General features: G+C 37.2%; 97 protein-coding genes. 38 read left to right on the top strand and 59 right to left on the bottom strand.

Features of this window, described 5'->3' with window-relative positions; all coding sequences use genetic code 11:
• Positions 1-3747 (bottom strand): PAS domain S-box protein (locus IQ247_RS06670; protein ID WP_193918276.1); only part of this gene is annotated, 3747 nt, incomplete at its 3' end.
• A gap of 73 nt (positions 3748-3820) precedes the next feature.
• Positions 3821-4030 carry a hypothetical protein gene (locus tag IQ247_RS06665; protein WP_193918274.1) on the bottom strand — a complete coding sequence of 70 codons (210 nt, stop codon included), beginning with the start codon at positions 4028-4030 and terminating at the stop codon, positions 3821-3823.
• Between the two features lie 122 nt (positions 4031-4152).
• Between IQ247_RS06665 and IQ247_RS06660 the strand changes: the two genes are divergently transcribed.
• Entirely contained in the window at positions 4153-4770 is a 618-nt protein-coding gene (locus tag IQ247_RS06660; protein WP_193918272.1) for a 4Fe-4S single cluster domain-containing protein, read from the top strand.
• On the opposite strand, the gene IQ247_RS06655 is transcribed toward IQ247_RS06660, so the two are convergent.
• The 16 genes from IQ247_RS06655 to IQ247_RS06580 all read right to left on the bottom strand — a co-directional run bounded on the left by IQ247_RS06655 (position 4738) and on the right by IQ247_RS06580 (position 20816).
• The gene (locus tag IQ247_RS06655; RefSeq protein ID WP_193918270.1) at positions 4738-5454 is read right to left on the bottom strand and encodes a dienelactone hydrolase family protein; all 717 of its coding nucleotides are present in this window, start codon (positions 5452-5454) and stop codon (positions 4738-4740) included. The genes IQ247_RS06660 and IQ247_RS06655 overlap by 33 nt on opposite strands.
• Positions 5455-5823: 369 nt before the next feature.
• Entirely contained in the window at positions 5824-7173 is a 1350-nt protein-coding gene (locus IQ247_RS06650; protein WP_193918268.1) for a DUF2254 domain-containing protein, read from the bottom strand.
• Positions 7170-8216, bottom strand: a complete 1047-nt coding sequence (locus IQ247_RS06645) for a mechanosensitive ion channel family protein (RefSeq protein WP_193918266.1) — start codon at positions 8214-8216, stop codon at positions 7170-7172. Before IQ247_RS06645 ends, IQ247_RS06650 begins: the two co-directional genes overlap by 4 nt.
• A gap of 52 nt (positions 8217-8268) precedes the next feature.
• Entirely contained in the window at positions 8269-8733 is a 465-nt protein-coding gene (locus IQ247_RS06640) for a TspO/MBR family protein (protein WP_193918264.1), read from the bottom strand.
• A gap of 140 nt (positions 8734-8873) precedes the next feature.
• Positions 8874-9869 (bottom strand): RNA polymerase sigma factor, RpoD/SigA family, encoded by a 996-nt coding sequence (locus IQ247_RS06635; RefSeq protein ID WP_193918262.1) that lies wholly within the window; start codon positions 9867-9869, stop codon positions 8874-8876.
• Between the two features lie 36 nt (positions 9870-9905).
• Complete coding sequence (locus IQ247_RS06630; protein WP_193918260.1) at positions 9906-10091, bottom strand: hypothetical protein; 186 nt, start codon at positions 10089-10091, stop codon at positions 9906-9908.
• Between the two features lie 539 nt (positions 10092-10630).
• The gene (locus IQ247_RS06625) at positions 10631-11395 is read right to left on the bottom strand and encodes a ChaB family protein (protein ID WP_193918258.1); all 765 of its coding nucleotides are present in this window, start codon (positions 11393-11395) and stop codon (positions 10631-10633) included.
• Positions 11396-11455: 60 nt separating this feature from the next.
• The gene (locus tag IQ247_RS06620; protein ID WP_193918256.1) at positions 11456-11989 is read right to left on the bottom strand and encodes a Dps family protein; all 534 of its coding nucleotides are present in this window, start codon (positions 11987-11989) and stop codon (positions 11456-11458) included.
• Positions 11990-12444: 455 nt separating this feature from the next.
• Positions 12445-12612, bottom strand: a complete 168-nt coding sequence (locus tag IQ247_RS06615; protein ID WP_193918254.1) for a DoxX-related protein — start codon at positions 12610-12612, stop codon at positions 12445-12447.
• Positions 12613-12960: 348 nt separating this feature from the next.
• Positions 12961-13617, bottom strand: coding sequence for an HAD-IB family phosphatase (locus IQ247_RS06610; protein WP_193918252.1), 657 nt, complete (start codon positions 13615-13617; stop codon positions 12961-12963).
• A 174-nt stretch (positions 13618-13791) separates the two neighbouring features.
• Positions 13792-15558 carry a M61 family metallopeptidase gene (locus tag IQ247_RS06605; protein ID WP_193918251.1) on the bottom strand — a complete coding sequence of 589 codons (1767 nt, stop codon included), beginning with the start codon at positions 15556-15558 and terminating at the stop codon, positions 13792-13794.
• A 147-nt stretch (positions 15559-15705) separates the two neighbouring features.
• Complete coding sequence (locus IQ247_RS06600) at positions 15706-16389, bottom strand: Crp/Fnr family transcriptional regulator (protein WP_193918249.1); 684 nt, start codon at positions 16387-16389, stop codon at positions 15706-15708.
• A gap of 254 nt (positions 16390-16643) precedes the next feature.
• Positions 16644-17864 carry a pilus assembly protein PilB gene (locus IQ247_RS06595; protein WP_193918248.1) on the bottom strand — a complete coding sequence of 407 codons (1221 nt, stop codon included), beginning with the start codon at positions 17862-17864 and terminating at the stop codon, positions 16644-16646.
• Between the two features lie 154 nt (positions 17865-18018).
• Positions 18019-19194 (bottom strand): HetZ-related protein 2, encoded by a 1176-nt coding sequence (locus IQ247_RS06590; protein WP_193918245.1) that lies wholly within the window; start codon positions 19192-19194, stop codon positions 18019-18021.
• A gap of 837 nt (positions 19195-20031) precedes the next feature.
• Complete coding sequence (locus IQ247_RS06585; RefSeq protein WP_193918243.1) at positions 20032-20382, bottom strand: carbon dioxide-concentrating mechanism protein CcmK; 351 nt, start codon at positions 20380-20382, stop codon at positions 20032-20034.
• A 122-nt stretch (positions 20383-20504) separates the two neighbouring features.
• A complete protein-coding gene (locus IQ247_RS06580) occupies positions 20505-20816 on the bottom strand; it encodes a carbon dioxide-concentrating mechanism protein CcmK (protein ID WP_193918241.1) in 312 nt (103 codons plus the stop codon).
• A 251-nt stretch (positions 20817-21067) separates the two neighbouring features.
• On the opposite strand from IQ247_RS06580, the gene IQ247_RS06575 reads away from it, so the two are divergent.
• Positions 21068-22303 (top strand): LL-diaminopimelate aminotransferase, encoded by a 1236-nt coding sequence (locus IQ247_RS06575; protein ID WP_193918239.1) that lies wholly within the window; start codon positions 21068-21070, stop codon positions 22301-22303.
• Positions 22304-22461: 158 nt separating this feature from the next.
• Here the strand turns inward: IQ247_RS06575 and IQ247_RS06570 are convergent, their stop codons facing one another.
• Positions 22462-23658 (bottom strand): RNA-guided endonuclease InsQ/TnpB family protein, encoded by a 1197-nt coding sequence (locus IQ247_RS06570; protein ID WP_193918237.1) that lies wholly within the window; start codon positions 23656-23658, stop codon positions 22462-22464.
• A gap of 58 nt (positions 23659-23716) precedes the next feature.
• On the opposite strand from IQ247_RS06570, the gene IQ247_RS06565 reads away from it, so the two are divergent.
• Entirely contained in the window at positions 23717-23902 is a 186-nt protein-coding gene (locus IQ247_RS06565) for a hypothetical protein (RefSeq protein WP_193918234.1), read from the top strand.
• A 57-nt stretch (positions 23903-23959) separates the two neighbouring features.
• Here IQ247_RS06565 and IQ247_RS06560 read toward each other — a convergent pair whose 3' ends face one another.
• A complete protein-coding gene (locus IQ247_RS06560) occupies positions 23960-24130 on the bottom strand; it encodes a DUF5615 family PIN-like protein (protein ID WP_193918232.1) in 171 nt (56 codons plus the stop codon).
• Positions 24127-24408 (bottom strand): DUF433 domain-containing protein, encoded by a 282-nt coding sequence (locus IQ247_RS06555; protein WP_193918229.1) that lies wholly within the window; start codon positions 24406-24408, stop codon positions 24127-24129. The genes IQ247_RS06560 and IQ247_RS06555 overlap by 4 nt, the downstream gene beginning before the upstream one ends.
• A 170-nt stretch (positions 24409-24578) precedes the next feature.
• On the opposite strand from IQ247_RS06555, the gene IQ247_RS06550 reads away from it, so the two are divergent.
• The 5 genes from IQ247_RS06550 to IQ247_RS06530 all read left to right on the top strand — a co-directional run bounded on the left by IQ247_RS06550 (position 24579) and on the right by IQ247_RS06530 (position 26260).
• The gene (locus IQ247_RS06550; RefSeq protein WP_193918227.1) at positions 24579-24755 is read left to right on the top strand and encodes a DUF6888 family protein; all 177 of its coding nucleotides are present in this window, start codon (positions 24579-24581) and stop codon (positions 24753-24755) included.
• Positions 24755-24982 carry a DUF6887 family protein gene (locus IQ247_RS06545; RefSeq protein WP_193918225.1) on the top strand — a complete coding sequence of 76 codons (228 nt, stop codon included), beginning with the start codon at positions 24755-24757 and terminating at the stop codon, positions 24980-24982. The genes IQ247_RS06550 and IQ247_RS06545 overlap by 1 nt, the downstream gene beginning before the upstream one ends.
• Before the next feature lie 20 nt (positions 24983-25002).
• The gene (locus IQ247_RS06540) at positions 25003-25494 is read left to right on the top strand and encodes a class I SAM-dependent methyltransferase (RefSeq protein ID WP_193918223.1); all 492 of its coding nucleotides are present in this window, start codon (positions 25003-25005) and stop codon (positions 25492-25494) included.
• Between the two features lie 83 nt (positions 25495-25577).
• Positions 25578-25832, top strand: a complete 255-nt coding sequence (locus tag IQ247_RS06535; RefSeq protein WP_193918221.1) for a hypothetical protein — start codon at positions 25578-25580, stop codon at positions 25830-25832.
• 206 nt (positions 25833-26038) lie between these two features.
• Complete coding sequence (locus IQ247_RS06530; RefSeq protein ID WP_193918219.1) at positions 26039-26260, top strand: hypothetical protein; 222 nt, start codon at positions 26039-26041, stop codon at positions 26258-26260.
• On the opposite strand, the gene IQ247_RS06525 is transcribed toward IQ247_RS06530, so the two are convergent.
• Positions 26252-27109 (bottom strand): hypothetical protein, encoded by an 858-nt coding sequence (locus IQ247_RS06525; RefSeq protein ID WP_193918217.1) that lies wholly within the window; start codon positions 27107-27109, stop codon positions 26252-26254. The two genes, IQ247_RS06530 and IQ247_RS06525, sit on opposite strands and share 9 nt — an antisense overlap.
• Before the next feature lie 618 nt (positions 27110-27727).
• Here IQ247_RS06525 and IQ247_RS06520 point away from each other — a divergent pair.
• The 16 genes from IQ247_RS06520 to IQ247_RS06445 all read left to right on the top strand — a co-directional run bounded on the left by IQ247_RS06520 (position 27728) and on the right by IQ247_RS06445 (position 47981).
• Positions 27728-28597 carry a M48 family metalloprotease gene (locus IQ247_RS06520; protein WP_193918215.1) on the top strand — a complete coding sequence of 290 codons (870 nt, stop codon included), beginning with the start codon at positions 27728-27730 and terminating at the stop codon, positions 28595-28597.
• Positions 28598-28812: 215 nt separating this feature from the next.
• Entirely contained in the window at positions 28813-29211 is a 399-nt protein-coding gene (locus IQ247_RS06515) for a hypothetical protein (RefSeq protein ID WP_193918213.1), read from the top strand.
• 236 nt (positions 29212-29447) lie between these two features.
• Positions 29448-31235, top strand: coding sequence for an aspartate--tRNA ligase (aspS, locus tag IQ247_RS06510; protein WP_193918211.1), 1788 nt, complete (start codon positions 29448-29450; stop codon positions 31233-31235).
• A 1555-nt stretch (positions 31236-32790) separates the two neighbouring features.
• Complete coding sequence (locus IQ247_RS06505) at positions 32791-33237, top strand: hypothetical protein (RefSeq protein ID WP_193918208.1); 447 nt, start codon at positions 32791-32793, stop codon at positions 33235-33237.
• A 159-nt stretch (positions 33238-33396) separates the two neighbouring features.
• Positions 33397-34911 carry a GumC family protein gene (locus IQ247_RS06500; protein ID WP_193918206.1) on the top strand — a complete coding sequence of 505 codons (1515 nt, stop codon included), beginning with the start codon at positions 33397-33399 and terminating at the stop codon, positions 34909-34911.
• Positions 34912-34914: 3 nt separating this feature from the next.
• Entirely contained in the window at positions 34915-36174 is a 1260-nt protein-coding gene (locus IQ247_RS06495) for an O-antigen ligase family protein (protein ID WP_193918204.1), read from the top strand.
• Between the two features lie 42 nt (positions 36175-36216).
• The gene (locus IQ247_RS06490) at positions 36217-37494 is read left to right on the top strand and encodes a lipopolysaccharide biosynthesis protein (protein WP_193918202.1); all 1278 of its coding nucleotides are present in this window, start codon (positions 36217-36219) and stop codon (positions 37492-37494) included.
• Positions 37491-38432, top strand: a complete 942-nt coding sequence (locus tag IQ247_RS06485) for a glycosyltransferase family 2 protein (RefSeq protein WP_193918200.1) — start codon at positions 37491-37493, stop codon at positions 38430-38432. The genes IQ247_RS06490 and IQ247_RS06485 overlap by 4 nt, the downstream gene beginning before the upstream one ends.
• 101 nt (positions 38433-38533) lie before the next feature.
• Complete coding sequence (locus tag IQ247_RS06480) at positions 38534-39469, top strand: beta-1,6-N-acetylglucosaminyltransferase (RefSeq protein WP_193918198.1); 936 nt, start codon at positions 38534-38536, stop codon at positions 39467-39469.
• A gap of 227 nt (positions 39470-39696) precedes the next feature.
• Positions 39697-40689 (top strand): glycosyltransferase family 2 protein, encoded by a 993-nt coding sequence (locus tag IQ247_RS06475; protein ID WP_193918196.1) that lies wholly within the window; start codon positions 39697-39699, stop codon positions 40687-40689.
• Positions 40690-40820: 131 nt separating this feature from the next.
• Positions 40821-41882: a glycosyltransferase family 2 protein gene (locus IQ247_RS06470; protein ID WP_193918194.1), complete on the top strand. Its 1062-nt coding sequence runs from the start codon at positions 40821-40823 to the stop codon at positions 41880-41882.
• A gap of 79 nt (positions 41883-41961) precedes the next feature.
• Positions 41962-42294 carry an STAS domain-containing protein gene (locus tag IQ247_RS06465; protein ID WP_193918192.1) on the top strand — a complete coding sequence of 111 codons (333 nt, stop codon included), beginning with the start codon at positions 41962-41964 and terminating at the stop codon, positions 42292-42294.
• Between the two features lie 27 nt (positions 42295-42321).
• Entirely contained in the window at positions 42322-44484 is a 2163-nt protein-coding gene (locus tag IQ247_RS06460; protein WP_193918190.1) for a VPS10 domain-containing protein, read from the top strand.
• A gap of 17 nt (positions 44485-44501) precedes the next feature.
• The gene (locus IQ247_RS06455; RefSeq protein WP_193918188.1) at positions 44502-45311 is read left to right on the top strand and encodes a WecB/TagA/CpsF family glycosyltransferase; all 810 of its coding nucleotides are present in this window, start codon (positions 44502-44504) and stop codon (positions 45309-45311) included.
• Positions 45312-45620: 309 nt separating this feature from the next.
• Entirely contained in the window at positions 45621-47048 is a 1428-nt protein-coding gene (locus tag IQ247_RS06450) for a sugar transferase (RefSeq protein ID WP_193918186.1), read from the top strand.
• A gap of 207 nt (positions 47049-47255) precedes the next feature.
• Positions 47256-47981, top strand: a complete 726-nt coding sequence (locus tag IQ247_RS06445) for an acyltransferase (RefSeq protein WP_193918184.1) — start codon at positions 47256-47258, stop codon at positions 47979-47981.
• A 62-nt stretch (positions 47982-48043) separates the two neighbouring features.
• Here the strand turns inward: IQ247_RS06445 and IQ247_RS06440 are convergent, their stop codons facing one another.
• On the bottom strand, positions 48044-49120 hold the full coding sequence (locus tag IQ247_RS06440) for a glycosyltransferase family 4 protein (protein WP_193918182.1): 1077 nt from the start codon (positions 49118-49120) through the stop codon (positions 48044-48046).
• A 501-nt stretch (positions 49121-49621) separates the two neighbouring features.
• Here IQ247_RS06440 and IQ247_RS06435 point away from each other — a divergent pair.
• The 3 genes from IQ247_RS06435 to IQ247_RS06425 all read left to right on the top strand — a co-directional run bounded on the left by IQ247_RS06435 (position 49622) and on the right by IQ247_RS06425 (position 52340).
• A complete protein-coding gene (locus IQ247_RS06435; protein WP_193918180.1) occupies positions 49622-50422 on the top strand; it encodes an SAM hydrolase/SAM-dependent halogenase family protein in 801 nt (266 codons plus the stop codon).
• Between the two features lie 313 nt (positions 50423-50735).
• Positions 50736-51626, top strand: a complete 891-nt coding sequence (locus tag IQ247_RS06430) for a metallophosphoesterase (RefSeq protein ID WP_193918178.1) — start codon at positions 50736-50738, stop codon at positions 51624-51626.
• Positions 51627-51695: 69 nt separating this feature from the next.
• The gene (locus tag IQ247_RS06425) at positions 51696-52340 is read left to right on the top strand and encodes a DUF3386 domain-containing protein (protein ID WP_193918176.1); all 645 of its coding nucleotides are present in this window, start codon (positions 51696-51698) and stop codon (positions 52338-52340) included.
• Between the two features lie 117 nt (positions 52341-52457).
• On the opposite strand, the gene IQ247_RS06420 is transcribed toward IQ247_RS06425, so the two are convergent.
• From IQ247_RS06420 to IQ247_RS06410, 3 genes are all read right to left on the bottom strand, one after another.
• Positions 52458-52838, bottom strand: coding sequence for a GFA family protein (locus IQ247_RS06420; RefSeq protein ID WP_193918174.1), 381 nt, complete (start codon positions 52836-52838; stop codon positions 52458-52460).
• 176 nt (positions 52839-53014) lie between these two features.
• Positions 53015-53257 (bottom strand): hypothetical protein, encoded by a 243-nt coding sequence (locus tag IQ247_RS06415; protein ID WP_193918172.1) that lies wholly within the window; start codon positions 53255-53257, stop codon positions 53015-53017.
• Positions 53258-53353: 96 nt separating this feature from the next.
• On the bottom strand, positions 53354-54577 hold the full coding sequence (locus tag IQ247_RS06410) for an RNA-guided endonuclease InsQ/TnpB family protein (protein ID WP_193918170.1): 1224 nt from the start codon (positions 54575-54577) through the stop codon (positions 53354-53356).
• Positions 54578-54638: 61 nt separating this feature from the next.
• Between IQ247_RS06410 and IQ247_RS06405 the strand changes: the two genes are divergently transcribed.
• The gene (locus IQ247_RS06405) at positions 54639-54833 is read left to right on the top strand and encodes a hypothetical protein (protein WP_193918280.1); all 195 of its coding nucleotides are present in this window, start codon (positions 54639-54641) and stop codon (positions 54831-54833) included.
• Positions 54834-54867: 34 nt separating this feature from the next.
• On the opposite strand, the gene lipB is transcribed toward IQ247_RS06405, so the two are convergent.
• The gene (gene lipB, locus IQ247_RS06400; RefSeq protein ID WP_193918168.1) at positions 54868-55545 is read right to left on the bottom strand and encodes a lipoyl(octanoyl) transferase LipB; all 678 of its coding nucleotides are present in this window, start codon (positions 55543-55545) and stop codon (positions 54868-54870) included.
• Between the two features lie 388 nt (positions 55546-55933).
• Here lipB and hpf point away from each other — a divergent pair, with 388 nt between their 5' ends.
• The gene (gene hpf / locus IQ247_RS06395) at positions 55934-56587 is read left to right on the top strand and encodes a ribosome hibernation-promoting factor, HPF/YfiA family (protein ID WP_193918166.1); all 654 of its coding nucleotides are present in this window, start codon (positions 55934-55936) and stop codon (positions 56585-56587) included.
• A gap of 268 nt (positions 56588-56855) precedes the next feature.
• On the opposite strand, the gene IQ247_RS06390 is transcribed toward hpf, so the two are convergent.
• The gene (locus tag IQ247_RS06390) at positions 56856-57935 is read right to left on the bottom strand and encodes an RNA-guided endonuclease InsQ/TnpB family protein (RefSeq protein WP_193918164.1); all 1080 of its coding nucleotides are present in this window, start codon (positions 57933-57935) and stop codon (positions 56856-56858) included.
• Positions 57936-57944: 9 nt separating this feature from the next.
• Entirely contained in the window at positions 57945-58595 is a 651-nt protein-coding gene (locus tag IQ247_RS06385) for an IS607 family transposase (RefSeq protein ID WP_193918162.1), read from the bottom strand.
• A gap of 192 nt (positions 58596-58787) precedes the next feature.
• Between IQ247_RS06385 and IQ247_RS06380 the strand changes: the two genes are divergently transcribed.
• Both IQ247_RS06380 and IQ247_RS06375 read left to right on the top strand, forming a co-directional pair.
• Positions 58788-59021 (top strand): hypothetical protein, encoded by a 234-nt coding sequence (locus IQ247_RS06380; protein WP_193918160.1) that lies wholly within the window; start codon positions 58788-58790, stop codon positions 59019-59021.
• A gap of 14 nt (positions 59022-59035) precedes the next feature.
• Positions 59036-59290 carry a hypothetical protein gene (locus IQ247_RS06375; RefSeq protein ID WP_193918158.1) on the top strand — a complete coding sequence of 85 codons (255 nt, stop codon included), beginning with the start codon at positions 59036-59038 and terminating at the stop codon, positions 59288-59290.
• Here IQ247_RS06375 and IQ247_RS06370 read toward each other — a convergent pair.
• Positions 59268-59462 carry an RNA-binding S4 domain-containing protein gene (locus IQ247_RS06370; protein WP_193918156.1) on the bottom strand — a complete coding sequence of 65 codons (195 nt, stop codon included), beginning with the start codon at positions 59460-59462 and terminating at the stop codon, positions 59268-59270. The genes IQ247_RS06375 and IQ247_RS06370 overlap by 23 nt on opposite strands.
• 196 nt (positions 59463-59658) lie before the next feature.
• The gene (locus IQ247_RS06365; protein ID WP_228059527.1) at positions 59659-62517 is read right to left on the bottom strand and encodes a PAS domain S-box protein; all 2859 of its coding nucleotides are present in this window, start codon (positions 62515-62517) and stop codon (positions 59659-59661) included.
• Between the two features lie 442 nt (positions 62518-62959).
• On the opposite strand from IQ247_RS06365, the gene IQ247_RS06360 reads away from it, so the two are divergent.
• Complete coding sequence (locus IQ247_RS06360) at positions 62960-64048, top strand: putative endonuclease domain-containing protein (protein ID WP_193918153.1); 1089 nt, start codon at positions 62960-62962, stop codon at positions 64046-64048.
• Here IQ247_RS06360 and IQ247_RS06355 read toward each other — a convergent pair.
• Complete coding sequence (locus tag IQ247_RS06355; protein ID WP_193918151.1) at positions 64010-64414, bottom strand: helix-turn-helix domain-containing protein; 405 nt, start codon at positions 64412-64414, stop codon at positions 64010-64012. The genes IQ247_RS06360 and IQ247_RS06355 overlap by 39 nt on opposite strands.
• Positions 64411-64584 (bottom strand): hypothetical protein, encoded by a 174-nt coding sequence (locus IQ247_RS06350; protein WP_193918149.1) that lies wholly within the window; start codon positions 64582-64584, stop codon positions 64411-64413. Before IQ247_RS06350 ends, IQ247_RS06355 begins: the two co-directional genes overlap by 4 nt.
• A 754-nt stretch (positions 64585-65338) precedes the next feature.
• Here IQ247_RS06350 and IQ247_RS06345 point away from each other — a divergent pair.
• The 4 genes from IQ247_RS06345 (at position 65339) to IQ247_RS06330 (ending at position 67373) form a co-directional block, all read left to right on the top strand.
• The gene (locus IQ247_RS06345) at positions 65339-66337 is read left to right on the top strand and encodes a hypothetical protein (RefSeq protein ID WP_193918147.1); all 999 of its coding nucleotides are present in this window, start codon (positions 65339-65341) and stop codon (positions 66335-66337) included.
• A gap of 75 nt (positions 66338-66412) precedes the next feature.
• Positions 66413-66658, top strand: coding sequence for a transposase (locus tag IQ247_RS06340; RefSeq protein WP_193918145.1), 246 nt, complete (start codon positions 66413-66415; stop codon positions 66656-66658).
• Between the two features lie 120 nt (positions 66659-66778).
• Positions 66779-66949, top strand: coding sequence for a hypothetical protein (locus IQ247_RS06335; RefSeq protein ID WP_193918143.1), 171 nt, complete (start codon positions 66779-66781; stop codon positions 66947-66949).
• A gap of 232 nt (positions 66950-67181) precedes the next feature.
• The gene (locus IQ247_RS06330; RefSeq protein ID WP_193918141.1) at positions 67182-67373 is read left to right on the top strand and encodes a hypothetical protein; all 192 of its coding nucleotides are present in this window, start codon (positions 67182-67184) and stop codon (positions 67371-67373) included.
• A gap of 68 nt (positions 67374-67441) precedes the next feature.
• On the opposite strand, the gene IQ247_RS06325 is transcribed toward IQ247_RS06330, so the two are convergent.
• From IQ247_RS06325 to IQ247_RS06285, 10 genes are all read right to left on the bottom strand, one after another.
• On the bottom strand, positions 67442-68146 hold the full coding sequence (locus IQ247_RS06325; protein WP_193918139.1) for a hypothetical protein: 705 nt from the start codon (positions 68144-68146) through the stop codon (positions 67442-67444).
• A 26-nt stretch (positions 68147-68172) separates the two neighbouring features.
• Entirely contained in the window at positions 68173-68460 is a 288-nt protein-coding gene (locus IQ247_RS33750) for a zinc ribbon domain-containing protein (protein ID WP_445974520.1), read from the bottom strand.
• The gene (locus IQ247_RS33745; RefSeq protein ID WP_445974519.1) at positions 68436-68744 is read right to left on the bottom strand and encodes a transposase; all 309 of its coding nucleotides are present in this window, start codon (positions 68742-68744) and stop codon (positions 68436-68438) included. Before IQ247_RS33745 ends, IQ247_RS33750 begins: the two co-directional genes overlap by 25 nt.
• A 37-nt stretch (positions 68745-68781) precedes the next feature.
• Positions 68782-69480, bottom strand: a complete 699-nt coding sequence (locus IQ247_RS06315) for a PEP-CTERM sorting domain-containing protein (protein WP_193918137.1) — start codon at positions 69478-69480, stop codon at positions 68782-68784.
• A gap of 219 nt (positions 69481-69699) precedes the next feature.
• The gene (locus tag IQ247_RS06310; protein WP_193918135.1) at positions 69700-70365 is read right to left on the bottom strand and encodes a hypothetical protein; all 666 of its coding nucleotides are present in this window, start codon (positions 70363-70365) and stop codon (positions 69700-69702) included.
• 221 nt (positions 70366-70586) lie between these two features.
• A complete protein-coding gene (locus IQ247_RS06305) occupies positions 70587-72530 on the bottom strand; it encodes a TnsD family Tn7-like transposition protein (RefSeq protein ID WP_193918133.1) in 1944 nt (647 codons plus the stop codon).
• A complete protein-coding gene (locus IQ247_RS06300; protein ID WP_193918131.1) occupies positions 72527-72799 on the bottom strand; it encodes a hypothetical protein in 273 nt (90 codons plus the stop codon). Before IQ247_RS06300 ends, IQ247_RS06305 begins: the two co-directional genes overlap by 4 nt.
• Before the next feature lie 116 nt (positions 72800-72915).
• Positions 72916-73320: a hypothetical protein gene (locus IQ247_RS06295; RefSeq protein WP_193918129.1), complete on the bottom strand. Its 405-nt coding sequence runs from the start codon at positions 73318-73320 to the stop codon at positions 72916-72918.
• 14 nt (positions 73321-73334) lie between these two features.
• Positions 73335-74159, bottom strand: coding sequence for a TnsA endonuclease N-terminal domain-containing protein (locus IQ247_RS06290; RefSeq protein ID WP_193918127.1), 825 nt, complete (start codon positions 74157-74159; stop codon positions 73335-73337).
• Positions 74160-74607: 448 nt separating this feature from the next.
• Positions 74608-75150 carry a GIY-YIG nuclease family protein gene (locus tag IQ247_RS06285; RefSeq protein WP_193918125.1) on the bottom strand — a complete coding sequence of 181 codons (543 nt, stop codon included), beginning with the start codon at positions 75148-75150 and terminating at the stop codon, positions 74608-74610.
• A 260-nt stretch (positions 75151-75410) separates the two neighbouring features.
• Here IQ247_RS06285 and IQ247_RS06280 point away from each other — a divergent pair, with 260 nt between their 5' ends.
• Positions 75411-75812, top strand: a complete 402-nt coding sequence (locus IQ247_RS06280; protein WP_193918123.1) for a CO2 hydration-associated protein CupS — start codon at positions 75411-75413, stop codon at positions 75810-75812.
• 92 nt (positions 75813-75904) lie between these two features.
• Here the strand turns inward: IQ247_RS06280 and dinB are convergent, their stop codons facing one another.
• The 7 genes from dinB to IQ247_RS06245 all read right to left on the bottom strand — a co-directional run bounded on the left by dinB (position 75905) and on the right by IQ247_RS06245 (position 82473).
• On the bottom strand, positions 75905-77035 hold the full coding sequence (gene dinB, locus IQ247_RS06275) for a DNA polymerase IV (protein WP_193918121.1): 1131 nt from the start codon (positions 77033-77035) through the stop codon (positions 75905-75907).
• A 136-nt stretch (positions 77036-77171) separates the two neighbouring features.
• Positions 77172-78218: an NADP-dependent oxidoreductase gene (locus tag IQ247_RS06270; RefSeq protein WP_193918119.1), complete on the bottom strand. Its 1047-nt coding sequence runs from the start codon at positions 78216-78218 to the stop codon at positions 77172-77174.
• Positions 78219-78346: 128 nt separating this feature from the next.
• Positions 78347-78556, bottom strand: coding sequence for a hypothetical protein (locus tag IQ247_RS06265; RefSeq protein WP_193918118.1), 210 nt, complete (start codon positions 78554-78556; stop codon positions 78347-78349).
• A gap of 794 nt (positions 78557-79350) precedes the next feature.
• On the bottom strand, positions 79351-80340 hold the full coding sequence (locus IQ247_RS06260) for an IS630 family transposase (RefSeq protein ID WP_322745446.1): 990 nt from the start codon (positions 80338-80340) through the stop codon (positions 79351-79353).
• 123 nt (positions 80341-80463) lie between these two features.
• Positions 80464-81510, bottom strand: coding sequence for a hypothetical protein (locus tag IQ247_RS06255; RefSeq protein ID WP_193918116.1), 1047 nt, complete (start codon positions 81508-81510; stop codon positions 80464-80466).
• Entirely contained in the window at positions 81468-81833 is a 366-nt protein-coding gene (locus IQ247_RS06250) for a hypothetical protein (protein WP_193918115.1), read from the bottom strand. Before IQ247_RS06250 ends, IQ247_RS06255 begins: the two co-directional genes overlap by 43 nt.
• Entirely contained in the window at positions 81808-82473 is a 666-nt protein-coding gene (locus tag IQ247_RS06245) for an Ig-like domain-containing protein (RefSeq protein WP_193918114.1), read from the bottom strand. The genes IQ247_RS06250 and IQ247_RS06245 overlap by 26 nt, the downstream gene beginning before the upstream one ends.
• 253 nt (positions 82474-82726) lie before the next feature.
• Here IQ247_RS06245 and IQ247_RS06240 point away from each other — a divergent pair, with 253 nt between their 5' ends.
• Positions 82727-83107 (top strand): hypothetical protein, encoded by a 381-nt coding sequence (locus IQ247_RS06240; protein WP_193918113.1) that lies wholly within the window; start codon positions 82727-82729, stop codon positions 83105-83107.
• A gap of 167 nt (positions 83108-83274) precedes the next feature.
• Here IQ247_RS06240 and IQ247_RS06235 read toward each other — a convergent pair whose 3' ends face one another.
• The 9 genes from IQ247_RS06235 to IQ247_RS32360 all read right to left on the bottom strand — a co-directional run bounded on the left by IQ247_RS06235 (position 83275) and on the right by IQ247_RS32360 (position 93269).
• The gene (locus IQ247_RS06235) at positions 83275-84951 is read right to left on the bottom strand and encodes a PKD domain-containing protein (protein ID WP_193918112.1); all 1677 of its coding nucleotides are present in this window, start codon (positions 84949-84951) and stop codon (positions 83275-83277) included.
• Positions 84911-85606 (bottom strand): YncE family protein, encoded by a 696-nt coding sequence (locus tag IQ247_RS06230; protein WP_193918110.1) that lies wholly within the window; start codon positions 85604-85606, stop codon positions 84911-84913. Before IQ247_RS06230 ends, IQ247_RS06235 begins: the two co-directional genes overlap by 41 nt.
• Positions 85607-85857: 251 nt before the next feature.
• Entirely contained in the window at positions 85858-86010 is a 153-nt protein-coding gene (locus IQ247_RS06225; RefSeq protein WP_193918108.1) for a hypothetical protein, read from the bottom strand.
• A gap of 332 nt (positions 86011-86342) precedes the next feature.
• Positions 86343-89861, bottom strand: coding sequence for a two-partner secretion domain-containing protein (locus IQ247_RS06220; protein WP_193918106.1), 3519 nt, complete (start codon positions 89859-89861; stop codon positions 86343-86345).
• Positions 89862-90020: 159 nt separating this feature from the next.
• Positions 90021-90473: a transposase gene (locus tag IQ247_RS06215; RefSeq protein ID WP_193918104.1), complete on the bottom strand. Its 453-nt coding sequence runs from the start codon at positions 90471-90473 to the stop codon at positions 90021-90023.
• A gap of 585 nt (positions 90474-91058) precedes the next feature.
• The gene (locus IQ247_RS32375; RefSeq protein WP_228059526.1) at positions 91059-91373 is read right to left on the bottom strand and encodes a zinc ribbon domain-containing protein; all 315 of its coding nucleotides are present in this window, start codon (positions 91371-91373) and stop codon (positions 91059-91061) included.
• The gene (locus IQ247_RS32370; protein ID WP_228059525.1) at positions 91324-91791 is read right to left on the bottom strand and encodes an RNA-guided endonuclease InsQ/TnpB family protein; all 468 of its coding nucleotides are present in this window, start codon (positions 91789-91791) and stop codon (positions 91324-91326) included. The genes IQ247_RS32375 and IQ247_RS32370 overlap by 50 nt, the downstream gene beginning before the upstream one ends.
• Entirely contained in the window at positions 91778-92341 is a 564-nt protein-coding gene (locus IQ247_RS32365; RefSeq protein WP_228059524.1) for a group II intron maturase-specific domain-containing protein, read from the bottom strand. The genes IQ247_RS32370 and IQ247_RS32365 overlap by 14 nt, the downstream gene beginning before the upstream one ends.
• Positions 92313-93269, bottom strand: coding sequence for a reverse transcriptase/maturase family protein (locus IQ247_RS32360; protein WP_228059523.1), 957 nt, complete (start codon positions 93267-93269; stop codon positions 92313-92315). Before IQ247_RS32360 ends, IQ247_RS32365 begins: the two co-directional genes overlap by 29 nt.
• Positions 93270-93445 lie beyond the last annotated feature (176 nt).

Genomic DNA, 93445 nt, shown 5'->3' with positions numbered 1-93445 from the left:
CTTGTCTCCCCATCCCCTTGTCTCCCCATGCCCTTGTCTCCCCATCTTTACACTTAACTTAACGCTACCTTTTTTAGTAAATTTAATGGCGTTTCCTAAGAGATTGATCAGAACTTGACGCAGTTTACTAACGTCACCTTGAATATAATGGGGAATGTCTGCTGCCTTTTCAAATATGAGTTGTAAACCTTTTCCTGAAGCGCGGAAACGTAACATTTCTTGGAGGTTATCTAAGAAGATATGTAAATCGAAGTCGATAATATTTAATGATATTCTACCGGCTTCGATTTTGGACATTTCGAGAATATCGTTGATTAAGCTGAGTAAATGTTCTCCTGCACGGTTAATAATTGCTAAGGAATTTTGATGTTCTTCTGTAATAGTTTTATCTTGTGACATTAATTGGCTAAAGCCTAAAATTGCGTTGAGAGGAGTTCGCAATTCGTGGCTCATGTTGGCTAAAAATTCGCTTTTGGCTCGGTTGGCTGCATCTGCGGCAATGACGGCTTGTTGTAGAGCTTGTTGAGCAAGTTTGATGTCGGTAATATCGGTGATGGTGGCAATATAACCTTTGAATTCACCGTTTTCGTCAATTTCCGGCAATGCTTTACCCATAACCCAGACAACTTTACCATCAGGACGAAGGCAACGACAGTCCTTAACAAAGGATGTTTTTGTTTTTACCGCTTCTCTCCATAATTTTACAACTGTTTCGCGGTCATCGGGATGTAGTACTTTCATCCAACCATCCCCTAAAGATTCTTCGATGGAAAGTCCGCTAATTTCAGTCCAATGTTGATTAAAATAAATACACAATCCATCAGCATCGGTATTGACAATGGCAACTGGACAAGCTTCTGCTAGGTTTTGATATCGTCGCTGGCTAAGTTGTAGTTTTAACTCGGTTTGTTTGGCTTCGTTGATATCTATCCAATAGCCTACATATTCTAAAGGGTAGCCTTTTTGATCGCGAATTAATCGTGTTTGTTCGCTAAACCAATGATAAGTACCATCACTGTGTAAAAAGCGATATTCACAAGTGAAGTATTCTTGATTCAAGGCTTGAGATAGTTGTTTTTGCAGTTTGGGTAAATCTTCTGGATGTACGTGACGCATCCAGAAACCGGATTCCGATAAAAATTGTTGTGCTTGATAACCCGCTATTTCCGAAACGTTTTGACTAATAAATGTGTTGTCGAAGCTGCCTGAAGGTAAACAGCTGAAAATTACAGCTGGGGAGGAAGCCAGTAAATATTGCAATCGTTCAGTTGCTAAACGCATTTGTTTTTCAGCATTTTTACGCTTACTGATGTCTTCAATTACGCCAATAAAGTATTTGATTTCTCCAGAGGTTTCACGTACTACCGATGCTGTTAAATTTGTCCAAATCACCTCACCATTTTTGCGGATAAAGGCTTTTTCCATGGAAAATACATCGATTTGATTTTGCGCTAATTGGTTGCAATAATCGACACATTCTGCAAGGGAATCGGGGTGAGTAATTTCGGTGCAGTTAAGTTGTAGAAGCTGGGATTTGGAATAGCCGACAATCTCACAAAACTGCTGATTAACTTTGATAAATCTATCATCGAGAGAAACTTGAGCAATTCCGACTGCGGCATTTTCAAAGATAGCGCGAAATGCTTCTTCTCGTTCCCGCAAAGCTGTTTCGGCGCGTTTGAGAGCAGTTATTTCGATTAATACGGTTCCTACTCCTGTGGGGATATTATCTTCTCCAGGGATGGGAAAACAAGAAAATAGAAAGTCACGCTTCTCCGCAGGTTGCCTGATGAAAGCACCGCTGATTTCAATATTGAGAATTGATTGATTGGTTGCTAAAACTTGCTGGTAAAGTAGTTCTATCCTAGGAGCTATAGTTGGTAGAATTTCTTGAATGGTTTTACCAAGATGTTCTTCTACGGATATACCGTTAATTTCAGCAAGTAATTCGTTGATTTGAATATATCTTAATTGTCTATCTACAATATTCAATCCTACGGGAGCGCTACTAAAAAAAGCATTTAATCGAGCTTCCCGTAAAGCTACTTCTTTTTCTAAGATTTTACGCTGAGTGATATCACGTCCTTCAACAATTAACAATACTACCCGATTATTGTCATCAAATATTGGTTTGAGAGAACAATCAATTGTCACTATATTGCCATGATTGTCGATAACATCTACTTCATCGCGAATAAATTCACCATTTGCGCCTCGTTGAATTATTGCTTGTAGATTATTTTGACAACAGCAAATTTGTCTTCCTAAACAGTGCCAAAATGGTAAACCTACAACTTCCCTTTCTACTAAACCAAATAAATCAAGGGCTGTTTGATTGAGTGAGATAATTTTACCATTGGGTTGTAATAGTGCCGTAAATCCAAAACTAGAGTTAAAAATCGCCCGAAAACGTCTTTCACTTTCTTGTAAAACAACTTCTGCTTGTTTACGTTCTGTGATATCCTTATGAGTACCTGTCATTCGTAACGGTCTCCCAGCAGAATCGCGCTCAAAGATTTGTCCGCGAGACTCAATCCATTTCCATTCTTGATTTTTACAAAGCATCCGAAATTCTACTTGATAAATCGGAATTTTTCCCTGTAAATATGCTTTTAACTCTTGCTGGATAAATTCCCAATCTTCCGGATGTATCAATCGTCGTAAATTTAAAGCATCTTCACCAATTTCCCAATCTTCATAACCGAGCATTTTCTTCCAACGCGAATCGCGGTAAACTTTAGAATCGCGAATATTCCAATCCCATAAACCTAAATCGCTGGCTTTTAAAGCTAATTGCAATCTTTCTTCACTGTATCTATGAGCAGTTTGGGCTTGTTTACGTTTAATTAACCCCCCCAATTGTGCTGCTACAGCGCTGACTAATTCCAATAAATGTTTATCCCGACTTTTAGTACAGCTTTTAAAAAACATCAAAACAGCCAGCACTTCACCCCCATTCAAAATCGGTATCCCAAAACAGCTTTTTAAGCCTACTTGCAAACCTATTTCTCTACGCATAAACTTTGTCTGGGAAACTTGGGAAATGTCTTCTAACCATTGGGATTCTTTGCTTGCCCACACCAATCCCGGTAATCCCAATCCTTGACTAAACCTCATGGTTTCGCTATGGTGGCTAAACTCTGCTAAACTATCTTGCGAACCATACCAACCCAAACAGTATTCCAACACCCTACCATCGCTACTAGGAATCCACGCTTCCCCAAAATCCCAGTTTATATGTTGGCAAATTAACCGGAGAATAAAACTCAAAGCGCTATCGATATCAATTGCTTTACTAATAGCTTGGGTTGCTTCCAACAATAAACGAGTTTCCAACTGCGCTTGTTTGCGCTCGGTGATATCTCTAGCTGTAGCTAAAACATATTGCTGTGCGTTGATTTCTATTAACTCCGCACTCAACAACATTGTTTTCACTTCTCCCCCGGCAGCACGAAAATCTACTTCTTGGTTGCGAATTGTCCCTTGTTCAGCTATAAGCTGCACTAAATCATTGCATTGCTCTGAATCCTGCCAAATTTCTAACTCTTTTCCCTTACATCCAATTACCTGTTCTCGCGTATAACCAAAAAATTTACAAAAACTGTCGTTAACTTCTATATAAGTCATCTCAGAAAATATACTGAGGAAAATCGGGTCGGGACTCAAACGGAATGCTGAAGCTAACTTCTGTTCACTCAAACGTTTTGCGGTTTCGGTTGTTTGTTGCGATCGCGCTTCTGATGACATACATGATAACCGTCGATATAGGGGATTACTACATTAAGCGAAATTTTTGCTCCCAGCAGAAGCTAGAAGTGGCTTAATCTTCTCGCACAGTCAGCGCAGAGCAAAGAGAGATCAACCGCACCAAAAAGGGTGAATGGTAATTACGGAGCGCATTGGAAGTAGCTAAAATACCCGATCGTAAATGCAAATTTTCTGATGTATCATCAATTATGTGTAAAAAAAACGAAAGTTGAATATAGGTTTCTACGTTACCAGTCGCGATCGCAATGCGACAGTGATGCATATCACTGCGTGATAATTTTTTTTTAATGGAATTATCGATAACATTTTATAAAGTAGACTTCGCGGATGCATTCTGATAGCAAGAACCGTCATTATAAATATGACGGCTAAAAGGAGCAAAAAATGGCAATAAAGTCAACTAATCCATATCCTTCAGAAAATGACGTTCCCCCTGGCTATTTGAACATCATGGGTTACGTTGATGAGTCGGAAGTAAATGGTCCTGGAAGTCGGGCTGTAATCTGGGTACAAGGTTGTAAACGAGAATGTGGGGGTTGTTTCAATCCGGAATCTTGGTCATTTGAAATTAATCAGCTTGAATCAGTTGATTCCCTCGCGGAAAAAATTCTGAGTAAACCGGGAAATACAGGAGTTACATTCTCTGGAGGAGAACCTTTTTGGCAAGCTCCAGCATTAGCTAGTTTAGCTCGTAAGGTGAAAGCTGCTGGGTTAAATGTCATGTCTTTTACTGGCTTCACATTGGAAAAATTGCAGTCGGAACAAGCACCACCAGGTGCAAAAGAATTGTTAGAACAATTGGATATTTTAATTGACGGACCTTTTATCGAGTCTTTAGCAATAAATTCTCCCAATTCTCCGGTTTCATCAAGTAATCAGCACGTCCGCATATTTAACCCAGATTTTGAGGATAAAATTACTTGGGCTAGCGACCAAATCGAGATACACGTATTTAAAGATGGCAGCCGTTTAGTTACTGGATACCGTGGTTGGATGGAATAAATTATCGTTAATTGATAAATATTTTTCAAACCAACGACTTGATAAACGAGCAACTTCTTCAAATGCACCTGGTTCTTTAAATTGACGGCTAGCATTTTGGATCATGCTTAATTCTTTATCAGATGTCTTAATTAGTTTGAGCGTGTCTTCATTTGTGGCGATGGTTGGTAGGTCATTTTCACCGACAATCAATAAAGTTGGTGTTTGTAGGTTAGATAAAACTGATGATGTTAAACAAGTTTGTCCGCTGCACGAAACTACAGCCCCTACTAAGTCGGGATTTTCTGCTGCTGCAAGTAAAGCTGCACCTCCCCCCGTTTGTTCTCCAAAATAACCAATTTTCAAATCACTGGTAAGAGGATTATTAATTAGCCAATTTGCTGCACCAATTAATCTTGTTGATAGTAGTTTAACGTTACTACTACAATGTCTGCTGCGTAAGTCGATTGCCTCTTCTTGAGGTGTTAATAAATCAATTTGTACGGTACCTAATCCCGCTGTTTGCCTTAACATATGAGCAAGGTAACGATTGCGAGTGCTGTAGCGACCAATTCCACTACTATGTACAAATACGACAATTCCTTGACAGCTTCTAGGTAAAACTATTTCTGCTTCTAAATGAGTAGAATCAACTTCGATTGAAACTATTTTTTCTTCTACGTTATGCAAGAAAGTGGTATTCACTTTGGTATCCTTTTAAAAAAATGGTAATTATTTATTTATATTACTAATATATGTTTTTTTACTTTTTTAGTTGTATTTCTTCAGATCCCCGACTTCTTCAATAAATCGGGGATCTATAGCGGTTTTCACTTGGGTGCGATACAAATTTTACCTCACCCCGCCATCTGAGTACCCCTCTGCGATGCCTTGGAGAGGGGAGGGGTGAGGTTTTAATGTATTGGACTCAACTGAAATTTGCTATAAATTCTCCAAGTGTTTAACCGGATATGATGTCATACATATTCAAAATGTAATTATAATTGTAAAAAATATTATCCAACAACTAACTTTAGATATATTCCGTAAGTAATATATGACACAGACTTGTTTTTAACAAGCTAATGTTTTCAATACGACTTGATAACGTTGTTCAACATCTTTTTTATCTTCTTCAAAAGATAATCCTTGATGACTAGCTTGTAATACCAAATCTGCATGACGACGCAAAGCTGTTTTATCTGAAGATTTTTCTGTATAATTAGCAATCATCGCGATAGATTCCAATAAACGAATATTTACAGATGCATCGCTAGAAAGATTTTGGCGAATTTGATTAAAAGCAGCATCAGTTAATCCTGCAAACGTGACCGGATAAGCAATTACGCGAAGATTTCTAAATGCATCATAACGATAAGGTGAGGGAAAATCTTTTTGAACCAAGTGTGAAAGTCCAGCACTGAGTTGGTTTATACAGCGGATTGCAGTGAAGGGGTCGTTGAGACTCGGAGATAAAGCCCGTAAAGCTATCTCAACTAATTGAGCGATGGGAAATTCTATATCTTGTTGTTCAGTACGCTCTCTACCGAAGATAAATGCTTTGTTAATTTGTTGTTGAATCTTAGTAAAATTAGGCGTATTATAATTATCCCTATCCATCGAAAGTATTTTGACGATGGAACTTCCCTTAATCGTAAACTTTCCCGGTCGAATTAATACTTTTACCATTAAGTTATGTTTACAAGCTATATCCATTAACTTTTGATCATCAATTGCTTGCACATAACCTTTATATAAAGACCTAATGGGGAAAGCTTCAGTATCAAAATCGACGGGTATTTTGGTCAACGAATCTTTGTCTTCGGGTTCGTTATGTCCAATTTTCTGAGGAAATAATCTTTCTATCGCATTATCTAAATCTTTACTAACCTCAGCAATTACATGAGAAACTTGAATGATCGTGGATGCATGATGAATGAAATAAATTAATACTGCCGTACTAATTACAGCCAACAAAATTCCTACAGTGACGGAAAGATAGGGTATGAACTTATCTCTCTCATCGCTGCTTCCATAAACTTCTCGTAATACTAATATTGAATAAATAAAAGTACTAATAAATGTACCGAGTACTAATTTATTGCCTATGTCCTGCATGAAATTACGCAAGAGTCGCGGACCAAAGTTGGAAGAAGCAAGCTGAAGCGCCACAATAGTAATCGAAAAAGCTGTAGCAGTAACGCTAATCATAGAACCTGCAACGGCTGAAAGTACAGCACGAGCGCCATCGGAACTACCAGCATAAATCCAGCCCCACTCTTGAAGTGGACCGTAATAGCCTAATCTATCTAAATGGAGTAAACCAAAGGCTAGGGCAACACTTCCAGCCATCATCAGTGCAGGTACAACCCAATAGCTTGAATTAATCGAATCCCACAGCTTACCCAACCAGACGTTTTTCATTGCCGATCAATAATCGAAGTTTTATTGTTACCATCTTTATCTTCTCTGGGAATTTGACTGTGAATCAAACGGTTTAAGGAACCCCCAATACTGCGGCTTTGAGGTACTTTCCCAAAACCAGATGGCCATCCTTCCCGCTGACGATTTCTGTTACCGTCTGTCTCTTCTGTTTGATCGTGGAAGAGGATTTGTTGAGTTGGGAACGGCAAATCAACACCGTTAGCGGTCAATTTATTTTTCACAGCACTGAGTACTTTATCGCGAAAATCCAAGGCATCGGCACGACGGGGTGGCTGTATCCACCAACGAGCGCGAATATTCACGGTAAAGTCTGCCAAATCGACTACCAGTACATCCGCTGCTGGATCTTGAAGCACTCCTTCGGTTTCATTTATTGCTTCGAGAATTAACTGTTTGGCAAAGTCAATATCATCTCCATAACCGATACCAAAATCATATTCAATGCGTCGATTTCCAAAAGCGGTATTTACGGTGACAGAATTAGTAAAAAGTTCGGCATTGGGAATCACAATTCGGCGACCATCATAAGTTCTAATTGTAGTCGCTCGTGTTTCAATATTTTCTACTGTTCCTTCAAAATTTTTAAATACTATTTGGTCGTTAATTTGAAAAGGTTCGGTAAGTAAAATTAAAATTCCAGCTAAAAAGTTTTGTAAAATATCGCGGAAAGCAAAACCAACTGCTACTCCACTTATTCCTAACAATTGCACTAAATCGCCGACTTGAAACGAAGGAATAATAATTGTTAAGGCAACAAATAAACCAACTAAAATTATTGTACCCTGAGCTAAGCGCCCCAAAACCATTCCTAAACTGCGAGCATTACGACGACGACGGGTCACTCGTTTTATTACTTGTTTAACAGTCCTAGCAATCAAAAAAAAGATGATAAAAACAATAATTGCCAAGATAACACTTGGTAATCGAGCGATAGAATTATCTATTAATAATTGAACTCTATCCCAAGCTGATGTTATTTCTGCTTTTGTATCTGATGCTGAAGGTACTTGTGCAATTATCATTTGATGGTTGTTAGTTGTTAGTTGATGATGGTTAATTTATGGTTGGTAATTATTAATTGTTCAATTGATATATTTTCCAAGCAGTATAAGTACCGATGGGACTCCAAATTAAATAAGGTACTAATAATAATGCCGCCCAACCTGAAACTTGTAAAACGAACAAAGTCAGGATGATTCCAATCACAAATCCTACTCCTCCGACAATTGCTCCTGCTTTCATATTTTGTAACCACAATGAAACCGGAGTAAAAGCAACAATGACTATTTCTAAAAGTAAATATAAACCCATTAAAAACCAAGTTTGAGAACTACCGGGTTCCCGTTCCCAAATTATATAGGCAGACCAAGCACCGCAAATAAAAATTACTGTCCAAATAATTGGAATTAACTTTTCAAATGTCAGCCAACTTGGTCGCTGCAATCGCTTAAACCATTTGACATCTTTGGGTCTGATTATACTACTTCCAAGAGCCACTATAAAAGTTACAGCTCCGATTACCATCCAAGATTTTAGCATTGCTTTAGGAGTGAGGAGTGAGGAGTTAAGAGTTATGAGTGAGGAGTGAAAAGTGAGTACCACCGGAGTGAGAAATTAACAAACAGGACTGTCAACTGTCCACCTTTAACCTCTAACCTTTAACCTTTAACCTATGATTATTAATTTGCAATAAAACTCTTAACTTTCATTTTTTTACGACGTAAACGAGCAATTGCTTGACGTTGTAACTGTCGGACTCTGGTATGAGAAATATCCATACGTTTTGCGACTTCAGTTAATGTTAATTCCCGCCCATCACTTAAACCAAAATGTAAATTCACAACTTCTCGCTGTTGAGGAGTTAATTCAATCAACATTTCATCAAGACATTCCCGCAATGATTGATGATTGACGTAATCATCTATAGAAGAACTTGTGTCTTCAAGTAAATCTTGTAATTCCGTATCTTGTCCTTCACCAACTCGTAAATCTAATGATACGGGTTGACGCGACATATGTAGATAATCTTGAATTTGCGATGGGTTTAAAGCAACAGATTCAGCAATATCTGCTATTGTCGGTGTACGTCCTAATTCTTGGGTTAAATCTCGTCGTGCTTTCTTAATTTTTTTTAACGTTTGACATACATGAATTGGTAAACGGATGGAACGACTTTTTTGGTCTAATGCCCGCGTAATTGCTTGTCTAATCCACCAATAAGCGTAGGTAGAAAATTTATAACCTTTATCAGGGTCAAACTTTTCTACTCCTCTTTGTAAACCTAAAGTTCCTTCTTGAATTAAATCGACAAATTCCAAATTATGATGCTGATATTTTTTTGCGATCGCCACTACTAAACGTAAGTTCGCTTCAATCATTTTTTGTCGGGCAAATTCGCATTTATCAAGGGTTTCTTGCAGTTGGGATTCGGTCATTCCTACTGCATCAGCCCACACAGAAAAATCGGGTTCGGAGTCTATTTTAATGGTTAATTTTTCTTTAATTTCCAGCAATTGCATTAATTGCTTAACTTGTTGGGCATAAAATACTTCTTGTTCACGAGTCAATAATGGTACGCGCCCAATTTGAACTAAAAAAGCACGCACAGTATCTGTATTTAGTCTTTGCTTGGCGGATGCGCTGTTTTCTTTATTATTAATAGTTGCGGGTTGCATATTAATCAAAAACTCCTGAAAACTTCAACAAGGGTATTAATTGCAAAAATCAAACTTTTCCGGCGTTGCATCTAATTTTTGTATGAGATGTTCGGCTACTCTTGAAGCATTAGCTACTATTGTAAATTTGGGATTCATAGCCCCAACTTCAGGGAAGAAACTCGAATCTACTACATATATATAATTGGCTTCTTGAAGATAAGGTAATGCCGCTTTTTCCATATAAAAATAACCGTAAATAATATGAGTATGTTTAAATTGTTCGATACTCAAATCCTCGATATATTATTGTACCATTCGTTAAGCAGCAATCTTAACCAGGATGTTTAATTTAGCATATTTATCTATTTTTTGTTCTACTGCTTGACGATAAGCCTCTAAATCGCTGACATCTGCTGCTTTTTTTACACAGCCTTGCAAGTGATTTCGGCATCTTCTTCGTTCTTGATTATAAATCATCCCAATATCCAGCTACTTCCCAGGATAATCTAACTTTTGTGTAGCTAATTGCTATAGATTTGATCTAAATTGTTTATTTTGTGTCATTTATTTATGAGTTTTTCTTAGATTTTGGTTTGGAAAAATTATTTAGTTCTATACTTACGTTAAGTAATAGAAAAAATATGTTTAAGAATAGATTAAGAGCCAGAACAAAAGATGAAGTATAAATTCTCGTTCATACTTCATGTTTTAGTTTATTCTTCCTAATACTTAATACAGGATAAAGGATAAAGTATTGGAACTTCATCCTTTTCCTATTTTTAAGCAGTTACTTTTTGTTTAGACCAAATTCCATTTTCATCTTCCTCATACTGTTGGTGAATTGCATTCCAAGCAGCTTCTTCCGCTTTACTTTCATCTTTAGTTTCATCTAATACAGAATTGTAGCGTTCGATGAAAGTTTTTTGAGCGGTTTCCGATAAATGAGAACGTACTTCAGGGGCTAAATCTTCAGCGCTATTACAATTACCAGAACAAGCACGAGGTAAAGTAACTTCGCTAGTATGAGTTTCTTCACCACCAGCACTTTGTAGGAGCAGTAAAATTTCTCCGGTTTTATCAGCAGGTACTTCTGCCATTACAATAAACTCACCAGCTTTCAAGCGAGTTTCGTAGACAGCAGCTTTCTCTTTAGGCATTCCCAAAGTTGCTAATACCGAAGCTAAACCTGCACCAGCACTACCAGCTAATGCACCACTTGCGGCTCCTAAAAGCGCTCCACCGATAGGTCCCGCTGCTACAACTGAACCTACGAAGGGAATAAACAGCACTCCTACACCAGAAAGCAAACCTAAAAAGGAGCCAAACAAAGAACCGAAGACTGCTCCTGTTCTCAATCCGCCTAAAATAACGTCTTTCTTGGTAATAAAACCTGAAATTCTAGTTTCAGATTGGAAGTTGTTACCCATTACCGAAATATGTTCGCGGGTTACACCTCTATCCAACAAACGACGGACAACATTTTCAACTTGTTCTTGCTGTTTGAAAACACCTGAAACAGTACGTTCTGCTTTATATTCTGACATATCGATTCCCCTGTATTAATGCAATTCACGAATATGAGTTAAAAATGGAATTTGCTGCTTCTAATTAACACCTACAGCAGTTTTTTCAGGTGTTCTACCATCTGCTTGCAAAGATTCTCCTTCAATAAAGGAGCGCAACATCCAAGCCATTTCTTCGTGTCCTTCCATTAATCCGGTAAGGAAGTCAGCAGTTCCTTCATCGTGGAAGTCATCAGCACATTTATCAATATGTTCGCGTAAATTACGGATAATCTGTTCGTGGTCATCTACCAATTTAGATACCATTTGAGTTGCTAAAGGTAGATTTTCTGGATTTTCTTTTAAGGATGTCAGTTGCAGAAATCCTTGCATAGTACCAACAGGAAAATAACCCAAAGCACGTACACGTTCGGCGATGGAATCTATATTTGCTGTTAGGATTTGATAGTGTTCTTCCCACAATTCATGCAAACTACGGAATTGAGGTCCCACTACATCCCAATGGTATTTTTTTGTTTTAACTAACAGTAAATAAGCATCTGCTAAATCATTGTTCAATAATTCGCAAACACCTTTACGCTGTTGCTCTGTCAATCCAATATTAATGCTACGCATAATTTAGTTTCTCTAAATTTAACTCTCCCTCAATTTGAACATATTTATTTTTTCCAAAAATCAATCAAAGGTGATAATCTCAGGTTAGATGTTAACGATAAATACCTAATACTTTTTATATAGTTCTGTCACAAGATTATCACCGGGCAAAAATTTGAAAGCATCAAATTAAAATGTATAAAAATAACATCTTTACATCAAAAGATAGGATGATACTTTAAGTAGGTTGGCGTTAAAAATTCTCACAATACAGCGCTAACGACGAGGGACTCAACAGCGCCCAAGATTAAGCATCAGCAAGAAAACCCGTTTCTTTCAGCAGTAGTTCTAGTTCTGTGTGACGAAGTTTCGTGTCCTTCTTGTTATTTCCCCACATCTGAGCAAAAAAGTCTTGCATTAGCGAAATTATACTTCGGTATTTGATGATTAATGATTGAATCAATGACCTCCAGAGATTACCGCACTGTCACAATCCAAGTCCATCCAATTAATAACACTTGCAGCGGTAGGCGGAACAGTAGGTAACGAGGTCCGTTTTCATTACCACCAAAATCCACTGAATTTATGGCTGCGTAAACGTTGGACGGAAACACACAGATTAAAAAAACAATCAAGGTTGCCATAGTTTTGCTACCTTCTGCTAAGTTTTCTGAGAATGCTTTATTAATCGCTTATTGATAGTGTTGATAGAGTCGCAACGCGGAATTTTCTAATGATACACTCAAAGATGTTGCCGAAATTGAGTCCCAATACCGCGATTTAGGGCATTGGGTATTTGTTTGTCGTTGCTTTTGCATCTGATTATTTCAAAAGTGTCTCAATTACTTCAATCCGAATCGTCCTCAATACCATGGTTCAAAGTATTATTAGATGCTATACATAAAAATAAAAAGCCGTATTTCTTGCAAATAAATACTTATTTTTAACCATGGCCAGTTGTAAAAAATACTCTGTATATGTAACTCTCTCAATTACAAATTTTCAACCAAAGAAACTATTTCCTGTAAATCGGTAATAAAATAATCGGCTTGTTGTTTAACTTTTTCTCTGATAGCATATCTACCAAACCCAATAAACATATCAACAGCAGATTTAGATTCTAAATCGCTGACACCATCACCGACAGCGACAATTATTCTTGGTGAATATTTATGGCGTAAACTTTTGACAATTTCGGGTTTACCACCGGAACGAGTTGAAGGATAATTACGGTCAAAGTCACGATAACTGCCATCTTCGTGAAAATACAGGTCAACAGCTTCGATTAACTCTACATCTAGATAATCGGCTAGAGGTTTGATTGCTTGACGATAACCACCGCTTAAAATGACTGGTATCCAACCTTGATTTTTCAAAGTTGTAATAACTTGCTTTGCGGAAGGTTCTACGGTTTCAATATATAATTTACCAACTTGCGAAACACTTTCAGCAGTCGGTTGAATAATAGATAAACGTTTAGCAAAAATACTTTCTAAAGTAATCTTACCTTCCATTGCTTCAGCAGTCATTTTTTCAATTTCTTGAGTTGCTTCTTCACCTGCTACACGAGCTAACTCATCAACTCCTTCAATACTGCTTAAAGTACTGTCGCAATCAAAAATAATTATCTTATCGTATTGATTCGTCATTTTTTGGAAATTCTACTTATATTATAGCGGTTTTCACTATATCTACATATTTGCTGTTTATATTCTACCCCTATAGAGGCTATTCATCGCCATAAATGTAGAGACGTAGCAGTGCTACGTCTCATCTAAAAAATAAAATATCGAACTATTTACCTTCAATTCAAACGATGAAAACTACACTCCCAAAAACTGATTAAATTTCTCTTTCTGAGCGACAGAAGGATTTTTTAGTGGTACTACTTCGTATTTATTAGCACGAGGTCTCGCTAAAATAACGTGATAATTACGCAATTCATCTTGATGAAATACGGTAATTTCAATAGTATCTTGGGGTTGATATTCTTTCAATCTTTCACTTAATTGATTTGCTGTTACCTTGATACCATCAATTGCTAATAATTCATCACCTGCGTCAATTCCAGCGATTTGTGCCGGTGAATCTGTTTCAACAAATTTGATTGATTCTCGTGCATTATCACTAGTTACTTTTATCCCTAAAAATGGTTCATCTGGAATATCCGCAACTAACTTTAAACCAAAGGGTTCGAGATATTCGTTAAATGGTAAATCTTCTGTACCGTGGATATAACGCTGAAAGAAATCTGTTAAATCAATTTCCGCTACTGATTCAATAACTTGCTTTAATTCCGCAGCAGTATAACCAATTTCATCCTTACCAAATTCTTGCCATAATTTAAGCATTACATCATCAAGAGAACGTTGATTATTATGACGAGAACGAATTAGTAAATCTAACAATAATGAAATCATTTCTCCTTTTAAATAATAGGAAATTTGAGAATTTTTACTATTAGCATCTTGACGATAAAGTTTAATCCAAGCATCAAAACTTGATTCGGAAACGGGCTGTATTTTACGTCCCGGTGTGGTTTCATATGCAGTTATTTCTTTACTTAAATTATTTAAGTATGATTTAACGTTATAAATTCCGGCTCTTAAAGGAATTAATAAATCATAGTAACTTGTGGTTCCTTCGCAAAACCATAGGGAAGGTGTATAGTTTTCTTGGTCATAGTCGAAAACTTCCAATTCTTTGGGACGAATTCGCTTCACATTCCATAAATGGAAGAATTCGTGAGCTACCAACTGCATAAAACGCTCGTATTTTTCGCGATCGCAAAATCCAAAGCGCTTATAAATTAAGGCACAAGAGTTTTTATGTTCCAAACCACCGAATGATTGGGCTGATAAATGTAGCAGAAATAAATATCGTTCATAGGGTAAACCACCGAATATCTGGGCTTCTACTTCGATGATTTTCTTGATATCCTCAATCATCGGTTCGACTTGCACATTACCTTTTCCCCAAATTGCTAGTTGATGAGGTAGAGAATGTACCTCGAAGTCATATAGTTGATGGGAACCGATTTCAAAAGGACTGTCTACAAGAGTATCAAAGTCAGCTGCAACAAAAGTATTTTTTTGTTTTTCAACTGCTGGTAATGTTGTCGTTACCTGCCATTGTGGGTGCGGTGTTTGAATGGTGATATTAATTGGTTCTCTTTCAAACCCCGGTATTCTAAAAAATAGCGCCGCTCCATTAAAATAACCGTGGGTTGAATCTAAATGATTTGTGCGGACAGTTAGTTCATTCGCAAAAATACGGTAACTAATAGTAACTTCTGAAACATTAGTTGTATCTACTTGCCAATGATTTTTAGAAATTTTACACCAAGTTAAAGCTTTATCGTCACTGATCGCAGAAAAATCTTGTAAATGCTTAGCATATTCCCTTACTAAGTAAGAACCGGGAGTCCAAACGGGCATTTTTAAATCCAAAGTGGATGATGAATAGCCCTGCAAATGTAAAGTTACCTCAAACAGATGGGTTTGAGGCTGAGGCATCGCAATTTGGTAACTAATTGTCGCAGTAGCTTGTTTTGTCGAATTTTCAAGATGATGAGCAGTTACTTCGGTCATTTTTTCAAAGTTATCAGTCAGGATTTTTAATGTAACTTATAACTTATAACTCATCACCGATCACATAAAAGCCACCCTTACTCCGCCGTGCAGTAAGCTGATCGGCGTTGCACGATCAATTAACTGATTGCGATCGCAGTTAATAATTTATATTCTGCCAGCTAAATTGACCAATTGTTTAAAATTAAGCAGATGAATTACGTCTTGGGTAGTATGAACATCAATCCAAGCTTTCTCTTGCAGCTTTTCTAAAATTTGGGTGGTTTCTTCTATACCGATGTCGGTAACATCGGCTAAATCTTGAAATGGAATCTTGTAAATATCTTTTCCTTTTGCAGCTTCTTCGCCGTAACTCTCACCCAAAGCAACCAAAGTGTGAGCCAGTTTGACTGCTGGGGGTGCGGCTCGCATTTGCAAGCGTAAATTCACATAACGGATTCTACGTACCATTAATTGCAGCATTCGATGATGCAACTGGGAGTCTTTAAATAATATCTGAATAAAGCTTTCCCTCGACACGCTAATCAATTCTACTGGGGAAAGAGCAATTACATCGGTACAACGGGGAGATTCATCTAAAATCGCCATTTCTCCAAAAAAATCACCTTTACCTAAAATTGCCAGAGCGCGACTATCTTCACTATTAGTACGCCGGACTTTTAACCAACCGGATACAATAAAATAAACTGCGTTACCCCAAGAGTCTTCCATTAAAACGGCTCGTCGAGCCGGATACTCGTGCATTGTTGCAACGTTGAGCAGCCACTCTAAAGTTTGGGGATTGGCTGTACTCAGTAAGGGGAAGATTTCACCGAAAACCTCTGTCTGCATGAAATATCTGCCAAAATAAATAAATAAAAAACTAGATAGGGGAAAACTTAATAATATATACAGATTTTTAACCGTAACCAGTCGCTCAATTTTGGATTATCCTGATTAAAAATTTACGTTTCTATTACAACACAGTAACTGCCCAATACTCATCAGCGTTTTTACTGAGCCTAACAATTGTGGCTACCGCCATATTTCAAATTTCAAAAACAGAAAATCTCAAATCCAAAATCCAAAATTCAATGGCTATTTATTTACACCGTGGGGATATCTGTAAGTATTCTTAAATGACTATCTAAACTTTCTACTAATTCGTTCAAAGCATTCAAAGCTTCTAATTGCCGAGGATTTAAGTCTCGCTTATTCAGCGCTAATTTTTGCTGTAGTTCATGTACTTTATAACTTAACTGCTGGGAAGCGCCTAAAGCATCGCGACTCAGACGAGTTAACTGTTGTTGCTGATAAAATTTTAATGCAGCTCCACGTAATACCTGTAAAGTTGCTTCTTCTCCGTACATTCCCGGCATGACTCGCAAACGCAATAACAATCGCTGTTGCTGGAATAAACATTCTGTTTCTACTTGTTTTGCTTGTCCTAATGTTGCTATTGCTAAAGAATTCAAGCGTTTTAATTCATTAAGTACACCTTGAAACGTCGATAATGGGAGTTCTTCTATTACTGAGTGTACGATTCCATTTAAACTCCATAAAATTCGACCTTGATAAGGCTGTCTTTCTAAATATAAACGACCGATGCCTCCTGCAAGAATTCTTGCTAGCAATTCTTTGAGCAACTTTTTCGGTGCAAGAGTAGACAGTAGCGCATCAGCACTGAATGATTCTCGAAGAGGTAATTTTAATGCGGGTAAATTCTCTGCCGATATCACTTCAAAAATACCTACACCAATATTTTCATCTAAATCTTGGCGATTTAAAGGCGTCGTTAGAGGTTTCTTTGGCTCTTGAATGTGAGAGAAACTTTCTAAATCAACTCCTCTGGGGGAATCGAACAAAATTAAAGTATTATCCCCTGGCTCAAATTCTTCTTCTAAATTTTCGAGAAATGATTGATTCTCAACTTCTTCTCCTTGATTAGAAGCTAACTTAGACACTTGGACCGACCTATTTTTATAATTAAGATATTCTGACAATATAATCCGGTGAGTTTCCGCTGTCAGGGGTTGAGTTTCTAACGTGGATTTTAAGTAAGATAATATACCACAAACATAATCTAATGCCGCCGCATCTGTGGGATTAACGATGCCCAACAACAGATTATTATCTTCTAACTTCAAAGGTAAAACTTGATGATAGAGGCAAGCCTCAAAGCACAAGATACTCTCAATTAGTTGAAATATCTGCTCCTGTTGGTTTGGGGTAAGAGATGATGCACCGTCAGTCCCTATCGTCTTAAATGGCTTTTTATTGGCAATCGCTGCACTGGTATCAGTTGGTTTGCCTTCGGAAGACAACATAGGTCTAATCGCTTAATATTTTACTCTATCGTATTCGCTTTATTGGCGATTTGGCACTATCATAAAAATCAGATTATTTACAATTATTTACAAATAATAATTGATCATCTTAGTCCATAGCCTTCTGAGAACGGTCTTTGATTGCAAAAAAGCCTCATTCACTGCGTACAGCTTGAGCAGCTAAATATACTTTTGTCCATTCTCCCATTACCTGATGAGTTTTAAGTTTGATATTTTGGGCAATCTCTTCTATGGTTTTACCCATTTTCAACATTTCTAATACTTGCTTTTGTATGGGTGATAACTTTTCTTGCAATTGTTCCCATTGCTTTGGTGTTAGCCCCAAATTGTGTTCCCACAAAGAATTTTCCAGCCAGTTAGCGACTAACTCCGGTTTGTCTTTGAGCGCGAAAACCCTCACTGCATGGTAGCCAATTTTTTCTCGCAACCGATAAATTTCTTTGATTGGTTTACCCAATTCTTTAGCGATCGCGTCTTGGGTAAAACCTTTAAGATACAGTTGTAGCCACTTGGTGGCATCTTCTCCCAGATTTTCCTGGAGATATTTCTCAAATTCGCTTTTTACCAACTGACGCTGTAGTTGTTGCTCTTGGGCTTTTTCTTCTTCCAGGTAATCTTCGATAGCATTTTGATCTACCAAGCTGACTCGATTTTCACCGTCTTCAGCGAATACCTCTTCGGAAACCAACCTTACCAAGTCTTTTCCGGGTACTTGGGTTAAACCACCACGTTGAGTTCTTTTTAAATAGTTCACAAACCGATATACCAGTAGTGGTTGATTGCGTATCGGTCGCATACAATACTCTTCCAAACTGGCAAATACTAAGGCATTTCTCAACCTGCTATCCTGAGTAAACTCAGAAATACAAGCCATTTGCGAAAGCATATAACTATCGCTTTGCAATAATTCTTGTAGAACCTCTTGCAACACATCCAATACCTGACGTTGGCGATCGCGACTCAAAGAAATCCAAGTTTGAATTTTGGAACGCAATGTCGCTAAGCTACCCAAACGAGTAATCAAGTTACGATAAGCACGTTCCCTACCAGTTCCCAGGTAGCGTTGACACAAAATCCGATAGCGATATTCCATCGCTTGCTTGGCGATTTTTAGTTCTTTGAGATCAAGGTTCTCCAAGCGTTGTTCATCGCTTCCTATCAGCCATTTAACTATACTTTCTCTTATGGCTTCGCTATGTTGCGAACATTCATCCGCTAATCGATCTTGCCAATATAATGCCAGTTTTTCCGCTTCTGATGTCATAATATTGAGATTGCGCTCCTCAAAACCCTGCTTTAAAGTTTGCATCACAACCCCCGTTGATCACAATTGGTGTATATAACTAGTTGTCGCCGGGTCAGGCTAAAATATCCAAAACATTTTATGGATTCTATTTTTATTACGTGTACTTGTAGTCCATTTATGCTGAATTTCCTACATCAACTTAAAAACTAATCAATCAATAAGTAATTTAATCGGGTTTTCAAGGTGCCTTCCTAAATTTTCACTAATGTCAATTTTTGTAAAGGAAAATATATTTTCTAATCAAGCTCTTAATGTCTACCCAAAGATAGATGTACAAAGTACTAATTAAGATGTTTTTTTAAGGACTATTTTTAACGCAAGCAATAGAATTCACTGTAATTGGGACGTTGCTTTATACATATTAGTTTCAATTGTCAAATCTAGATTTATTTTCGGTTTTATTTTAGTATTTATTTTTACACCTCATCTAATAATAGTAAAAACTTGTTTGTGGGATGAAGTACTGTGGGTTGAATAAGAGTTAAATATAAAACCAGCTTTAGACATTTTTTGATTTAGAATCCTAGATAAAGCAAAATATAGAATACAGCCATTTATTCTTATTATTATAAAAAATTGATTAAAAATATGGAAGTACCCGCTGGGGTACTTTTTTTCACGCAATTACTTCAAATTTGATTTTTTTTGTTCTCCATTATTAGCCCAACCCTTCCCGGTAGAAAATTATTGAAAAAAACCGCCCCAGACGTAGAAAACACAGAGGGAAGAGATTAAGAGAGCGGAAAAAAAGTAAAACTTATACCATTTTGAACCCGGATTGCGACAGATGGAATCTTGGAAAGCTGATCTAGCAGCTTTTTAGAATTCAAAATCGTATTATTAACGACCATTAGACCTACCGATTATCGGGTTTTCTACAGAAAGTCGATATTGTTCAACTTCTTCGGAATAAGCAATTGGTAAAACAGCTTCGACGTTTTCGTGGGGACGAGGAATAATTACCCAAGATTCCAGGGTTCCACCATGACAGCTTTCTGCGGCTTCCACACCAGCAGCCATAGCAGCCTTAACTTCTGAAACATCACCGCGAATATTAACTGTAAAGCGAGCGCTACCAACTCTGATATAGCCAACAAGGGTAACTCGACCAGCTTTTACCATTGCATCAGCGGCTGCTAATACGGCAGGAAAACCTTTAGTTTCTAAGGAACCAACTGCCTGTAGTGCCATTAATTATCTCCTGTATTAATAAACGTATGGGGCGCTAACAAATGATTGTATGAATGTTTTTACACATTTTTTGATAGCTACTAATATATTCTTTATTTTCTCAGAAAGTGAACAATTACGTATTAAAAACGGAAAGGTTCTGATTTTGAAGTGAAATGAATTGGTAAAACGCTTTCGACATTTTCCGGGGGGTTGGGGACAATGTAATGGGACATGACTTGACCTCCATGAGATTCTACTTCAACAGCTTCGAGACCTGCTGCTACAGCACGTTGAACTTCGGCAACGTGTCCTCTGACTGCAACAAAGAAACGTCCGCTTTCGGATTTATCGTAAAAAACTACTGTAACTGCGGCAGCTTTAACCATCGTATCTGCGGCTATGAGTATTGCCGGAAAACTCAATGTTTCGATTACTCCTACTGCCATTGGCATGGCTTTGTTCTCCCAGATCAACTGATAAGTAAAAATAATTATACGGTGGTTTTGTCTCTGTTGTATCTTTATTTAATCCCACCGGAATGCACCCCGAACTTCACCTAGTACCTGCCTCCAGGTACTAGGTGAAGTTTAGCCCAATTTATAACTCTTGAATTTATAACTCTTAATTCCTCACTCCTAACTCCTAACTTTTAACTCCCCCACTTTGCAGTAAGCTGATAAACTATGCACTTATTTATTTAACTATGGCAACGATTAACGACAATTATTTGAAGCTCAAGGCAGGTTACTTGTTTCCGGAAATTGCCCGGAGAGTAAATGCATTTGCTCAAGCTAATGCTGATGCTAAAATCATCAAATTGGGAATTGGGGACGTTACCGAACCGTTACCGCAAGCTTGCCGTACAGCGATGATTCAAGCTACCGAAGAAATGGGCGTGAGCGAAACTTTTAAAGGTTACGGTCCCGAACAAGGTTACGCTTGGTTGCGCGAAAAGATTGCCCATCACGATTTCCAAGCGCGGGGATGTGAAGTTGACGCGGACGAAATCTTTATTTCTGACGGTTCTAAGTGCGATACGGGCAATATTCTCGAAATATTTGGTAACAATAATACTATCGCCGTCACTGACCCGGTTTATCCCGTTTACGTCGATACTAATGTGATGGCAGGGAATACCGGGGATGCCAAGAAGAATGGTGAATATGAAGGCTTAGTATATTTACCAATCACGGCTGAAAATAATTTTACTGCTGAAATTCCTGGGGAGAAAGTTGATTTAATCTATCTTTGCTTTCCGAACAATCCCACAGGAGCGACAGCGAGTAAAGAAGACTTACAAGCTTGGGTAGATTACGCTCAAGCCAATAACTCAATTATCTTCTTCGACGCAGCTTACGAAGCCTATATCACCGATTCCTCAATTCCCCACTCGATTTATGAAATCGAAGGAGCTAGAGATTGCGCGATCGAGTTCCGTTCCTTCTCTAAAAATGCAGGATTTACGGGAACCCGTTGTGCGTTGACTGTAGTACCCAAAACACTTACAGCCAAAGCTGAAGACGGTTCCGATGTAGAATTGTGGAAACTATGGAATCGTCGTCAATCGACCAAATTTAACGGCGTATCCTACATAGTACAGCGCGGTGCGGAAGCGGTTTATTCTCAGGAAGGAAAAGAGCAAATTCAACAACTCGTCAGCTTCTACTTAGAAAACGCTAAAATCATCCGTGAAAAACTCACCGCTGCGGGTTTGCAAGTTCACGGAGGAGTAAACGCACCTTACGTTTGGGTGAAAACACCGAACGAATTAAGCAGTTGGGATTTCTTCGACAAATTACTAAACACTTGCAACGTAGTGGGTACACCTGGTTCCGGTTTCGGTGCTGCGGGTGAGGGTTATTTTCGCATTTCAGCTTTTAATAGTAGAAAAAATGTAGAAGAAGCAATGAAGCGAATTACCGAGAAATTTAAAGTTTAGCTTTCTGATATTCGGATTAGCGAAGAACATACAGCATTATATTATAAAGCAATGCGTGGGATGGGCATCCCGGAGCGTCCGAATCTTGACACTCCCCGCTTTAAAAAGACGGGGATTCTCAGTTCAACGTCGCAACTTGCTCTACCAGAGTTACCCCCTTACGGGTTCGTCAGTTTGGCGGGACGGAAACCGACACCGCCAACTGACTCACCAAGTAAAGTAGTGGTTCCGACTCCCTGAGCGTTACTTCCCGGATGCCCTCCGGTAGCTCTTGCAAGAATGTTAATTGCTGCATTTACATCTCTTTGCAACGTACAACCACACTTGCAAATATGTGTTCTTTGACTGAGAGTTTTCTTTGCCTTAGCCCCGCAGTTAGAACAAATTTGACTCGTGTAATGTGGCTTAACAGCAATTGCTAAACGTCCATATTTCTGAGAAAAATATTCAAGCCACCGCCGAAAAAGTCTCCATGCAACATCATTGATTGACTTTGCAAGACAGTGGTTTTTTACCATGTTCGCAACAATTAAATCTTCATAGGCGATTACATCGTTAGATGATACAAGCGTGAGGGCTATTCTCTTCGCAAACTCGGTACGCTGCCTACTTACTTTTAATTGCTTTCGACCATATATTTTTCTTGCTTTATGCCGTTTATTTGAACCTTTTTTATGTTTGTAAATACGACGTTGACTGCGTTTGATGGCAATTTCCGCTTTGCGTAAGAATTTAGGATTTTCTACATGATTACCATTACTATCGGAGTAAAAATACTCCAAGCCAACATCCAGCCCGACCTGATTCCCAGTTGGTTCAAGTTGTTTTGAAGCATCAACGTCAACCGCAAACTGGCAGTAATATCCGTTAGCACGACGCACTAGACGCACTCGTTTAATTGATTTAACTGGGTAAGCATGAATATTCCAAGTACCAAGTAATTTAAGTTCACCAATACCATTTTTGTCGGTAATGGTGATGCGTCGTTTAGTTTTATGTAATGCCCAACCACTTGTTTTGTATTCAACGGAACGGTTATCTTTTTGAAATCTTGGGAATCCTTTTTTACCTGCTTTTTGGGATTTGCAATTATCAAAAAACCTAGCTATAGCTGACCACGCTCTTTCCGCTCCGGATTGAACTGCCATGCTATTTAAGTTTTTAACAAACTTAAATTCATTACGCAACACGGTTGAGTACTTATTTAAAGCAAATCTATTTACCTTATCTTCTTTCTTAGAATCCATCCAGTAGCGAATGCACTTGTTGCGGATGAACTGAGTAGTTCTGATAGCTTCCTCTATCGCTTGATGCTGTTTCTTTTTCGCTACTATTTTGTACTCTAGAACCAGCATCAATATCACCTCCTTTGTTTTGCTATACTGTATTTACTATAGATGATGATTCTAAAGAATGACAACAGGAAAAGGCAAAAAAAGAGTCAAAAATACACCAGTTTTTTATGAGCAGCCCAAAAAAAGACGTGGTGTGTGGCTAACCGATTATGCGTGGCAAGGAATACAGGAAAAAGCAGCCTTGAGTAAAACAAGTGCTTCAGAATATTTGGAACAATTGATCAGAGGTTTTCTGGCAGGTTAAAACCTGCAACGCCGCTTTCATCCCTGTCTTAAAAGCGCAGGGTTTTCAGCATTTATCTTATAAGGTTAATTCTTGAGTAACAGCATAAGCAAGCTGTTCTTCATCAGCTTTACTCAATTGAGCGGCTTGACGTGTAGTAATTGCTTCAAAACCTCTTGCCTTAAGTAAATCTGCTAATAATACATTAACATCCTCATCAAGGTAAATGCTAATAAAAATTTTACTCATAAGTCTCGAAGCAACGGATCAGTTAACTCTTCTGGAATTCGGTTAAGCTCAATGTAGCGATTAATTTGACTTTGGTGGTCTAGATAGTAACTCAAAGCGTCAAATACTTGAGCTAAAGTCAAATGTGGTAAACCATTAGCAATCTCTTCTGGTGTAACTCCAAGTCGCCAACTTTCTACAATTGCTCTTACGGGGGTACGTGTTCCTCGAATAATTGGTTCACCACCTAAAATTGCATCATCTGTAACGATATAGAAATGCTCTGTTGTTTGCACCATAATTAAATCCATCTTTACTAATAAATTTTATGCTAAAAAGCCAATAAATTCTTCTCCATGCACAATTCCCAATCCCCCATTCAATTTAACTTATGTAAGCATTGCTGCTTGAAACTTTCGAGTAATAATCTGTAGGATAATTCTGGTAACAAGAGGGTTGAACTGGAAAAATGCCTACAGAAGATCAATTAAAATGTCTGTATACAATAACTTGTCAGTTAACTTTCGTGATGCTCCAGCCAATTCACCTTGTTTACTTAGACCAACGGACGTTAAATGTCTATATATTAGCTGGTGAAGAGGAAAATATTGAATTTGAAATTACTATTGATGGAGAGGTATTTTAATGAATCCTGTAAACTATATTCAAATGTCCGATCAACAATTAAAAAAATATTTAGTTAAACATCGTAATGATCAAGCAGTGCTTCAAGTTTATTTAAATCGTCGTCATCAACGTTCAAATCGAGTAATTGCAACTGTCAACGACTCCAATTTTGAAGATAAAATTTTAACTGCTATTCGCGAACAAATCAATGAAAATCCTGGTGAAATGAAACCAGAAGATAACTAACATCCAAAATTGAAAATAGAATGACGTTTCCAAAGCCAGACATCGCCTATATTCCCTGTACACAAAAAATTGTAGAAGCCATACTTGAGTTAGCAAAAATCAACTCCCAAGATATTCTCTACGATTTAGGCAGCGGAGACGGACGTATTTTAATCACTGCTGCGAAACAGTATGGAACTCGCGGTGTCGGTATCGATATCGACCTTACAAGAATTGAAGAAGCAAGATTAAAAGCTTTAAAAAATGGTGTTTCACAACAGTTAGAATTTTATCAGCAAGATTTGTTTAGCAGTAATTTTTCTGATGCTACAGTAATATTTATTTATCTGTTACCTCATCTCAACTTAAGATTACGTCCTCAACTGTGGAAACAACTCAAACCAGGCACCCGGATAATATCCCGCGACTTCGATATGGGAGACTGGCAACCATTGCAACAGTTAAAGTTTACCGTAGAGGAAGAGGAAGAAGAGGAACAAGTAACTCTATACTATTGGGAGATTGCTAATTAGTAAACAATTCTCAGTGAGCAAATTTTTATTGTTCGTTGATAATTGTTTTACTAACCATTAACCACTAACCACTAATAATTGTAATGTCTATTTCAAAAACCGAAGCAAAGCAACTTTTAGAAAGAATGATTTTTGAAGATACTCATCCTCAAGATTGGGTACAGGATGTTTGGGGATTAAGTCCATTGTTAGGAGATAGTGCTGCTAAGTTATTTGAGGTTTTTGAAGCATTAATTGAATGTTGTCCTGAAAGACAACTGGAAAATTTGCTGCAAAGTTATTATCAAGAACAATTGATAAATAATCAGCCACAATCTTCAGAACAAATCAATAATTAATAGCTCAATTTCCAATCACCAATTACCCATCACGGATTAAAACTGATTACACGGATTACACAGATTTAATTACCCAATTACCCATTCCCAATGCTCAACAGCTAATTCATGAAAATTTAATTTAGCTTTATGAAATTTTTATGTTTTAAATCCTGGGTATATATTTATCGATAGAAACAATGATTGTGATTTATTAAGTCCTGTTTATGACTCAGTATCAGTTTTTAGATCGACGTTTTCAAGAATATAATGCGGCTTTGATGAAAGCATTGCAAAATTTAGCTAATTTGTTAGAAGCAGAAAAATACTGGCATCAAAGCAAACTTATTCAAATGATGCTTGATATTGTTTTGGAAATAGAAACTAAAAATATTCAGTCAATAGCTGCAATCGAAGAAGATATAAAAAACTCCCTTTTATTAGACTAAAACGTTGACAAAGTAGTCTATTAAATAGTCAAAGTAACCAATAAGTTCATTAATTGCTTTATCTGAAAGTACAGCAGATGATTGCCAATCTTTGATATATTTGTTTCTAATTAACTCGAATGCTTTTAAATATATTTCTACTGGTGGTTCGTAATGGGTAACTACTCCTTTATAAAGTAAACGGGGTTCGATTTCGTTTTCCATGCAGCTACCAATCAATTTGAGGTATTTGCTGATGTTACGACGAAAATCTTCCATATGGGGATGTTCCCTATTTAATAATTCCGATGCTACTGTTTGGGCTAATTCGATTCGATTCGCGAGTAACCATCTTCCTGCTTCTATACATCCAGCCCTTTGTGCTTCTAATTCTGGAAGCGATGCTGTCAATTCTCTTTCGATATATTCTAAGGAGCAACGAAGTTTGTCTTGTCTTTCTTGAATTTCTTTCAGGCTTACTATTCCCACATGAGATAGTTTTTTATCTTCTAATTCCCTCAATAATACTTCTACAGTTGGCTTGATGATTTTAGCAATAAAGTCTATTTGTTCGTGAATGACTTCTAAAACTTGATTACGTAGTTCATAGTTGATAATTGTTTCCAGACGATTATTTGTACTTTCTTCCAAAAAATCCAACTGTTGTTGCAAAGAATAAATCATCTTCTCTTGAGATAATTCTGTTTGTGGTTCAGTTTGATATAGCTTTCTTTCTAAACCTTCTATTCTTTTGTGCATTACTTTTAGTCGAGATGCATTCAGCCAAGGGCTGACAATAAACTCTGCGAATCCATACAAAGTTTTTCCTATCTTTTCTAAAACTCCCGTATTGTTCAACTTTTGAGCCATTAAATTTATCCTTAAAATTTTATACCCATGAAAAAAATCTATTTATTCGCTTTATTCTGACTTACTTGGTTCCCCCAAGCAATGACTAGGATATAGCAGCATAAACAAAAAAATTTCAGGCTGCTTGATGGTATTGCCAATCGCGTAAATTATGCTGTATTTGTGGAAAATTCTACCGATACTATTTAAAAAGCGCAATCATGACTACTCACTGCAAATTTATTTACTAATTCACACCTATTCTAGCAATCTAAAGGTTTTAAGGGATTTTACTATACGCAATTTTAACTATATGCTTTACTATAAAATTACAATTTATCCATTTATTAAACATCTGTTTTTAATATTTATCTAAAAAAACAATACTACAGATAGATGCCCATAATTATCATTCATGTTATTTAAATAAAAACTTATAAAACAGTAAATTAATCAAAAAGAATTAAAGATACATCAAAAATTTTTGTACAAGTATTGGTGGGCAAAACCGTACTTGAGTATTAGCGTTTTCTACCCCAAAAATCTCAGTTTAGATAGATACAATCGCAGTAGGGCTTAAGTAATGGTGTTATTAATCAAAAAATCAATAATCAGGCAGCGTACTTCAGGAGGAACAATATGGGCAATCAAGTAAAAACTGCGGCGTTGCTAGCTGCTTTAAGCGGACTTTTGATAGCTATTAGTTATTGGATAATCGGCGGTAGTGGCGGTTTAATTATTGGTATCGGTATCGCCGCAGTAACTAACCTTGTATCTTGGTACCAATCAGATAAAATTGCCTTAGCAGCTTATCGAGCGCAACCAGTATCATCGAGCGAAGCACCGGGACTTTATCGGATGGTAGAAAGATTATCAGCAAGAGCAAACATTCCCACACCAAGGATATATATAGTTCCCAGTTCCAACGCTAACGCTTTCGCTACCGGGAGAGATCCAGAGAATGCTGCGGTTGCGGTAACTCAAGGGATTTTAAACATCCTCCCAGAGGAAGAACTTGAAGGTGTACTTGCCCACGAACTGACTCACATCATTAATCGCGATACACTTACCCAAGCAGTCAGCGCTACTATTGCGGGTGCGATTTCTTTTTTGGCCCAGATGGTAAGCTACAGTTTATGGTTTGGTGGGGGAAATTCACGGGATGGTAATAGAGGTGGAAATATTTTAGGAGTATTATTAACAGTTACTTTAGCCCCCTTAGCTGCAAGTGTTATTCAGTTAGCGATTTCCCGCACTAGAGAATTTTCCGCCGATGCTGGTGCAGCCAAATTAACGGGTAATCCCCGCGCTTTAGCACGAGCTTTGCAGCGGTTGGAAGCGACAGCAAAACAAATGCCGATGCAAGCAAATCCAGCTTTTGAGCCTTTATTAATTATCAATCCTCTGAGTGGCGAATTTTTGGGTAACTTATTTAGAACTCATCCGAGTACTGAAGCCAGAGTTGAGGCATTGTTACAGCTAGAAGGACAATTACCCACAATAGTTTAATTAAAGATTAAGGTGGAAAATAAATCGCAAATCTGGGCTTGAATCGAGCAACTTTGCAAAAATTGCCAACAAAGAAATTAAAACAAATTAAATTGTTTAAATTGTGTTTTTGTTCTAATTCGTGTATTCTTAGCCATTGAAAACTACTGTTTTCCAACTTGAAACTGAATAATTAATAATTAATAATTCATAGTTCCTTACCTGTATCTAAAATCATGACAGATAACAACGAAGAACCCAAAGTAATAGTAGAAGTCAGCCCTCAAACCACTGAAATGGTAGAAAGCCAGATGGTTGGAGAAAGTGAGGATGTCAAGCACGAAACCGCAGCTTTGATTGAAGCCCTCAAAAGACGCGCTCAAGTTGAAGCACAATCTGCCGGTACCCTGACTCGCGAAACCTACTTAAATGCGGTACGTCAAGCGCGAGAAGCAATCGAACAAAACCAACTGATCGAACGCGCTCGTATCGAAAATGCTTTTGATATGGTGCAAAATGAAGCCACCAAAAACTTTGAATCGATTATTGCAGAAGTTCAAGAACTTGGCGATCGCTTACAAGCAGCTGCACAAGCAGCTTGGGATGTACTAACAGCACCACGTCCCAAACCTTAGTAGTAAATATAAACTAATTTATTGGGGACGTTGCAATTATGCAGCGTCTTTTTTTAGCTAGATAGGGAGGTTTTAATTTAAAATCGATCATATTAGGTCTAAGGTCTAAGGTTTAAGGTCAAAGGTCAAAGGTCAAATTCCCCATTCGCCATTTCTAATTACTCATTCCCAAATATAATAATAAGGTTTTTACAAAAACTTGAAAATCCCTGCTCGAATTTTAAGAAGTAATACCTATGCGAACTTATTATTGCGGCGAAGTCCGTTCATCTCATATCGGAGAAACTGTCACCTTGTATGGATGGGTAGACCGTCGTCGCGATCATGGGGGTGTGATATTTTTAGACTTGCGCGATCGCAGTGGCATTGTACAAATCGTTAGCGATCCACAACGTACTCCCGTATCTTACGAACAAGCGAATTCCCTACGTTCAGAGTACGTTGTCAAAGTCACGGGTAGAGTATCCCAACGTCCGGATGATTCCCTAAATACTCGTTTACCCACTGGTGAAATCGAAATCTACGTCGATAATATTGAACTGCTAAATGCAGTGCGATCGCAATTACCTTTTCAAGTTTCTACTGCCGATACGGAATCGGTACGGGAAGATTTACGGTTAAAATACCGTTATTTGGATTTGCGTCGGGAACGTATGGCGGGTAATCTACAGTTACGTCACCAAGTTGTCAAAGCTATTCGTCGTTTCCTCGAAGACCAAGAAAACTTTATCGAAATTGAGACTCCCATATTAACTCGTTCGACTCCCGAAGGCGCACGGGATTTTCTTTTACCGAGTCGGGTGAATCCCGGTGAATGGTTCGCTCTACCCCAGTCACCGCAACTGTTCAAACAGATTCTCATGGTATCGGGTACTGACCGATATTATCAAATTGCCCGTTGCTTCCGCGATGAAGATTTACGCGCTGATAGACAACCGGAATTTACTCAATTGGATATGGAAATGAGTTTCATGTCCCTTGATGAAATTATCGCCCTTAATGAAAAGTTAGTTGGTCATATTTTCAAAGCTGTTAAAAACATTGACTTACCCGATGCTTTTCCGCGTCTTACCTATGCTGAAGCAATGGAACGCTACGGCAGTGATAAACCTGATACACGCTATGAATTAGAACTAGTTAATGTCTCTGAGGTACTTAAAGATTGTGAGTTTAAAGTTTTCCGCGATACTGTTGCCAAAGGCGGCATTATTAAAATTCTGCCAATTCCCGGCGGTGATGTAATTTCTAATGTCCGTATTAAACCGGGTGGGGACATTTTTAGAGAAGCGAGTGAAGCCGGCGCTAAAGGGTTAGCCTACATCCGCGTTAAAGAAAACGGGGAAATTGATACCATAGGTGCAATCAAAGATAACTTGACTGATGAACAAAAACAAGAAATTTTGCAGCGCACCAATGCTTTACCCGGACATTTATTATTGTTTGCTGCTGCCGATGCCGATACTGTTAATAAAACCTTAGATAGATTGCGTCAATTTATAGCTAAAGAATTCAAACTAATTGAACCAGATAAAATCAATTTACTCTGGATTACAGATTTCCCAATGTTTGAATGGAATGCAGAACAAAAACGTCTGGAAGCATTACATCACCCATTCACCGCACCCCATCCTGATGATTTAAAAGACTTAAAAACTGCACGCGCTCAAGCTTATGATTTAGTATTCAACGGTTTTGAAATTGGTGGTGGTAGTTTACGGATTTATCAACGGGAAATTCAAGAACAAGTATTTGAAACAATCGGTTTATCTGTTGATGAAGCATACAATAAATTTGGCTTTCTTTTAGAAGCTTTTGAATATGGTACTCCTCCTCACGGTGGTATTGCTTACGGTTTAGATCGATTGGTTATGCTATTAGCAGGTGAAGAATCAATTCGAGATGTAATTGCTTTTCCCAAAACCCAACAAGCAAGTTGTTTGTTAACAGATGCACCTTCAACTGTAGATGTTTCTCAGCTCAAAGAATTGCACGTTACTTCCACATATAAGCCCAAATCTAAGTAATTTTTGCGGATAATTGGGATAAATAGTCAGTCGTCTTTATAGAAGTCGGGTTTTTGCCATCAATATCCGTAACACCCTTGTAACAGCAATAAAAACCCGACTTCTTACTCCACGGAAGATTCACCTAAAGTTGCCTCTATTCAAAGTCTCAAAAACTTATTAGATAGCTATCTTTGTGCGTCCAATATTTGAACTCTGATTTGCTCTATGTAGCTTTCTCGTTACTCTACGGAGGATGACAAAGATAATTTATTATACTTATGCAATGCCTACTTTTTGTCGATTTTTTTCCATAGAGCATTACATGAATGAGAATAATATGCATAAAAATTTATTTTAAAGAAAATATCAAGATACTGTATAATTACTGATAAGAAAATAAATAATTTCTTAATATTTTCCGCAAAATACTTATTGTAGCTATATTTGATAGCTATGTTGCTTATTGATTGAGAAAACTATTTTAGTACTCAATATCAAGGTATTATGAAGCCAATATCAAGATATTATGAAATTAGTAGCTAAGGTATTGTTACTATTTCTAAAGTGCTGATAACATCGGCTGTATAAAAAAAAACATAAAGGGAGGCTTATGTTAATGACTTGCTGAATTGATTTTTCATTAAGTAAATTAAGATTCTATCTACCTACATTTTCTGTGGATTTGACATCTAAATATTTTCTTTGTATAAAATGATATTGTATTTCACAGATTCATGGGAGAAAGTAAAAAAAAATTATCTATTCAATAATTGAGAATTGATAATTAGCCTTTCCTCATACCATGTAGTTCAACAATGATCAATTATCAATGCATCCTTGAGAAAATTATTAAGCACTTTGTTAAATCTGCGTATTGTTTGCAAGTGTAGCCCTATTTAACAACAATTGATTTATGTGTTTAATGGAAGTTGGGCTTTGATGGTCTATTGGATCTCAGTCCCTCCAAATCAGCATTGTGTAAGTGCTATATAGGTTACTTATTCCGGCAAGGAACATATGATTACAAGTAACTATGTACCTTCTGTAAAATGCGATTTAAAGGTAATGTCTATAATTTTTTTTTGCGGCTAAAAAATACTGAGTTGCTAGTGGCTCTAGCAAGCAAGTATTTCTGGCTGAGAATGGTATGAATATAGATAATTTAGTTGCAAATAAATAAAAACTTATTGTATGATTACCCTCAAGTATTCTTACAGTAACTGTAAATAAGCAACAGGAAATAAGAGGTTTAAATGAAAATGAATATTTCGAGAATTTTATATCTATAAAATACCATAGCTGAAGTGATTGAATTGCATCTATTAAATGCTGAATCAGACAACAGACAATATTCAATTTAGTTAAATAGTTGCATTCAGAAGTGTTGAGTAAAAATTGGACTCTTGTTGATGCGCCAAGCTGTGTATATAGCCAGACTTTTGCCTTACTGATTAAGCAGTGAAAGTTGAACCATGTATTTTGTTTGTAGTGTGAGTTGAGAGAAATGGGTGCATTAAAAATTTTCCAATCAAGCTGCTTTTCTAGTCTGTGATTATGGGTATTGTATGTATTTATGACAGAAATTAAATTGCTCAAAAGGTGCGATCGCAATCGCAAGCGTTCTAAAAGAAGGGCTATCAAGTGTCCTGTGCATGGATGTTATTTACATAGCGTCAGTCAAAAATATAAATTATTTGCTACTGATGCCAAACAACTTCAACAAAAAGGAATAGGACGACAGAATGCACTAATATTAATTGCGAGTCAAACCGCAGTGCTATTAGAAGACGAGTGGTTAGAAGCATTTTGGTGCGATGAATGCCAACAAACGAAATGGTATCATGTCAAATTAATCAGCAAAAGCTCCGAGAAAAATGTTGAATGTAAATCCTATTCAATATCGGTGGCACCTCCTCAACTGTGGGAACAAGCTATGGGAGTAGATGAAACCAGAGGAAATCCGAGTGTAAGCGAATTTACTCGCAGGCATGCAAAAATAGTTGGTGACAGAAATCTTTAAAAAATAAGATGTAGCTCAAGACTTTAAATCAGTAACAATATTTGACGGTGAATTAATCTAATAATTATTAGCTACATTCTTTTTTTTAATTTTTGTCAACAGCAAATTATTCTAATATTAATTCCGATAAATAGAGCGTAATTTACAAGAGGTGTTAATTTGAATAAAAATCCATTTGTTAAATTTAAGAACGGGAAGATAGTCAGCGTTGAACATCCGCCAAAAGCTTCTTTTGAAGAAACCAGAGGTTATCCCGAAAAAAGCTCTTCAGCGCCGAAAATATCAGGAATATTTTACTTAATCACTCTACTTTTAGTAAATGGAGGTATCTGGAGTGGGGCTTTTATCTATTTGTCTGTAGCCAAACCAAAATATATCAGTGAATGGACGATTAATATTCCTGGTTCTGGTTCAACCTCTAATATTAACCTGCCCAATATTGGACAAGCGACATCCCAAAATTATTCAGCTTATGCTGGGGCTAATTACGACCCTAGAGAAAATTATAAAGCGATTGCCAGCGCCGAGGAAGTTTTAAGTGCGGCAGCTTCAAATATCAATATGCCGTTAAAAGAATTTGGTAATCCTCGAATTAAGACAGTAGACAATACATCGCTAATGAAATTTGAGTTTCAAGGCTCTACCCCTCAACAAGCGAGAAATAAATCAGTAGCTTTACAAAATGCCTTTGAAGTTAAATTAGAACAGTTAAGAATTGAAGAAATTGGTCAGGAAAAAGTACGATTAGAATCTGGGATGGAAGTTTCCCGACGTAAATTAATAGCGGCTCAAAAAAGACTGAGTGCTTTTAAAGTAGCTTCGGGTTTAAACTCCGAAGAACAACTCAGCAATTTAGCGATAAATATAGAGGGATTACGCAAGCAACGGGCTGAATTAACAGCTCAAGGTGAACAATCACAAGCTCGAATGTCGGAATTATCTAATAATTTAAATTTGTCTTCTAATCAAGCCTCAGATGCTTTTGTTCTCCAAGCAGATCCGCTGTTTCAAAATTATCTGAAAAACTATAGTGAAGCCACAAGTCAATTAATTACCTCAAGTGCAAAATTGACATCGGTTCATCCCACAATTATTAATCTCCAAAGAGAACAGGAAGCATCCCAAAATGCTCTTTTAGCCAGAGCGCAAGCCTTGTTAAATCGTCCCATAAGTATGGCTTTAATTAATCGGCTAAACTTTAGTAATAACGAATCATCTGGCTCCAAACGTGCCATATTATCCGAGCAGTTGGTGACAACAAGCGTAGAAAAACAAGGAACAAAAGCTCAAATAGAAACTTTAGACGCGCAAATTTCTCAATTAGAACAAAGATTACAAAAATTATCTCAGCAACAGTCAGTGATGGAAGACTTAAAGCGAGATGTCCAAGTTGCTGAAGCAGTATTTTCATCGACAATTGCTAAATTAGACTTAGCAAAAACCACTGTTTCGGCTTCATATCCACAAATTCAAATTCTAGCCAGACCAAGTTTACCAACAAATACATCCGGACCAAGAAAAAATTTAGTTTTACTCGGTGCAACATTCGGTTCACTATTACTTACTAGCGGAATTTTTGGCTTATGGAAACGTCAATCGCAACAACAAAAACACAATAAAAATCAATTGCAAGAATATGTAGAATATCCAGAATTTGTAGAAGACTATCAGTAAATCATGAAACCTCAAAACTTTGAAGAAAGTTTAGTTTGGTACGTAATTATCGCTACTTATGGTATTTACGCATTAGGACTTTTATTTCCCATTTATTCTTTATTAGGATGGGTATTAGGTGGATATGTAGTTTTCAAAATATTGCTGCAAACTGAAGATATCCCACCCAATGAAAAAGTTAGTATTCCGTGGATAATTTTTTTATGGGGAATTTATTCGCTGATTACTTTAGTGGCAACTTATGCTGGTATAAGTGATTTTAGATTAGGAACCAATGTTTTACTTAGAAGTATTTTAGGTTGGTTAACGAGTTCCACTATCATACCATTATTTTTGTTGAGCGGTTGTTTAAACATCAGGGCAAAATTGATTTATCGAGCGGTATGTATATTATGCTTGCAAAGCTTAATTGTCATACCTATTGCTTATGCAGCTTATTATTTAAATTTACCAGGTATTCTTTATAGTTCTCCTATTGAAAGACTAATTCAAAACGGACCAATTTTTCATAATGTAGGATTTTACACGTCAGATTACGGTGCGGATAACGTGCGTTTGTTTTTATTTACTCCTTGGTGTCCGGCATTAGCTCTTGTGAGTAATGTATATTTTTTCATAGTACTCCAGGAATCAAATAAAAGATGGCGATACATCGGTATAGTTGGTGCGATCGCGATGAATATTGTATCTCTATCGCGGGCTGGATTGGTGACTTTACCAATGGTATTGATGATAATTTGGAGCTTGAGAAACTTGACTCGTCCAGAGATACAAATTACTGCTGGAATTATCAGCTTTATTGGCGGTATTTTTAGTACCACACTTACGAATGCAGCCACAGAATTTGTTGATGTATTCTACAGTTCAAGAGCGGATTCTTCAAGAGTTCGTGCAGCCTTACAAAGAGTAGCAATGGACGCTTGGAAAGAAGCTCCTATTTGGGGACATGGAACTCAAAAACCTGGGCCTCCTGTATTAGCAAATTTACCGATTGGTTCCCATCATACTTGGGTAGGATTGCTGTATACCAAGGGATTAGTAGGTTTTTTAGCTTTATTAGTGCCGGTATTATGTAGTTTTATAGATTTGTTAATTAAAGCTCGTCACAGCCGAATTGCAGAAACAGCTTTGAGCATTTTATTAGTACTTATTTTCTTTTCTTTTGGAGAACAAATAGATATTTTGGGGTACATTTTTTGGCCTGGTTTAATAATTATCGGAATAGCCTTTCAAGACAATGTTAGAAAACCAATATTATTTTAATTTAATTACTCCCTACTCCCTATTCTCTCGTTCAAAAAATTAATGATAATTACAAAGATTAAACAGCAATTATCAAATCAGTTCATCCGTAATATCGGTTGGCTTGGAGGTGCTGAATTAGTAAATCGCGTTTTTCGTTTAGGAGCAACGGTTGTATTAGCCCGCGCTCTTAGTCCACAAGATTACGGATTAGCAGCAGTTGTTTTAACTATTAATGAATTTACAACAGTTTTTACTCTTAGAGCCGGAATTGGAGGCAAAATTGTTCAAGCGAAAGAAGAAGATGTAGAAGTTTTTTGCGATACAGCCTACTGGTTGAATTGGATTTTATGTATTTCGCTGTTCCTAATTCAATGTGCTGCGGCTTTTCCTATTGCTTGGTTTTATCAAGAAGAAAAACTCATATTGCCGCTGTGCGTATACAGTTTAGTCTATTTAATGATGCCGTTTTTTGCAGTTCATAATGCATTAATTGATAGAGCAAATAGACTTAAAATTACGGCTATAAGTACGGCAATTCAGTCAATGCTTGGTAACATTCTGATTCCGATATTCGCGCTTTCAGGTATGGGTATGTGGGCTTTAGTTTTACCTGGACTTTTCACAACTCCGGTATGGATAATTGTGACGCATCTCAATGAACCTTGGCGACCAAAAATGTCTTTCACTCTTAAAAGATGGCAAGAAATCGTCTATTTTGGTAAAGATATTCTCGGGTATGAATTATTAGAAAAACTCCGAGGGAATATTGATTATTTATTAGTAGGAAGATTATTAGGAGTTGAAGCTTTAGGAACTTACTTTTTTGCTTTCAATGCAGGTTTAGGCATCAGTTTAAATGTCATAAATATCATGGTATGGCCTTTATATCCTCACCTTTGTGCTGCCAGACATAACTTTAATGAATTTAAACAAAAATATTTTCATAGCTTGAAGACAATTAGTTTGGTGATAGTTCCTTTGGTGATTCTCCAATCAAGTTTAGCTCCATTTTATGTACCGATTGTTTTTGGTGAAAAATGGAGAATGGCAGTTCCGATATTAGTACTAATTTGCCTTTCAGCGATACCGCGTCCCTTTGCTACTGCTGCGGCTTTACTGTTGCAATCTTTAGATAAAGCCTGGATAAATTTGTACTGGAGTTTAATATTTACGGGAATTTTTGTTGCTTTTTTACTAATTGGTATGCAGTGGGGAATTTATGGAGTAGCATTATCCGTGTTAATTTCTCATGTTATAGCAATGCCATTATTTACAGTGTGGGGAACAAGACTTGTATTCGCGAAAAACTCAAGTTTATTATTTAATAAAAAATCATGAATACTACATTTACAGTAGTAATGCCAGCTTATAATGCTGCTCCATATTTAGCACAAACAATTGAGTCAGTTTTAAGTCAAACTTTTACTGATTTTGAATTATTAATAATTGATGATGGCTCCACAGATAATACTGCTGTCATCGCTGAAGATTATCAACAAAAAGACAAGCGAGTTAAACTTTTAATTCAATCAAATCGAGGAGTTTCTGCAACTCGAAATCAAGGTATTGCAAGCTCTAATTCTCCATATATTGCCTTTATAGATGCTGACGATAAATGGTTTCCTGATAAATTAGCATTACATTATCAACATCTAGAAAAAAATCCCCATTTAGGTGTCAGCTATGCAAAAGTAGAGTTTTTAACTCCTGACGGCAAGCATACCAGAAAAATAGCTCAAGGTCGTTTAACTAAGCTGCAACCGCAGCATTTTTTGTATGAAAATCCCACCATGACAGTATCAAATCTTGTAATACGTCGGCAAGTATTTGAAGAAATTGGCTGTTTTGATTGCAATATGAATTATTCTGAAGACTTAGATTTTTTGTTTCGGATTGCGTGCAGTCAATGGAAGATTGAAGGCATTGATCATGTTTTACTGGGGTATAGAACAACACAAGGAGGGCTTTCATCTCAGCTTTATAAAATGGAACAAGGTTGGGAAACTTTGATGGCTAAAGCCAGACTCAAGGCACCCGAATTAGTTGAAAAACATTACTTAAAGGCAAGAAGCAACCATTTACGCTACCTTGCACGCCGAGCATTTCGCTTGCATCTTTCTCCCCAAATTGGAGTAGATTTTTTAAACCGAGCATTAAATTCTGACTGGCAATTAATATTAAGAGAACCCCGTAGAACTTTGTTTACTATTGTGGCAGTCTATGGTAATCAAATGTTGCAATATATTAATTTACGTAAGATTATTTCATTATTTTAAAGAGTAGATAAAGTTTTGTTTATTGTCAATGATGTTTGTTTTGTGACACTTATTTGTAAAGTATGATTTTTGATAAGTGTTCCTATGGATAAATAAAAAATATGACTGTGTGTTATTTGATTCAAACTTATAAGAATCCTGAACAGATATACAGACTTGTTAAATTAATTGCAAATAGTACTTCTAACTCTTTTATATTGATCAGTCATAACTTCAACAGTTGTAGTTTAAATACTAGTTTATTTAAAGAACTAAAAAATGTCGCAGTAATTCCTAATAATGGAGTAATGATGGGAAGCTTCGCTATTCTTCAGGGTTTTTTTGATGCGATTGACTGGTTATTAAACAAAAAAATCAAATTTGATTGGTTAATTAACCTTTCTGGGCAAGATTATCCTACACAACCTTTAAACAAATTTGAAAATTTTTTAGAGAATACTAAGTATGATGCTTTTATCGAGTATTTTGATGTACTTTCAAAGCAGAGTCCCTGGAATAAAAGAACTGTAAATGAGAGATATTTATACAACTACAAACATTTTCAACAATATTTATCTCCTTGGCAACGATTGATGTTAAAACCGATTAAGCATATTCTTAATAATTGTCAGCCCTTAATTAGATTAGATAACTCTTATGGAGTCGCAGTTGGAATTAAAAGCTTTCATCATTTATTTGATAACAATTTTACTTGCTATGGAGGTTCCTATTTCGCGACATTTTCTCGGCAATGCGCGATATATCTATATTTTTTTGTTAAAGAAAATCCCAGTGTTGTAAATTATTACAAAAAGACATTTATTCCAGAAGAATCTTTGATTCAGACTATTTTAGTAAATAGTAAAAAATTTAACTTGTATAACAATAATTATCGTTATACTAATTTTATAAATAGTCGTCACGGACACCCTAGAATACTTAGTAGCGAAGATTATTCAGCCATAACTAAAGATAATATTTATTTTGCAAGAAAGTTTGATATGACTGTGGATAGTGTCATATTGGATAAATTAGATAGAAGAATATTTATTGGATAAAAGTTTGAAAAGCGGTTGAAACCGCCGCTACACAAACCGGCACCCGTCTGCACGGGTTTAAAATTAAGTAATTTTAAAATATCCTCTGAAAAAACAATTCTATGAAGTCGATAAAAAAATAAATAATACGTTTATTTTACTAATTAATTGCCATTAATTAGTAAAAAATAATCATTCTAATTGCTAAACAAATGACAATCTTTTCTTGAACTACTAGGTGAATCAAAATGTCTCAAATATCAGTTATTATTCCAGCTTACAACGCTCAACACACAATTTTAGAAACTATTAATTCAGTTTTGCAGCAAACTTGTTGCGATTTGGAATTGATAGTTATTAATGATGGTTCTACAGATAGAACTTTAGAAATATTAGAAACTGTAAAAGATGCCAGATTAAAAGTTTATTCTTATGCAAATAAAGGTTTACCAACTGCTCGTAATCGTGGTATAGATTTAGCCCAAGGGGAATTTATTTCTTTCATCGATGCTGATGATTTATGGACACCTGATAAATTAGAATTGCAACTTCAAGCTTTACAACAGAATTTGACAGCGGGAGTTGCTTATAGTTGGACAATTTGTATGGGTAATAATGGAAATTCATTTCATCCTGGTGTCGCTGAAAATTTTCAAGGTAATGTTTATGCTAATTTATTAGTTGGTAATTTTATTGCTAGCGGTTCAAATGTGTTAATTCGTAGAGAAGCGATTGAATCGGTAGGTTATTTTGATCAAAATTTGAAATCATGTGAAGATTGGGATTATTGGCTGCGATTAGCAAAAAATTGGAATTTCGTAGTTGTTCCCAAACCCCAAATTATTTATCGATTATCTTCGGGAGCTATGTCAAGTAAACTTGATGTTATGGAAAAATATCAAACTCTGGTACTTCAAAGAGCTTTTGCATCGGCACCTTTAGAATTACAGTATTTAAAAAATCGGGGTTTTGCTTATATTTATTTGTTTATGACACGACTTTATTTAACTCGAAGTAATAATGAACAAAGACTTGGACAAGCCGCTCAAAAATTATGGAAAGGCATTCGTCTTTACCCAAAAATATTATTGGGAAAAGAAGCACAAGTTTTATTATTCAAATTACTTGTATTAACAATGCTTTCTCCAAAAATTGGTACTAATATTTTAAATAAAATTACCACAGTTCGTACAATTGCCGACCCTAGATTAGAAACTAATTCAGTTAGGAATTTATTGTAGAGACGTAGCAGTGCTACGTCTCTACTGTCTATAATTTCTCTCAATATTAATAAATAAAAGATTCAATCAAATCAAATTTTGGTAGTATTTTAGCTGCTACCAGTTTTTTTGTGTACATAACAAGGTAAACCATGATTAACCAAAAATTAAGCAAAAAAGTATCAGTAATTATTCCCCTATATAATGCGGAAAAATACATTGCTAGAACCTTGCAATCTATTTTGAATCAAACTTATCAAAACATAGAAATTATTCTTGTTGACGATGAATCTCCTGATAACAGTGTGAAAATATGTCAGCAATTTAATGACTCTCGAATTAAAATTATTCATCAAAAAAATCGGGGTTTACCAGGTGCAAGAAACACAGGAATTCGTCATGCGACAGGTGAATATATTGCATTTATGGATGCCGATGATATTTGGCTACAGGAAAAATTAAACAATCATATTATTCATTTAGAAAATAATCCAGATGTAGGAGTAAGTTTTAGTCGTTCCGCTTTTATTGATGAAACAGATAAACCTTTGGGAATCTATCAAATTACTAAGCTTGAAGATATTACTCCATTAGATATTCTATGTAGAAGCCCCATTGGAAATGGTTCAGCAGCAGTTTTTAAAAAAGCTGTTTTTGAAGATATAAAATTTCAAGATAACCTTTACGGCTATGTAGAAGATTATTATTTTGACGATACTTTTATGTTATCTGAAGATATTGAATGTTGGGTAAGAATCGCTCTGACAACTAAGTGGAAATTTGCCGGACTTGCTCAACCATTAACCCTTTATCGAGTCCATTCTCAAGGATTATCAACTAACCTCAAAGTAATGCTCGATTCTCGAGAAAAATTGTTTGAAAAAACTTCTTCTTATGCACCAGAACAAATGGCAACCTGGATAAAACCAGCAAGAGCTTATCATTTGAGGTATGTTGCAAGGAGAGCAATTACTATTAATCAAGGAATCTTAGCCTTGAAACTAATGTATCGTTCTATCGCTAATTATTGGCCAATTTTGATAGAAGATTTTCAGCGTACCTTTGAAACCATCGCAGCGGCTATTCTACTTTGTATCGTACCAAAACCTTTCTATGACCAGATTAAATCTGTAGCTTTGAAAATTATCGGTAATTTGCAGAAGAAGAGCCTTAATAAGGACAGTTTGAGCCAAGTTTCTTTAAAAAATCAGTAATTTATCTCTCTTTGTGTAGATATTTGAAAAATCTACATATTGTTTACTATTAATTATCACTGATAACCTATTAATCTATATGCAAAGCATACTTGAAAAGCCCAGATTCACGGTTGTAAAACCTCATAACTCCATTACAGCCGCAGATGCATATGTATTTGAACGGCAATTAACCTTATTATTAAAGCAAAACCCCCAGTTTGCATTACTAGTTGATTTAGAACAAGTAGAATTTGTCGATAGCGCTGGATTAATGGCTTTAATCTCTACTTGTAAACTAGCTCAAAAATTGGAAGTACGCTTTAGTCTTTGCTCTATTTCACCTTCCTTAAGAATCATTATTGAACTAACTCAACTCGATAACATATTTGAGATATTTGAATCTCAGACTCAATACACAGAAATGCTTTAATAAAGTATTTACATCTCGATTAAAACAATGCGCTTTTTTAATTTATTTAATTCTCGTCAGGGGAAAATATTTGGCATTGCTTTTATCGCTTTATTGATTACGTTTTTCCAGCAATTTTCCTTTAATTCCAATCAAATCGATCGCAGCATATTTCAACAAATTTCCGTATTGAGACCAAGTTCTCAATTATACCCCCCTTTGGGTGAGAAGAATGTTGCGATCGGTGGGGGAGGTTATGTCACGGGAATTTACCTTCATCCCAAAAAGCGTGATTTAGTTTATATCAAAACCGATATTGGCGGCTTTTACCGTTGGAATGCTGCTAATTCAAGCTGGATACCTCTTAACGAACAATTTCCTCTGGCTCAAAGTAATTATTACGGAGGAGAAGCTTTAGCACTTGACCCCAAATACCCTAATATTGTATACATTGCCGTAGGAAAATATACTGCTGATTGGTGGCAGCATCAAGGAACGATTTTTAAATCGGAGGATAAGGGAAAAACTTGGAATAAACTAAACTTGGACTTAAAAATGGGTGGCAATGAAGCACAAAGATGGACAGGAGAAAGATTAGTTGTTAATCCTTTTGATTCTCAAAATCTATTTTTTGGTTCCCGTAAAGATGGATTATGGAAGTCAAATAATGCTGGTAAAAGTTGGGTAAAAGTCAAATCATTTCCCCAAATCAAAGATGAGATTGGTATTAATGTTATTACTTTCGACCAATACCAAAAAGGTACTATTTATGCTGTTGCTCATCATCATGGAATATACAAATCCACCGACACGGGTGAAACTTGGTTGAAAGTACCGGAAAGTCCTACAGAAGTTAATCGTATTGCCATAGGAAATCAAAATGTTTTATACATAACTCATGCTCAAGGTGTGAGTAAATTTGTTAAAAATGCTTGGCAAAATATCACACCGAATAAAAACAAAATAGCTTTTAATGCTATTACTATTAACCCAAAAAATCCAGAGGATATCATAGTTGCTACTTATAGCGACACATCCACAGAAATATTCCATTCTTTTAACGGTGGAAACAAATGGATTCAGCAGAAACACCAAGCCAATAATACTGTTTCTTGGTGGTCTGAGTATATGAAATCCAATCCTTCCATAGCCGCCATAGAATTTGATCCTTGGAATCCAGACAGGGTTTGGTTAACAGACTGGTACGGAATATGGAGAACCGACAACATCGATCGCAACCCGGTTGTCTGGACAAATTATCAAAAAGGACATGAAGAAGTTGTCACCTTTACCTTAGTCTCAACACCTTCGGGAGCATTAATTAGTGGTTTAGTAGACGTTGAAGGATTTTACCATGACCGGGGACTAAATGCTTATCCCTCGAAAATGTTGAGTAGTAAACCCCATGACTTTCAAGATACTTACAGTATCGCTTTGTGCCAAAAACAGCCTTTAAGCATGGTACGTGTCGGTGGAAGTCGTCATAACAACACTTATAACGGTGCAACTTCCAGGGATGGTGGTAAAACCTGGAAGAAGTTTCCTTCGTTTCCCGCGAATCAAATGGGAACGCGAGTCGCAATATCTGCAACCAATCCGAATTTATTCGTGATCACTCTCAGCGGTACTCAGCCAATACGGACAACAGACGCTGGTGCTTCTTGGCTTCCGGTTTCCGGCTTACCCGATGGCTTTGAGGGTGTTTGGAATTGGACACAGCCTTTAGTTGCGGACAAAGTTGATGGTAGCACTTTTTACTATTATGCTTCGGGAAAAGTCTATCGCAGCAACAACAACGGTGAATCATTCCAGATAGTTTCTGCATCCCTACCCCATGCAGATTGGTACTCTTTGAAAACCACATCAGGAATTAGAGGTGAATTATGGCTGAGTCTCGACAAGCAAGGGCTTTACCATTCAATCGATGGAGGTGAGAATTTTTCGCGAATCGCGGGAGTAAACGAAGCACATTTAATTGCATTAGGCAAGCCCCAAATAGGAAATAAAAGCGACACACTCTATTTATATGGAGAAATTGCCAACCTTGGTAAAGGTATTTTTCGTTCTTTAAACAGCGGAAAAACTTGGCAAATAATCGGCAATAAAAACACACCTATTGGTAACGATCCAAATGTGATGGAAGCTAGTTCCACAGAGTTTGGTTTAGTTTTTATTGGCACTAATGGTAGAGGAATTTACTACGGCAAATAATTGAATTATTAATACAAATGACTACAAATAACATCTACCCCAACAATTTTGATCAAATAGAGCTACTTGGCACTAAATTTCATAAAGTCAAGGTTCAGGAGTTAATCAATTTCATCATTAAATCGGCAACTATTGACAAAAAAACCATAGTAGGTAATGTGAATGTCCGGGCAATGAATTTTGCTTGCGAAATGCCTTGGTACAAAGAATTTATTAACAGATCAGATTTAGTATTCTGCGATGGATTTGGAGTACTATTAGGCGCAAAAATCTGCGGTTGCGGTGTAAAATCGGAACACAGAATGACCTGTCCTGACTATATTGAAAACTTGGCTTTAGCTTGCGAACGACATCATGTTTCGCTGTATCTGCTTGCGGGTAAACCAGGAGTTGTGAATAAAGCGATTGCCAAATTAAAAATTGCTGCACCTAATTTGAGAATCAAAGGACATCACGGTTATTTTCACAAATCTGGTGTAGAAAATGAATATGTTGTCAATGAAATTAATCAATTTAAACCAGATGTCCTATATATTGGCTTTGGAATGCCGTTACAAGAACGCTGGATTATTGATAATTTTGACCAAATAAATGCAAAAGTTTTTCTACCCCTTGGTGCTTGCTTAGATTTCTATACTGGTGCAGTATATCGAGGTCCACAATGGATGACTAATCGCGGACTTGAATGGTTATCGCGCTTATTTACAGAACCACAAAGATTGTGGCAACGTTATTTTGTTGGTAATCCACTGTTTTTCTATCGTCTCATCAAAGAACGATTTACAAAACGGTTTACAAAACCGAAGAAAACATCATCACAGTATTAGGACAAGCCAAATATTATGTTCCTAAAATAATTTTTCCGCAACGACAATTTATTTGGAAGAAATAGCATTGTATTTGTCAAATAATTGTACGCAAATCTTGCTCTATTAATACCTATGAAGCTGCATAAATATATCCCATCTAGGGAGAGAAGTCGGGTTTCTCGAACAAACCCGACTTCTTATTGTGTATGTCTATTGAGAGGATTTAAAATCCTATGCAATTTCACACAAAATCGGTATAACTTAGTGCAATAGATCTAACCCAACAAACAACAATCAACCAAAATTTATACAGGTGTAATATCAATTATGGCTTATCGTTCTCTACCAGTAGTAAATCTTCAACCAGACTTAAGGTCAGCTAAAGGTACAAATTTAAAGAAAGGAATTGCAATTAGGTTTCTCAGGGTTTTTACGCTGGTTTCTTTAGATATTATTGCTCTGAGTTTCGCATGGAGATTAGCAACAACTTTTGGAACTTTCTTAGAATCTCCTTGGACTAAAAAATCATCATTTATTTTACTGATTCTAACAGTTGGAATTGTAACTATTGCCAGCAAAGGATTATATTTACCCGGTACTTATCGGCGTAATTATACAGCTTTAATCAAAGCAGTTACCTTATCAGAAATATTTCTATTATTAATTGCTTTTCTCTACGAACCAGAAGGTTATGTATCCCGTTCTAGTTTTTTATTATTTTGGCTGTTATCGGTAACTTTTAGCTGTACAGGACGCTTTCTTTTCGATTTTTTAACCAAAATATTGCGTAGAAAAGGAGCAATTTGCTATCCAGTTTTTGTAATTAGTGACCCTCAAGAACAAGATAGTCATATAAATTTAATTCAAAAAGAAAATTGCTATACCTTACAAGGAGTTGCCGACTCTCAATGTTTAGATAGAGCAAACAGAGATGCAACTTTTGCATTTCTTCGTCAACAAGATATAGTAGAGGCTTTTGTTTCTTGGAACGCAATTAAAAATCGTCTCTATGTTTGTTGGCATTTTCAAGCTGCTGGTATTACTTTACGTATACTACCAACAAACAATCATATTCATCATCCGAAATCTATATTTTGGACAATCGGTAATGTTCCTTGTTTAACAATTCCAGCACCAATTATTGCAGGTAGCGATTTTTGGATTAAGCGGTGTTTTGACCTGTGCTGTTCGATTGTTTTACTTATCTTATTTTCACCTTTATATCTATTAATTTCCTTACTAATTAAATTAGATTCTCCCGGACCAATCTTTTTTAAACAAGAGCGGATTGGTTTACACTGCAAGAAGTTCAAAATTTGGAAATTCCGTACTATGGTGACAAATGCGGAGAAATTACAGGCAACTTTAGAAGCCAAAAATGAAATAAAAGATGGGGTACTTTTCAAAATGAAAGATGACCCTCGTATCACCAAAATTGGTAAATTTCTCCGTCTTTACAGTTTGGATGAATTACCACAATTATTTAATGTTTTACTTGGAGATATGAGTTTAGTTGGTCCTCGTCCCCTGCCTCTGAGAGATGTGGAAAAGTTCCAAACACCGCACTTTATTAGACAAGAAGTTTTACCCGGTATTACTGGTTTATGGCAAGTTTCAGGTCGCTCGGATATCGAGAAATTTGAGGATGCTGTAAAATTAGATATTCGCTATATTGAAAACTGGTCTATTCTCTTAGATATGAGAATTTTGCTACAAACTGTAAGGGTTGTTTTGCAAAAAACCGGAGCTTATTAATTCAAAGTTGATTCGGCTATTCTTCAGTATATTTACCACAAACAGTTGCCAAGAAGTCGGGTTTTTGATGTTAAATATCTATCACATAAGGCAACCATCGTAAAAACCCGACTTCTATAGCCTGCAAAATACTTTGCAAATATTTTTATTTTAAGTAGACCTACATAATCTATATGATAATTAATATGAGTTATCGAGGTCATCACCATGGAAGCAACTACTACTTTTAATCAAATATCTTTAAAAGAAAGATTGCTGACTACTATTTTTGGAGCTATTCCTAACATTTTCCTGGGAAAAAAAATCAGAAACCTTGTGTATCGCAGTCTTTTGAATAAAATAGGTAAATCGGTTAATATCCAACATTGTGTTGAGCTAATTGGTACTCCTTGCATTAAAATCGGTAATCAAGTAAGTCTTTTAAAAGGAGTTCAAATTAACGCTTTAGGACATCCAAATAATAAGGTAGATATCAAAGACAGAGTTAGATTAGAACGGGGTGTTGATATTCGTTCGCTGTACGATACACAGATTACTATTCACGAAAATGCTTATATCGGACCTTATGTCGTAATTAGCGGTACAGGAAATATTCAAATTGGTAAAAACTGTTTAATTTCACCTCATTGTGGAATATTTGCCAATAATCACATTTTTACAGACCCAAATCGACCGATTGAAGAGCAAGGACTTACTCATCAAGGAATTGCCATCGAGGATGATTGCTGGTTAGGACATAATGTCACTGTATTAGATGGAGTAGTTATTGGCAAAGGAAGTATTATCGGTGCGGGTTCTGTTGTTAATCGGAATATTCCTCCTTTTTCCGTTGCAGTTGGTACACCTGCAAGAATAATTAGAAATCGTCTTGATAAATCAATTGCATTTTCATCAAAACTATCATCAAAAATAGCTTATAACAAAATACAATAAATTCCTAGTAGAGGCACCCCTAAACAAAATGGATGGCTAAACTCAAGCCATCCACCTTTGATTTATCTCATGAGTAAGTTTGCCAAAAAACCCGCATGACCGTTTTTTTCAAATTTCTTGCGCGTTACTTTGCTGTAAACTTCTAGATAACCATCTACCATGCTTTTAATACTGAAATTACGCTCTACATGAGCGCGACACTCATTTCTGTCTATTTCTGCCAAACGTTGAATCGCATTTACATAGTCATCAACGCTGTGGCACAAAAAGCCAGTTTTACCGTGTGCAATCACTTCTGGTACAGAACCCAGGGGTTTTGCAAGTACGGGGGTTCCCGCAGCCATTGATTCTGTCATTACCAAGCCGAAAGGTTCTCTCCAGGTAATCGGGAATAACATCGCGATCGCATTACCTAAAAGCTCGTTTTTCTCAAAGTGATTGGCTTCACCCAAATACTCGATATGCTTGCCATCAATATGAGGCTTAATCTGACTTTCAAAATAGTCTACATCAACTCTATCTACCTTACCAGCCATCTTTAAAGGTACACCAGATTTCTGAGCAACTTCGATGGCGATGTGAGGTCCTTTTTCCGGAGAAAGCCTCCCTAAAAATGCTAAATAGGGAGCCGACTGCGGTTGAGCATAAAAACGATGGCTTTCCGTATCGATACCGTTGTACACCGTTGCTGCATAATTTAAGTCCAACGGTTCCCGTTGAGCATCGGAAATGCTTACATAGGGCTGTTCGGATGCTTCTGCATAAACCTTCTTAGTGTCTGAGTTGAAAGCACCGTGCAGAGTATGAACTGTTGGAGTTTCAACAAAACTAGCATGAAAAAGAGAATTGTAACCGATGTGAGAATGAATTACATCGAATTTACTAGCCTGCTTGTAAACTCGACTCAACTGCAAGGCTTCATAAGCAGAATACTCTGATATAGAAGGTTCTAGACGAAAAGCGCGGGGATAAACAGACTCCAACTTTGCTAAAGTTATCGAATCTCCCGAAGCAAACAAAGTCACTTCATGTCCTCGTCGGACTAATTCATCGGTTAACAATCCTACGACCAACTCAACACCACCATAACCGGGGGGAGGAACTCTCTCCCACAGTGGAGCAACTTGAGCTATTCGCATATAAATCTCCTAAACTTTTTGTAATCAACTTTAACGAAGCGAGGCAGATTTATCTACTACCGGAGGATAGGAATATATCTTCATTGATATTCGTCCTTAGAGGTAGACAACTAAATCTTTTCCAGAATGTGTATCGGTCTAACTGATTTTAATCGTTGAACATAGCATTATTGAACGAGAAGTTTAATCTATCAAACATTGCCCTGACTTAGTACCTTGATATTCCTTAAATCGAGTTGGTTTTTCGTCTAGGTTTGTCGATCCCTTCAAAGTGTCTCCCCATACAATTCTCCTTGATTATACGCGAAAAAATTCAAAAAGTTTTGCTAGTTCCATTACATTCTCTTCTTAAATCCCCTCTGTAAGCATCATACAAGCTTTTCTTATTTTCATTTTAAATTTAAAATTTCCCAATGTTATCTGTAAATAGTTATAAACACTACAATTACAGTAGTGTAAACCGCATTCCCTGTAACTTAAGATAAATTTAACATTTTAGAAATGCAAGATTCCCCTCAAGCAATTAAAAATTCATTGATTACATTGCTCAGTGATTTTGGGATTAGCGACGAGTATGTTGCTGTCATGAAAGGTGCGATCGCGCAAATTAATCCAATATCAAGAGTGGTTGATATAACCCATCAAATTCCCCCGCAAAACATCATTGCAGCCAGATTTTGCTTGATGAATGCTTATGCTTATTTCCCTGTTGGTACCGTACACGTAGCGGTGGTAGATCCTGGAGTAGGAGGGAATCGTAGAGCAGTTGCTGTCGAATTAACTCAGGGTTTTTTAGTTGCTCCAGATAATGGTTTACTTAGTGGGGTATTAAGTCAAAATGCTGTTATTTCAGCAGTCGAGTTAACCAATCCCGATTATTGGCTGACATCTGAACCTAGTAATACTTTTCACGGTAGAGATATCTTTGCACCTGTCGGAGCGCATCTAGCTAATGGCATATCTTTGCAAAAATTAGGACAACAAATAAACCCCGAAAGTTTAGTGAAATTAGATTTACCAGAATGCACTCGCAAAGATGATATATTAACAGGCTGCATTCAATATATTGACCATTTCGGAAATTTAGTAACTAATATTCCTCAGAATTTTGTCAAAGGAAAAAATTGGAGTGTAGAGATACAAGGAAATATAATCAAAGGGCGGGAAACTTATTCCGATGTGAAATCTGGAGAAGCCATAGCACTCATTGGTAGTGATGGTTGGGTAGAAATTGCCGTGAATGGCGGAAATGCTAATTTGGAATTAGGTTTAAAATTGGGTTCGGAGGTGCAAATAATTTGACTTTAATCTTGCATTTAAAAAACCTGATATAGTCAATAATCTTTAGGAATAATCTTCTCGATAAAAAAATATTTTATCTATAACTTGCGATAGATAAAAATTGTAATTGAGATATTTTCTGAGCAAATAACAAAGTTAGCCTCAAAATAAATCAGTTCAGTACTTTATAATTTTATTAATCTTAACGAAAGTTTTCTGGATGTCATTTTTCTGGTATTAGTAATTATATACACCAATAATTGACTCGTAACTAGACTTAATCTAATTTATTAGATATTAAGTAGATAGAGAAGATGAGCAATGCAAAAAAAATATGAAAATTACTAACTTTTTAAAATACTCATTTTTAGGATTATTCGGAGTATTAGTAGTTCTAATTATTTGGGGATTAATTGAACCAAAATTTCTTGACATTGAAGAACAGACAGCGATTGTTCCTAATTTGCCACCTGCTTGGGAAGGAAAACTTATCGGTCAACTAAGTGATTTCCAAACTGGAATGTGGTTTGATAATACTGGCACCATGCGCCGCAGCATCGAAACTCTTGTAGAAAAACGACCAGCAGCAGTATTAATTAGCGGCGATTTTATTTATCATTCCTTGCCAAATCCGTCTGAGGAACTTAGTAAAGTTACCAACGCAATTCAACCATTAATTGCAGCAAATATTCCTACTTATGCGGTATTAGGAAATCATGACTACAGTCATAAACCACCCATACCAGAACTTGGAGATCGAGTTAAAGCCGCTTTAGAAAAAATAGGCGTAACTGTATTAGAAAATCAAGCAGTTAAGATTAATTCACCTGTTGTGAATAATAATCAACCGCTTTATTTAGTTGGAATTGGTTCTTACATTGCTAATAATGCCGATGTTAACAAAGCTTTATCCCAACTTCCCGATAATAGTCCTCGCGTTGTGATGATGCATAACCCAGCATCCTTTGCAACGTTTCCACCGCAAACTGCACCTTTTGCTGTTGCAGGACACACTCATGGAGGTCAGATTCGGCTACCCTTTACACCACAATGGTCTTGGGTATCCTTAGTTAAAGGTGAAGAAGTGTACGGTGATGGTTGGATTAAAGACTATGGTAAGCAAGGTAATCAGCTTTATGTTAATCGCGGTATCGGATTCAGCGATGTTCCTCTGAGAATTAACTGTCCTCCGGAAGTTACTTTATTTACGCTGCGTTCTAAATAATCAAGTTTTGATCGGGGCTTCTCTTAATTCAAGCTAACATAATCAAAGACGATAGGAGATAGAATAGGTATGACAGTAGCTAAAACTTCTGCCCGCGAACTTTTACGGGCTGCTTATGACAACCGTTACACTTGGGACAATAATTTCCCCGGTTATACAGCGGATGTGACTTATAAATATGAAGATAAGGAATTTAAGGGAAAAGTCCGCGTTAACCCTAATTTGAAAGCGGAAGTTTTTGACATAGAAGACGAACAAGCGAAAGAAGCAATTAACAATCAATTATGGGAAATAGCAATTCACCGGGTTAGACGCGAATTTGAAGACTCCCACAAAGACAATACCTTTAGTGAAGGTGAAACCGACGAATCCGGTGCAGTAGAAGTTTTAGTCGGTGGTAAATCTTCTGGAGATAAATACAAAATTCGCGATCGCGAAGTAGTTCTCGTTCACCGTCACATTCACGGTGTAGTAGTCACAATCAACACCTTCAGCACCCACGACACAGGTGCAGGCTATCTAGCTCATCGCTATGATTCTGTATACCACGACCCGCAGACAGGCGAGCAAAAAGGTGGAAAAAGCGAATTTGAAGATAAATACGAAAAAGTTGGCGATTATTCCATTCTTAACGAACGGATAATTACCACTCAAGTAGAAGGTAAACCCATGACTATGCAGTTTATCTTCTCCAATATTCAGATGTTGGGATAATTCCCAAGGGATGGGGGGACAGTGGACAGTTGACAGTTGACAGTTGACAGTTGACAGTTGATAACCACCAACCACCATCAACTAACTCCCAACTCCTAACTCCTAACTCCTAACTTTCTACTCCCTACTCCTTAATTGATCAACATTGTCTTCCCAATTGCGACCATTAAAAGGTACTATTTCAAATTGCGATATGACATCACCATCGAGACAGCGTAGATTGACATCAATACAGTCGGGATGACTGCGGGGAATGTAAAAAGAATGAATGCCGCAGTTTCTACAAAATTTGTGTTTTGCGACAGCAGTATTAAAAGTATAGGTGGTTAAATTATCTTCACCTTTTAATAAAGTAAACTTTTCTTGCGGCACGATTAAATGCAAGAAACCCTTCTTAGTGCAGATTGAACAATTACAGTCATCAACTTTGCGATTATCAACTACAACCCGGAAACGCACCGCACCACAATGACATCCACCTTCGTAAGTTACTGACATAACAATTATCGATTATCAATTATCAAATTCACTCTAACTCCCAACTCCTCACTCCTAACTCCCAACTCCCAACTCCCAACTCCTCACTCCCAACTCCCAACTCCCAACTCCCAACTCCCAACTCCCAACTCCCAACTCCCAACTCCTAACTCCTAACTCCTAACTCCTAACTCTTCTTACAAGTATTCCTGTAAAAAGTCTAAAGGTTCATCTTCCCAAGCGGGTTCTGGTACCATCCAACTCAATTTTTTGTTAATATCTGCTTCTATTTCATCGCTGTCTTTTCGATCAAATAATTCCACCAAGATTTTCCAGTCACGCTCGTTGAATTCCACTAAAGGTGGAGCGTGTACTTCCGGTTTTTTCGGTGAATCTGTACCGAAGGTTTGAGTTGACTCAGGTGAAATATCGCTTTTCACAAATTAATATTCACAAATTAATCATAAATTATCTTTTAAATTGACGTGAGTACCGCTCGTAGATATCTAGACACAACTACTCAAATGTAGCCAAACCTAAATATCTAGGTTTGTAATCTTAGTCCAAAGTCCTAAAACTACAGGGATAAACGGCAACCCCTCTATCCCATCCATAAAGTTTGGGATTACTTTCCGAGCTATATTTAAACTCCCGTTGGTATCAGCGTTAATTGTTCTACTTGTAGAAGTTTTATATAAACCACGCTTTACACGCTTCCCACTAAACACAGGTTTAACATCTGATTTGGCTTTGTAAACAGGCAAATCATCCCCATCTAAAGCACTTGCCTTACTGGTATAACTTTCTTCAGTCACAATCACTCCAACGCCAGCTAACTGCGCTTTATAAGTTAACAAACTAATCAGTTTTAGATGAGGAATTTTAGTAAAAGTTTGATTATTCTTCTTACCAATGTTGATATCTTGTTTCCAGCGAGGGTTATTACCAATAATTATTTGACCAATATCATTTAATTGGCACCATTCAATTACTCTACGGCTAACAGTATGGAGATAATTATCAATCCTTCTATCACGCTTGCTGTTAAGTTCTTTTACTTGTTTCCTAGCTTCTTTAGATTGGGCTTTAGCAACTCTTTTATTGAAGAATTGGTTAATACTTTTCAACGGTCTACCATTAATCAACAAAGGTTTAATACCTGGATGATTGGATGTTATAGCCATTAAATTGTTTAATCCTAAATCTACACCAGCGGTATATTTACCTGTTGATTCAACAGGTAAATATGCTGTATAAACAACTTCAATAACATAATGGTTGAGTTTAGGAACAATTCTTACTTGATTTATATTATTAGCTTTAGTTGAAATCTCAATATTTGTCTGAGAAAGCTTAACAATGCCTTTAGCTAAAGCGGGTTTCGATAAAGCATCTATTGGATAAATAACAATATTTCTACCACGTTCTTTATGTTTATATCCTGGCATTTTAGGCTTACCAAGATACTTATCAGGATGTTTAAACCAATCTTTTAATGCTGCTAACCAACCTTTCCAAGCTTCTGAAACTCTACGCACTATCTGTTTACTGATTTTAGTCGGTAAATAACGATATGCTTCTAAATTAGACGTTTGATGGTAAATATCAATTGAGTTGTAATACTTTTTAGTTTGAAAAAAGTATTGACGTTGTACATAGTTAGCAGCGTTGTAAAGATGCTTTGATTGCAAAGCTAAATAATCGCAATATGACCAAAACTTATGCTGTCTATTGATTATGTGTTTCTCTACTAATTGCATTTGACTCGACCGCTCAAATGGTGCGCTATAGTTAGTATATTAACATATACAGATGAAGTCAATGCCATTCCAGAAAAATAATCAGCTTGGTGCTAAAAAAATTGTCAAAGGGGAGCTAGACCAACTACCAATCTGTTTTAAAGGTAGAGCAGGACAAAAAGAAAAATTAAAAACCATCCCTGACTGGCAAGAACGGTTAAGAGAATTTGTAGATATACTCATTGCAGGTGTGGACAATTTGGATAGATTTGACTAGATGTGGGCAGGTATTAGCTAACAGTTATCAACCCTCAACTTTGATCAAGATTGTATGGGGGTTGCTCGATTAATTCCAGGTTAAAGACTTGAGCAAAGCAGTTTGCAACGTGAATCCTTACTTGTTTACAAGTAATACCGGGAATCCATTCGGTTAAACTGGCAACAGGTTTATCGGATATACCGCAAGGTACAATACGCTCAAAGCCTTTCATGTCGGGACAAACGTTTAATGAAAAGCCGTGCATGGTAATCCAGCGAGTTACTTTTATACCAATCGCTCCCACCTTGCGTCCTTCTAACCATACTCCAGTGAGTGAGGGTATACGTTCTCCTTGCAGTTTGTAAATTGCTAGAACCCGAATTAATACTTCTTCTAATTGACGTAAATACCAATGTAGGTCTTGACGATGACGTTGTAAATTTAAAATTGGATACCCCACCAATTGTCCAGGACAATGGTAAGTTACTTCACCACCTCGTTCAATTCTATGCAGTTCATAGGTATTTTCATCAATATCAAAATTGAGAAATTCCTTGGTTGCTCCTCGTCCTAAAGTGTATACGGGAAAATGTTCTAGCAGAATTAAGGCATCATCTAAACTTGGGTTTTTAATACGCTGAGCTTGAAGTTCTTGTTGCCATGTCCATGCATCCAAGTATGGCATTACTGCTTGATTGTATAGTAAACATCGGTTATTAGTGGCACTCATACTACAACAAAGAATAAAAAGCAAGAAGTCAATGACACTCTATGTGTTTCAAATAAACGCGCTTGAATAAATAAATGTCAAGCAATGCAAAGGATTTTAAAGGAAAGTCACATAAAGCAGTTTTATAAAAAATCAAGTGTTAATTTGAATATATAGCTCATTTGTGTGGGGAGGAGTTCTCTACAAGCCAAAGTACCAAGGAAGAAGGGTATCTATCTAATTTTATGGATTGAGATTTGATTGAGTCGGAGTTTAACTTAAATACAAGAAAATTTCGCATTAAGCGAAAAGTTTAGGAAAGTAAAAACGGTACTTGCAATATTTACCGTAGCTTTTTGTTCAAATTTTCTTCATACCAAATAAAGTATTCGAGCGGGAGAGTTTTTTTATGAAGCTTGTCATCCACGGCAAAAATATTGAAATCACCGATGCTATTCGGGAATACGTGCATCAGAAAATAGAAAAGGCAGTAAATCATTTCCAGCATATTACCAACGAAGTGGATGTGCATTTGAGCGTAGCTCGAAATCCCAGAATTAATTCACATCAGACAGCGGAAGTAACGATTTACGCTAACGGTAATGTGATCCGTGCCGAGGAAAGCAGCGAAAATTTATATGCCAGTATTGATTTAGTTGCGAATAAAATTGCCCGTCAACTGCGAAAATATAAGGAACGACGACGCGATCTCACTATTCATGCTGAGAACAACACGATTGAAGAAGTGATTCCAGATGCAGTAGTCACAGATTTAATTGGCGATCGCACTCCCGAATTACCCGAAGAAGTAGTTCGCACTAAATATTTTGCCATGCCACCGATGACAATTTCCCAAGCTTTGGAACAATTACGAATGGTTGGACATGATTTTTATATGTTCCAGAACAGCGAAACCAATGAGATTAATGTGATTTACGAGCGTAACCACGGTGGTTACGGTGTAATTTTACCACGTAATAACGGTCATTCCAATGGTAACGGCAATGGTAACGGTAAAGCTCACGGTAACGTTACGATGCCGGTAAAAAGCAATACTCATTAAATAGTGAAGTTTCCGATAATTCATCCCTTAGTTTACTAGGGGATGATTTATTTTTAAATTTTGGATCAAACAACCAGAGAAGAATATGCTTTGTTGTGATGATGTCCGGTTAAATACTTGTAATAAAGGGTTCGGGTGGAGTAGGGAAAAGTCAAGAGTTAACACTGCTATATAAAAACTAGACAAATCTAGACATTTATTTCTTGCTTCAACGGGGGCATGGGAGCAGTTAACCCTCAGCAAGCTTATTCGCAAAGCGAACGCTCCGCTAACACGCTTTAACCAAACGCGATAAATTAATTGCGGCATTCAAATCCCTATCTATTGAATGCCCGCAATTTTTACAGTCGTAAGTTCTTTCTTTTAGTGGTATATCTTGAATATGTCCACAGTTAGAACAAGTTTTACTTGATGGGAACCAACGACTTGCAATTATAATTTCACAACCAAACTTTTTAGGTTTATATTCTAACTGTCGCTTAAATTCAAAAAATCCACAATCAGCAATTACTTGAGCTAGCTTGTGATTTGAGAGCATACCAGAAATGTTTAAATCTTCTATTACTATTTTTGCGTGGTTTTTGCATAAGTAAGTAGTGATTTGATGAAGAGTGTTTTTTCTAAGGTTTGCTATTTTTGTATGATGTTTAGCAAGTTCAATTTTCGCTTTATATCGATTGTTAGAACCTTTAAGTTTTCTAGCAAAAGTTCTAGATAATCTTTTTAGTTTATCGAGATGTTTTTTATAGTGTTTAGGATTAGGAAATACAACCCCGGTTGAAAGCGTTGCAAGCACTTTAACACCCAAATCAACACCTACAATATCATGTTCTTTAACAGTAGGTTCATGTGATTGTTCGTAAGCAAAAGCAATAAACCAACTATTAGCAGTTCTCGATATAGTAATTGATTTACAAGTGGTGTGAGGTAAGCCCTCGTAAGTTCTAACCCATCCGATAGTAGGTAGTTTAATAGATTTACCACCAACAGGAATGGGCTTGCCACCAGCATCAATTGTAAATGAATCATTTTTACCCTTCTTTTTGAACTTAGGATAATCTGCTTTTTTCTTAAAGAAATTGTCAAAAGCGGTTCCTAAATTATCAAAAGCGTATTGGGTTATTTTCTGACAAATACCCTTCTCTTTAATCCATGTTAATTCAGGTTTTACATGATTGTTAAAGAACTTTTTTAAGAGATATTTGTTAGGCTTTAATCCATCTTGATAAAGATTATTCCAAGTTGCTAAACCCCAGTTATATGTAAAACGCGAGATTCCCGCGTGTTTACACATAGCTAATTCTTGTTTTTTACTTAGTTTTAACTTTGTTTTGATGGATAAAAGCATTGTTCGACCTCAACACTGGATTTCTTTATTGTCTACTCCTGACATACTTTGCCCAGTTTTGTCAATAGCTTTTTTAAGATTTTCTTTAATTTCTTTAGAGTAATTTCTTAAACCATACAGACGGCAAGAAAAACCATGAATTATAGCCATTAAATCCTCAACTAATTCTTGTTGAGGAGAGAGAGATTCTTGATTAGCTACTATAATTTCACAACCTGTCGATGTAGCTAACTCAAGAATAAAATCAAAAGCAAAACGGCACATTCGATCTTTATGCGCTACTACTATAGTTGATATTTCACCCTTAATCATGGAAAGCATAATAGCTAAAAACTTTTTTCTTTTAAAGTTTAAACCTCCCCCAATTTCAGAAACCCATTCGTCTACTGCGAGACCTCTATTTAAACAAAAAATTTCCATCGCAGATATTTGATTTTTAAGTTCTGGTTTTTGACCTGTTGAAGAAACACGACAATAAACTACAACTTTTCTTTTTGATTCAACAGGTTTTAAACCTTGAGCTATTAATAAATCGTCTTCAGTGTAAAATCTATGTCCCGATAATGTTCTTTTAGCTGGTAGCCTTCCTGATGTATCCCATCTTTGAAGGGTTTTGACCGAAACGCCTATTTTTTTTGAGAACTCGTGGGGTTTAAACATAAAACACCTGTAGAACTAAGTCTATAAGTGTATATGAATGTCTAGTTAATTGTCAACTAAGCCTAACCTCAACAAAGAATAATAATTAATCATGCGGACTTGATATTATAGATAATTCTCAAAAGTGTGTTCAAATTTAACTTGATTTGGGAAGTATAAAAATAAGCAAGTTCTTCTAAACATCCCAAATTAATGGATAAAAACAATCGCTCAGATCGAAAAGACGATAAGCACGCTCAATTTACTGCTCGTTTTGGTTGCGGATTCATATTTGGTATTTTCTTGGCAATTGCGTTAGGATTAGCAGCGGATGCGCCAACAGTTACTGCTTTATTAGGGATAATATTTATATCGGCAGTGGTATGTGGTTTATTATCAGCAGCTTTCGGCGAGCAATTTTGGTATTGGCTGCTTTTTTGGTTATAACATTAGCATAAAAAATGTCTTTAGAACCTTGTAAAGTTTGTGGTGTTCTCAATAGTAGTGAAGAGGAAATTTGTTTAAGCTGCGGTTATCCGACAAAAGGACGTAAACGACCTATAATATTTAAAATTACTGCGATTATTGTGGTTTTAGCCTTGCTTTTACCTTTAATAATTACCTTATTTAATTTAATTAAACCGCAGCAAAAACCTCAACCATCAACTACTACAAAAACATCTCTAACTCTATTTATAATTTTTCCAAATCTTTAACTTCAAAAGTTTGGGTTCCCACGGTGACTTTATCCCCAGTTACTAACTGTCTACCTCGACGAGTTTCTAAGACACCGTTAACCTTGACATTACCTTCCACGATAATGTGTTTGGCTTGTCCCCCACTTTGCGCTACACCCAATAATTTCAAAAATTGATCAAGTTTTATCATAATTAATTATCATTCATTGATGATTTATTACCAATTACCCATCACTAACCACGGATTAAAAAGGATTACACTGATTGATTTCACGGATTTAATTACCAATTACCAATCACTAACCACGGATTAAAAAGGATTACACTGATTTCACGGATTTAATTACCAATTACCAATTACCAATTACCCATTCCCATCCTATTTTTTAATTAAAATACCGCATTAATATCAATTCTAATTTTACAATACCAATTGGTTTACTCACAAAATCATTTGCACCAGCTTGAATATATCTATCCCTTACATCATCATCCGGACTCGGTGTCATAACGACTACAAGTTTATCTTCTAAATCTGAAGTTTGTCGTAAGGAAGTAAGTAAATCCCAACCGCTAGAATCTCCTAGCTGGATATCTAATAGAATTAGATTAGGTTGGTAAATTCTGACTTTATCTAGAAAATCATTTCCATCTACCATCCACTCAACTTGATAGCCAATTGTTTGCAGATAATCTTGTAATAATGTGCCAGTATGTGTGTCGTCTTCTATCAATAAAATACGTTTATTTACTAAAGTATCTGTGGAAGATATTAAATTATTAATATTGTTGATTTTTGCTTCCCATTTTTCTATTTCATTTTCTGCTTGAAATTCGTTGTCGGGAAGAAATAAAGTAAACCGACTACCTTTCCCAAAAGTTGATTCTACGGTTACATCTCCACCATGTAAACGGGCTAATTTGCGCGTTAAAGCTAAACCTAAACCAGTACCTTCATACTGACGATTTAACCGAGAATCAAGTTGTTTAAAAGGTTCAAATAAATATTGAAATTGATGTGGTTTAATGCCAATACCAGTATCACATACTCGAAATGCAATTTTTTGAGGCATTTTCATGACTTGTAATGAAACTGAACCAACAGAAGTAAATTTAATTGCATTGGTGAGTAGATTTAAGAGCATTTGTTTAATTCTTCTTTGATCAGCAATGCAAGTTTCTACTTGTTTATCAATGGAAAAATTTAATTGTAATCCTTTTTCTTCTGCACGTTCACGTACTGTTGAAATCACATAATTACACAAATCTTCTACTCGCAAAGGAAATAACGATAATTCTTCTTTTCCTGCTTCTATTTTTGATAAATCAAGAATATCGTTAATTAATTCCAATAAATGTAAACCACTGCTGTATATACAGTCTATATATTCTTTTTGTTTGTCATTTATAGAACCAACAATCTCTTGTTGAAGTAATTGCGATAAACCCATAATTGCATTGAGAGGAGTTCGCAATTCATGGCTCATAGTTGCTAAAAATTCACTTTTCGCTCTACTGGCAACTTCTGCGGCTTCTTTACTTTTCCGTAGTTCTAATTCAGTTTCTTTACGTTCGCTGATATTTTCAATAATGGCAAGAAAAAACTTAGGTTTCCCATTATTATACACAATCAAAGAAATACTTAAATGAGTCCAAACTGTACCACCATCTTTGTGCAAAAGCCGTCTTTCAATTTCCAAACGCTCAATTTTACTCCCTATCAATTTTTTGTACAGTTCTAAATCACCCTTTTCAAAACAAATATAATTTGTAAAATTTTTGTGCTTCAGTTCGTGAAAATTATATCTTAGTATTTTGCACAGCGCTGGATTGATATCAACAATTCTTCCTTTGATATCTACTAAGCAAATACCCATAGAAGAACGTTCAAAAATTGCCCTAAACTGGGCTTCACTTTGTTTTAATGCTTTTTCTGCGGCTTTACGCTCGCTTGCTTCTATTGCTAATGTTAAAAAATCTGCGATCGCGATTGCAAAACGTTCTTCTTCCAAAGTCCATTGATGAGATGAAAATGTATCGTTATCAAAGTATGCATGACATACTATACCTACCACGGAACCCCCAAGCCAAATCGGTACGTTTAATACAGATGTGACACCAAATACGGGAAGGTAAAATTTTGATAGTTCTTGAGTGACAATAAATTTTGAACTATCATTCACAGAATTAATATTTGTTTCTAAAGCCGTAAAATAGTTGGGATAATCTTCTTTTTTTAAAACAATTGATTGTGAATGTCTGCTGATTTTACGATTATATAAATCAACACTTTCTAATTGGGAATGGTCTTGATTATACAACCAAACACCAACTTGTTCAACATCCAAAATTTTGGCTGCTGCTTGAGTAATTTCCCGTACAGAGTCAATTAAATTTCCTTTGATAAAAGCTTTACTGTTAGCCAGTTCTACCAAGGTTTGACTTTGTTGTCGCAACAGATTTTCTCTTGCGTGCAAAGCTGTTTTTACTCGATGGCATTCTGTAATATCTCTAATCACTGCTACCCGTATATTTTGAGAACTTTGAGAAATTATTTTCGCTTCAATTTCCACCATAAATATAGAACCATCTTTTTTGATTATATTAACTCGATAAGGTTTTTCATAACCCGAAATAATATTTTTTCTAATTAATTCTTGGGATTCTGGTGTAACTAATTCAAACCCATTTCTACCAATTAGTTCCTCAATTTCATAACCAGTCATTTGCGCTAAAGCATGATTCACGTCTAAAATCGTTCCTCGATTGTGTAACATAATTCCTTCAGAAGTTGCCTCGAACAGAAAACGCCATCTTGCTTCGCTATTGTGTTTATTTTGCTCGGATATCTTACATTCCCGAATATCACAATTAAAACGCTTTCGTCTCTCAATCGCAGATATCAAAGTCCATTGTAAATCCTTAGTGATATTCTTTTTGAATATAATATCATCTACACCCAACTCGATTGCTCTTGTCATCACTGCTTCATCTTCATTTTCACTGATTACCACAATTGCTCCATTAGGTAACAGATTACGAATTGAGGAAATAATTTCAAAATCTTCAATATTACTCAATCGTAAATTTAATATAACAGCATCCATTGATTGAGCGGAGCTAATCGATTTAGCTTCAGATAATTTAGCCAAAGTCACCTGATGTTGTAACAGCATTGGCTGTAACCATTCATTATCGTTTTGATTCGTTTCTAACAGCAGAATACTATAACTATTTAATGCCATGCTCGTCCCCAATAGAGCAATTATTTAAAAACGTGACGCAACTAAATTATCATTAGTGTCTCATAAAATCCTATGAGTATGAAAACAATATTTGAGATTAGTGTATTTACATAGACATAACCCAAACGGCAAGAAGTAAGGTTTTATTATACAAGAAACAGTATCATTTTCAGGTCAAAGATGAAAAGTCAAAAGCTGAAAATATATATTAATTATTCAAACCTTGATTATTTATCTATTTACTATTTAGTTATATAATTCTTACGTAATCCTGACTAATGATAAAAGTCCCCACCCAATTGACCAAAATAATTTTGAGTTAAAAGATGCTATTGGTTCTCCATTAATAATTCAACCATTCAATACCGAACGCGAAGAACGAGATTGGATTGCTCAACAAGTAGCTAATGATATCAGCCAAGGATTTGACCCCTGGGACATCATGATTACTGCACTTGGCGGAGATTATGAGAATTCCATGAGTTATTTCCCCATTATTCGCATTCCTCAAGACATTAAGCAAGTGCAGTCAGCACTACCACCTGTAGTTATCTTTTCAGAAAAACCACCATCGCAACCTGGAGATGAACCGCAACGGTGGGATTTTACACTTATTGCTGTAGAAACTGCCATAGCTGCTATTACTGTTCCTATTATTTCTCAAGCAACTTCTATATCGGGCTGGTTATTATTACCTTTTGCTATTGCTGCGATCGCCCTTCAAGCATGGCTACAATTTAATAGTTATCCCAAACGTTTAGAGGAACACAGACATCAAATTAAAGATTACGATAGAAGATTTTTAAAATACGAAGAAAGAAAAAATAGACATGAAGAAGAACAAAGAATAGCCCGAACTCCAGAACGGATTGCACAATGGCAATACGAACAAATATTAAAAATACTTGCATTTACTATTTCACATGATGGCGATCGCAGTACGGCACCGGAGGCTAATGCTGAAGGAAGATTTAGAACTTATCTTCAACAATATTTTTCTGATAAAATTCACGTTAAATTAACAATTAATATTCCTAACTACGAACATCCTTATTCCCCAGACTTTGCTTACATTGACCGAACGATAAATCTTTACATTGATATTGAAATAGATGAACCTTATGCTTACAACACTGAGGAACCTACTCACTATACAGGAGCTTGGAAAGATAATAATCGCAACAAATTTTTCAACGATAAAGGTTGGATTGTAATTCGATTTAGTGAGCGGCAAGTTATTTGTTATCCCCACAATTGCTGCAAAACTGTAGCTCAAATAGTTGCCCAAATTACTGGGGACAGTTCAGTTCTAAATCAGTTTACTGATATTCCAGATTTACAGCAGCAGCGGCAGTGGACGGAAGCTGAAGCTATACAGATGGCGCAAAGAAAAGAACGAGATAATTATCAATGTGAGAATAATAGTTTAAACGAACTTCCTCGAAGCGCGGTTAATTTTGCCACACCTGTTGATAAAGTCAGTGTTGTTAGTTCAGAAGATATTCTTATTAGTTCTTTTTTTTACTGTTAAATTTTGCTTTTTTAATGCACGGCACATCGTACTTGTACTTACCCAAATATTGTAAGTTGCAGCCCAATATTCGCAATATTCTAATAAAGTTTTGTCTGGGTACTGTTCAACCATTAAAGCTAGTTGAACATCATATCCATCCAATTCACCTTTAACTGCCCAACCTTGTTTTCTCGGCTTAACATGACCTTCATTTTTTTTCATCAAAAGTAGTTTTTGAACAAAACTTTTGGTCACACCAAAATTATAAGCTACTTTTCTAATTGAGGTATTACCATGTTCATAAGCTTGTACTATTTTTTCTCGTAAGTCTACAGAGTAAGCTTTCATTTCACCCATTGATGCACTATAATCACTGTACCTCATTTACCTGCAATCTGCTGTAAATAACGATTCAAATCTTTATTGGTTGCCATAAAAATTTGAATAATGGCACAAAGCACAACCATAATCAAACTGGGAGCAACGCGATTTTGTGAAAAACAGTGCGATACACCTTCGGTGTCGGTGTCGGCTTCGGCTTCGCCTATCGCCACACCTATACTTAAATATTAAATTTTAAAAACTACATCTACCCTATGCATAAATACAGAAATAAGGCAGGATTCCCTATGATGAAGGGTTTTATGGCTCAAAACTCTCTACTCACAGGGTGCTTAGCAAGCCCGGTATAAAATATATGCAACTTTAGATTTAAACAAATTTCTGGAGGAATTTAAAGATAATCTTACGAAAATTTTAGAATTGACTGATGTTGAAAATTGGAATGGAGTAAAAATAAAAAATAAAAAAGAAGAAATAAAGAACATTGCTCTAATTTTAGCAGGACAATGTATAGCGATTCTATTTTCACTTTATACGTGTTTTTGCTTATCTTTATGTATTATTTCATTGAAAATTACTGAAATCATTTGTTGGCGATTGCAATCCTACTGGCTGCTTTCAAAAAATCGCGTTGCTCCCCTTCGATAGTATCTCCTTCAAAACAACCAAAAATGGTTTCTACTTCAGGTTCGTACAGAGATTTTTCTGGGTGTTCTCTGTGTCTCCGTAATATTGAATCTGTTCAACTCCAAAATTTTAGTCATTGATTCCGATAGAAATGTATATATCAGTATATATTTGCATGGTACTATTTATCCAAATCGTGTGGACTATGTACTATGGCGTTTTTATTTGAAATGTAAACAGTAGTACATTGGCGCAGCGTGCCATCCGGTGGAGCGTCTTGCTTGCTAGATGGCTCTGGTTGATTGACGACTGTTTAATCTGAGTAACAATAATTCAAATATGATACAAGTTAGTTTATCGACCTCAACAACCTTTGATGGCGATTTCAATGCTTTGGTTGAAAATCAACGCACAGCACTCACAGTTCGTTTTGACCTTGATGAACCTACACCTGCGGGTGGACTGAAAGTTTATGTTGATAGCGAGGTCGAACAAATTGTTAATCGCTTAGATTTAGCCGGATTTGGATTTCGTCCAATCACAGAAAATATTGATCCATCCTCAATTGATACCAACTCTGATGGTTCTGGCTTTTTTCTAACGGTTGATGAAGGGGCAATGATGGGGAGCTTTACAATTAATGTACTCGACAACCTCGAACCGGATAGATTTTTGCCAGAAATCCTTGATGGCTTAGTCGAATCCGAGTTTTCACTGATTACTCCAGATGGGGTGGCTTCTGAAGATGTAGAGTTTGTGGGTGAACTTGGTGACTACACCATTGACCCATCGCCGGATGCGGCATCTTCTATGGTGTTATTTGCCGACGATGAAAGTCAGATATCCATCTTTCCTCAACTCAATCCGGGTTATGATGAAGCGGTGAGTGGAGATATTTCTAACGACCCCACCAACCCGTTAGAACTGCCCTTATCGGCAGGAATCACCCCTCTATCGGTGACTACAGGCGACAGAGATCAGGAATACGTTACCATCACTATTCCCGAAGGTTTGCAACTCGACACTTTGGTTTTGGAATCCTTTTCTGAGAGTAATGTTGCTTTTATCGGAGTGCAGGAAGGAGATATCTTTACCGAACCTCTAAATGATTCTGCGGTTCGAGGAAACATCTTAGGCTACGCTTTGTTTGGCGAACCTCGACAGGTAGAAACAGATATCCTCGATAACATTGCACGGGGATGGGGGGCGATTGGTTTCGAGGGTGCATTACCCAGTGGAGTCTACACGTTTGCACTCCAACAAATCGGAATCTCTAGTGACTACACCTTAGCTTTTAATGTTTCTGAATCCCCAGTAGAATCAATACTTGTCGGTTAGGGGGAAATAAGAACCTATCCCACTAATCACAAAACGTGATAAGCTATTTTTGAATTGAGATGGGTGTATCGCTTTATGGCTGGGCGTTTTGAAGGATTAAGTGATTTAGAATGGAAGCTGTTTGAAGATATATTTCCTCCAGAACCAGAAAAACGTGGTAAGGGAATGCCTCATGCACCGTATCGTCATGTATTAAATAGCCTGTTATATCTTTTAATGACTGGGTGCCGATGGTGTGATCTACCGTCTGGAGGTGTATGGGCATCAAAAAGCGCTTCTCACAGGTGGTTGAAGCGATGGTATTCGGATGGGAATGCATGAACATTTAAAAGCAAGGATACTGGCGATACACCCGGAGGGTGTCGGCTTCGCCTATCGCCGACGAAAGGGGGCTTATAAATTGGGACTTTGGAGCCATAGACGGCTCTTTTTCCCCGCTCGATGGGCGGAGGTGAAGAAATTGCTTATGGCGGTAAAGGTAAGGGAGTCTTAATTCATACCTTCACAGAAGGTAATGGTATGCCCTTGGCTAACTCCACGACACCAGCTAACGGGACTAATGCTAGAGAAGCTGTCATGAAGTGCCATGCTTTACTTATAAGTTCCATGTGAATTTTAGAGTCGGAACTTTACCCAATTGACCTTCAAACTGCGCCTAAAATTCTTGAAATATAACTCCAATTTGATAAAAAGTTCCGACTCAAATACTTCTAGGAACTGTGTTAAGTTTTAATGCTTTATTCAATTAACAAGCTGAAAGTCTTTCATGGTAAAACTTTCAGATGCGTTGGCACTATATGACCGCTTCTTTAGCGTTACGCTAAAAAGGAGCGATCGCCGCACTATGTCTTATCGGACACACTACGAAGACCGTGAACGCCGTCAGAATGCGATCGCGCACTATGTCCGTAGGCGAAGCCGCCCTGAAAGGGCTAGGAATCAGCGTCAATCCGGAGGCTTATCGCACGCACCAGCCTTTAAAAGCAGCAACCGTTGCCAGTGCTGCCTTAAAGAACAAATATTTAATTACTACTAATCGATCAATTCCAGTACAGACGGGAACCACCGCAACTGCTGAATTGTTTTGTTATTACCAGTTGCTTTTTATAAAACAATTCGAGCGTGAGGTTCACCCAATTCTGTTGGCAACCAAGCTGGTTCTTTGTTTGGATTCTCATATTGCAAGCCCAACTCTTTGAGTCGCTGGTTCATCTTTCTAGCGCTCAGCTTTATGCCAGTGCGATCGCCGTCGGTGCAGCTTCGCTGATCGCAATATAGTTCGCTCAATTTAGTAACCGTAAGTAAGCGATTTTCGATAGGCAGTGGTAAGAGTTTCTTTGCCTCTTCCATCGTCCCTGCAAGCTCAGGGTGATGCTTACCAATTTCATTTGCAACCACACCAGCAATTAGATTGGGATGGATGTTAGCAATTGATAGAACTGCTTGTGTTGCTTCTTTAATTTTCTGTAGGGCTGGTATTGAAGGTGCAATCTTAGTAATTACCTTGGCACGGACAATTTTTTCGCACTCTAAAAAGTAGCGGCGAATTAACTTCCCTTGCTCTGTATCTGCCATCATTCCAAAGGATTTTAAACATTCTACTGTCAGTTTAATTTCTTCGTAAATTGTAGAACCACCGCCACGATTACCTTCTACACGTTTAACCATTTGGTTGAGCGTGTAATCCAATCCGGATTCAAAATTCCTAACTAGTTTTTGTTTAGCTTTTTGTTTCGTTGCATATCCCAACCAAACCCAAGCTTCATCGAAATCAATCGGAAACTGTTCATCCGAATTATATAGAGTCATTGGTGACATACTCCTACACTGACTGATTACAGAGAGCGTGTAGGCTTCTCACCAAATCCAGCTATTGCTTCGGATACTCGATGAGCTTTAAGAACCGGATGCCCCACGGCTCTATTTTTTATTACGATAGCTGCATTATGATCTCGATCTAGGCTGCAACCACACAGACAAGAATGCCATCTTTCATGCAACTTTTTTGGAACTTTCGCCCCACAACTAGAACAATCTTGTGACGTACCTGATGGATTCACTACAATTACCAATAACCCAGCATTTTCGGCTTTGGTGCTTAGAATTGATTGTTGCTTGACCATCCAGCATCATGCACAGACTTAGCTAGCATAGAACGAGAAAGACCTTTGACGTTTAAATCTTCGTGAACTACAACATCATATTTTTTCAGTAGATTGTTGGCAGTTTTAAAGTGAAAGTCTTTGCGCTTATCAACTACTTTTTTGTGCTGCTTGGCGACTTGCTTAATAGCTTTTTTGCGTCGATTACTTGCTTTTTTACGGCGTGAGATACGTTTTTGAATGACCCGCAATCGCTTCTGAGATTTACGGTAATGCTGAGGAATATCGAAGTTCGCGCTAACCAACCAAAGTAAAAATAATATTACAACTTTTAAAAGATAGTTACTTTTTCTTGAATATTATTTTGCTGACAAAAACGCACGCTAAAATTCCTAATGCTAAGTTTGGCTCAGAAATGGTAGTGTTTGCACGAGCAGTAGTAATTGTTAACCTTGGTCCTTTGTCAGAGAATGTGCCACGGTCTAATGTTATACCTCCAATAGTTTGGGCGCGAACGCCAAACCCTGCAAAATCATTTTGGTTGCTAACTATATTTTGAATAAATGAAGTTACATCAAAGCTGATAAATTCCTCTACATATTCTGGCGAAATACTAGCAGTATCTAAAATAGTTCCAGCCTGAAAATCAGTTGCATCAGGTTGTCCATTACCTATATATCCACGCACTGCCAAACTAGAAGGTCTTTGACCAATAGCTCCTAACCCAACTGTTTCATTTGGTAGGACTGTTATTTGAAAAATTGCTTTAGTAATTGATTCTTCGCTTGGAACATCCAATCCACTTATATCAAATTCAGCATTCTCGCTGTTCTCGCCAAAAGTACCAAGTACTACAGTATCAAAATTATCAGGAAAAATTGCATCTGTGTCCCCTTGACCATCAAACGAACCGCCAAAAAATCCATCTCCAACTTCAAATGTAATGTTCGGATTTAGGCTAAAATCAGCAGCCTTAGCTTTAGCAGATGGTAATAAAGTCGAACATAAGCATATTGTTGTTGCCAGAAAAAATTTCATCATATTAATAAAAATATAAATTGTTACTAAGTTTACTCAACAATAGCACGTAGATAAATCAATAAAATTTGTACAAAAGATGGTATCACCTTAATATTTCACCTTTCCCAAACGGTTGCCGCCCACCGCGTCCAGTTCTCTTTGTTGAAGGACAATAGACTCCGCTTTGCCTTAACTGCGATAAGCCGGAGGCTTGACGCTAAAGCGTATCGCATTATTAGTCTAGGTGAAAGAAGTTAAATCGACAGCAGTTTTACATCGTCGGCGCAATAAAATAGCTCCAATTATACCTATCCCAGTTAATGCAACAGCATTGTTTGATTCTGGAACTTTTCGAGTTAAAGGTACTTCAATTGTGCCATTTGCTTTTGAATTCGCAATGGTGGGGACATTAGGGTCTAAACTTATTTGATAAGCTTCTTGCAATATCACTGTACCAGTAGCATTTTCAAATAAACCTTCACCGCCGGTAATAGTAAAAGTATTTTCGGCAATACCTGTAAGATTCGTAAAGTCAATTGTTCCAATAGCGTTATTAGTGCCGAATAACTTATTATTACCATCCCCAAATAATGTAACCGAGCCTGATGGCAAGTTATCTAAGCCAAAGTTTGCTGGATTAGTGTTAAATCGAAAATTACCCGTAGCTAGGTCAATTTGGGAGTAGGTCAGACCACTAACTTTGGTCAAACCATAAGGTGCGTCAGTACTAACTCCAGAAATTGTCGTTGCTGATACATCTTGAGTAACAGGTTCAGAGCTAGATGAAACATTATAAGTTGCCTCAAATGGGTAAGTAGTTTGTGCTTTTGCGCTTTCCATACTCGACCCAAAGCCAACTAAAGCAAATATCCCCGGAATCAACCACGAAGTATATGAACGCAGCATAATTACTATATTTATAGTAGAAATTACTGAAGATATAATACAACAATTATTGTACAAACATAATAAAGTTGGAAACTGGAAACGACTGAAAGCCATGATTTGTTGTTCTATGCTGCACAGCTTTTTATAATAAAGTTGGTTTCCCCAGATGCCCAATAGTTCTCTATCTAACATTTGCGATCGTAATAAAGTTGGAAACTGTTACATAAAGATACATACTATTACTTGAAGTTAGCTAAAAATTCTAAAGCAGTATCCATTGCTTGAAGAAAAAATGGTTCTTCTATAATTTTTGAACTCGCTAAACCTGCTCGACGTAAGAGTTGATAGCGAGGCGGGCAAATCATCTGAAGTTGAAAACTGCGAACTGCCCATCTTAGACGACGAATCGCAAAATCCTTATAACTTTCAATCGAAACCGATATAACTTTTGAAGTTAAAGGTAGTTTGTCACGCATCTTTTTATTGAAGAGGTCTGGACGGTTAATAGCAGCACAGATTGCTTTTATTGTTATTCTTTGTGGACGACCAGGAGCATTTCTAATCAAAGTTACTCCACTTTTAACAGAAGAACTTAGCTCTTGGTCGCGTTTTGACCAATCTACTAAGGTTCTAGCTCCTCCTTTATTTCGATGTGGTAGATGAGCTTCAAACCATTCATAATCCCGTTTATAAAGCCAGCTATAAACAGAACTAAATTTTTGTTTTAGAAGCGTCTGTGTCGCTTGTGGATATTTTTCTCTAATAGAGAGCCAAAAAGTACGTAAATGTTCTCGTTTTTCTTGAAACGTTTGTTTATTTTTTGTAGATAAATGTAAATCATGATTAGTAAGTTTTGATTGATGTCGCGGTCCAGTACGAGGAAACTCTAGACCGAGTTTGATCGCACGTCCTTTAATAGTCCTACCAGTAACACCAAGTCTGCGCCCAATTTCACACAAACTTAGGGATGAATCTGCCCAAAAAGTTCTTAAGGCTGTTTCCCATGATTGACTGTCGGGAATACAGCGAGAGTAAGAAAATCTATCATTAATTGACTTGTCAGGAGGAGTTCGAGAATAACTAAAGCCACAAGCACAACGAAACTTACCGACGGGTTTTTTAGTTTCGTTTACCCGAGCCATACTATACTTATGAATTGTTAATTGTCTAAAATGCTCACTGGTTGGGTCAAGACAAGGCCAAGGACCATCACCAAATGGTTTAAGAGTACTTTTTGAATAATCGTTTTGGAAAAAAGATTCTGCTGTTAATCCTAAAAACTGAATCACTAAAAGATGATGAATGGGATGGCTAGCAGCATTTTTATCTAAATTGCGTAGCAAATTAATTAACCAATTAGTATTTTTATTTTTATCAATTGCACATGATAATTTATTTAATAAATCATCAGAATAATAATTTAAAAAATTTTGTACTAATGCTGTAATTTTGATAGTTTTATTCCAATTAGCGAATTGGTTATCAAGCAAATTTATCATATACTTATCGCGCAATAAATTATACCCCGGCACTAATCTATATTGATTTAGTAACCAAGATGCATCCGCCGCGATTTGCATTTCTTGTTTATGGTTATTATTAGATAAGTCGATACAAGAGTATGGGAATTTTTTAATAGCTTCAGATGCTGGGATAAAAAGTGCCGGTTGATGCCTATTTCTTACTTGTACGTGACTATTTTCTAAAAAAAGTTGATGTTTTGGACATACAAATACTCCTGGAATTTGATGGAGACGATGCCAGTACAACTCACCTACATTTTCCAAGTCCTCACTAGCACATTTTGGACAAAATCTTAACCATTCCGGAGACTCAATTCCACCGTGGTAAAGGCTTAAACAACTATAGACTGGAAAGTCATTTAAACCACTCATACTATCAACTAAACGTTTAACTCGAAATTCATTTAAAAATGGACTATAAAATCGCAGCATAGTGTGGTTATTAATAAGCTGCTCAACTGTATATTTATGCCCAGGTGGTAAAACAGTTAGGAGATGATTGAGGTAACATGGTAGTTCCATTATTGCTGTAGCGCATTTGCTACCAAATAATTCAGACGCGACACTTTTAACTTGTCGGTATTGCACGCGACTACTGTATCTTGCACAAATACTGTAAAGTAATTCATCTGGATAGGGGTCAGGAAAAAAACCAATCATTTGTCTTTTCGTAAATTAATAAATTCGGTAGCTGGTCGGATATAACCCATAGCTTTAAGTTGTTCATAAGCAGTAAATTTATTGTGCGATTTATAATTATTGACTGCTAATAATCCATCTTGATTTGGCTTTTTTCTCGTATTTTTAATTGGTTTATGTTGCTCTTTTTTCAAATCTAATTTTTGCTCTTCACAATTTTCTACTCTTGTTAAATCGGAGGAGTCTAAAGTTTTTTTGAGAGCAGGTGAAGAGCTAAGTTTACCAGACACTTTTATATTATTAGTAGTTGATTTTATTACCGATGTAATATCAGTTGGGTAAACATCGTCAATATTATACAGAGCTTTAACATTGCCTGTTCTTAATGCATCTAAAATTGGTTTAGCTAAACGTATTTGTAAATTGTCTTTTTAGTACAGCCTGTACGTTGAGAAACTTTACTTATCAAACTTCCCCTCAAACTTGGAATAAAGGCTTTACCATCATCCATTTCTATAATTGGTGCAATTATTGACCATGCTTTATCTCTATAGTCTTGATACTTTGAAGAAATGGGATTCAATAGCGAAACATTTTTTGCATAAGGATCAGATTGAAGTATAAGAATGGAACCAAATTTAATGGCTTCTTCTATATCTATAAGCTTTTGCCATTTAGGAAGTGCTTTGAGATTATTAATTTCAATCGTGACTACATCTTTACCAGATGAACTAATCCAAAGTACCCGCTCAATCGTGCCTACATTAGACTCAGTTAGCCACTCTAATAATGTGTTAACAACAATACTCATAGTGACTCCTCCATTTAAACAGTTCGCTCTTCAACGGTGCGGGGGTTTTTTAATATCAATGGTTCTGATGGTTGAATTGGTTGGTTCATATCAACTAACCATATTTGATTAGCGATGAGATAACGAACTACCGATAAACTTGTACCCGGTAATAATCCCAGGTGGTCGTCACAAAAATTAGTGGTTTTTACTAAGGGTGTTTGACTCGCCAACCGAATAAGGAGAAATTCTGCTATTCTTTTAATCAAATCTTGTGATAGTTCAAGGTCGGATAAATTTTTAAAAGGATGTAACCACTCAACATTTTTAGCAAGAATTAATGGAATTTCTTGTTCCGTAACAATTCCCCAATCAATTTCTCTTTGACTCCAATAAAGCCGTTCAATTTCTAATTTTTCTCTTGTACGCTTGGACTGTAAATCTTTAGCAAATTTAACTGTACGTGCTACAACAATATCTTCAATATTTCCTGCAATTGTAATCAAAAAATCACAAGTCATTACAATTGGTGTCTTAGCTTGGGTTTCTTGTGGGTGACGAATACCGTAATTAGATGCAATAGCTAAAGTTTCTTCCCTTGGCAACAAAGGGTACTGTTCTCGAATATCAGTAACAATACTTGACCATTCGAGTACATAAAAATAATTGAGTTCCAGGTTACTTAAAAAATGATGAACTCTGTTAGTTTTCCATCCTTTGATTCGAGTTGCTAAACCAATGGAAGGAACATCTTGTATTTGCAACCAAGGTTTGTAAGAAGAACCTTTACCCTGACCACGACCAGAGTCTAGACGTTTAGAAATAACCGTATCATCTACAGTTCGATTTCGTTTCGCCATAAATAATACCCCCCGGTTGTCGTACTTCATTAGGGGGATTATGAGTAAACCTTTCAGAGAAATTTTATGATTTATCTGATAGTTAGAACCATATCCACCCCCTTACGAAAACGAATATTTATTTTTATTGTCAAAGCTTTGTACGTAAACTAGCTACAAAATTTCTCAAATTGATTTTTTTAAAATATGCTATTAATTGCTTGGGGTTAATAGCTTTATTGGGTTACACATCACACCAAAATCTTACCTGTTTTACCGACAGCAGGATGACGAAAGCCAGCTAATATACAGTTCATACCGTAAATTCTACTGTATGATGACAGGAGTATCGAAACAGTCTTTAAGAAACTTTATTATTCAGTTTCCAACTTTATTATTCGGTTTCCAACTTTATTATTCAGTTTCCAACTTTATTATGTTTGTACAGAAACTGATTAAAGGTAATTGATTAATATGAACCAAACGGTTGCCCCCACACGCGCCACATTTCCTTATTGAAAGGACTGCGCCATTTCTGTATCAACGCCTGTTCTAATGAGAGCCGCTTTTTAGTATCAGTCGGCGTATCCCACCAAAAAGCAATATTAACTGCCGTTTTTAACTTGTAACGGTAGTGTAAATCTTGATAAGAGGCGATGTAATCCTTGCAATCGTGTACGCCCTTCCAGCGCTTGTTGCTGCGTAGCGTTTCCCCTACGTACAGAATTAAATTAGCCGCTGAATCTATTACAAAATATAAACAAGCTTCCCCTGGATAATCAGCAGGTATGCGGTAAAATGCCATCGATTGCATCTGTAATTGTAATGGGTCAATTTTATCCGGGTCGCAGTGGTCTATCGCTAGTTCTATTAGCGTTGTTTGTGTTGGTGCTGGAGTTGTACGCGATCGCATTTGATAATCAAGTATCTGTGTCTTCCACCGCTGTAATTCTTCAGCATTCATCACCAATTCGTCGCGGCGCTTGGTGCAAAACTTTTGACCGGGAAACATTTCAAGTTGTCCTGGTGGTGGCGGTGGTGGTGGATATGCGAATAATTCCAGTTAGCGCGGTTCAACTGGCGTGTCTTTAAATAAATTGAGTTGGTTTGGTTCCACAAATACACCCCCAAACACGCACCAATTGATGATAATGTTTTAGCAAATAAAAACTAAGGGGTGTTAGGGTCTGGTATGATCGCCTTTAAACCCTACGTGCGATTGCAATGCGGATATCTTGGTTTTACAATACTTACTAAAGTAATGGTGAAAATATGGCAGATATAGTTGATATTGCTGTTAGTGCTGATTCTTTTAAGACCTTAGTTCAAGCCGTACAAACTGCTAATTTAGTGGAAACATTAAAAGGTAGCGGACCTTTTACAGTTTTTGCACCTAATGATGAAGCTTTTGCAAAATTACCAGCCGGGACTATTCAAACGCTGTTGCAAAATCCTTTTGGGCTAGCAAGATTTCTCACATATCATGTTGTATTAGGCAAATTAATGCAAGCTGATTTAGTAAAATTGAAAACTGTAAAGTCTGTGGAAGGTTCCCCTATTAATATTAGTTACACTGATAAATTTGAAGTTAAAAATGCCACAGTTTTAGCAGCAGATATCGAAGCTGATAATGGTGTAATTCATGTAATTGATAAGGTCATTCTTATGGGTTGATAGGTCACGGTTTATACTCGATTAGTGCCATGTCGAACGGGTGTTCATAACTGGGATTCCCTTATCAATAATTGTATCTGCAATTTCCACTGTTATGATTGGGCAGCATTCCGAAAAGCTTTGTCAAACAGTGATAATTGAACTGCTTCAAGTTCCTTATTATTATCAAGATTCGACAACGAAATTCCTAGTAACCGAATACTGCGATCTGCTTGCAGCAACACTTCGCGATCGCCTAATTCAATTCCTTCAAACAACGCGATCGCCTCCTTAACTATCGCACCCAAATCATTAATCGGCATCAACAAAGTTTTGCTACGAGTAATCTGCTGGTAATCAGAAAATTTGACCTTTAACGTTAAAGTCCTACCGGAAGCTTGATGTTTCTCAATCCTTTTATGCAGCGTCTGAGCAATTTGTTCGAGTTCAAGTATACAGGTTGCTTTATCGCTCAAATTCTCTGCAAACGAATTTTCTGCCCCAATCGATTTACGAACGCGGTTTGGTTCCACTGCCCGATCATCTTGCGCTCTGGCAATGTTGTAATAATAATTACCAGATTTTCCAAACTGCCGTACTAAGAATTCAAGTTCGCGCTCTTTCAAATCAGCCCCAGTCCGAATATTCAAATCGTGCATTTTAGCAGCGGTAACTTTACCAATGCCGTGGAATTTTTCAATGGGTAACTGCTCTACAAATGTTTGAGCATCTTCTGGTAATATAACCGTCATGCCGTTTGGCTTGTTTGTACCTGATGCCATCTTCGCTAAAAACTTATTGATTGAAACACCAGCCGAAGCAGTAAGTTGAGTTTCTTGGAATATTTCGGCTCGGATATGTCTGGCAACGGTTGAGGCGTAAGGCAATCCCTGCTTATTTTCAGTAACATCAAGATAAGCTTCATCTAATGCAACTGGTTCAAATGTATCGGTGTAGCGTTTAAAAATATCGTGGATTTGTGCCGATATCTCTCGGTAGACTTCAAATCTGGGTTTAGCAAATATCAAATTGGGACATCGGGCGATCGCTATACGTGAGGGCATGGCTGAATGAATGCCGTATTTTCTTGCTTCATAACTTGCAGCTGCAACTACTCCGCGCTGAGTTGCAGAACCACCAACTACCAAAGGTTTACCTCGATATTGGGGGCGATCGCGCTGCTCTACTGAAGCGTAGAAGGCATCCATGTCAATATGAATGATTTTTCTAATCTGGTTCGCCATTACGCGAGAACTGAAAATCAAATTACCAGTGTAATTGTACTAGTATTGATTATTTACGCAAGTCTAATATTCTTTGCCGCGCATTTTTTAGCTTTTTATTCATTTTGGTTAAACTTTCAAAGCTGACGCTACATATTTAGTTAAGTGATGAAATTTTAACAATTAATTTTCCTATTTTGTTAGCATTAAAAAGTTTATGAATAGCTTTCGGCGCATTTTCCAAACCTTCAACAATTTCATACTCCTGCTTTATTTTCCCTGACTCCATCCACTGCCCAAGATCCTTAATTGCCTCATGCCAACGGTTACGATAATCACTAATTATAAATCCTTGTATCCGCACGCGCTTCATCAAAATCAAACCAAAGTTATAAGGACCTGGCACTGGTTCGGTTGAGTTGTAAGTTGAAATTAAACCACACAGAGGAATGCGTGCGAACAAATTAAGATGGGACATCACCGTATCTAAGATTGAACCACCAACATTATCAAAGTATATATCAACACCTTTTGGGCAAGCGATCGCTAATGCACTGTTCAAATCGGTATTTTTGTAGTTGATTGCTGCGTCAAAACCAAGAGAAGAGGTTAACCATTGACATTTTTCGTCCGAACTGGTGATTCCAACTACACGACAGCCTTTAATTGCAGCAATTTGTCCTACAACTGAACCAACAGCGCCTGTTGCTGCTGACACTACAACGGTTTCTCCTGGTTTTGGTTGTCCTATATCTAGCAACCCAAAATAAGCAGTGACCCCAGTTGCACCAAGCAGACCCACCGCAGTAAATAATGGATTGGGCAAAGGTGGATGAATTTTAGTAATAAAATTTACTGGTTCTTCTTTTAAAACTGCGTAATCTTGCCATCCTAAAAGTCCTGTAACTATATCTCCTGATCGTAAATTAGAATTTTTAGATTCTTCTACAACTCCCATTGCTACACCCCGCATTACTTCGCCTAACTCTACCGGGGGCATATACTGTACCATGTCGCTCATCCAAATACGGTTAGTCGGGTCTAGTGACAAATATAAATTTCTTATCAGTACTTCTCCCTCGTTAAGAGTTGGAATAGGTACTTCTTTATACTCAAAATTACTTTCTTTAATATCTCCAATTGGACGAGAAAGGAGGAGAAATTGTCGATTTACTCTTCGCTTGTTTTCTACATTATTACTCATTGTCGTAACCCTGGTAAATTAGATTTAATTCCAATAATATATGCTTCTTTCAGATAGAGGTTGGGTTTTGAGTTCGATCGCGTAGCTTAGAGAGACATATCGCTTCTTTCCCTGCACCAGATAAAGCATTATGTATTGTTAATATCATGTTTAACTTTCTCCCAAACTGTCCCGTAATCTTTGTATAAAAGTACAGTAGTAAACTTTTCAGGAGAATTGTCCCATTTGCAACGAATCCCTTTTTCTGTAAGTCGAATATAAGTACCAAAGAACTTCTCGTTATCATCTAGATAACGCCAAATTCGGTCATTTATTTTTATTGATGGTTGCTTAGCCATAATTAATAACACTGGTATTGAAGATAGCTTTGTTGTGAGTCGCGATTTTATTCGGAGATTTTTGACTTGAGGTTTGTTAAGCTCATAACAGTACTACTCAATACCCGGATTTCTCACAAGTGAGAAAAAAATACCTGGATTAACTAGATTTGAGATAATTTAATTGATACACCATATAAGTATTAAAGGGGATGGCAAAAAGTCCTAGACTCGTCGCAACAATAGCCAAACTTTTCAGATGGTAATCCTTACCGTCATCAGAAAAATATAGCGGTTTTCGGTTGAATGCAATACTTTGATGAACTCCTCTCCAAACCTTTCCCCACGCGCGTGGGGAGAGGCTTTGAACCCAAACTAACAGTTTGATTTTTGTACTCAACTCAAATGAAAACCGCTATATATTACGTATGCTTAAGGCACTTACAGATAATAAAATTTCCCACCGTCGGTGGGACATTTTATTTCTTGGATCTCCCTAACTGGACAGGGGTAGTGCTGCCACTTTATTAAAACCTAAATAATTTAGACAGAAGAACTAAAAAAATTGGATTGCTCATCAAATGCTTAACTAATATTGTTAAATTATGGTGATTTAATTCACCACTTTAATTTCTTGACCTATAAGAGTTAAGAAATTCTCTAAATCATTTGAAATCAAAGGAAAAAAACAATGGCTATTGCATCATTAGAACTAGACAACTTAAATTTGTTCAATTTAAATGATGAAGAATCAGCAGCAGTAAATGGAGGAGCGGCTGCTGCTGTTGCTGGTGCACTTTTTGTTAGTTAAGTACTTAGACAAAATTAATTGTATATTCGGTGCCGAAATTTTTGAGAATGTTCTCTACAGCTTCTGTTAAGGCATGAAAACTATCATAAGCATTAATTTCGAGCCATTTATATTTTATAAAGCGCCATAATATTTCGATGATGTTTAAGTGAGGAGAGTAAGTAGGTAAAAAGAAAATCTCTAATCCTTTTTTTGACCATTCATCTTCTTTGTCCCATAAAAATTGATTTTGGTGTACTGAGGAATTATCCAGAATTAAAACTGTTTTATTAGTGATTTTTCTACAAAAATCATCTATGCAAGCTATAACTACGTCGCTATTAATACTACAATTGAAAGTATATGATTCTAATTGATTATTTTTAGTTAAAAATCCTAAGACGTTTAACCTTTTACTTTGTTGGCTTTTTATTTGTAATTTGTGATTTTTTTCTTGCCATGCATAAGGAATATATGGAATTAGACAGAAACCACTTTCATCCACGTATCTAATTTCTATTTCTCCAATAAGTTCTTGTTCTTTTAATTGTTCTAATTCTTGAATTTTTCTCTTATAAACTGTAGTTACTGGGCTTCCTCCAACTCTTTTCTTGACTCTATACCATCCCCAATGTGCTGATTTGATTATTCTTTTTATTGTTTTTTTACTAACTCTAGTTTCCCACTCATTTTCAATTTTATCTTGTACTTTTTCAAGACATAATGGTGTCTCTTTTACCCAACTCTTTATTATTTGCTCTTGGTTTATGTTAAATATCTTTTTTCTTCCACGACCTGGCTGATTGTAAAGTCCTACAAACCTTGACGATTCCCAAGAATTTAACCAATTGTAAATTGTGTTACGACTGACTTTAAAAATTCGACACAATTGCGATATTTTATATTTTTGATAACTTAATTGAATACAATGTGCCCTTTTTCTTACCTGAGAATATTTACTGTGCTTATTGATTCTGTCTAGAAGTTTTAAGCTCTCTTTTGTCAATCCTTTCACATATCTCATCAATAAGACCCCGTATTTCAAACACACTTAGTAGTACGCTTCAAAGCGCGTACAGCCAAGGTTAATTTCCATTATCCCAAATGTTGTTTGAAATATACAATTATTTTTGTCCAATCACTTAGTTTCAATAATTGACTCGTTTAAGGTAGACCATTCTGGAAGTAATACTAATGATTTATTTTGGTTAACATATTTGCGGATAATATTATCCGCCAATATTGTTAAGTAATTTTCATCACCCGGATTGAGATTGTCCGTTAATTCATTAATTTTCTTGCCTTTACCATCTACAGGAGTCCATAGACCAGTAGGTTTATCGTAAAGTAGAATCAATCCTTTCTCGTCAGGTGCTTCACCATTTACAGAAGCGATACTGTCAGCCAATTCAAAGAAATCGTTGGGAACTCCTGTTGCCGTTGGTAATATCGTAAAGCCGTGAGTTAGTATGCTAACGCTACTGAATGGATTATCCGTAAGCCCAGATGTAGTTCTAAACGAATCAAAATCAATGTCAGTTTCCCCATTTGCCCTCACAGCTTGCACAGCCCAATTGTAATCTTGACCGGCTGTTAGCGTAAGAACATCATTCAAAGTCAAACGAGTACTAGTATTACGTGGGTCATCATCCCCAGCAATAATCTCCGTACCATCACGGTCATACCAAGTATTAGTTTCCTTCTTCCAAGTAGCCGTTAAAATACGACCGGGATTGAAATCATCATACCCATTCCAACGTTTGGTAAGCAGTTCACGCTTCTCCCCTTGGGTAAATTGCGGTAAGAACGAAGAATCGGATAAATCAACCAACTCATCCGTCGGTAACAACCCTTCACCTTTAGCAAAAGTACTAACAAACAAGTTAACTTCAGTAATTTGTTCATCAGGAACGAGGAAATCCCATTCAAAAGTAGGAGTTGAGTCATTTCCTTTACCATACGGACCAATCAAGCTCACCAAATCTGGTGGAGTCGCTACCAAATTATACAAATAAGTACCAATTGGACCGCGATCGCTTTCAACAAATCCACCATTACCATCGGGAACTTCCAACACCCCATAAGTAAACTGATTTCTAGGACGGTCTTCAGCAATAATCCCATAATCAGCCGTAACGCTGACTAACGGATTAATATCATCAATCCAGGTCGTACACCTTTCCACGGAGGAGAGGAAGTACGAATCATCCCATCTGCACCAACTATACCCGTTTCTGCAACCAGCCATTTCTCTTCAATTTCACCAGTTGCGTTGGGGGCATAACCGAGTTCAAAGAAGTATACAGTTTGACCGATTACCGATGGGTCATCTTTATATTGAGACGGCAATTCCATTGTCAACTGTACGGGGAAAGCTAAGGGGTTATCACCAGCTTCTAACTTAAATCCTGAGATAAATCGGAAGTCGGATGGTGTAGTTAGCGATATTTGACTTTCTTCTAATAATGGTGTGAAGCGAATATCAGTTTCTTGACACTCCCCACGCATAGAATGCGGGGGATTCTTGGTTCACGGATACAACGTCAAATAGCGTACCCGGAGCTACCATCAATTGCGTAGTCAGTTCTTCGTTATTAGCGTCGGTAACTTGAATGGATACAATTCCACCTTCGTCATCCAATTGAGCGACTGCTGCTGTACCATTCGTTGTAGAAACAACAGTGGTCGTCTCAACAATAACCGGAACTATATATTCAGAAGCTCCATGAATTACTGTAATATTAGCAATACCGTTGTTACGTGCGGTAATCAATCCATCTGTACTAACATTTACGATATCCGGGTTATTGACAAAGTAACGAGTACCCGTAGTAGCATCTTTGAGGTCTGGTGATTCATATATTGCTTTAATTCCAACCAGCATTTGTCGTGTTGCATCTTCGGTGAGAATAACCGCTCCTGGGTATACATTCAAACTATTGTTTTCCGCAAGCAATATATTATTTTCTGAAGAGTTAGTAGGTAATAAATCACCAACTCTTAGAGCAGTTACCGCTTCAATCCCACCCCTCCCAACACTAACAATCGAAACCCCATCACCTTCTCCGACAAGCACCCCAGTATCTGTAATCCTTCCCACCAACTGATTCTCAGAACCAAACTGTAAATAAGAACCAGGTAAAATCACTACAACTTGAATGTAGTAGACAACGGGTATTCGATTGCACTATACTTGGATCAAACATATTTAAATTCTCCATCCAGAGGATTTAGCAGAAGCAGACGCGATTCCGCCAAGAATTAGAGCGCCTGCTTTTGTTTTGCTTTTGTTTCGCTACATAAATATATAACGAAGTGAACAATAGTGTCAAGCGGGTGGTTGAACTTTTTTTAAAATTAAGTAGTGTTAAAATGTCGTGTAAATGAAGCACTGTACAACTATGAGTAAGACAAAAGACGTTGGAGTTTTATTAGAAGATGCTACGGTAGATACCCCACTACCAAAAGCAAAATCGTTTAGAGTCAGTTGCCAAGGACAAATTTTTCGTTGTAGAGAATATAATTCAAGAGGTAATAAATATTTTTATTTGGAAAAAAATCACCAGTATAAAAAGCTAACTCAATTTCTTGGCAAGCCCGAAGAGTTGAATGCCGTATTGATAAAAGAAGCAGCGGAAAAAATACTCTTATTGATGGAAAAACGTGAAGCAGAGTTTGAAGCGGAGGTAGAGACTGAAAAAGACCTTCGTACTATAGTTATGGAATTACAAGCAGAAGTAGCACGCTTGAGTAAAAAAGTGGATTCTTTACAAGCTGGATGACAAGGATAGTAAAATAGTCCTTCGCGGTTGTTACATACACAGTCAAAGATTACAAAGATTAGTTGAAACGATTGCTCAAGTTAACTTTTTAGAAAAATCAGCATTAAAATGTCAATCTTTTAAGTCTAGTCGTAATTTTTAACATTTTATGGTACTCTTTCTTAAACTCACAGTTGAGTATAAACAACATTTGCACCATTATTGAAAGTAACATTACCCTTCGCGGCAATAGTACCGTACAAAGTAGAATTATTATTAAAAGTAAAATCACCCACACTGCTCATAGAACCCCGACTATTCGACGCAGCATTAAACGTAATTCTACCAGCACTAACCACTTTTAAATTGTCTCCACTATTAATACTCGTCGTTGCACCATTGAAATTAATACTACCGTTTGTACTACCAGATGCAAGTAATGTAGAAGCCGCAAACCTGGCTTGAGAATTCATATTAATCGAACCATAAGCAAACACCGATAAATTTGTTGCTCGTACCCCAGATAAATTAATATTCCCATTGTTGGCAATCAATACTACATTATTGAAATTGTGGTTACTACCGTTAAAGTTAATATCCCCGTTGTCTACAGTAATAACGTAATTACTGATATTAATATTATCGGGAATATTTAATCCCCCACCCGTGACTCTCACTACTCGTGGATTTGATGCAGCACCTGGTGCTGGGAATTTCAACGCCCAATCTTGAGAATTATTCAAAGGATTTTGTCCAGAATTAAAGGTAACTGTTTGGGTACCGGGAGCGATTGTACTATCTAATGATTGCTGTTTTAAATCGGCGTAAGCTGGGATTTCAATTACTTGTTCGTCTACTACTTGTGGGGGAACCAAATTAGAATACTGGTTATTGTTAGCGTTGATGGTAGTGTAAGAAGGTGCAACGGTAACGGCATTATCTACTAATATTAATTTGCCAGAACTATCAGTAAGGGGATTACCATTTTCATCTCGCTGTACTGGTAGGGTAATATTGCCATTTATCGTAAACCCCTTGGCTGCATAAATTAAAGCATCATCGTTGATATCTTGGGGATTACCGTCTAAATCTCCACCGTTGTTGATTCTAACTTGTTTTTCGCTTCTGATTGCGTATTTGGGTGCAGTTGGTATTGCCTGTACTGCAAAAGTTTGTTGAGTTGAAGCACCGTCAGAGTCGGTAACGGTGAGAGTTGCGGTATAAGTTCCAGCTTGGGTAAAGATGTGATTAACTGTTGCACCTGTTTGTATTTGAGAACCATCACCAAAATTCCAGGTATATGTAAGTATATCGTTCCCTGGGTCAGTTGCGATCGCGCTGTAGGTTGCCGTATCTCCTTGATTTACTATGGTATTGCCTGTAATTTCGGTAATTATTGGTGCAGCGTTGTTAACTGTAACGGTAAGTGTATCAATTGTTGATGCACCATCCGAATCGGTAATTGTCAACTTAACGGTGTAAGTACCATCAAGGATGTAATTATGACTTGGTTCCAGGACATCAGTTACCGTATTACCGTCGCCAAAGTCCCATTCAATAGTATGAGTATCTAGGATACCTGGGTCGGTAAAGCTACCGTTGAAGTTGACTGTTGTTCCTTCTAAAATAGTTTGATTATCGCCTGCATTAACTACGGGGGCGACGTTATCAACGTTTACGGTAAGGGTTTGACTCGTAGTAGAGCCGGTGCTGTTGGCTACGGTTAAGGTAACTAGATACGTACCGTTATTGGCGAATTGATGGTTGACGGTAACACCGGATGCTGTATCGGAATCGTCTCCGAAGTCCCAGGTATAAGTAAGTTCATCGCCGGTTGCTGTGGCATTGAAGATTGCGATCAACAATAATTTGACTCTTCTGTAGGTCTAGAGTGTACGAAGAAACAGTACTAGGTGCGGTAACAAATAAACGACGACCGTCACTACTAATTGCCATTTCCCGCAACCCATAGGGTGCTGGTTTCACCTGAATTTTTTCGACAACTTGGTGATATTTATCGGAGTTGCTATCAACATCAACTACGTAAATAACCCCAATCCGGCTATCAGCAATATATGCGTACTGGTCGCGTGAATCAATCACAATTGACCTCGGAGAAGCATCCGCACCCAAATTAATCAAATCAACAACATCTTCAGTTTGAGGATTGATATCAACTTGTTGCAACACCATCGGGTCAATTAAAGCAATCCGACCTGTATTTTCTAAAGTAATGTATGCACGACTACCATCGTTAGTTATAGCAATATCTCGTGGTCTATCCCGAACATCATCCTTACCAACGGGTATACGAGCTAAAAGAAGGTCTGCACTGCTGCGGATATTTTGATTATCAAATAAAGCATTTGGGTCACGTCCGTCAATCACCCCGACAAAATCTGATAATCTTTGTACCCCTAAGATGTATTCTCCCGTTGCTTCTAAATTAATTTCGTTGCTTTCAAATTTGACTTCTTCCTTAAATTCTTTGGGATCAACCGTTACATAAAACTTACTCAAAACTACCTATAACTAGACAAATCTAGACATATATCATTTTGGCGTTTACTTCCTGCTTCAAACTGGGGTAGTCGGCTACTTCCCATCCACAGGCTGAAACTGCCTAACTGACAGCCTTACATAAATTAATTGCGGCGTTCAAATCCCGGTCTTAAAAAATTGGGACTAACTCTCTCACTGCCGGTATTAACAAGATGGGAAATCTCAGAATTGTTGCTAAATAAGTATTTATTAAACAAATTACCTAACGCCTAGCAAGTTCCGAATAATTGCGATGCAATAGCTTTGTATGACACACCTGTGTTCGGTGATGCCTGCATCAAAGCTTTGTAAATTGTCGTGTGTACTATCGCCGCATTACGTACCACCAATGGAGGTGATGTTATGGGTGTTGCTACAGCCACGAAGAGTGCGTTCTTCAGGATTGAGGGCGTTTCGAGAACATTAAGGAAACTGATAACGACATTTGATGCCATAGTATTTTTGCTCCTTTCAAGAAAAACTTCTACACTCTATTTAGTTTAGGCGCAGGAGTTTTACACAAAACACGCTATTTCTTAACAAAACTTTATAAATAACCGAGTTGCCGTTGACGAAGTTTGTATATTTGGAATTCAATTCAGTGTTGTTCGGGCAATTGGTATAAACAGATTCATCTAATTGCAGTCAAAAATACGCTGATATTTGCTGCGACAAGTTTTTACCTCACTAACTTCAGTAGCTAAATCATGTAACTTTATTTACCATGACCATGACACTGAGGTGGGTTTTGTTTGGAAGTTAGAGGAGTAACGGTTGATGAATTAGCGGTGAGGACTATTTGTCCTTTAGCGTTTAGTGTTGCACCTGTGGCTTCAACAATACGTTTGGGAATGGAGGTAGTTGGTTTGGTGGTGACAGGTGGTAAGAAACGGTTATTGTTACTAGGTTTAACAGATACCCAATCTATTTGGGTTGCATCAGGAGTAAGAATGTCTTTTGGATTGGGAGGTAAACCACCGCGCCCGGTGATGACGAAACTGCTTTGGGCGTAACCAGGAGTGTAGCAACCTTGGGCTACTTCGGTGTCTACTGGTATTGTTGGCAATTCAACTAAACCACTGTTGGGATCAACTTCAGGTGTATTAAGTTCTATAGTACCGCTAAGTGTCGGATTCGTTTGCGAAATAGCGGTGATGTCACTTGTGGGAACTTCACTTGGGTTTAAACCAGGGCTATTGCGCTGGAGGTCTTCTCGGCTGAGTGGGGCGATACCATAAATACCAGTAGCGTTAATCTTGATTATTCCCCCCTGACCTTCAAACGCATTAGCGCTAATGTCGCTATTTTCGTTAGGAACGGCAATGATAAAGCCATTGGGGGTGTTAATATCAATGTTACCGCCATCTCCGGATTGCTGTGCGGTGCCTGCGCTGGTAGAGATTTGGCTACCACGACGATGGATCAGGAAGTTGGTAGGAAACAGGTTGATATTACCGCCGCTACCTGACTCAGATTCTGCGCTAATTGTTGCGGTGTTATCTAGGCGAATTTGAGGGGTGGTTATTTCGATGCTACCTGCGCTACCTGTGCTTTGAGCACGAACAAATACACCACTAGAATCATCAATAGGTGAAACTGCTCTACCAAATTGAGCAACACGGTCATTAAAAGTGCGATCGCTACCATCAACAATAACTCTATCTGTGGCATTCACTGTAATTTTTCCCGCATTTCCAGCGCTAGAAGATGTAGAAAGAAGTTGCCCACCGTTTAAAATCTCAGCTTGTCTGACATTTAACGTAATATTGCCACCATTGCCATTATTGTTTGTTCGTGTATCTAACACTGCACCATCTGAGACACGCAAGTTTGTGGTGTTTACAATGATATCGCCACCAATACCAGTAGAACTAGGAAAAGTTGATGTGAACAGTGCGCTGGTGAGTCCTGTAATTGAACTGGTTCCGGAGACACTTACTCTATTAGGAGCGTTAATTTCAATCTTCCCTGCATCCCCTTTTCCACGGGTGCTGGCAAGAAGTTGAGCGCCATTGGTTAAAGACAGAGAATCAGCACTAATTTGAACATTTCCACCTTTTCCTTCTCCTGTTCGTTCTACAGTGCTGAAAGCAGTACTCATATTATCAAAAGAGACATTGCCACGGACATCAATTATCACATTTCCTGCATCCCCTTTTCCACGGGTGCTGGCAAGAAGTTCAGCAACATTGGTTAAAGACAGAGAATCAGCATTAATTTGAACATTTCCACCTTTTCCTTCTCCTGTTCGTTCTACAGTGCTGGAAGCAGCGCTCATATTATCAAAAGAGACATTGCCACGGACATCAATTATCACATTTCCTGCATCCCCTTTTCCACGGGTGCTGGCAAGAAGTTGAGCGCCATTGGTTAAAGACAGAGAATCAGCACTAATTTGAACATTTCCACCTTTTCCTTCTCCTGTTCGTTCTACACTGCTGTAAGCAGTGCTTATATTATTAAAAGAGACATTGCCACGAACATCAATTATCACATTCCCTGCATCCCCTTTTCCACGGGTGCTGGCAAGAAGTTGAGCGCCATTGGTTAAAGACAGAGAATCAGCACTAATTTGAACATTTCCACCTTTTCCTTCTCCTGTTCGTTCTACAGTGCTGGAAGCATCGCTTATATTATCAAAAGAGACATTGCCACGAACATCAATTATCACATTCCCTGCATCTCCTTTTCCACGGGTGTCGGCAACAAGTTGAGCGAAATTGGTTAAAGACAGAGAATCAGCACTAATTTGAACATTCCCACCTTTTCCTACAGCACCCTCATTTACTATGCTTTCAGCAGCACTTCTGCTGAAAGCAGCACTAAAGAATCTGCCATCGCTGGAAGTCCCATTAAAAGAGACATTGCCACGGACATCAATTATCACATTCCCTGCATCCCCTTTTCCACGGGTGCTGGCAAGAAGTTGAGCGCCATTGGTTAATTCTAGAGAATCAGCGCTAATTTGAACATTTCCACCTTTTCCTTCTCCTGTTCGTTCTACAGTGCTGAAAGCAGCGCTCATATTATCAAAAGAGACATTGCCACGAACATCAATTATCACATTCCCTGCATCACCTTTTCCACTGGTGTTGGCTTGAAGTTGAGCGCCATTGGTTAATTCTAGAAAATCAGCACTAATTCTTATGTTTCCAGCATTACCCACTGCATCTGCTCGCACATTATTAACAATATTGCTATCTACAACTGTTATTTCCCCAGTAGCATTAAGCGCAATATCGCCTGCTACAGAGCCATCAGAACCCAACCCTTGACCGATACCAGCGCTCAAGGTACTTCCTTTGGTAATATCTAAATTTCGAGCGTTAATTATGATACTACCGCTGTTCCCTGCTTCTACCCATACACTAGCGCGATTAGTAAGTGATACATCAGCAAAAGCACTTTCAGTTGGAAAGCCCGCGCTCACATTGTCACCATTCACATTTAGCGCTACTGTCCCAGAGTCAGCCAATCCTCCCAACTCAACTCGACCACCATAGGCATTCAGTTGACCGCGATCCATGTTGATATTACCACCAATAAGCAGTAAACTCTTACCATCTGGAACACGCAAACCAAATACATCAAAACCCGCCAGTTCTGTTCCTGCTGGCGCTACTGAGTTATTTTGGATAGGTGCAGCAATTTGGTTAAAGAATAAAGCTGATGGATTAACTGTCAACAAGGGTGCATTGTTTGTGAGATTCGTAGCGCTAAAAAACCCTTGTTCGCCAAATTGAATAGCGTTGGCGGTGGATGCAACAAATGAACCCCCAACATTTAAACTAGCATTTTCACCAAATATAATCCCGTTGGGATTAATCAAAAACAAATTCGCACTACCGTTAGCTTTAATTAACCCATCAATATCAGAAACCGACCCACCTGTTACCCTGCTGATAATGTTCTGAATGTCAACCGTATTGTTAAAAGAAGCAGTACTACCAGTAGGAACAGAGAAATCTTGAAAGCTGTGGAATAAGTTACTGCCTGTTTGGGCTCCACCAGTAATATTGAAGGTGCTTCCATTTAGTGTAACGATGGAATTATTAGGTAAAGTGGAATCTGGAGTAATTTGGGCAACAGCGCCCTTTATCCACATGGCACTCCCCATTGTTATTCCCACCAACCAACCAAAACGCACTACCGCCATTACATTCCCCCTAACGTCTGCAAGCAATACAGCCACTATTAAGTAAAAGACAATGAGTGGCTGTTGCAACTGTCTCATATATTTATCAGTTTTGGTTGACAAGTTTTATGCAAAATTAGACAATATGTTTATAAAATTTACAAAACAATACTGTATGGAGAATGCACTTTCTTTTCAGTAATTTCTTCCCCACTTATTCGGTCACTTTATTCGATACCTTAACTATTACAGCAATTTTCAGCTAAATAAACCACAGTGGTTAAACCAACCCAGGGTATCATCTTCAGTAATATAATTTACAGCCTCAGTCATTGCTTGGTCGAGTGATTCAAGAGTACGCGCCTCGCAAGAACGAAGAAACTGCTTTAATTTAGACCAACAAAGTTCTATGGGTGATAAGTCGGGAAAATAAGGCGGCAAAAACTTAATTTTCGCGACGACTGACTCAATTGCGACCTTTACATGATCGGCGTGATGAACTTTAAGATTATCCATTACGACAATTGCTCCTTCCCAAAACTGAGGCGCTAAAATTTCAGTTATATAAATGACAAATATATCAGTATTTATACTTCCCGGCACGGTCATTGCAGCAACAACTCCATCAAGGTTTAAGGCACCAATTAAATAAACATTTCCACCTTTGCTTCCAGGAACACTACCAACCGCTGTTTCACCATCTTTCACCATCTACAGCCCTTGCGAATAAACGTGACATTGATAAATTCAATCCTGCTTCATCAGTAACCATTCTCAACCTTAAAAGGTATATAGAGGTTGAATTCATTGGGCGCTCTAAAAGTTTGCTTTCCCTCTATATTTAGATATGGCTTCATGATCTAGTTTTACACAAAACTCGGATTTATTTGACAAAAGTTTATATTTTAAGACTTACGCAAAGCCCCCTTAAATAAGGAGAGCCACTTGCATACGTCATTTCGCTCTCGCAAAGTGGGTTGGGGAGATTGGGGGTCTAAAAGAATATTATGAACTTTTGTAACGAATTATGGAATTTCGGGAGTTTTGATTCTTATAAGTAAGCAGAGTACCTAAAATCAAAATCCGATAAACACAAGTCAGCAACTCAGCCCGCAATCGGTCTGAGCTTCAGGCATAATCCTGAAACTCTTAGCTGACCAGATTTAGGATTAAATTTCTACGCTTAAAGTAAGTGCTTAAGTTCATACCTTGGGATGCGTGCTAGTTCCAAATCACTAAGTATCGGAAACAGAAAATTTGACACTCCCCACGCATAGAATGCGGGGGATTCTTGGTTCACGGATACAACTTAACCGAACAGGATTTCTCCAATCCGACCAGTGGTTCTATCTCCCCAAGCTTATAAGATCCGGTGTGCCCCACCGTACTTAATCCCTTGTGCAAAATATTAATTGCTGCATTAATATCCCGATCTTCTATGTATCCACAATAATTACAAATATGGGTTCTAGTTGATAGAGACTTTTGCACTTTTTCACCGCAATTAGAACAATTCTGACTAGTATTATGGGGAGCAACAGCAATTGTTAACTTTCCATATTTATAGCCAAAATAATCCAACCAGCGACGAGGAGGACGACCATCCTGCATCAGTTATCGACTTAGCTAGATTTCGATTTCTTACCATACCTTTAACATTCAAATTTTCATAAGCTACCAAATCGTTAGATTGGATTAAACGGAGTGCTACTTTTTTAACAAACTCTTCTCGCTGCCTACTTACTTTTAAATGTTTACGGGCATAACGGATTCTAGCTTTATGATAATTTTGAGACTGTGGTTTACCTTTTTTATACTTTTTAGATTTGTGACGATTCAGACGGTTTAATTGTCTTTCTCCCTGACGATAAAACTGTGGATTATCTTCGATGTTTCCTTGACTATCACTCAAGAAATAATTAAACTCAGTGGGGAAGTCACCTTCCCTCACTGGTCTCCAAAACGGTGCGTGAAAGTTTCCCTTCACACCGCTCCTCAGTGTACGACTGTCACCATTAGTTTGTGACATCAGCCTTAGTTTGGTGTATTTGGTCATGGCAATGTAAGTGTACTAACATATTGTTCTTGTCAGCATTATTGCCACCTTTGGACTTCATTGAAATATGATGTTTTTCAATTAAATCTTCAGGTTTAAAGCTTAATCCGCAGTGGGCGCATTTACCTTTTTGTCTTTTCAACAATCGGGCTTTTTGTGGGTCAATGGTTTGATAATTGTCCCCTATGCGTTTACTCCAGTAAATTTCATCACCGTCATATGGCGTTCTTATCCCTTCTACTTTTACCCATTTAACGCTGGCTGGGAAGTCAGTGTGACAGAGTAGTTCAAGAGGATTTGTACCGCTTCTGGAAACAAATGACCATTGTTTACTTCCGCCGAAGTATTTCTTGGCTATCCACTTCCTGTTTTTCTTCGGGTGACGACGTTTTGCCCATCTCCATAATCTTGACCACATGAGGTTTTTGACTTTAGAGAAGGTTTCCTTAGAATGCCAAGGCGATTGATAATTGCACCAACCTACTATGATGGGATTAAGCTGTTTTATCAATGAGAAATGCATCTACAGCTTTCATCTTGTCGCACCATTGGTTTAGTTGCTCGTAATGCACTTTGACTTTTATGAAGGAAGGTCTAATGATGGTTTTAAATCCTAATGGTTTCTGACTCGTAGTTTTTCCAGAATGATGTTTTCCTACGTGGAATTGTTTGATTTCAAAACCAAGGAAATGAAAACCTGGTTCTTGATTTTCAAACTTTTCTAAGGTATGACATAATCTGGTCTTGCTAGGTTTTAGTTCAAGTCCGATTTCTTTCAACCAATTTTCTACTAATTCCTTACATTTGATTACTGGTTCTAGTTCTTCACATAGAATTACAAAATCGTCCGCATAACGAATTATTCTAGGAGATTGGAACATTTTCTTGTAATTTTTCCAAGATTCTATCCAACGTCCTTTTTTATCGTTCGGGAAGTTGTTTTCTATATGTTGTTCTAGTCCGTGTAAGGCTATATTAGCCAGTAAGGGAGAAATTGCTCCGCCTTGAGGTACTCCTTCTGACGTATTGTTGTAACCCTTCCTTTCTGCCCACTTACTAAAGTCAATGACTCCAGATTTGAGCCACGCTTTAATTTGTCGTGAGAGTTTGGGAAAAGTATTCAATTTCTTAATTAGTGCTTCATGGTTAATGCAGTCAAAACATTTGCTAATATCGGCATCAAGCACATATTTAGGCTTTTTGTTAATATTGGTAAATATGGCTGCGATTGCATCGTGACATGAACGTCCCATTCGGAAGCCATAGGAATTTGGTTCAAATACGGCTTCCCATTCTGGTTCTAATGCCAGTTTGAGAAGACTTTGTTTTACTCTTTCTAGGATAGTAGGTATTCCTAGTGGTCTTTTTTCCTTCTTTCCAGGTTTAGGTATCCAAACCCTTCGAGTTGGTTGTGACTTACCATCTAGATTCAATTTACTGACAAGTTCCATTCTTTCTGTAGGTTTCAAGGATTTTACTCCGTCGATTCCAGCAGTTTTCTGTCGGGTAGGATTGGACTGTTACCAGTCCTCACCCCCCTAAGAACGGTACGTGACAGTTACCCGTCATACCGCTCAAGCCATATTTCAAGCCTTCAACTTGGTATTATGTACCTGTTTATGACACA

Origin of the sequence: Plectonema cf. radiosum LEGE 06105 (assembly GCF_015207665.1) — a bacterium.
GTDB classification, from domain to species: Bacteria; Cyanobacteriota; Cyanobacteriia; order Cyanobacteriales; family Nostocaceae; genus Rivularia; species Rivularia radiosa_A.
The sequence above is the reverse complement of the archived record's forward strand: the minus strand, read 5'-3'. Positions and strand labels throughout refer to the sequence as shown.

Coding starts and splice junctions, on each gene's coding strand:
- IQ247_RS06665 (WP_193918274.1), bottom strand. CDS start 4,030: ATGCATCACTGTCGCATTGCGATCGCGACTGGTAACGTAGAAACCTAT.
- IQ247_RS06660 (WP_193918272.1), top strand. CDS start 4,153: ATGGCAATAAAGTCAACTAATCCATATCCTTCAGAAAATGACGTTCCC.
- IQ247_RS06650 (WP_193918268.1), bottom strand. CDS start 7,173: ATGAAAAACGTCTGGTTGGGTAAGCTGTGGGATTCGATTAATTCAAGC.
- IQ247_RS06645 (WP_193918266.1), bottom strand. CDS start 8,216: ATGATAATTGCACAAGTACCTTCAGCATCAGATACAAAAGCAGAAATA.
- IQ247_RS06640 (WP_193918264.1), bottom strand. CDS start 8,733: ATGCTAAAATCTTGGATGGTAATCGGAGCTGTAACTTTTATAGTGGCT.
- IQ247_RS06635 (WP_193918262.1), bottom strand. CDS start 9,869: ATGCAACCCGCAACTATTAATAATAAAGAAAACAGCGCATCCGCCAAG.
- IQ247_RS06630 (WP_193918260.1), bottom strand. CDS start 10,091: ATGGAAAAAGCGGCATTACCTTATCTTCAAGAAGCCAATTATATATAT.
- IQ247_RS06625 (WP_193918258.1), bottom strand. CDS start 11,395: ATGTCAGAATATAAAGCAGAACGTACTGTTTCAGGTGTTTTCAAACAG.
- IQ247_RS06620 (WP_193918256.1), bottom strand. CDS start 11,989: ATGCGTAGCATTAATATTGGATTGACAGAGCAACAGCGTAAAGGTGTT.
- IQ247_RS06615 (WP_193918254.1), bottom strand. CDS start 12,612: ATGGCAACCTTGATTGTTTTTTTAATCTGTGTGTTTCCGTCCAACGTT.
- IQ247_RS06610 (WP_193918252.1), bottom strand. CDS start 13,617: ATGACGAATCAATACGATAAGATAATTATTTTTGATTGCGACAGTACT.
- IQ247_RS06605 (WP_193918251.1), bottom strand. CDS start 15,558: ATGACCGAAGTAACTGCTCATCATCTTGAAAATTCGACAAAACAAGCT.
- IQ247_RS06600 (WP_193918249.1), bottom strand. CDS start 16,389: ATGCAGACAGAGGTTTTCGGTGAAATCTTCCCCTTACTGAGTACAGCC.
- IQ247_RS06595 (WP_193918248.1), bottom strand. CDS start 17,864: ATGTTGTCTTCCGAAGGCAAACCAACTGATACCAGTGCAGCGATTGCC.
- IQ247_RS06590 (WP_193918245.1), bottom strand. CDS start 19,194: ATGCAAACTTTAAAGCAGGGTTTTGAGGAGCGCAATCTCAATATTATG.
- IQ247_RS06585 (WP_193918243.1), bottom strand. CDS start 20,382: ATGGCACTACAGGCAGTTGGTTCCTTAGAAACTAAAGGTTTTCCTGCC.
- IQ247_RS06580 (WP_193918241.1), bottom strand. CDS start 20,816: ATGCCAATGGCAGTAGGAGTAATCGAAACATTGAGTTTTCCGGCAATA.
- IQ247_RS06575 (WP_193918239.1), top strand. CDS start 21,068: ATGGCAACGATTAACGACAATTATTTGAAGCTCAAGGCAGGTTACTTG.
- IQ247_RS06570 (WP_193918237.1), bottom strand. CDS start 23,658: ATGCTGGTTCTAGAGTACAAAATAGTAGCGAAAAAGAAACAGCATCAA.
- IQ247_RS06565 (WP_193918234.1), top strand. CDS start 23,717: ATGACAACAGGAAAAGGCAAAAAAAGAGTCAAAAATACACCAGTTTTT.
- IQ247_RS06560 (WP_193918232.1), bottom strand. CDS start 24,130: ATGAGTAAAATTTTTATTAGCATTTACCTTGATGAGGATGTTAATGTA.
- IQ247_RS06555 (WP_193918229.1), bottom strand. CDS start 24,408: ATGGTGCAAACAACAGAGCATTTCTATATCGTTACAGATGATGCAATT.
- IQ247_RS06550 (WP_193918227.1), top strand. CDS start 24,579: ATGCCTACAGAAGATCAATTAAAATGTCTGTATACAATAACTTGTCAG.
- IQ247_RS06545 (WP_193918225.1), top strand. CDS start 24,755: ATGAATCCTGTAAACTATATTCAAATGTCCGATCAACAATTAAAAAAA.
- IQ247_RS06540 (WP_193918223.1), top strand. CDS start 25,003: ATGACGTTTCCAAAGCCAGACATCGCCTATATTCCCTGTACACAAAAA.
- IQ247_RS06535 (WP_193918221.1), top strand. CDS start 25,578: ATGTCTATTTCAAAAACCGAAGCAAAGCAACTTTTAGAAAGAATGATT.
- IQ247_RS06530 (WP_193918219.1), top strand. CDS start 26,039: ATGACTCAGTATCAGTTTTTAGATCGACGTTTTCAAGAATATAATGCG.
- IQ247_RS06525 (WP_193918217.1), bottom strand. CDS start 27,109: ATGGCTCAAAAGTTGAACAATACGGGAGTTTTAGAAAAGATAGGAAAA.
- IQ247_RS06520 (WP_193918215.1), top strand. CDS start 27,728: ATGGGCAATCAAGTAAAAACTGCGGCGTTGCTAGCTGCTTTAAGCGGA.
- IQ247_RS06515 (WP_193918213.1), top strand. CDS start 28,813: ATGACAGATAACAACGAAGAACCCAAAGTAATAGTAGAAGTCAGCCCT.
- aspS (WP_193918211.1), top strand. CDS start 29,448: ATGCGAACTTATTATTGCGGCGAAGTCCGTTCATCTCATATCGGAGAA.
- IQ247_RS06505 (WP_193918208.1), top strand. CDS start 32,791: ATGACAGAAATTAAATTGCTCAAAAGGTGCGATCGCAATCGCAAGCGT.
- IQ247_RS06495 (WP_193918204.1), top strand. CDS start 34,915: ATGAAACCTCAAAACTTTGAAGAAAGTTTAGTTTGGTACGTAATTATC.
- IQ247_RS06490 (WP_193918202.1), top strand. CDS start 36,217: ATGATAATTACAAAGATTAAACAGCAATTATCAAATCAGTTCATCCGT.
- IQ247_RS06485 (WP_193918200.1), top strand. CDS start 37,491: ATGAATACTACATTTACAGTAGTAATGCCAGCTTATAATGCTGCTCCA.
- IQ247_RS06480 (WP_193918198.1), top strand. CDS start 38,534: ATGACTGTGTGTTATTTGATTCAAACTTATAAGAATCCTGAACAGATA.
- IQ247_RS06475 (WP_193918196.1), top strand. CDS start 39,697: ATGTCTCAAATATCAGTTATTATTCCAGCTTACAACGCTCAACACACA.
- IQ247_RS06470 (WP_193918194.1), top strand. CDS start 40,821: ATGATTAACCAAAAATTAAGCAAAAAAGTATCAGTAATTATTCCCCTA.
- IQ247_RS06465 (WP_193918192.1), top strand. CDS start 41,962: ATGCAAAGCATACTTGAAAAGCCCAGATTCACGGTTGTAAAACCTCAT.
- IQ247_RS06460 (WP_193918190.1), top strand. CDS start 42,322: ATGCGCTTTTTTAATTTATTTAATTCTCGTCAGGGGAAAATATTTGGC.
- IQ247_RS06455 (WP_193918188.1), top strand. CDS start 44,502: ATGACTACAAATAACATCTACCCCAACAATTTTGATCAAATAGAGCTA.
- IQ247_RS06450 (WP_193918186.1), top strand. CDS start 45,621: ATGGCTTATCGTTCTCTACCAGTAGTAAATCTTCAACCAGACTTAAGG.
- IQ247_RS06445 (WP_193918184.1), top strand. CDS start 47,256: ATGGAAGCAACTACTACTTTTAATCAAATATCTTTAAAAGAAAGATTG.
- IQ247_RS06440 (WP_193918182.1), bottom strand. CDS start 49,120: ATGCGAATAGCTCAAGTTGCTCCACTGTGGGAGAGAGTTCCTCCCCCC.
- IQ247_RS06435 (WP_193918180.1), top strand. CDS start 49,622: ATGCAAGATTCCCCTCAAGCAATTAAAAATTCATTGATTACATTGCTC.
- IQ247_RS06430 (WP_193918178.1), top strand. CDS start 50,736: ATGAAAATTACTAACTTTTTAAAATACTCATTTTTAGGATTATTCGGA.
- IQ247_RS06425 (WP_193918176.1), top strand. CDS start 51,696: ATGACAGTAGCTAAAACTTCTGCCCGCGAACTTTTACGGGCTGCTTAT.
- IQ247_RS06420 (WP_193918174.1), bottom strand. CDS start 52,838: ATGTCAGTAACTTACGAAGGTGGATGTCATTGTGGTGCGGTGCGTTTC.
- IQ247_RS06410 (WP_193918170.1), bottom strand. CDS start 54,577: ATGCAATTAGTAGAGAAACACATAATCAATAGACAGCATAAGTTTTGG.
- IQ247_RS06405 (WP_193918280.1), top strand. CDS start 54,639: ATGCCATTCCAGAAAAATAATCAGCTTGGTGCTAAAAAAATTGTCAAA.
- lipB (WP_193918168.1), bottom strand. CDS start 55,545: ATGAGTGCCACTAATAACCGATGTTTACTATACAATCAAGCAGTAATG.
- hpf (WP_193918166.1), top strand. CDS start 55,934: ATGAAGCTTGTCATCCACGGCAAAAATATTGAAATCACCGATGCTATT.
- IQ247_RS06390 (WP_193918164.1), bottom strand. CDS start 57,935: ATGCTTTTATCCATCAAAACAAAGTTAAAACTAAGTAAAAAACAAGAA.
- IQ247_RS06385 (WP_193918162.1), bottom strand. CDS start 58,595: ATGTTTAAACCCCACGAGTTCTCAAAAAAAATAGGCGTTTCGGTCAAA.
- IQ247_RS06380 (WP_193918160.1), top strand. CDS start 58,788: ATGGATAAAAACAATCGCTCAGATCGAAAAGACGATAAGCACGCTCAA.
- IQ247_RS06375 (WP_193918158.1), top strand. CDS start 59,036: ATGTCTTTAGAACCTTGTAAAGTTTGTGGTGTTCTCAATAGTAGTGAA.
- IQ247_RS06370 (WP_193918156.1), bottom strand. CDS start 59,462: ATGATAAAACTTGATCAATTTTTGAAATTATTGGGTGTAGCGCAAAGT.
- IQ247_RS06365 (WP_228059527.1), bottom strand. CDS start 62,517: ATGGCATTAAATAGTTATAGTATTCTGCTGTTAGAAACGAATCAAAAC.
- IQ247_RS06360 (WP_193918153.1), top strand. CDS start 62,960: ATGATTACTGCACTTGGCGGAGATTATGAGAATTCCATGAGTTATTTC.
- IQ247_RS06355 (WP_193918151.1), bottom strand. CDS start 64,414: ATGAGGTACAGTGATTATAGTGCATCAATGGGTGAAATGAAAGCTTAC.
- IQ247_RS06345 (WP_193918147.1), top strand. CDS start 65,339: ATGATACAAGTTAGTTTATCGACCTCAACAACCTTTGATGGCGATTTC.
- IQ247_RS06340 (WP_193918145.1), top strand. CDS start 66,413: ATGGCTGGGCGTTTTGAAGGATTAAGTGATTTAGAATGGAAGCTGTTT.
- IQ247_RS06335 (WP_193918143.1), top strand. CDS start 66,779: ATGGGCGGAGGTGAAGAAATTGCTTATGGCGGTAAAGGTAAGGGAGTC.
- IQ247_RS06330 (WP_193918141.1), top strand. CDS start 67,182: ATGTCTTATCGGACACACTACGAAGACCGTGAACGCCGTCAGAATGCG.
- IQ247_RS06325 (WP_193918139.1), bottom strand. CDS start 68,146: ATGACTCTATATAATTCGGATGAACAGTTTCCGATTGATTTCGATGAA.
- IQ247_RS33750 (WP_445974520.1), bottom strand. CDS start 68,460: ATGGTCAAGCAACAATCAATTCTAAGCACCAAAGCCGAAAATGCTGGG.
- IQ247_RS06315 (WP_193918137.1), bottom strand. CDS start 69,480: ATGATGAAATTTTTTCTGGCAACAACAATATGCTTATGTTCGACTTTA.
- IQ247_RS06310 (WP_193918135.1), bottom strand. CDS start 70,365: ATGCTGCGTTCATATACTTCGTGGTTGATTCCGGGGATATTTGCTTTA.
- IQ247_RS06305 (WP_193918133.1), bottom strand. CDS start 72,530: ATGATTGGTTTTTTTCCTGACCCCTATCCAGATGAATTACTTTACAGT.
- IQ247_RS06295 (WP_193918129.1), bottom strand. CDS start 73,320: ATGAGTATTGTTGTTAACACATTATTAGAGTGGCTAACTGAGTCTAAT.
- IQ247_RS06290 (WP_193918127.1), bottom strand. CDS start 74,159: ATGGCGAAACGAAATCGAACTGTAGATGATACGGTTATTTCTAAACGT.
- IQ247_RS06285 (WP_193918125.1), bottom strand. CDS start 75,150: ATGTTTCCCGGTCAAAAGTTTTGCACCAAGCGCCGCGACGAATTGGTG.
- IQ247_RS06280 (WP_193918123.1), top strand. CDS start 75,411: ATGGCAGATATAGTTGATATTGCTGTTAGTGCTGATTCTTTTAAGACC.
- dinB (WP_193918121.1), bottom strand. CDS start 77,035: ATGGCGAACCAGATTAGAAAAATCATTCATATTGACATGGATGCCTTC.
- IQ247_RS06270 (WP_193918119.1), bottom strand. CDS start 78,218: ATGAGTAATAATGTAGAAAACAAGCGAAGAGTAAATCGACAATTTCTC.
- IQ247_RS06265 (WP_193918118.1), bottom strand. CDS start 78,556: ATGGCTAAGCAACCATCAATAAAAATAAATGACCGAATTTGGCGTTAT.
- IQ247_RS06250 (WP_193918115.1), bottom strand. CDS start 81,833: ATGCGTGGGGAGTGTCAAGAAACTGATATTCGCTTCACACCATTATTA.
- IQ247_RS06240 (WP_193918113.1), top strand. CDS start 82,727: ATGAGTAAGACAAAAGACGTTGGAGTTTTATTAGAAGATGCTACGGTA.
- IQ247_RS06220 (WP_193918106.1), bottom strand. CDS start 89,861: ATGAGACAGTTGCAACAGCCACTCATTGTCTTTTACTTAATAGTGGCT.
- IQ247_RS06215 (WP_193918104.1), bottom strand. CDS start 90,473: ATGGTGAAAGATGGTGAAACAGCGGTTGGTAGTGTTCCTGGAAGCAAA.
- IQ247_RS32375 (WP_228059526.1), bottom strand. CDS start 91,373: ATGCAGGATGGTCGTCCTCCTCGTCGCTGGTTGGATTATTTTGGCTAT.
- IQ247_RS32370 (WP_228059525.1), bottom strand. CDS start 91,791: ATGTCACAAACTAATGGTGACAGTCGTACACTGAGGAGCGGTGTGAAG.
- IQ247_RS32365 (WP_228059524.1), bottom strand. CDS start 92,341: ATGCATTTCTCATTGATAAAACAGCTTAATCCCATCATAGTAGGTTGG.
- IQ247_RS32360 (WP_228059523.1), bottom strand. CDS start 93,269: ATGGAACTTGTCAGTAAATTGAATCTAGATGGTAAGTCACAACCAACT.